General features: G+C 52.5%; 108 protein-coding genes. 68 read left to right on the forward strand and 40 right to left on the reverse strand.

Going from position 1 to position 115,343, the window contains the following annotated elements:
* Positions 1-788: 788 nt before the first annotated feature.
* The 5 genes from AC6RNO_RS18520 to AC6RNO_RS18540 all read right to left on the reverse strand — a co-directional run bounded on the left by AC6RNO_RS18520 (position 789) and on the right by AC6RNO_RS18540 (position 2,543).
* Positions 789-1,214: a spore germination protein GerPE gene (locus AC6RNO_RS18520; RefSeq protein WP_497106314.1), complete on the reverse strand. Its 426-nt coding sequence runs from the start codon at positions 1,212-1,214 to the stop codon at positions 789-791.
* Positions 1,215-1,222: 8 nt separating this feature from the next.
* Positions 1,223-1,402 carry a spore germination protein GerPD gene (locus AC6RNO_RS18525; RefSeq protein ID WP_474685433.1) on the reverse strand — a complete coding sequence of 60 codons (180 nt, stop codon included), beginning with the start codon at positions 1,400-1,402 and terminating at the stop codon, positions 1,223-1,225.
* Positions 1,403-1,405: 3 nt separating this feature from the next.
* Complete coding sequence (gerPC, locus tag AC6RNO_RS18530; RefSeq protein ID WP_474685432.1) at positions 1,406-2,044, reverse strand: spore germination protein GerPC; 639 nt, start codon at positions 2,042-2,044, stop codon at positions 1,406-1,408.
* A 63-nt stretch (positions 2,045-2,107) separates the two neighbouring features.
* Complete coding sequence (locus tag AC6RNO_RS18535) at positions 2,108-2,317, reverse strand: spore germination protein GerPB (protein WP_474685431.1); 210 nt, start codon at positions 2,315-2,317, stop codon at positions 2,108-2,110.
* Position 2,318: 1 nt separating this feature from the next.
* On the reverse strand, positions 2,319-2,543 hold the full coding sequence (locus tag AC6RNO_RS18540) for a spore germination protein (protein ID WP_474685430.1): 225 nt from the start codon (positions 2,541-2,543) through the stop codon (positions 2,319-2,321).
* Positions 2,544-2,673: 130 nt separating this feature from the next.
* Here AC6RNO_RS18540 and AC6RNO_RS18545 point away from each other — a divergent pair, with 130 nt between their 5' ends.
* On the forward strand, positions 2,674-3,135 hold the full coding sequence (locus AC6RNO_RS18545; protein ID WP_488436891.1) for an Hsp20/alpha crystallin family protein: 462 nt from the start codon (positions 2,674-2,676) through the stop codon (positions 3,133-3,135).
* A gap of 78 nt (positions 3,136-3,213) precedes the next feature.
* Here AC6RNO_RS18545 and AC6RNO_RS18550 read toward each other — a convergent pair whose 3' ends face one another.
* From AC6RNO_RS18550 to AC6RNO_RS18560, 3 genes are all read right to left on the reverse strand, one after another.
* Complete coding sequence (locus AC6RNO_RS18550) at positions 3,214-3,714, reverse strand: NlpC/P60 family protein (RefSeq protein ID WP_497106315.1); 501 nt, start codon at positions 3,712-3,714, stop codon at positions 3,214-3,216.
* A gap of 161 nt (positions 3,715-3,875) precedes the next feature.
* On the reverse strand, positions 3,876-5,237 hold the full coding sequence (locus tag AC6RNO_RS18555) for an ATP-binding protein (protein WP_497106316.1): 1,362 nt from the start codon (positions 5,235-5,237) through the stop codon (positions 3,876-3,878).
* Between the two features lie 2 nt (positions 5,238-5,239).
* The gene (locus AC6RNO_RS18560; RefSeq protein ID WP_497106317.1) at positions 5,240-5,986 is read right to left on the reverse strand and encodes a winged helix-turn-helix domain-containing protein; all 747 of its coding nucleotides are present in this window, start codon (positions 5,984-5,986) and stop codon (positions 5,240-5,242) included.
* Between the two features lie 162 nt (positions 5,987-6,148).
* Between AC6RNO_RS18560 and AC6RNO_RS18565 the strand changes: the two genes are divergently transcribed.
* The 7 genes from AC6RNO_RS18565 (at position 6,149) to AC6RNO_RS18595 (ending at position 14,919) form a co-directional block, all read left to right on the forward strand.
* A complete protein-coding gene (locus AC6RNO_RS18565) occupies positions 6,149-7,888 on the forward strand; it encodes a LuxR C-terminal-related transcriptional regulator (RefSeq protein WP_497106318.1) in 1,740 nt (579 codons plus the stop codon).
* Between the two features lie 105 nt (positions 7,889-7,993).
* Positions 7,994-9,565 carry a methyl-accepting chemotaxis protein gene (locus tag AC6RNO_RS18570; RefSeq protein WP_497106319.1) on the forward strand — a complete coding sequence of 524 codons (1,572 nt, stop codon included), beginning with the start codon at positions 7,994-7,996 and terminating at the stop codon, positions 9,563-9,565.
* A 51-nt stretch (positions 9,566-9,616) separates the two neighbouring features.
* Positions 9,617-12,211: a chemotaxis protein CheW gene (locus tag AC6RNO_RS18575; RefSeq protein WP_497106320.1), complete on the forward strand. Its 2,595-nt coding sequence runs from the start codon at positions 9,617-9,619 to the stop codon at positions 12,209-12,211.
* A 19-nt stretch (positions 12,212-12,230) separates the two neighbouring features.
* Positions 12,231-12,572 carry an STAS domain-containing protein gene (locus AC6RNO_RS18580; protein WP_497106321.1) on the forward strand — a complete coding sequence of 114 codons (342 nt, stop codon included), beginning with the start codon at positions 12,231-12,233 and terminating at the stop codon, positions 12,570-12,572.
* A gap of 8 nt (positions 12,573-12,580) precedes the next feature.
* Positions 12,581-13,006: an ATP-binding protein gene (locus AC6RNO_RS18585; protein WP_488436886.1), complete on the forward strand. Its 426-nt coding sequence runs from the start codon at positions 12,581-12,583 to the stop codon at positions 13,004-13,006.
* Complete coding sequence (locus AC6RNO_RS18590; protein ID WP_497106322.1) at positions 12,981-14,291, forward strand: SpoIIE family protein phosphatase; 1,311 nt, start codon at positions 12,981-12,983, stop codon at positions 14,289-14,291. The genes AC6RNO_RS18585 and AC6RNO_RS18590 overlap by 26 nt, the downstream gene beginning before the upstream one ends.
* Positions 14,292-14,373: 82 nt before the next feature.
* Complete coding sequence (locus AC6RNO_RS18595) at positions 14,374-14,919, forward strand: glutathione peroxidase (protein ID WP_474685420.1); 546 nt, start codon at positions 14,374-14,376, stop codon at positions 14,917-14,919.
* Positions 14,920-15,985: 1,066 nt separating this feature from the next.
* Here AC6RNO_RS18595 and AC6RNO_RS18600 read toward each other — a convergent pair.
* The 3 genes from AC6RNO_RS18600 to AC6RNO_RS18610 all read right to left on the reverse strand — a co-directional run bounded on the left by AC6RNO_RS18600 (position 15,986) and on the right by AC6RNO_RS18610 (position 17,491).
* Positions 15,986-16,402, reverse strand: a complete 417-nt coding sequence (locus AC6RNO_RS18600; RefSeq protein WP_497106323.1) for a hypothetical protein — start codon at positions 16,400-16,402, stop codon at positions 15,986-15,988.
* Positions 16,403-16,961: 559 nt separating this feature from the next.
* Positions 16,962-17,240, reverse strand: a complete 279-nt coding sequence (locus AC6RNO_RS18605; RefSeq protein ID WP_497106324.1) for a hypothetical protein — start codon at positions 17,238-17,240, stop codon at positions 16,962-16,964.
* Entirely contained in the window at positions 17,216-17,491 is a 276-nt protein-coding gene (locus AC6RNO_RS18610; protein ID WP_497106325.1) for a hypothetical protein, read from the reverse strand. The genes AC6RNO_RS18605 and AC6RNO_RS18610 overlap by 25 nt, the downstream gene beginning before the upstream one ends.
* Positions 17,492-17,736: 245 nt before the next feature.
* Between AC6RNO_RS18610 and AC6RNO_RS18615 the strand changes: the two genes are divergently transcribed.
* On the forward strand, positions 17,737-18,057 hold the full coding sequence (locus AC6RNO_RS18615; protein WP_488436883.1) for a hypothetical protein: 321 nt from the start codon (positions 17,737-17,739) through the stop codon (positions 18,055-18,057).
* 101 nt (positions 18,058-18,158) lie between these two features.
* On the opposite strand, the gene AC6RNO_RS18620 is transcribed toward AC6RNO_RS18615, so the two are convergent.
* On the reverse strand, positions 18,159-19,124 hold the full coding sequence (locus tag AC6RNO_RS18620) for an aldolase catalytic domain-containing protein (protein WP_474685416.1): 966 nt from the start codon (positions 19,122-19,124) through the stop codon (positions 18,159-18,161).
* Positions 19,125-19,294: 170 nt separating this feature from the next.
* Between AC6RNO_RS18620 and AC6RNO_RS18625 the strand changes: the two genes are divergently transcribed.
* Together AC6RNO_RS18625 and AC6RNO_RS18630 are read left to right on the forward strand one after the other, a co-directional pair.
* The gene (locus AC6RNO_RS18625) at positions 19,295-20,101 is read left to right on the forward strand and encodes an inositol monophosphatase family protein (protein WP_497106326.1); all 807 of its coding nucleotides are present in this window, start codon (positions 19,295-19,297) and stop codon (positions 20,099-20,101) included.
* Positions 20,102-20,161: 60 nt separating this feature from the next.
* Positions 20,162-20,581, forward strand: coding sequence for a hypothetical protein (locus AC6RNO_RS18630; RefSeq protein WP_474685414.1), 420 nt, complete (start codon positions 20,162-20,164; stop codon positions 20,579-20,581).
* 350 nt (positions 20,582-20,931) lie between these two features.
* Here AC6RNO_RS18630 and AC6RNO_RS18635 read toward each other — a convergent pair whose 3' ends face one another.
* Positions 20,932-21,174 carry a hypothetical protein gene (locus AC6RNO_RS18635; RefSeq protein WP_497106327.1) on the reverse strand — a complete coding sequence of 81 codons (243 nt, stop codon included), beginning with the start codon at positions 21,172-21,174 and terminating at the stop codon, positions 20,932-20,934.
* Positions 21,175-21,531: 357 nt separating this feature from the next.
* Between AC6RNO_RS18635 and AC6RNO_RS18640 the strand changes: the two genes are divergently transcribed.
* Positions 21,532-22,824 carry an arsenic transporter gene (locus tag AC6RNO_RS18640; protein ID WP_488436880.1) on the forward strand — a complete coding sequence of 431 codons (1,293 nt, stop codon included), beginning with the start codon at positions 21,532-21,534 and terminating at the stop codon, positions 22,822-22,824.
* A 164-nt stretch (positions 22,825-22,988) separates the two neighbouring features.
* Here the strand turns inward: AC6RNO_RS18640 and AC6RNO_RS18645 are convergent, their stop codons facing one another.
* A complete protein-coding gene (locus tag AC6RNO_RS18645; protein WP_474685410.1) occupies positions 22,989-24,251 on the reverse strand; it encodes a BaiN/RdsA family NAD(P)/FAD-dependent oxidoreductase in 1,263 nt (420 codons plus the stop codon).
* 210 nt (positions 24,252-24,461) lie between these two features.
* Here AC6RNO_RS18645 and AC6RNO_RS18650 point away from each other — a divergent pair, with 210 nt between their 5' ends.
* Together AC6RNO_RS18650 and AC6RNO_RS18655 are read left to right on the forward strand one after the other, a co-directional pair.
* Positions 24,462-25,034, forward strand: a complete 573-nt coding sequence (locus AC6RNO_RS18650) for a hypothetical protein (RefSeq protein ID WP_497106328.1) — start codon at positions 24,462-24,464, stop codon at positions 25,032-25,034.
* 116 nt (positions 25,035-25,150) lie between these two features.
* Complete coding sequence (locus tag AC6RNO_RS18655) at positions 25,151-25,483, forward strand: hypothetical protein (protein ID WP_497106329.1); 333 nt, start codon at positions 25,151-25,153, stop codon at positions 25,481-25,483.
* A 152-nt stretch (positions 25,484-25,635) separates the two neighbouring features.
* Here the strand turns inward: AC6RNO_RS18655 and AC6RNO_RS18660 are convergent, their stop codons facing one another.
* Positions 25,636-26,529: an FAD:protein FMN transferase gene (locus tag AC6RNO_RS18660; RefSeq protein ID WP_497106330.1), complete on the reverse strand. Its 894-nt coding sequence runs from the start codon at positions 26,527-26,529 to the stop codon at positions 25,636-25,638.
* A gap of 237 nt (positions 26,530-26,766) precedes the next feature.
* Here AC6RNO_RS18660 and AC6RNO_RS18665 point away from each other — a divergent pair, with 237 nt between their 5' ends.
* Genes AC6RNO_RS18665 through galU form a run of 4 tightly spaced genes read left to right on the forward strand, consistent with a single transcriptional unit; the run spans position 26,767 to position 31,189 of the window.
* Positions 26,767-28,878, forward strand: a complete 2,112-nt coding sequence (locus tag AC6RNO_RS18665; protein ID WP_497106331.1) for a glycosyltransferase family 39 protein — start codon at positions 26,767-26,769, stop codon at positions 28,876-28,878.
* A gap of 19 nt (positions 28,879-28,897) precedes the next feature.
* Positions 28,898-29,866, forward strand: coding sequence for a glycosyltransferase (locus AC6RNO_RS18670; protein WP_497106332.1), 969 nt, complete (start codon positions 28,898-28,900; stop codon positions 29,864-29,866).
* Between the two features lies 1 nt (position 29,867).
* Positions 29,868-30,284 carry a GtrA family protein gene (locus AC6RNO_RS18675; RefSeq protein WP_497106333.1) on the forward strand — a complete coding sequence of 139 codons (417 nt, stop codon included), beginning with the start codon at positions 29,868-29,870 and terminating at the stop codon, positions 30,282-30,284.
* A complete protein-coding gene (gene galU, locus AC6RNO_RS18680; RefSeq protein WP_474685404.1) occupies positions 30,281-31,189 on the forward strand; it encodes a UTP--glucose-1-phosphate uridylyltransferase GalU in 909 nt (302 codons plus the stop codon). The genes AC6RNO_RS18675 and galU overlap by 4 nt, the downstream gene beginning before the upstream one ends.
* Positions 31,190-31,517: 328 nt before the next feature.
* Here the strand turns inward: galU and AC6RNO_RS18685 are convergent, their stop codons facing one another.
* Together AC6RNO_RS18685 and AC6RNO_RS18690 are read right to left on the reverse strand one after the other, a co-directional pair.
* Positions 31,518-32,297, reverse strand: a complete 780-nt coding sequence (locus tag AC6RNO_RS18685; RefSeq protein WP_497106334.1) for an SDR family NAD(P)-dependent oxidoreductase — start codon at positions 32,295-32,297, stop codon at positions 31,518-31,520.
* A gap of 73 nt (positions 32,298-32,370) precedes the next feature.
* Positions 32,371-33,516: an iron-containing alcohol dehydrogenase gene (locus AC6RNO_RS18690; protein ID WP_497106335.1), complete on the reverse strand. Its 1,146-nt coding sequence runs from the start codon at positions 33,514-33,516 to the stop codon at positions 32,371-32,373.
* A gap of 266 nt (positions 33,517-33,782) precedes the next feature.
* Between AC6RNO_RS18690 and AC6RNO_RS18695 the strand changes: the two genes are divergently transcribed.
* On the forward strand, positions 33,783-34,688 hold the full coding sequence (locus tag AC6RNO_RS18695) for an AraC family transcriptional regulator (protein WP_474685401.1): 906 nt from the start codon (positions 33,783-33,785) through the stop codon (positions 34,686-34,688).
* A gap of 405 nt (positions 34,689-35,093) precedes the next feature.
* On the forward strand, positions 35,094-37,181 hold the full coding sequence (locus AC6RNO_RS18700; RefSeq protein ID WP_497106336.1) for a methyl-accepting chemotaxis protein: 2,088 nt from the start codon (positions 35,094-35,096) through the stop codon (positions 37,179-37,181).
* Between the two features lie 8 nt (positions 37,182-37,189).
* Here the strand turns inward: AC6RNO_RS18700 and AC6RNO_RS18705 are convergent, their stop codons facing one another.
* The 5 genes from AC6RNO_RS18705 to AC6RNO_RS18725 form a co-directional block, all read right to left on the reverse strand.
* Entirely contained in the window at positions 37,190-37,291 is a 102-nt protein-coding gene (locus tag AC6RNO_RS18705; protein WP_497106337.1) for an Rpn/YhgA-type helix-turn-helix domain-containing protein, read from the reverse strand.
* 295 nt (positions 37,292-37,586) lie between these two features.
* Entirely contained in the window at positions 37,587-40,553 is a 2,967-nt protein-coding gene (locus AC6RNO_RS18710; RefSeq protein ID WP_497106338.1) for an S-layer homology domain-containing protein, read from the reverse strand.
* A 5-nt stretch (positions 40,554-40,558) separates the two neighbouring features.
* Entirely contained in the window at positions 40,559-42,952 is a 2,394-nt protein-coding gene (locus AC6RNO_RS18715; RefSeq protein ID WP_497106339.1) for a cadherin-like beta sandwich domain-containing protein, read from the reverse strand.
* Positions 42,953-43,148: 196 nt separating this feature from the next.
* Complete coding sequence (locus AC6RNO_RS18720; RefSeq protein ID WP_497106340.1) at positions 43,149-44,249, reverse strand: response regulator; 1,101 nt, start codon at positions 44,247-44,249, stop codon at positions 43,149-43,151.
* The gene (locus tag AC6RNO_RS18725) at positions 44,224-47,367 is read right to left on the reverse strand and encodes an ATP-binding protein (RefSeq protein WP_474685396.1); all 3,144 of its coding nucleotides are present in this window, start codon (positions 47,365-47,367) and stop codon (positions 44,224-44,226) included. The genes AC6RNO_RS18720 and AC6RNO_RS18725 overlap by 26 nt, the downstream gene beginning before the upstream one ends.
* 337 nt (positions 47,368-47,704) lie before the next feature.
* Between AC6RNO_RS18725 and AC6RNO_RS18730 the strand changes: the two genes are divergently transcribed.
* Together AC6RNO_RS18730 and AC6RNO_RS18735 are read left to right on the forward strand one after the other, a co-directional pair.
* Positions 47,705-48,388, forward strand: coding sequence for a response regulator transcription factor (locus AC6RNO_RS18730; RefSeq protein WP_474685395.1), 684 nt, complete (start codon positions 47,705-47,707; stop codon positions 48,386-48,388).
* The gene (locus tag AC6RNO_RS18735) at positions 48,385-49,911 is read left to right on the forward strand and encodes a sensor histidine kinase (protein ID WP_488436865.1); all 1,527 of its coding nucleotides are present in this window, start codon (positions 48,385-48,387) and stop codon (positions 49,909-49,911) included. Before AC6RNO_RS18730 ends, AC6RNO_RS18735 begins: the two co-directional genes overlap by 4 nt.
* Positions 49,912-50,270: 359 nt before the next feature.
* Here the strand turns inward: AC6RNO_RS18735 and AC6RNO_RS18740 are convergent, their stop codons facing one another.
* A complete protein-coding gene (locus tag AC6RNO_RS18740) occupies positions 50,271-50,561 on the reverse strand; it encodes a hypothetical protein (protein WP_497106341.1) in 291 nt (96 codons plus the stop codon).
* 484 nt (positions 50,562-51,045) lie between these two features.
* On the opposite strand from AC6RNO_RS18740, the gene AC6RNO_RS18745 reads away from it, so the two are divergent.
* Positions 51,046-52,125 (forward strand): hypothetical protein, encoded by a 1,080-nt coding sequence (locus tag AC6RNO_RS18745; protein WP_497106342.1) that lies wholly within the window; start codon positions 51,046-51,048, stop codon positions 52,123-52,125.
* Positions 52,126-52,251: 126 nt separating this feature from the next.
* Here AC6RNO_RS18745 and AC6RNO_RS18750 read toward each other — a convergent pair whose 3' ends face one another.
* Positions 52,252-55,905 carry a family 14 glycosylhydrolase gene (locus AC6RNO_RS18750; RefSeq protein WP_497106343.1) on the reverse strand — a complete coding sequence of 1,218 codons (3,654 nt, stop codon included), beginning with the start codon at positions 55,903-55,905 and terminating at the stop codon, positions 52,252-52,254.
* A 294-nt stretch (positions 55,906-56,199) separates the two neighbouring features.
* On the opposite strand from AC6RNO_RS18750, the gene AC6RNO_RS18755 reads away from it, so the two are divergent.
* Positions 56,200-56,403 (forward strand): hypothetical protein, encoded by a 204-nt coding sequence (locus AC6RNO_RS18755; RefSeq protein ID WP_474685389.1) that lies wholly within the window; start codon positions 56,200-56,202, stop codon positions 56,401-56,403.
* Positions 56,404-57,019: 616 nt separating this feature from the next.
* Here the strand turns inward: AC6RNO_RS18755 and AC6RNO_RS18760 are convergent.
* Positions 57,020-57,142: a hypothetical protein gene (locus tag AC6RNO_RS18760; RefSeq protein WP_488436859.1), complete on the reverse strand. Its 123-nt coding sequence runs from the start codon at positions 57,140-57,142 to the stop codon at positions 57,020-57,022.
* Positions 57,143-57,145: 3 nt separating this feature from the next.
* Positions 57,146-57,583, reverse strand: coding sequence for a hypothetical protein (locus AC6RNO_RS18765; protein WP_497106344.1), 438 nt, complete (start codon positions 57,581-57,583; stop codon positions 57,146-57,148).
* A gap of 255 nt (positions 57,584-57,838) precedes the next feature.
* Between AC6RNO_RS18765 and AC6RNO_RS18770 the strand changes: the two genes are divergently transcribed.
* The 5 genes from AC6RNO_RS18770 (at position 57,839) to AC6RNO_RS18790 (ending at position 64,482) form a co-directional block, all read left to right on the forward strand.
* Positions 57,839-59,473 carry a permuted SH3 domain-containing protein gene (locus AC6RNO_RS18770; protein ID WP_497106345.1) on the forward strand — a complete coding sequence of 545 codons (1,635 nt, stop codon included), beginning with the start codon at positions 57,839-57,841 and terminating at the stop codon, positions 59,471-59,473.
* A gap of 36 nt (positions 59,474-59,509) precedes the next feature.
* Entirely contained in the window at positions 59,510-60,229 is a 720-nt protein-coding gene (locus AC6RNO_RS18775) for an ATP-binding cassette domain-containing protein (RefSeq protein ID WP_497106401.1), read from the forward strand.
* Positions 60,226-61,404, forward strand: a complete 1,179-nt coding sequence (locus AC6RNO_RS18780) for an ABC transporter permease (RefSeq protein WP_474685386.1) — start codon at positions 60,226-60,228, stop codon at positions 61,402-61,404. Before AC6RNO_RS18775 ends, AC6RNO_RS18780 begins: the two co-directional genes overlap by 4 nt.
* 42 nt (positions 61,405-61,446) lie before the next feature.
* Entirely contained in the window at positions 61,447-63,669 is a 2,223-nt protein-coding gene (locus AC6RNO_RS18785) for a DUF4352 domain-containing protein (protein WP_497106346.1), read from the forward strand.
* Between the two features lie 114 nt (positions 63,670-63,783).
* Positions 63,784-64,482 carry a response regulator transcription factor gene (locus AC6RNO_RS18790; protein WP_474685384.1) on the forward strand — a complete coding sequence of 233 codons (699 nt, stop codon included), beginning with the start codon at positions 63,784-63,786 and terminating at the stop codon, positions 64,480-64,482.
* Positions 64,483-64,538: 56 nt separating this feature from the next.
* Here AC6RNO_RS18790 and AC6RNO_RS18795 read toward each other — a convergent pair whose 3' ends face one another.
* Both AC6RNO_RS18795 and AC6RNO_RS18800 read right to left on the reverse strand, forming a co-directional pair.
* Positions 64,539-65,546, reverse strand: coding sequence for a metallophosphoesterase (locus AC6RNO_RS18795; RefSeq protein ID WP_497106347.1), 1,008 nt, complete (start codon positions 65,544-65,546; stop codon positions 64,539-64,541).
* A gap of 586 nt (positions 65,547-66,132) precedes the next feature.
* Entirely contained in the window at positions 66,133-67,569 is a 1,437-nt protein-coding gene (locus tag AC6RNO_RS18800) for an extracellular solute-binding protein (protein ID WP_497106348.1), read from the reverse strand.
* Positions 67,570-67,900: 331 nt separating this feature from the next.
* Between AC6RNO_RS18800 and AC6RNO_RS18805 the strand changes: the two genes are divergently transcribed.
* The 7 genes from AC6RNO_RS18805 to AC6RNO_RS18835 all read left to right on the forward strand — a co-directional run bounded on the left by AC6RNO_RS18805 (position 67,901) and on the right by AC6RNO_RS18835 (position 72,370).
* Positions 67,901-68,200: a LiaF transmembrane domain-containing protein gene (locus AC6RNO_RS18805; RefSeq protein WP_474685381.1), complete on the forward strand. Its 300-nt coding sequence runs from the start codon at positions 67,901-67,903 to the stop codon at positions 68,198-68,200.
* A gap of 43 nt (positions 68,201-68,243) precedes the next feature.
* Positions 68,244-68,903: a PspA/IM30 family protein gene (locus AC6RNO_RS18810; RefSeq protein WP_474685380.1), complete on the forward strand. Its 660-nt coding sequence runs from the start codon at positions 68,244-68,246 to the stop codon at positions 68,901-68,903.
* A gap of 7 nt (positions 68,904-68,910) precedes the next feature.
* Positions 68,911-69,372 carry a PspC domain-containing protein gene (locus AC6RNO_RS18815; RefSeq protein WP_474685379.1) on the forward strand — a complete coding sequence of 154 codons (462 nt, stop codon included), beginning with the start codon at positions 68,911-68,913 and terminating at the stop codon, positions 69,370-69,372.
* A gap of 3 nt (positions 69,373-69,375) precedes the next feature.
* Positions 69,376-70,062, forward strand: a complete 687-nt coding sequence (locus tag AC6RNO_RS18820) for a PspA/IM30 family protein (RefSeq protein ID WP_474685378.1) — start codon at positions 69,376-69,378, stop codon at positions 70,060-70,062.
* Between the two features lie 11 nt (positions 70,063-70,073).
* Positions 70,074-70,442, forward strand: coding sequence for a hypothetical protein (locus AC6RNO_RS18825; protein WP_497106349.1), 369 nt, complete (start codon positions 70,074-70,076; stop codon positions 70,440-70,442).
* 207 nt (positions 70,443-70,649) lie between these two features.
* A complete protein-coding gene (locus AC6RNO_RS18830) occupies positions 70,650-71,078 on the forward strand; it encodes a hypothetical protein (protein WP_497106350.1) in 429 nt (142 codons plus the stop codon).
* A gap of 377 nt (positions 71,079-71,455) precedes the next feature.
* Positions 71,456-72,370 (forward strand): polysaccharide deacetylase family protein, encoded by a 915-nt coding sequence (locus tag AC6RNO_RS18835; RefSeq protein WP_497106351.1) that lies wholly within the window; start codon positions 71,456-71,458, stop codon positions 72,368-72,370.
* A gap of 36 nt (positions 72,371-72,406) precedes the next feature.
* Here AC6RNO_RS18835 and AC6RNO_RS18840 read toward each other — a convergent pair whose 3' ends face one another.
* A complete protein-coding gene (locus tag AC6RNO_RS18840) occupies positions 72,407-72,931 on the reverse strand; it encodes a DoxX family membrane protein (protein ID WP_474685375.1) in 525 nt (174 codons plus the stop codon).
* Positions 72,932-73,363: 432 nt separating this feature from the next.
* Between AC6RNO_RS18840 and AC6RNO_RS18845 the strand changes: the two genes are divergently transcribed.
* The 9 genes from AC6RNO_RS18845 (at position 73,364) to nadE (ending at position 81,025) form a co-directional block, all read left to right on the forward strand.
* On the forward strand, positions 73,364-73,498 hold the full coding sequence (locus AC6RNO_RS18845; RefSeq protein WP_474685374.1) for a hypothetical protein: 135 nt from the start codon (positions 73,364-73,366) through the stop codon (positions 73,496-73,498).
* 9 nt (positions 73,499-73,507) lie between these two features.
* Positions 73,508-73,933, forward strand: a complete 426-nt coding sequence (locus AC6RNO_RS18850; RefSeq protein WP_497106352.1) for a DUF3905 domain-containing protein — start codon at positions 73,508-73,510, stop codon at positions 73,931-73,933.
* Positions 73,934-74,155: 222 nt separating this feature from the next.
* Positions 74,156-75,166: an alcohol dehydrogenase catalytic domain-containing protein gene (locus tag AC6RNO_RS18855; protein WP_497106353.1), complete on the forward strand. Its 1,011-nt coding sequence runs from the start codon at positions 74,156-74,158 to the stop codon at positions 75,164-75,166.
* A 20-nt stretch (positions 75,167-75,186) separates the two neighbouring features.
* Positions 75,187-75,939 carry an SDR family oxidoreductase gene (locus AC6RNO_RS18860; RefSeq protein WP_488436850.1) on the forward strand — a complete coding sequence of 251 codons (753 nt, stop codon included), beginning with the start codon at positions 75,187-75,189 and terminating at the stop codon, positions 75,937-75,939.
* Positions 75,940-76,044: 105 nt separating this feature from the next.
* Positions 76,045-76,749 (forward strand): FadR/GntR family transcriptional regulator, encoded by a 705-nt coding sequence (locus tag AC6RNO_RS18865; RefSeq protein WP_474685370.1) that lies wholly within the window; start codon positions 76,045-76,047, stop codon positions 76,747-76,749.
* Between the two features lie 86 nt (positions 76,750-76,835).
* Positions 76,836-78,089, forward strand: a complete 1,254-nt coding sequence (locus AC6RNO_RS18870) for an enolase C-terminal domain-like protein (RefSeq protein ID WP_474685369.1) — start codon at positions 76,836-76,838, stop codon at positions 78,087-78,089.
* Positions 78,090-78,132: 43 nt separating this feature from the next.
* On the forward strand, positions 78,133-79,500 hold the full coding sequence (locus AC6RNO_RS18875) for an MFS transporter (protein ID WP_497106354.1): 1,368 nt from the start codon (positions 78,133-78,135) through the stop codon (positions 79,498-79,500).
* A 176-nt stretch (positions 79,501-79,676) separates the two neighbouring features.
* Positions 79,677-80,114, forward strand: a complete 438-nt coding sequence (locus AC6RNO_RS18880; protein WP_474685367.1) for a BrxA/BrxB family bacilliredoxin — start codon at positions 79,677-79,679, stop codon at positions 80,112-80,114.
* Positions 80,115-80,215: 101 nt separating this feature from the next.
* Positions 80,216-81,025 (forward strand): NAD(+) synthase, encoded by an 810-nt coding sequence (gene nadE / locus AC6RNO_RS18885; protein WP_474685366.1) that lies wholly within the window; start codon positions 80,216-80,218, stop codon positions 81,023-81,025.
* A gap of 587 nt (positions 81,026-81,612) precedes the next feature.
* Here the strand turns inward: nadE and AC6RNO_RS18890 are convergent.
* Both AC6RNO_RS18890 and AC6RNO_RS18895 read right to left on the reverse strand, forming a co-directional pair.
* On the reverse strand, positions 81,613-82,824 hold the full coding sequence (locus AC6RNO_RS18890; RefSeq protein ID WP_497106355.1) for a cytochrome P450: 1,212 nt from the start codon (positions 82,822-82,824) through the stop codon (positions 81,613-81,615).
* Positions 82,825-83,171: 347 nt separating this feature from the next.
* Positions 83,172-84,149, reverse strand: a complete 978-nt coding sequence (locus tag AC6RNO_RS18895) for an aldo/keto reductase (RefSeq protein ID WP_497106402.1) — start codon at positions 84,147-84,149, stop codon at positions 83,172-83,174.
* A 414-nt stretch (positions 84,150-84,563) separates the two neighbouring features.
* Between AC6RNO_RS18895 and AC6RNO_RS18900 the strand changes: the two genes are divergently transcribed.
* Complete coding sequence (locus AC6RNO_RS18900) at positions 84,564-85,754, forward strand: macrolide family glycosyltransferase (RefSeq protein WP_497106356.1); 1,191 nt, start codon at positions 84,564-84,566, stop codon at positions 85,752-85,754.
* Between the two features lie 157 nt (positions 85,755-85,911).
* On the opposite strand, the gene AC6RNO_RS18905 is transcribed toward AC6RNO_RS18900, so the two are convergent.
* Positions 85,912-86,709 carry an AIM24 family protein gene (locus tag AC6RNO_RS18905; protein WP_497106357.1) on the reverse strand — a complete coding sequence of 266 codons (798 nt, stop codon included), beginning with the start codon at positions 86,707-86,709 and terminating at the stop codon, positions 85,912-85,914.
* 201 nt (positions 86,710-86,910) lie between these two features.
* Between AC6RNO_RS18905 and AC6RNO_RS18910 the strand changes: the two genes are divergently transcribed.
* Positions 86,911-87,912 (forward strand): GNAT family N-acetyltransferase, encoded by a 1,002-nt coding sequence (locus AC6RNO_RS18910; protein ID WP_497106358.1) that lies wholly within the window; start codon positions 86,911-86,913, stop codon positions 87,910-87,912.
* Between the two features lie 16 nt (positions 87,913-87,928).
* On the opposite strand, the gene AC6RNO_RS18915 is transcribed toward AC6RNO_RS18910, so the two are convergent.
* Both AC6RNO_RS18915 and AC6RNO_RS18920 read right to left on the reverse strand, forming a co-directional pair.
* Positions 87,929-88,825, reverse strand: coding sequence for an EamA family transporter (locus AC6RNO_RS18915; RefSeq protein ID WP_497106359.1), 897 nt, complete (start codon positions 88,823-88,825; stop codon positions 87,929-87,931).
* 426 nt (positions 88,826-89,251) lie between these two features.
* Positions 89,252-89,938 (reverse strand): methyltransferase domain-containing protein, encoded by a 687-nt coding sequence (locus tag AC6RNO_RS18920; RefSeq protein WP_497106360.1) that lies wholly within the window; start codon positions 89,936-89,938, stop codon positions 89,252-89,254.
* 346 nt (positions 89,939-90,284) lie between these two features.
* Between AC6RNO_RS18920 and AC6RNO_RS18925 the strand changes: the two genes are divergently transcribed.
* The gene (locus AC6RNO_RS18925; RefSeq protein WP_474685360.1) at positions 90,285-90,956 is read left to right on the forward strand and encodes a hypothetical protein; all 672 of its coding nucleotides are present in this window, start codon (positions 90,285-90,287) and stop codon (positions 90,954-90,956) included.
* Positions 90,957-91,091: 135 nt separating this feature from the next.
* Here AC6RNO_RS18925 and AC6RNO_RS18930 read toward each other — a convergent pair whose 3' ends face one another.
* A complete protein-coding gene (locus tag AC6RNO_RS18930; RefSeq protein WP_497106361.1) occupies positions 91,092-92,654 on the reverse strand; it encodes a stalk domain-containing protein in 1,563 nt (520 codons plus the stop codon).
* A 711-nt stretch (positions 92,655-93,365) separates the two neighbouring features.
* On the opposite strand from AC6RNO_RS18930, the gene AC6RNO_RS18935 reads away from it, so the two are divergent.
* From AC6RNO_RS18935 to acpS, 4 genes are all read left to right on the forward strand, one after another.
* A complete protein-coding gene (locus AC6RNO_RS18935; protein ID WP_474685352.1) occupies positions 93,366-94,067 on the forward strand; it encodes a GntR family transcriptional regulator in 702 nt (233 codons plus the stop codon).
* 22 nt (positions 94,068-94,089) lie between these two features.
* Complete coding sequence (gene uxuA / locus AC6RNO_RS18940; RefSeq protein ID WP_497106362.1) at positions 94,090-95,172, forward strand: mannonate dehydratase; 1,083 nt, start codon at positions 94,090-94,092, stop codon at positions 95,170-95,172.
* Entirely contained in the window at positions 95,169-96,017 is an 849-nt protein-coding gene (locus tag AC6RNO_RS18945) for an SDR family NAD(P)-dependent oxidoreductase (RefSeq protein ID WP_497106363.1), read from the forward strand. The genes uxuA and AC6RNO_RS18945 overlap by 4 nt, the downstream gene beginning before the upstream one ends.
* Before the next feature lie 88 nt (positions 96,018-96,105).
* Positions 96,106-96,516, forward strand: a complete 411-nt coding sequence (acpS, locus tag AC6RNO_RS18950) for a holo-ACP synthase (RefSeq protein ID WP_497106364.1) — start codon at positions 96,106-96,108, stop codon at positions 96,514-96,516.
* On the opposite strand, the gene AC6RNO_RS18955 is transcribed toward acpS, so the two are convergent.
* On the reverse strand, positions 96,500-96,880 hold the full coding sequence (locus AC6RNO_RS18955) for a c-type cytochrome (protein WP_497106403.1): 381 nt from the start codon (positions 96,878-96,880) through the stop codon (positions 96,500-96,502). The genes acpS and AC6RNO_RS18955 overlap by 17 nt on opposite strands.
* 31 nt (positions 96,881-96,911) lie before the next feature.
* On the reverse strand, positions 96,912-97,478 hold the full coding sequence (locus AC6RNO_RS18960; protein WP_474685348.1) for a hypothetical protein: 567 nt from the start codon (positions 97,476-97,478) through the stop codon (positions 96,912-96,914).
* Positions 97,479-97,586: 108 nt separating this feature from the next.
* On the opposite strand from AC6RNO_RS18960, the gene mutY reads away from it, so the two are divergent.
* A complete protein-coding gene (mutY, locus tag AC6RNO_RS18965) occupies positions 97,587-98,738 on the forward strand; it encodes an A/G-specific adenine glycosylase (protein ID WP_497106365.1) in 1,152 nt (383 codons plus the stop codon).
* Here the strand turns inward: mutY and AC6RNO_RS18970 are convergent.
* Together AC6RNO_RS18970 and AC6RNO_RS18975 are read right to left on the reverse strand one after the other, a co-directional pair.
* Positions 98,735-99,418, reverse strand: a complete 684-nt coding sequence (locus AC6RNO_RS18970; RefSeq protein WP_474685346.1) for a Crp/Fnr family transcriptional regulator — start codon at positions 99,416-99,418, stop codon at positions 98,735-98,737. The genes mutY and AC6RNO_RS18970 overlap by 4 nt on opposite strands.
* Positions 99,419-99,445: 27 nt before the next feature.
* Positions 99,446-99,814 carry a hypothetical protein gene (locus AC6RNO_RS18975; protein WP_497106366.1) on the reverse strand — a complete coding sequence of 123 codons (369 nt, stop codon included), beginning with the start codon at positions 99,812-99,814 and terminating at the stop codon, positions 99,446-99,448.
* Here AC6RNO_RS18975 and AC6RNO_RS18980 point away from each other — a divergent pair.
* Positions 99,749-100,147 (forward strand): CGNR zinc finger domain-containing protein, encoded by a 399-nt coding sequence (locus AC6RNO_RS18980; protein ID WP_497106367.1) that lies wholly within the window; start codon positions 99,749-99,751, stop codon positions 100,145-100,147. The two genes, AC6RNO_RS18975 and AC6RNO_RS18980, sit on opposite strands and share 66 nt — an antisense overlap.
* Positions 100,148-100,578: 431 nt before the next feature.
* Here AC6RNO_RS18980 and AC6RNO_RS18985 read toward each other — a convergent pair whose 3' ends face one another.
* Entirely contained in the window at positions 100,579-101,193 is a 615-nt protein-coding gene (locus AC6RNO_RS18985; RefSeq protein WP_497106368.1) for a Fe-Mn family superoxide dismutase, read from the reverse strand.
* 413 nt (positions 101,194-101,606) lie between these two features.
* On the opposite strand from AC6RNO_RS18985, the gene AC6RNO_RS18990 reads away from it, so the two are divergent.
* The 14 genes from AC6RNO_RS18990 to folE all read left to right on the forward strand — a co-directional run bounded on the left by AC6RNO_RS18990 (position 101,607) and on the right by folE (position 115,339).
* Positions 101,607-103,421 carry a histidine kinase gene (locus AC6RNO_RS18990; protein ID WP_497106369.1) on the forward strand — a complete coding sequence of 605 codons (1,815 nt, stop codon included), beginning with the start codon at positions 101,607-101,609 and terminating at the stop codon, positions 103,419-103,421.
* Complete coding sequence (locus AC6RNO_RS18995; RefSeq protein ID WP_497106370.1) at positions 103,415-104,512, forward strand: response regulator; 1,098 nt, start codon at positions 103,415-103,417, stop codon at positions 104,510-104,512. Before AC6RNO_RS18990 ends, AC6RNO_RS18995 begins: the two co-directional genes overlap by 7 nt.
* 171 nt (positions 104,513-104,683) lie before the next feature.
* Positions 104,684-105,619, forward strand: a complete 936-nt coding sequence (locus tag AC6RNO_RS19000) for an ABC transporter permease subunit (protein ID WP_497106404.1) — start codon at positions 104,684-104,686, stop codon at positions 105,617-105,619.
* A 64-nt stretch (positions 105,620-105,683) separates the two neighbouring features.
* On the forward strand, positions 105,684-105,944 hold the full coding sequence (locus tag AC6RNO_RS19005; protein WP_497106371.1) for a hypothetical protein: 261 nt from the start codon (positions 105,684-105,686) through the stop codon (positions 105,942-105,944).
* Between the two features lie 81 nt (positions 105,945-106,025).
* Entirely contained in the window at positions 106,026-107,690 is a 1,665-nt protein-coding gene (locus AC6RNO_RS19010) for an extracellular solute-binding protein (protein ID WP_497106372.1), read from the forward strand.
* A gap of 1,210 nt (positions 107,691-108,900) precedes the next feature.
* The gene (locus tag AC6RNO_RS19015; protein ID WP_474685338.1) at positions 108,901-109,332 is read left to right on the forward strand and encodes a GNAT family N-acetyltransferase; all 432 of its coding nucleotides are present in this window, start codon (positions 108,901-108,903) and stop codon (positions 109,330-109,332) included.
* 138 nt (positions 109,333-109,470) lie between these two features.
* Positions 109,471-110,022, forward strand: a complete 552-nt coding sequence (locus tag AC6RNO_RS19020; RefSeq protein WP_488436830.1) for a DUF402 domain-containing protein — start codon at positions 109,471-109,473, stop codon at positions 110,020-110,022.
* A gap of 1 nt (position 110,023) precedes the next feature.
* The gene (lepB, locus tag AC6RNO_RS19025; RefSeq protein WP_474685336.1) at positions 110,024-110,626 is read left to right on the forward strand and encodes a signal peptidase I; all 603 of its coding nucleotides are present in this window, start codon (positions 110,024-110,026) and stop codon (positions 110,624-110,626) included.
* 30 nt (positions 110,627-110,656) lie between these two features.
* A complete protein-coding gene (queG, locus tag AC6RNO_RS19030) occupies positions 110,657-111,838 on the forward strand; it encodes a tRNA epoxyqueuosine(34) reductase QueG (protein ID WP_497106373.1) in 1,182 nt (393 codons plus the stop codon).
* Between the two features lie 299 nt (positions 111,839-112,137).
* Entirely contained in the window at positions 112,138-112,659 is a 522-nt protein-coding gene (locus AC6RNO_RS19035) for a methylated-DNA--[protein]-cysteine S-methyltransferase (protein WP_497106374.1), read from the forward strand.
* A 38-nt stretch (positions 112,660-112,697) separates the two neighbouring features.
* Entirely contained in the window at positions 112,698-113,732 is a 1,035-nt protein-coding gene (locus AC6RNO_RS19040; RefSeq protein WP_497106375.1) for an HD domain-containing phosphohydrolase, read from the forward strand.
* Positions 113,733-113,823: 91 nt separating this feature from the next.
* Positions 113,824-114,033 (forward strand): YneF family protein, encoded by a 210-nt coding sequence (locus AC6RNO_RS19045; protein WP_474685332.1) that lies wholly within the window; start codon positions 113,824-113,826, stop codon positions 114,031-114,033.
* Positions 114,034-114,151: 118 nt separating this feature from the next.
* Positions 114,152-114,730 carry a TetR family transcriptional regulator C-terminal domain-containing protein gene (locus AC6RNO_RS19050; protein ID WP_497106376.1) on the forward strand — a complete coding sequence of 193 codons (579 nt, stop codon included), beginning with the start codon at positions 114,152-114,154 and terminating at the stop codon, positions 114,728-114,730.
* A 21-nt stretch (positions 114,731-114,751) separates the two neighbouring features.
* Positions 114,752-115,339, forward strand: a complete 588-nt coding sequence (gene folE / locus AC6RNO_RS19055; RefSeq protein ID WP_474685330.1) for a GTP cyclohydrolase I FolE — start codon at positions 114,752-114,754, stop codon at positions 115,337-115,339.
* Positions 115,340-115,343 lie beyond the last annotated feature (4 nt).

Genomic DNA, 115,343 nt, shown 5'->3' on the forward strand with positions numbered 1-115,343 from the left:
CCGGCCGCGCGGCCGGCCACGCAAAACCTGCGAAAGCGCAGGTTTTCGCGGTGCAAGCGGCCCGTCCCGTGGAAAAGCCCGCGAAAGTGCAGGCTTTTGCGGTATATACGGCCCGTCCCGAGGAAAAACCTGCGAGAGTGCAGGAATTTCCGGCGTAAGCGGCCCGTCCAGTGGAAAAGCCTGCGAGAGTGCAGGTTTTTGCGGTACAAACGACCCGTTCCGGGAAAAACCTGCAAAAGTGCAGGAATTTCCGGTGTAAACGGCCCGTTCCGGGGAAAAGCCTGCGAAAGTGCAGGAATTTCCGACCAGAACGGGGCCGAGCTGGCATTTCGGCTAAAATACCTGTAGATTTGCAGGAATTATTCGAGGAAAGCACATTAAGCAGCAAAAAGATGTACTTTTGCAGGCTTTTTGAGTTTTTCTGCACATTGCCTACGCTACTTAGCGAGCAAGCATTTCAGGAACGGGCGCCCGTCCGCGTACTCTGTCAGTACTAAGTCTTGCGCCGCTCAAAACGCAGCCCCCGTCCCGCCGCGCCGCCTCCCGCGCCGTCCGCGGTGCCCGCCCCTGGCCCGCCACGCCGCCGCCCGCGCCGCGCCCGGTCCGCGAAGCCTGCCCCCGGCCCGCCGCGCCGTATCCGGTGCCGCGCCCGTCCGCGAAGCCTGCCCCGTCCCGCCATGTCGCCTCCCGTGCCGCGCCCGTCCGCGAAGCCTGCCCCCGGCCCGCCGCGCCGCCTCGGCCTTCGCCTCCGCCCAGACGGCTCGCCTGAGCGATTCCCGCCCGGGCGGTCAGGTCGCGACCGGATCGTCGCCTATTTTGACGAACGTTGTTTTTCCCGGCGGGCCGGGCTTGTTTTGGACGAACTGGCGGATATTTTTGATTCTCGTTTCGGAGCGAATGTTGTGATTGCTCCCGATATGCAGCACTGCGGAAGAAGAGATAGCGAGGATGCGTACGCTGCGAACTTTGATGCAAGATCCGAGGTTATCCGTACATACGCTTGCCGGTCCGTCCGGCTCAGGCTGCGGAAACGGTCTTTCGAAAAGAGGATCGGCCGCGAAGCTGCCCTCATTCCCGTAAAAAATCGGCACTTCCCTTTGGACGGCAAAAACCCCGGTTTTCAAAATCATGTTCACGCTGTCACCCACCTGCATGACGCTTCCCGAACCGACTTCGTTATTGTAGACCCAATCTACGATCGATAGCCGCGCCATCCTTTCGCCTACCTTTCTCCGGCAAGCGGAACGAGGGGGCTGATAATGACCGATTCCGGCGGAGTGTCGAACATGGAGGATAAGGAGACGTTAACCGTGTCCCCGATCAAAAACACCGAGGAACTGGAAACGCCGATAATGCGCACATCGCCGACGCACAACTGTTTGTTTTCAACATGAAAATCCATCGGTCAATCACTATCCTTTCGCGGCAAGTTGGAAATATACGTTTCAATGGCGCTCAAAATATCCTGTTTGGTGCGTTCGAAAATGTTGGCCGTAACGGCTTCCAACGGCTGATCGAACCCGACGCTGCGGTATTGGCTGACGTAGTGCCGAATCCGGGTTTCAATCTGTTTGCGGATGTCATCCAAAATCATATCCCGGAAGCCGTCTTCCAGCGGATACTGGTATTTCTCCTCTATGCCGAGCATATCGGCCTGTACATCTTTCTTCAGATACTGTTCGATCCCGCTGGACACCTGCTGCTCAAGGCCGGAATCCGGAGGAACCTCCTCGGGAAACGAATCTTTGCCGCCGGCTCCGCCACCTGCCCCGAAGGACTTGCCGTTCACGCTGAAGTCGTCGATCGCATCCATGGATGCCGGACTGATCCCGATGGTCAGCGTTCCGTCCAGCTTTTCGACTTTGAGCTGGTCGAAGTGGTATTCGATCTTGTCAATGTGCACCCGTTTTTGATCTTTCAGCTCTTTCAGCTCCGTTTGCAGCTTCGCGACGCTTTGCTCCAGTTTGTCGATGCGCTGCTTTTGCGCCTCAATGTAATTGCACAACTGCTGTGTCCATTGCTGCCAGGTTATGGGCTTTTGCATCCGAGTAAGCACCTCTTTTTACCACATCGGTATGTAAGGCTTTTTGACAATTGCCGGTATCCGTCATGCCGGCGAGGGCAGAGGAACCAGGGACACCGGATTCGTAGCGGTCTGCCCAAGCTGCGGGGCAGGTTCGACAAACCCGCCGGTGTTATATAAATTGGAGAGGGATCGGATAGATCCGGCGCTGCCGATTTGTAGAACGGATGAGTTGGATACGGAATTGACTCGCAGATGCTGAATGAGTATGGTTTGGTGTATCGTCCAGTTCATGCTAAATGATCACCCCGTTTGCAGTAGTATCGATCAGATCGGGATCGTTGGTTACGGTATTGCTGAGCGCGTTGAAAACGCTAGGGAAATCCCCGGTGTTAAAGGAACCCGCACCGGCAAAAGTTTTGGATGAGCTGGTAGGAGATATAATCACGCAATCGCCGAAATGGATGACGGAGCTGGGACCTACGGACAGTATCTTTACGTTTCCTACGATAGACGGCATGTTCGCTCTCCCCCGATTCAGGCTCTATTGCTTTTAGTATATGTGGGTATCCGCCCAGAGGTACCTTTATAGATCGGTGTCACATGCGCATACCACGCACATATACTGTAGGGAAAATGAGGTGATGAGCTTGAACGGGTTTAATCGCCACCCTTGGTTGAAGTGGGAGCAGCTTGAAAAATTTTTAGGGCAAAAGCTGCCTTTTCGCGAAAATGGGCAGACCTTTCTAGATAATATGACGTGGGTTGAAGGATATGTACAGGACACGCTGAAAAAAGCGATGCACGGCTTGGACGCCACCGTTGCGTCCACTGCCCGAGCCGATGCTTCCGACATTTTTGAAACGCACGATCATGTTATCGTCAAGGTGAGGCTTCCTAAGGATGAGAATCCGAGAGCGCTGCAAGTGTTTGTCAAATCCGACCATATTAAGGTGACAGGTACTTTGGACGGTAAAGACCGTGTCATCAAGCTGCCTTCCATGGTGATACCGAAGACGGCGAGAGTGCGGTACAGGGAGAGGCTGATGCAGGTTCAGGTACGCAAGCGCGGTCTCAAGGAAGGCTACCATGAGGCGTTTATCCGCTTCTAGGAAATTGAGCCCCGGCGGCATATCCGCGAAACGCAAACACCCTTAGGGGCTAGCCCTAAGGGTGTACTGGTGAGGTGATTACAAAACGCGGCGCGCCGTCATGTAACGCGAGGACCACGTTCCGCTGCTCATCTTCGTGATGCGGACTCCGCCTGCTCCGTACGTATGCAGCAGGGTGCCGTTCCCCATGTAGATCGCGACATGGTGGATAACGCCCGGTTTGCCGGGATTGGAGAAGAAAACAAGATCGCCTGGCTGCAGATTGCTTCTTGAAACATACTTGCCTACGTGAGATTGCTGCTGAGAGGTCCGGGGCAGATTAACGCCGACCTTCTTAAATACGTACTGGGTAAAAGACGAACAGTCGAATGTTCTCGTCTGTCCCGATTTGGCCCCGAACTGATACGGAGTGCCTAAATAATGCTTGCCGATGGAGATGACCTGACTGGCTTTGGAAGATGAAGAGGTTACCGCCGCCTCGGCCGCATGAGGGGCGCCGACCATTCCCGCAGATATCCCTATTGAAACTGTCATTGCTGCAACGAGCAGTTTTTTGTATACTTTCTGTTGGTTTTTCATAACGTCCTCCTTGAGCTTTGTTGTGTGGTGATCGCTTCACCTAAGCCCAAGTATAGCAGATGAAAAACCGCCTATAATTTACCGGACAAGCCTGTACGGCCCGAGAGAGTAGGAGCCGGAAGCAATTCTGAGAGAATGATGAGAGTTGTCTGATAATATTTTTATTGACACGATCTTGGCAGCTTCACGGTGACGGTCGTCCCTTCGCCCGGCCGGCTGCTGAAGGCAATGGCGCCTTCGTGCGATTTGACGATGTTCGCCGCGATGGCCAGCCCCAGTCCCGCTCCTCCCAGCCTGCGGCTGCGGGCTTTGTCGGTGCGGTAAAAGCGGTCGAACAAGTGCGGCAAATCCTCTTCGGCGATGCCGATTCCCTGATCGATGACTTTGATCGCAAGAAGGTTAACCGTTTCTTCCTCAATGTTCACGATGACGGTTTTGGAGCTGTATTTCAAGGCATTGTCGAGCAAAATAACGAGCAGCTGCTTGATTCTGTAAGGGTCGCCCGTCATTTCGAGCCGCTCGGCCGCGCATTTGATTTCGATCTCCCGGCCGGAGGTGACGCGCAGCGAAGCGGCCGTTGACTGGACGAGCGGAACCAGGTCATAAGTTTCCCCGTCCTTGCAATGATCTTTCTCCGTCTCGATCAGGGAGAGAAGATGGCGGGTCAGCCGCTTGAGCTGGGCGCTTTCCGATAAGATGGCCTCGATGGCCTCGTCGCGCAGCTTGGCGTCGCTGAAAGCCCAGCGGCGCAGCAGGCTGGCGTAGCTCTCAATAATGGTAAGCGGCGTGCGAAGCTCATGGGAAGCATCGGCCAGAAACTGTTCCTGTTTCTGAAACGTCTCCTCCAGCCTGTCTATCATCCGGTTGAACGTGCCGCCCAGCAGCGCCAATTCGTCGGGATCTTTCTTCTCGCTCAGCTCGATGCGGCGGAACGTTCCGCTTTTCTCGATATTTTGCATAGTTGCGATCAATTGCTGCAAAGGACGGAAAATCGCATTCGTATAAAAATAGCCGCCGCAAATCGCCACGATCAAGGCGCCTATGGATGTCAGCAGCAAAATGGAAATCAGAGTGCTGGAATATTCCCCTAATTTATCGAGGCTGCGGCCGATTTCCAAAGTGGCGATCTGCTTTCCCTGATCGAATACCGGAGTTCGCACGAACACGAAAATGCCGTCGCTCGCCTGCTTGGTGGACACACTTTCCCGCGAGACATACACGGGCTTGTAGCTGAGCAGCCTTTGGTCGGAATAAATTTGATATTTGACCGTTCCGTCCTGTATCACATAGCGGATCATTTCCTGGGGGATCAACAGTTCGTCCAGATGATTCGTGCCGGTCCAATATTCCGGGTGATGCGGCAAATCCCGCTGCAGCAGCGTATGGGCTTTTTCTTTTAGCAGTTCAAGCTCGCCGCTCGTTGTAATGCGGATAAACATGAAGTAGACGAACGTAAAGCTCAGGAAAAGGATGACCGCCAGCCCCGCCGTTACCCAAGCGGTGATTTTTAATTTCAGGCTCATGGTCAGGAAGACTCTTCAGAGGGCGGCTCAGCGTCCTGATCCTCGGAATTTTTATCCCCCGGCTCCGCCTTAAGCATATATCCGACTCCCCGTATCGTATGAATCAGCTTGGACGCAAACGGTTTGTCCACCTTTTGGCGCAAGTAGCGGATGTACACATCCACAACGTTCGTATCCCCGATAAAATCGTATCCCCAAACCTCGGAAATGATTTGTTCCCTTGACATGACTTCATCCTGGTGGCGGATCAGGAAACGCAAAAGATCGAACTCCGTCGGCGTCAGCTCAATCGGGCTTCCCTCGCGCTGGACGGCTCTGCTCCGCAAATCCATCGTCAGGCTGTCCACTCTCAACAGATGGTCCTGCTCGGGCTGTTCCTGCAGAGTCTTCTGGCGCAGCAGGCTGCGGATTCGCGCAAGCAGCTCTTCGATGGCGAAAGGCTTGATGATATAGTCGTTCGCTCCCTGATCCAGCCCGCTAACCCGATCGGGAACGGCGTCCCTGGCGGTAAGCAGGATGATGGGAAGCGTGGCGTTCACCTGCCTGACCCGCCGCAGCACTTCCAGGCCGCTCATTCCCGGGAGCATGATATCCAGCAAAATCAGATCCCAACTACTGCCCGCGAACGCGGTCTGCAGCCCCAGCTTTCCGTCGTTTTCCACCTGCACCGAGTAGCCTTCATGTTCCAGTTCCAACTGAAGCACTCTTGCGATGCGCTGCTCGTCTTCGATAAGCAAAATTCGACTCATACGGACCGAATCACTCCCGGTATCTAGTAGCTTTATTATTTTCTACATTCCCGATTGCATACGCCGCTTTGGGCAATTGACAGGTATTGCCTTAAAAAGCAGGGATACCTTTTGGACGGACGGAATTTGTAGGGTAGAGAATATAAAAGAGAGGCGCTGACAGTGACGACGAATCAGGCATGCAAGCTGCAACATCTGCAGGATGCTTATGCATCTTTATGCGGATTGACGCTCATTTTGATTGATCCGGCCGGCCGCAATATGACGGAGCCTTCCGGACCGATTCAGCTTCCCAGAATGTTATGGGAGGCTCCTTTAATTATGAAAAACAAGGCTCTGGACGATACGATGGAACGTGTGCAAACCGTGCAAAGACCGATCGTGTATGAAAGCGAGGACGGCATCAAAATTATTGTGGCGCCTGTTCTCGTGCAGGAACGGGCGGTTTGTTTTTTGCTTGCCGGCGCCTGGCTGGATGCGCGGAACAAGGAGCTTGTCAAGCGCATAGTCACCGAATCCGCCGCTGCGGCCAACAAAGAGCTGTGGGAGCAAGCTGTGGAGGAGGCCCCGTCCTTGTCCGCTCCCGAAGTGGAAGGCGCGCTGGAGAAACTGGTCGTCATGACGGATATGATCAGCGACATGTTCGAGACGAGGGACAGGGTGAAAGCGCATGCCAACCGGCTTCAGCTGCTTCGCGTGCTGAGTCTTTTGAATGGCCGGGACGATGCCTGGCTGCGCAGTATACTGGATATTTTCGTGAAAATCACCGAGCTGCAGTTCGCCGGATTTGCGGTGAAATCCGGGGGCGAGCAGTACGTCGTTGCCGAGACGTCCGGCACCGGTACGGATCATAAGCGGCTGCAAGGGGCTCATTTTTATATGGGTGAGGGGCTGCTGGGGCAAGTGGCTTTGACGCAGATTATGGGATACTGGGAGGATATTGCGGAAGATCCCAGGGCTTCGATTTTCACGTGGCGGGGCTTGGTTCCGCGATTCATCATTTGCTATCCCGTCAAGTATAACGGGCGGCTGTACGGGCTGTTGTTTGGCGGCAGCGCCGCGGGCGGTTCCGGCATGTCGGAGGAATTGGCCGATATGGGCGGCATTTTGGCCGGGCAAATGGCCTCCGAAATCCACTACAGCCACATGCAGAAGGAAATGGACAAGAAGCGGTACCAGGAGCGAGCTCTGCTGGAGCTTTCTCAAGGATTGATTGACGTTCATGAGCATAAGACCGCATACAAATGGATCGTCGAGACGATTTTTCGTGACACGGATGCGAAATTTGTCGCTTTTCAGCAGCAAAATACAATCGTGTACGCGCTGGACGGCGATGAGGGGCAGCTGACAAAAGCATTTGCCGAAATGATCGCCGAACGCGGCACCATGTCCGCTTTCCGCAAAACGATGACGAGCCGCTGGCGGGGCACGGAGCTGCTTGAACTCCCCTTGGTCGTGCGGGGGGAACCGTTTGGCGCGCTTGCGGCTGCTTTTGAGCAAGGGCACGATGTCAAAGAAGTGCTCTACTTTTTCCATATGGCCGGCAGTCTGCTGGTTCATATGATGGGAAGCGGGCCCAAAGATGCCGGCGCCAAGGAGTGCATAGGAACAAATTCCTATGCGGAAAGCCCAGGTCTCGCCAATAAGCTGCCGGCAGACGGACTTCCGGCGCAGGCCGAGGCGGGCTCGTCCCGCCGTTTTTACGGCAAGCTGACCTCCCGGGAGGCGGAAGTGCTTGATTTGGCGGTGCAGGGCCTGAACAACACGGAGATAGCCAAAGTCCTTTTTATAAGCGCCCATACCGTCAAAAATCATATGACCAAAATATATGAAAAGCTCGAAGTCGCCGACAGGCCGCAGGCGCTGGCGAAATATTTTCAGGCGTTAGGAAATTATTCCTAGATCCGTTCATAGTACATAAGGCCCAAAACAGGAGCCGCAGGGGATGTTCCGAAGCATGGTTTTCACCTCAAAATAGAAGCTATAAAGATGAGGGAGGAAACCAGAATGAGATTCACGATTCGTTTCAAGCTGTTATCTAGCTTTTTAGCGGTTATTGTGCTTTTGATTGCAACGGGAATCACCTCTATTGTGGGGATGAACGCCATGGGCAACAAAGCCGGAGATGTGAAAGATTCATATATGCCGAGCATTGTGGCGCTTTCCAAAATGAAAGAGAACGTTCTGGACACCAGGGGATGGATGCTCCGGTATATTGTGGATAACGATGCCGCCGGCAGGGCCAAAGCGGAGAAGACGATAAGCGACAATCTGGAGCTGCAAAAGGCGATTCAACGCGAGTACGAGCCGACCATTACGTCGCCGGAAGAGCGGGGCTATTACAATGAATTTGCGAAAAGCTGGAATGCGTATACCGATCAAATACCCGGCATCATTCAGGCGAGCAAGGACAATAACGTCACGCGGGCTAACGAGCTGCTGCGGATTGCCATCGCGGATATAACGAAAGCTTCGGAGATGTTGAACAAAAACGTAGATCTGAACAATAACGGGGCTGTCGCTTCTATTGACGCTTCGGTAGACAGTTATCTTCAGGGACGAACCATCGTTATTATTCTCGTTGCGGCCGCAAGTATTATCGCCATCGTCTTGGCGCTGATGATTTCGCAATCGGTAGCGAGCGCGGTCCAAAAGCTTGTCGCCTCGCTGCGCAAAATCGCATCCGGCGACTTGCGGGAGCAGGTGGAGGTGCGCTCCAGAGACGAAATGGGTCAACTGGGAGCCTCGCTGAACGAAACGACGGAAAAGCTGCGCAGGCTGATCGGCGATATTATGACTTCGGCGCAAAGTCTGGCGGCGGCTTCCGAGCAAATTTCCGCCAGTTCGCAAGAAATTGCCGGCGGAACGACAACGCAGGCGTCTGCGGCACAGACGATCAACGAGCTGTTCAAGGATTTGTCCCGGGCGATCGAATCCGTAGCGCGAAGCGCGGAGACGGCTTCCGAGCTGTCCAATAATACGCGAGTGGGGGCGGAACAGGGCGGCAAAGTCGTCCAGGCTTCGATGGACGGGATACAGCAGTTGAACAGGCAGATGTCCCTGCTCAAGGAGGACTCGATCAAGATCGGGGACATTATCGAGGTGATCGATGAAATTGCCGAGCAGACGAATTTGCTGGCGTTGAATGCGGCCATCGAAGCGGCCAGGGCGGGCGAGCAGGGCCGCGGATTCGCCGTAGTGGCCGATGAAGTGCGCAAGCTGGCCGAGCGGAGCTCTTCGGCTACGAAGCAGATCGGCCAGATCATCAGCGGGATGCAGGATAATACGGAGAACAGCGTCAGAGCGCTGGCCGGCACGGTGGAGATGTCGCATCAGACCGGCGATGCGCTGAGCAGCATCATCGGCAAGGTGAACGAGACGGCGCATCAAGTGGCGGAAATCGCCGCCGCGAGCGAGGAGCAGGCGGCCCAGTCTTCCGAGGTGCTCGGCGCCATCGAAGCGATCGCGTCCGCAAGCGAAGAAGCTGCTGCGGCGGCGGAAGAGACAGCTTCCTCCGCGCAATCGCTGGCTTTGCTCGCCGAAGATCTCAACCGCTCCGTGGCGTTGTTTAAAATCTAGCATGCATTTTGAACATAGGGCAGATTTTGGAGACGGGGAGGGATCGGCAGGATGGATAATATGAATTCGGCATACCTCGGCGTTTATTTGGACGAACTGGAAGAGCAGCTTCAAGTGCTGGACGAAGAATGCCTGCGGCTGGAGCAGCACGGGGCGACGACCGATACGATACAGCGCATGTTCCGCGCCGCACACACGCTGAAGGGCTCTGCGGCGGCGATGGGCTTTCATGCGATTCAAGATGTTACCCACAATATTGAGAGCGTGTTTGACGGCATCCGCAGCGGCAAGCTGGCTGTCGGCGCGGAATTGATCAATACGGTATTTGCCGCTCTGGACGTGCTGAGATCGCTCAAAGGTTCCATAGCGTCAGGCAAGCTTGACTCCATCGAAGTCGGCCCCGTCCTGGAGCAATTGAAGCGCTATGGGGCGGGAGCGGAGTCCGCGGAGGCGCATCCGCCGGCGGCGGCGTTCCAAGGCGCTGGGGCAGAACGGAACAGCGACGATAATCCATTGGCTGAACTGGACGAGTACCAGCAGGAAGCGGCCAATCGAGCGCTTGAGGGCGGGTATAAAGTACAGGCGGTTTCCGCCCGGCTGCAGCCCGATGCGGAGATGAAGCATATTCGCGCACTGCTCATCCATAACCAATTGAAGGAATTGGGCGAGATTATCGCAGCCTTTCCCGACGCGGCGACGCTGGAGCAGGACGAGAACTTTCAAGGCAGCCTTGTGTTTGTTCTGGTCACGATGGAGGCCGAACCGGCGATTGCGCACAGCATGAACCAGATTGCGCAAATAGCGGAATTCCATATTCGGTCGATTGAGCCTTCTCGTGCCGAGACCTCTGTGCAGCAATCGCCGCCCGCTGCGGCCGCTCCTGCCGAACCGAAGGAAGAAACGGCCGGCGAGAGCGCCGAGAAGCAAGCAGGCGAACCGGAGGCCAAGGTGAAAGTCAACCAGACGGTCCGCGTCGATGTAGAGCGCCTGGAGCGTCTGCTGAATTACGTTGGAGAGCTGCTCATTGACAACACCCGGCTGCACGAGGTGAAAAACAGGCTGCACATGCAGTACCAGGAGGACGACGATGTCATGCTTCTGAACGATATCGCCGGCCGCTTCAGCCGTGTGATCAGCGAGCTGCAGGACGGCATGATGAAAACCCGGATGCTGCCCATCGAGCAGTTGTTCAACCGTTTTCCCAGAGTCGTCAGGGATATCGGCCAGAAGGCGGGCAAAGAGATCGAATTTCTGATCGAAGGCAAAGAAACGGAGCTTGACCGCACCTTGATCGAAGAACTGGGCGATCCGATTTTGCACATTTTGCGCAATGCGGCCGACCACGGGCTGGAAGGACCGGCGGAACGGCTTCAGCTCGGCAAGCCGGCCAAAGGGCGAATTACGCTCAAAGCCGCCCATCAGGAAAATCAGATCGTCATTACGATTGCCGACGACGGGCGCGGCATAGACCCGCAAAAAATTAAAAGCTCAGCCGTCAAAAAAGGCTTTATCACCGAAGAGGACGCAGCCCGGATGACGGACCGGGAGCTCGTATTTCTCATTTTTCATTCCGGCTTCTCGACGGCGGCTTCGGTCACGGACATATCCGGACGCGGCGTAGGCATGGACATCGTGCGCTCACAAATCGAAAAGCTGAACGGCGTCATCGGGATCGACACGACTCTCGGGGGCGGCACCGTATTCACGATCAAGCTGCCGCTGACGCTTGCCATTATCCGTTCTCTCCTGATTAAACTGCACAATCAGACTTTTGCCGTGCCGCTTGTCAACGTGATTGAAATTTTGCGGCTTTCGCCGGGCGATATCCGCCGTCTCCAGGGCCAGGAGGTGTGCCTAATCCGCGGGGCGGTATTCCCGCTCGTGCGGCTCCACCGGAAGCTCGGCATTCAGCATTCATCTTCGACAACCCCGAAGCGGTTGTTCGTCGTCATGCTTGGCGTTGCCGACAAGCGGGTATGCGTGGCGGTGGACGGTCTCGTGGGCAACCAGGAGATCGTAATCAAATCGCTCGGTGCTTACATAGGCAACGTTCCTTTCATTTCCGGCTCTACGATTCTCGGCAACGGGAATGTGGCGCTGATACTCGATGTAGGCTCGCTCGTCCGGGAAGAGGGCTCGATTCCGGTGTCAGGCCCATCCGAGCTTCTGCCTGGAGAAGACGGTCAACAGGAAGAACGGCAGCTGGTCACGTTCAAGGTGGAGGAAGGCCAGTATGCGCTGGATATTCAACAAGTCAAAGAAATTATTACCGTTCCTTATATAACACGGGTCGTTGCCTCGTCCGATCATATGCTCGGCATTATCAAGCTGCGCGGCCAGACTATGCCGGTATGGGATCTGCGGTCTTTTTTCCGGCTGCCGCCCCTTGCCCAAACGGATAAAACCCGCATCGTCGTGGTGGAGATGCACGGAACGGAATTTGGCATTCGCGTGGACGCGGTGACGGAGGTTATCAAAATCCGCCGGGAGGAGCTTGGCCCTATACCTAAGGAACTGACAGACCCGGAACGCGATATTATCGATCTTGTCTACGAGCGGGAAGGCCGCTTTGTCATGCTGTTGAAATTGGAACGAATCGTATCGCTGCAGCGGTTGGAGCGTCATGAGTCTCATGCTTTTGCATAAAGAAAGGACTGGCCTGCAGATGAGAATCGAAACGGTGGATGGAATTGAACTGCTCATTTGGCAGCAGGATATCACGCTTAAAAATGTCGATGACTTCCGCGCCGCCGTCAACAAGCTGGCCGAAGGAAGCGGCGACAAGCTCATCGTGGATTTATACGGCGCAGCCTACCTGAATAGCGCGGCGTTGGGCGTCATCGCCGATGCGGCGCTCTCGGCGGAAAGCCGGGGCAAGGAGCTCGTTATTTCCGGCGTGCGTGCGGCGGTCGCGGAAATTTTGGCGATCGTCCGTTTCGAGACGTTCATGAACATCTTTGCCAGCCTCGAGGAGGCGCGCGCCTATTACGGCAATGGGAAAGGATGATCGTATCCTTGGCGCAGGTCTGCAAGCGTTTGGCGATCGGCAGCAAAGAAGAGATTTTGACGGCTATGCAAATTTCCGCAGAAATGGCCGCTGCCGCCAATATAACGGGCACCAGGGCGGCCCTCCTGAAGCTGGCCACGGAAGAGGCGTGTATGAACGCTTGGGAGTATGGCGGTTTGGCGTCCGCGCGGTCTTTTGTCGTGCAGTGGCTGTTGGACCGGGAGCAGCTCGAAATCAGCGTCATTCAGCCCAAATACAGCGGCTTCGGGCTCCCTGCCGGATACGCGCCTAACCGGAGCGGCCGCGGCCGGGGGCTTGTTCTGATTCAAGGCATCATGGACGAGGTGGGGTTGTATCATCAGCGGGCTTATACCGCCCTATGGATGAGAATGAACAGAGGAGATTGCGATGTTGAAACAGACTCCGATTTTTAAACTGTCCGGCGATGGGGGGAAATACCGGCTGACGGCGAAGGTATCGCTCTTGCTTTTGGCATTGTGCTTCTTCATCCCGATGGAATCGTTATATCATGCGGTCATTCAAATTGTTCTGTTTGTTCTCATTCTCGCGTTCGTAAGATTCGAACCGGCGGCACAGCCGCTGGGCAGCCGCAAACGGGCGCATATGGAGATTCCGCTGGAAGAAATACTGGGAAATATCGATGCTCATCTTTATTCTTATGACATTTCCCGGCAAAAGATCGTGGCGGTATCTCCGTCGTCCGAAAGGCTGCACGGCTATCCGTTCGAAACTTTTGTGAAAAATCCCGATTTCTGGCTTGAGCTGATCTACCCCGATGACGTTCCCCTGCTCAGTCTGGAAGCTATCCGTTCGGCGGGCAAGGCCCCTTATGTGTGCAGCTTTCGCATTATACATGCCAGCGGCGCCATCAAATGGGTCGATTCCAGAATGTACTCGGAGTTCGACGACAGCGGCAGCCTGCTGATGATCAAAGGCATCCTTCTGGATATGACCGGGCAAAAAGCGGCGGAAGAAGTGCGCAAGAAAGATTTGGAGCTTGCCACACTCGTGCAGCAAAGCGTGCTCAGCCCGCCGCTTCGGAACGATGCCATATCGATTCTAGGCAAATACGCGCCTTCCCACTATCTCGGGGGAGATATGTATGCGTGGTATCAGCTCGACGACCATCGCTACGGCATTATTATTATCGATGTCATGGGCAGCGGGGTAGCATCGTCGCTGATCAGCATGTCGATCCGCTCGCTGCTGGAAGGAATTATCCGCAAATGCAAAGAGCCCGAGATCGTCATCAAAGAGCTGAACGTCCACATGTACAAGTTGTTCCGCGCCGCGAGCAGTCCCAAGCATTTCTTTTTTACAGCGCTTTACACAGTGATCGATACGGAACGCAAATGCTTGGAATACATTAATGCCGGCCACACCTCGGGGTTTGTGGTAGTTGCGGACAAGGAGGTCAAGGAGCTTGGATCAACCTGCGTACCTATCGGCCTGATACCGGAGCTTCAGCCGATGAAGCAGACGCTGCATTATGCCGGTCCGGCGCGCCTGGTGCTGTATACGGACGGCTTGATCGAATCCCCGGGCGTATCCATGAAGCTCAAGCAGGAGGAGCTGAAGGCGATGCTGAGAGCCGGTACAGAGGTTTCTTTGCCGTTATTTCTGGAGCAGATGCTGCAAATCAAAGGGAAAGATTGCCCGAATCCGGATGACGTGTGCATGGTGGGGGCCGATTTATAACAGGGAGTTTGACAATCTTATTTAGGTTTTGTAAAATTAAATTGCGTAAAATTTAAATGACGAACCGTGGGAGATGATGGGGATGAGCGTTCACGAATATGAAGCCAAAAGCATTCGCGGCACTGATGTCCGGTTGGAGCAGTATAAGGGGAAAGTTGTGCTGATCGTGAATACGGCGAGCAAATGCGGTTTTACCTCGCAATATTCCGATTTGCAAAAGCTGTATGAGAAGTACCGGGAACAAGACTTCGTCATTCTCGGTTTTCCTTGCAACCAGTTCGGGGGGCAGGAGCCGGCAGCGAACGAGGACGTACATGTATTTTGCCAACTGAATTATGGCGTAACGTTTCCGCTTTTTGAAAAGCTGGAAGTCCGCGGGGAAGGGAAGCATCCGCTGTTTGCTTACTTGACGGAACAGGCGCCGTTCAAAGGGTTCGATCAGAGCCAGCCGTCAGGCAAAATGCTGCATTCGATGTTCGCCGAGAAGATGCCCGAGCAGCTTCTCGATAACGAGATCAAGTGGAACTTTACGAAGTTTTTGGTGGACCGCGACGGGCGTGTCGTCGATCGCTTCGAACCGCCTGTCGATCCTAAGGACGTCGGGCCTGCTATCGAAGCGCTGCTGTAAATAGGTCAAACAAGAAAGCAGCTAATTTTATTAATTAACAGGGTATGTGCTTAGAACGTATACGAGTCACACTATTTTATATGATGTGACACAATAAAATAGCCCGCCTGAACTTGTATGTCGTTCAGGCGGGCTTTTATTTCGATAATCAGCCGCTCACCCATTAAGCTATTGGGCAGGATTCTTTGAAAAATTACATTAAGGAAATAGATAACCAACTTTGAACTTTAACACTTGTGGGTAATTATTACAATTTGGAGGGATTATTTATGCAAAGTAAAGAAGAGTTGATAAAGGAAATTTTCATCACTTATTCTGCTTGTTCAATCATTAAAGCAGTATAGCGGAATAAACAAGACTGGAATTCCGTAAAATGATGGAACTTTTGTGAGGTTGAATGTCTGATAATAGTAACATACAGCAGGTGGTTCAATGAAAATAATCACGAAACCTAGCCTGAAACTACATATTGATTTCAAGTTGAATCACGTTGGTGAGCCATATGCCTTAGTAGGGCACGTACGGTTCGATAAGGTGGAAGCCATGAGAGTGGTTTCCCTACTTTATATTTAAAAGATCTATGCTCGGTGCTAGAGACAGTTAATACGGCTGCACTCTAATTGTTTTTGACCAATACATCTTGTCAATTACCCTGGCTATTGTAAGCTGGAGGGTGACTTTCTTTTTGCCTATTTTATCTATTCCATGGTACGAGATAGACTGATCCCAAAATAAAACAGAGGCGAATTGGCTTAAAAGTCTTGATCCGCCTCGTTCGTTGTGTCACGCCACTGATAGCTAGCCCAACACCTGACAGGTATCGGGATTGAATAATTAAAAAAAGTGCTACTTATTCTTTCGATAATAAAAAAAATAAAAAGTTAGTTGTGAAAGTATAAAGATAGTTAAGAAAGTGGTTATATATTTTAAAAAGGTTGCTTCCGGGTTAGAACTATAGGTTGAGAAGATAACAACAGGCAGAATCACAAGAAAGTCGAAATAGTATCTCTTCTTTGTAATATATACCCGGAAGTATTTGCTCATTTTTTACATTTCACCTCAATTCCTAGGGTCTACCGAATGAATCGGGAATACCGATAGGATTGTCATAAAATAGTGCCCCTGTATCCTTATATGATTGATAGAATTGAGTAATTGCGTATGATATAAGTGCTCCAGCGAATATTGTAATTGAATTTTTTGCTGCACTCGATGGTTGAATACTACTTTTTTTACTGATCAAATCGAGAGAAGTTGATGTGGCAAGGCTTACTGAACCAGAAATATAGCCGTTATAATCTTGAAGGTCAGCAACAAAGCGAGGGCTAATCCATAAATGCACAGCGCCGTACCATTTAACATCGTAATCAAAATAGTTATCAGTGTCAATATCACCAATAATTATGTTTGTCGTAATATCAGGTCTTTTGGGCTTAAGCGATCCTTCAGGTGTTTCTTCTAGAATAGTACCTTCATTAAGCATAGACTCTACAGTAGCATTCGCCCCCTTGATGAGTTGTTGAGCCTGCTTAATTTCACTCTGTGTTAGACCATTTGTTCTAGCTTCTTTTACGTCTAGGCTAAATTGTTTATTATCAATTACTTTAACATACGGTGAAGCTTTCTCAATAATGTCTTGGGGGGTAAACTCTTTCTCAGCAAAGGCAATTGAAGCTGTTGATGAGACCTGTATTCCGTGACATAAAGAACAACCGCGGCTTCAAAAAATTCCTGCTTCGAGGCTTACCCAAAGTAAGTTTGGAGGTCGGGTGGCTTTCGCATGCCCATAATTTGCTGAAGAAAGCGGCAGTAGACGCAAAAAGCAAAGGAGTTAAGCACATGCAAGGCGCTTAACTCCTTTGTTTAGTAAAAATTTATTTTTCCTGATTATAGGTTATGTCCATAGCCTATTTAATTTTCACTTCTGGGACAGCCTCTCAATTAAGATATACAGTGACACTTCATATTTGAACTACTTGCTGTGTTGAGAATCAGCTTCAAACATGCCAGTTAAGTTTACATAATGAGGGCTTTTTGACGTCTTATACGATGTCGCGGACGATAATTTCGCCGAGATATCTTCCGAGATCGACCGGACCATACCCGGTTTGCGTCGGCGCTGTAATGCTCGCATCTACGACAATCTGCGCCGTATTGCCTACTAGCACGCCTGCAGCAAGCAGTGCATCTGCGGAAGCTGTCGCCACATTCTGCTCATTCCCGCCATTCGCTGCAGTAAATAAAGGAACGGTCAGTACGATGATGCCAAGAATATTTAAGATTTGCAGCGTTGCGCTTACGAATGCCGTTTCATTGGCCAAAACACGCTTACTGGCAAAGCTACGGCAAGAATAGGCAGTCCAGGGATGACGAAGGTGCTCCGCAAAGTAACGGTTTGTCCCGGAACATTATTGGGAGACCAAATATAAGCGGTGCTTCCGTTAACCGCCGGGGACAGAAGCGACGGGAGAGTCGCAACGGCCGCCGTAGGAAGAGTTCCCGGAGGAGCTGCGGTGTCGGCAATTACCTGCGTGTTGGTTGTCGTTGTAAAAGCTTGTAAAGCAAGAGCCATATAAATATCGCCTCCATAGTAGGTTATGCCTCTTTTGGCATGATTTATATTATGTTTGTCTATTACTCTACGATTGGACAGGTTGAGTGGTATAAAGACCAATTTTTTTTTTGAATGATTTTGTCGAAAGCGCCATCCCAATGATGTTGCCCTGCATCGGCCTAGTTCATATGCAGCATTTGCCACATAAAATAGCAGCAAGATCTGCAATGGCTGTTAAAGATGAACGTAAAGGAGCGCTGCGTATGAGCCTTTCTCCCAGAAGAAAAGCGTTTGCCGGACCGCTGCAAAAAGTTGTGATCATGCTCGAGGATCATGATGCCACAGGAAAAGTGTATGCGGAAATCAACGGGTTTCTTACATCGAAAGATACGTTGATCGAGGCGATTAGAAGAATAGAGGCCGGCAACATTTACGCCGATGAAGCATGCACAAAGTTGGTCGACGACGAATATATCGAAGCCTACAGAAAAATACCTTCCGGCCAAAAAGACGATGAGTTCGTGTTTTTAATCGACCGGCGGTTTGCGGAGAACCATATCGTAGGGGCGAGACTGGTAAAATAACGTTCGCACCGTTATCCGGCAAGCAAAAACACCCCTTGGCACGGCAGAGAGAACGGATCTCTTCGGCCGGGACCAAGGGGTGTTGGCGTCGTGCGCTTAAATTATTCTTTGTGAGCTACAGGCACAGTTTCCGGGGAAGTCAACTTATCGTAGAAATCTACGAACTTGTCTCTGTCCGGGCTGTTCAGGTGCGCCATCGCAGTGCGCGGATGCTCATCCAGCGCGCCGACGATCATGTATGGAATGAGGTAGCCCCAATCCCATTTTTGACGCATGGCGATCATGTGCTTCTCGATAATTTCCAGCACCGGACGCACGTCGTAGCGCGGGTTTTTCAAATGGCTGAGCAGCAGCTCGGTGGTGCAGTTGCCGGCGGCGCGGCCCATTCCGTACACGGAGGAATCCAGGAAGGCAACGCCTTTGTCCGCCCCCATGATCGTGTTGGAGAAAGCAAGCTGCAAATTGTTGTGCATGTGCAGGCCGAGCTCTTTTTCAGGCAGCAAGCGCTGGAATTTCGCCACGAGGTAGTCGATGTCCTTGTAATTCATGCTGCCGTAGGAGTCTACGATATAGACGACGTCAACCGGGCTTTTGTTGATTTCTTCGAAAGCTTCCACGAGTTCGTTTTCCATGACATGCGAAAGCGCCATGATGTTCAGCGACGTTTCGTATCCCATGTCGTGGAATTTTTGAACGAGCTCAAGACCTTTATCTACATCTTTGATGTAGCAAGCGACGCGGATCAAGTCCAGCAGACTGTCTTCGCGAGGCAAAATATCTTTCTCATCGACACGGCCGATATCCACAAGGGCGGAAAGCTTGGTGTCGGTTTTTTGCGTAATCACGTCTCTCAGAAACGATTCGTTCAAAAATCTCCAAGGACCGGAAGCCCCGCCTTTCAGCAGTTTTTCCGAGTTTTTGTAGCCGATTTCCATATATTCGACGCCGGCTGCGCTCAAACCGCGATACATGTCTTTGACAAACTCTACGCTAAAATCCCAATCGTTGACCAGACCGCCGTCGCGAATCGTGCAGTCCAAAATTTTGTGTTGATGATGCTTGACCATGCTCTGTATACCCCTTCCCGCTTGTCAAAATATCGGATCTGATTTTGCTATATTATGACTTATCTTCCGCATGCTTGTCAATGAACAGATGCCGCATGCCAAAGCAACTTTCCCGCCGCGCCTGCGTTTATAGGGTATAAAGTTTGTGTAAAAGAACAGGAGGTGCCCGGGTGAATCTCGAGATTCGGACATTGGCGCAAGAAGTTGCCGTAAAAGCCGCCCGGCAGGCAGGCGAGCTGGCGAGAGAACGATTTGGCGGCAAACTGGATATCCGGCATAAAGACAGCCGGGGAGATCTGGTCACGGAAGTCGATATTATGGCGGACAAGCTGATCGTGGAGGAGATCGGACGGCATTTTCCGGATCACCGTATTTTCAGCGAAGAAGCGGGGGCTGGCGGCGCCGACAGCGATTGGGTCTGGCATGTCGATCCGCTGGACGGCACGAACAATTTTGCGCTTGGCATTCCGCTCTACGGCGTTTCGATCTCGCTAAGCTTCCGGGGACAAATCACCGTCGGCGTCGTGCACGATTCTGCGCTCCGGCAGACGTATTCGGCGATCCGCGGCGGTGGAGCTTGGCTGAAGGATGCGAGGCTGGAGGCGAAGCCCCGGGGAGCTTTGGTCAAATCCACGATTTCGTGGATTCAGGGCCACATCGTCGGCAAGGACGACGTCCTGGCGCTGAAGCTCAGGCATACGCTGGAGCAGCGGCTCAAAAGAGTGCTGCGCGTATGGGCGCCGTCGCTGACCTGGGGCATGCTCGCCAGAGGCGACCTGCACGGGATCGTGCTGTACAACTCCGAAGGCGAGGATTTGTACGCGGGGCTGCTGCTTGCCCTGGAAGCAGGGGTCAAGGTTACGGATTTCGCCGGAAATCCGGTCACCGGCGGGGAGACGCCGACGCCTTATCTGGTCGCGGCAGCGCCCGAATACCACGATGAGCTGCTGCGTATCGTGCAGGAAGTTATAGAATAGGACGAGATTGCAGAAGCTAGTGGCAGACTTTACAATTTGGATGCAGAAAGGATGCCGGATATGAACAGTTCTACTCCGATTTTTTTCGAATTTGCGCAGGAACGCGATGCGCTTCTGGCGCTTGATACGCTGGAAGAGCTTGGCTACGAGCCCGAATTGCTTCCTGAGACCGAGCGGCCGACTTTGCACATTCATATCGACGACCAGGAGCTTACGTCAGCATTGGAAATTGCCCAAGCGCACGGGGGCAAACTGGTCGAGCGCCAGCAAAGCCGGTCCGAAGGGGACACTTATGCGATGGCCTACGATCTGGAGAATTCGATCCGCATTCCGGCGCATACGGTGAATGAAGATTGGCCCGAAGGCTATGCGGAGCAAAACGGCCCGGCAGCGGCGGACGCGGTGCCGACCGACGACGAGGCCGCCTTCGACCCGTCCGCGGACGACTACAACCGCTTCAGCGCGGGAATCCGCTTTTGAGGCAGGCGCCGCCGGGAGGGCGCCCCCACGATCGTTTCGTGGGGGCGTTTTTGTTGTGCGGGGCAAGCCTATTTTTGGAGCGGCGGTGATTGGGCCGGCGATGTTTGCCGATGGTTGCGCAGCTCCTAGCGCGCCCAGCCCCCAGCGTGCGCAGCACTACCCACCCGTGCGCAGCACTACCCAGCGTGCGCAGCACCACCCAGCGTGCGCAGCACTACCCAGCGTGCGCAGCACAACCCAGCGTGCGCAGCACCACCCACCCGTGCGCAGCACCACCCACCGTGCGGTGGTGGTGTGCTGCATGAGGGTGGTCGGTCGAGTCAGGCTTTTGGGAAAGCCGCACGCGCACGCTAGAGCCGGTATTGCACATTCTCATCTGGCTCTGGTTGCGCGAAGAAAACCTGCAAAAGTACAGTTTTTGCTCGGTTGAAACGCCGGTGACGAAAAATCCCTGCAATTGTGCAGGCTTTTCGCCGCGAACATGGGCTCAGATCCATTTTCATCGAAAATTCCTGCACTTTCGCAGGCTTTTCGCCAAAATGGACCACTTTCACGGGGAAAACCTGCACTTTTGCAGGTTTTCTTCCAGTCAAGCCGCCTTGTGTCCCCTATTTCAGCGCCGCAACCCGTGCAGGAGAGGTGCGGGTTAGAGAAGATCTGCTGCGGCCGTCGAGTTGTCCGGCTGCCGTCATGCAGCGCAACGCTGCATGCTGGAGCTGTGCGCAGTGCGCAGTGCGCAGTGCGAAAACTGCCGCGGCTGCACGTATCCCCCATGCGGAACGGTGAAAGCGAGCGGGAATTCCTTTGCAGAAGCGGTTCAACAAAGCGGGCCGGTACGCTTTTTTCGACATACGCTTTTTTCGAGTGTTTCGGTTTTATGCAGTTTGTTTTACAATGGATAGTATCGCTGTGCTGAAAGGCCGGCTATATTGTCGAATTTTGGGGGAAATATGATTGTTTTAGCTTGTTTGTTGTTTGCGGTAACCATTGCTTTGGTGATTTGGCAGCCCAGAGGGCTCGGAATCGGCTGGACGGCGTCGGGAGGGGCGCTGCTGGCGCTTTTGCTTGGTGTAGTGACCTGGCACAATGTAATCGAAGTTACCGGTATTGTGTGGAATGCCACGCTGGCGTTTGTCGCGATCATTTTGAACTCGCTGCTGCTCGATGAGATCGGCTTTTTCGAGTGGGCGGCGCTGCATATGGCGCGTCTGGCAAAGGGCAGCGGAAGACGCATGTTCGTATACGCGGTCCTGCTCGGCGCAGCCGTATCGGGGCTGTTCGCGAATGACGGGGCGGCGCTCATTTTGACGCCGATTGTTCTCGCGGTGGTGCGCGCGCTGAAGTTCGAGCAGGCGATGGTGCTGCCTTTTATTATGGCGGGCGGATTTATCGCCGATACGGCGTCGCTGCCGCTCACCGTCAGCAATTTGACGAATATCGTGTCTGCGGACTATTTCGGCATCGGTTTTGGAGAATACGCATCGCGCATGCTCGTGCCGAACCTGTTCTCGATTGGAGCCAGCCTGCTGATGCTGTACCTCGTCTACCGCAAGCGAATGCCGCGGCAAATCGATGTGTCCGCGCTCAAGCAGCCGCGCGAGGCGATCAAAGACATGCGCTTGTTCCGCTTGGCGTGGATCATTCTCGGCATTATGCTGGCGGGATTTTTTGCCAGCGAGTTTATCAAGATTCCCGTCAGCATGATCACCGGCCTGGCGACGCTGTTTTTCCTGATTGCCGCCGGACGGAGCAAGACCGTGAATGTCCGCAAAATCGTCAAGGAAGCGCCCTGGACGATCGTCGTTTTTTCTATCGGCATGTATGTGGTCGTATATGGGCTCAAAAACGCGGGACTAACGGACCTGCTTGGCAAGCTGATTCAGGCTTCGGCGGATTACGGCTTGTACGCGGGAACGCTGGGCATGGGTTTCCTTGCGGCGGTATTGTCCTCGATCATGAACAATCTGCCTACTCTTATGATCGACGCGCTCGCCATTCACGGCACGCAGACCGAAGGAATCATGCGCGAGGCGCTGATTTACGCCAACGTCATCGGCACCGACCTCGGGCCGAAAATCACCCCGATCGGCTCCCTGGCCACGCTGTTGTGGCTGCATATTTTGTCCCGCAAGGACGTGAAGATTACGTGGGGGTACTATTTCAAAATCGGCTTCGTACTGACTGTTCCAACCTTGTTTGTGACGCTTACAGGACTTTATTTATGGCTCAAATGGATTCATTGAGGTGGATGAGAAGCGGCACCGCCGCGGCGGCCAAGCTTTTCCGGCTGTATCCCGGCCGCTGCTGCTGCGGACAGCTGGCCGCGAACGAGCCGGCTATCCGTTTTTGGCGCAGTGTCTACGAAGCGCAGCAGTGCGAGTTTTACAAATTGGGGAGAGAAGAGGACCTACAGTTCCAGCGCAGCTGCGCTTAGGCCCGCCGTATAGCCCGTCGCAAAAGCAGCCGTGATGTTGTAGCCCCCGGTGTAGCCGTGAATATCGAGAATTTCCCCGCAGAAAAACAGCCCGTCCATGAGCTTGGACTGCATCGTCCGCGGGTCGATTTCTTTGAGATGGACGCCGCCGCCGGTGACGAAAGCTTCCTCCAGAGAAAGCGTGCCGTGAACGGAGACGGGAAAAGCTTTCAGCAGCTTGCTCAGTTCCAGCCAGTTCTGCTTCGGAATATGGTCGAAGGTCAACTGCCCGTCCAGGCCGGCTTTGTCCAGCAAAAGCGGAATCAGCCGCTCGGATACGAGGCTTTTCAGCACGTTCTTGATCGCTTTTTTGGCCTCCGCTTTGGCGAGATCCAGGCTTTCGCCGAACACTTCGTCCATGCTCCGATCCGGAAAAAGGTCGATCGTCAGCAGCACTTCTTTCCGTTCGGACTTGGGCAGCTCTTTGACGACGAACTGGCTGCAGCGCAGGGCAATCGGGCCGGATAAGCCGAAATGGGTAAACAAAAGATCGCCGCGATGGGTGATGACGGCTTTGTCCTTCGCGTTCCATACCGACAAAGCCGCGTCCCGCAGGGCAAGGCCCTGCAGCTCCCGGCTGCGGATGAAAGGCTCCTTCGAGGTCAAAGGGACCTCGGTTGGAAACAGCTCCGTAATGGTGTGCCCGGCATCCTTCGCCCATTCGTAGCCGTCGCCCGTCGAGCCGGTGTGCGGCACGGAGCAGCCGCCGGAAGCGACGATGACGGAGCGGCTGCGGAACGTTTCGCCACTGCGCGTACGGATGCCGCGGACATGTCCGTCTTCGTACAGCACCTTGGCGACCGGACTGTTCGTGCGGATGTCCACGCCTTGCTTGCGGACTTGATTCACGAGCGCGTCGACGACCGTTTTGGCTTTGTCCGTGACCGGAAACATGCGTCCGTTGTCTTCCTCTTTCAAGCGGATGCCCAAATTTTCAAAGAACGCGATAATATCGCGGTTGCCGAACCGGGAGAACGCGCTGTGCAAAAAGCGTCCGTTGCCCGGAATATGCCGGATCAGCTCATCCATATCCTTATTGTTCGTCACGTTGCATCTTCCGCCGCCGGAGATGCCGAGCTTGCGACCCAACTTGTCCCCTTTATCCACAAGCAATACTTTCGCGCCGCCGGCACTGGCGGCAATACCTGCCATCAATCCGGCTGATCCGCCGCCGATAACAATCACATCATAGTTCATTGCAAAAGCCCCTACACGATTATTTCTTCCATAATAGCACGGGAGCGCGGCAGTTCAAAACAAACGCCCGATGAAGGCCGGAAGTGTTTCAGGAAACTTTCATTTTACGTTCATGCGATGTTCATCTGGATTTGGTACGTTGATGCTGGAGCGATGGAGAATACATACGACATTCAGGCACGACCCAAATTCGATGAGGAGGACTCGCCAATGAACATTTCCAGTTCAACCGTCAGTTATTTGTACAGGCAATCTTTGCAAACTTCCGCCAGCTCGGAAAGCGGAGGTTCATGCAGCACGTCCGAAAGCAGCAGCAGTTCCAGCTCAAGCAATTCCGCCGACTCCGTGGAGTTGAGCTCCGCAGCTTTGCAGCTTTACGCGCAGTTACAAAATTCTTCTTCCGATTCTTCCGGGACCGGAGAAGGAGTTACTTCCATAGATACAGGGGATACGTCTTCTATTGCAGCATCGATATCCTCGGGCAAAAAGCCTATGGGACCTCCTCCTGGGGGCATGCCTCCGGGTGGGGGACCAGGCGGGCCAGGAGGACCCGGCGGCGCCGGCGGACCTCAAGGAGCCTCCTCCAAGGAGGATGACTCGCTCCAGTCGATTCTTCAGACGCTGAAAAGCGATGATGACGATGATGACGACAGCACCTCAAGCAGTACGAGCAGCAGCAGCAGCTCTACCAACAGTTTGCAGGAGCTTTTGAAAAAAGCTTACAGCTTAGGCAAAGCGGACGCTGCATCGGAGACAGCCTCCGTCCTGAACGTGCAGGCTTAATCAGCAAAAAAACGGCGGCCTTTGGAGCGTAAAACTCCAGGGCCGCTTTTGTTTTGGCTCCGCGCGGAATCGTGGCATGCCTCTGCATCGGTCCCCCGCCAAGGGGCGGGGTTCGCATGCAGCAGCCGGCAATTGCCGGCAATCGCGCAGAAATCTGCCTGGCTGCACGAAGAAAACCTGCAAAAATACATGAATTTGCGTCCTTGATCGCTGGTCGCGAACAATTCCTGCAAAAGTGCAGGCTTTTCATCCGAACTTATGGACGCAGACTCACTTCCAGCGAAAATTCCTGCACTTTTGCAGGTATTTCGCCAAAATTAGCCGATTTCGCAGAAAAAACCTGCACTTTCGCAGGTTTTCTCCTTACCAAGCTGCCTCCTGCCCAGTTGTGCGGTTCCACGACCCACACCGGAGAGGTGCCGCTGGGGAAAAGCAGGCTCTCCCGCTAAGCGGAGCCCCTCTGGTTCCCCTATCCCTAACAAAGTGCCGCGACTTTCTCGGGCGATCTGACAATCGCGGGCTTCTCAGGCTCGCCAAAGCCCCGGGCCCCGCTCGCCAGAGCCTGGACCCCGCGCGCCAAAGCCACCGGGCCCCTGCTCGCTCAGGAAGCCTCCTGTCTGAAATGATAATGATCGATGCTCATATCCAGCCAGGTTTTGCCGAGCGATTCCTTTTTGCCGAAGTAGTGGATTTGCCTGTTGGTCGAAATCAGGATGGCCTCGCACATCGTTGTGCGCTCCGATAGCAGCGCAAGACCTGCCTCGATGCCCAGTGTGCAGATCGCTTTGGCCCATACATGGCATTCGATGACATCCTGGCCGATGACCGTGCATTGCTCCACGTCGCTGTCGCCGGGCACGGGGTTTTCATATTTGCTGTACGTGGACAAAGCTCCTTGGGGCAGAGCGACGCCGCCCACCTTCATATTGCCGTTCCACGGGTTCTGAATGCCGATGATCCAGGGGTCAAGCTGGCGCAGGGCTCTTCCCCATGCGGTCAGACTGCCTCCGGCGAGAATGAGGCCTTGTTTCAGTTCCATGCCGGTCTGCATGTACTCGGCCATTTTTTTCACGGACCAGCTCGTTTCGATGCCCCCCAGATCGATGATGGAATGCTCGGGAAGCGTAATGGACTTCTGAACGGGATCCATTTTCCAGAGCAGTGCCGGCTTTTTGGAGTTGGCCGTTTGCGCCTCGCCGCTGTTAAGCAGGGGGAAAAACCCGCCCTCGGTCGCCGTTTGATAAGCCTCTGCCAAAAAAAGTACTTCCAACATCGTGTTCGAAACCATACAGCTTTCGCCGGCCAACGTATTTAACAAGCTGATTTCGCTATCGGCCAAATTGCGGCTGAAGCGTTTTTCTGCGCTTCGGAACCAATCCACGGCAAGCTTCTCGACGACGAGAGCATCCTTGTCTTCGCACCTGAGCAGCAGCTCTACGTCCACTTGCATGGCCTGAAAGCGAAACGGATGGAAGGACTCTGTGATAAGTTCCATAATGCTTCCCCTCTTTTCATGTACTGCCTCTTGAATGATGTATTTAGTATAAAATCGACAGCTGAGATGAACTTGATTGTTTGCTGAAAAATCACTGAATGTTTCCTGTTCCAACCATTTCAGCATAGGCTCAGAAAGCTTTCACTAAAAACTCAGGGGGCTTTCAGCTAGGATTCAGCAACGGTGATTAAAGTGTTAGGTGTAAAGGGAAATCAATCAAGGGGTGAACGACCGAATATGAAAACAAAACGATATCAACAAGTGGATATCAGCCTTATTTTGATCGCGTTGCTGGCTGCTTTCCTTAACATGTATAACATTTGGACGGATAAAACGGTGAATGCCTACTACACTTCGGCTGTCACCAGCATGCTGCAAAGCTTTCATAATTTTTTCTTTGCTTCCTTCGATCCGGGCGGTTATGTAACGGTGGATAAGCCGCCGGTGACGTTCTGGGTGCAGACGCTCAGCGCCTACATCTTCGGGCTGCACGGCTGGAGCGTGATTTTGCCGCAAGCTCTGGCGGGCGTCGGGTCGGTGCTGCTCATCTACGTGATCGTGAAGCCGAGTTTCGGCCGTACGGCGGCGCGGCTGGCGAGTCTGGTCTTTGCTTGTACGCCGATCGCGGCGGCGGTCAGCAGAACGAACAATGTGGACAGCTTACTTGTATTCACATTGGTATCGGCAACCTGGATGCTGTTCCGGGGCATTCGCAGACAGCAGTGGGGCTGGGTGATCGCAGCGTTCGCTGCCGTCGGTGTCGGGTTTAATATCAAAATGCTGCAAGCTTACATGGTAGTGCCCGCTTTTTATTTCTTTTATCTGATCGCGGCCAAGGTGAACTGGAAGAAAAAACTGAGCGTACTGGCCGCGTCATCCATAGTTTTGGCGGCTGTATCTTTATCCTGGGCGGTAGTCGTGGACTCGATCCCGCAAGACAAGCGCCCGTATATGGGCAGCAGCCAAACGAACTCGGTGCTGGAGCTTGCTTTTGGCTATAACGGCGTGTCGCGTTTGACGGGCATGAAGGGAGGGCCTGGCGGCGGAGGCGGCGGCCAGATGCAAATGCCGAACGGCGAGGGCCGTTCGCAGGACGGCGGCCGCATGAACCGCGAGGACGGCGGCACGCCGAACAGCGAAGCGGCCGCAGACCGCAACGGCGGCATGGCTAGCGGCGGCCAGAACGGCGGCGTGCCGGACGGCGGTGCGTCGAACGGGCAGATGCCGAACTTCGGCGGCCAAGGCTTCTCCGGAGGCGGAGGCGGCCCGGGAGGCCCCGGCGGTCCGGGCGGCGGAGGCGCGTTCAACACCGGCCAAGCCGGGCCGCTGCGCCTGTTCCAATCGGCGCTGTCCGGTCAAATCAGCTGGCTGATTCCTTTTGCAGCCATTGGCGCACTCGCGCTGCTGGCAGGCATCCGAAGAAGAACGCCGCTTACTCACAAGCAGCAAGAAACGTTGTTCTGGCTGGCCTGGCTGCTGCCGGCTATGGGATTTTTCAGTATCGCCGGCTTCTTCCATCAATATTATTTGATCATGCTGGCTGCGCCGATCGCGGCGCTTGCCGGAGCCGGTTGGGTGGAGCTGTGGCACCGCTACCGCGACAGAGCGGGCTGGCAAACATGGCTGCTGCCGGCGGCGATTTTGGGAACGACAGCTTTTGAAGTGTACATTATTTACCCTTACAATGCGCAAATCGGTTACAGTTGGGCGGCTGGAGTCGGCGCCGCGGGTGTCATCATGACCCTGCTGCTGCTCATCGCCGCCAAAAAAGAACAGCTGGCGCACACCGCAGCCATGCTCGGATTGCTGTCGCTGCTCGCGGCGCCTCTGTTCTGGGCGGCAACGCCGCTTCTGTACGGCGGCAACAGCATGCTGCCCGAGGCGGGGCCCAGCTTGATGAGAAGCGGCGGCATGGGCCGGATGGGCGGCGGTATGAACGAGCAGGTCAACACCAAGCTGCTGGACTACGTGACCAAAAACAATACCGGCGAGAAGTACCTGTTCGCGGTATCCAGCGCCACTTCGGCGTCGCCGTATATTATTCAGACCGGCAAGCCGGTCATGGCTATGGGGGGCTTTTCGGGTTCCGACCCGATTTTGACGGTAGATAAATTAAAGCAAATGATTGCCAATAAAGAGATCAAATACTTCCTGTTATCGTCCGGTGGATTCGGCGGCGAGAGAGGAAACTCGGAAGTCATTACCTGGATCAAAGAACACAGCAAGGAAATTCCATCGTCGGAGTGGCAATCGGCAACGTCGTCGCAAAACCAGGATGGCGGGCGCGGCGGTCCGATGGGAATGGGCGGAAGAGACGGCAACTCGACACTGTATGAAATTACTCAATAAACCGAAGGAGGAAACCGATATGACGGCATATGTACGCTATTCGATTGTAATTCCCGTATTCAACGAGGAGGCTGTCATTCATGAGACGTACCGGCGCTTGAGGGAAGTGATGGATATGACCGGCGATTCGTACGAGCTGCTGTTCGTCAACGACGGAAGCCGCGACGAGACGGCGGCGATTATCAAAGGCTTCAGCGACCTGGATGAGCGGGTCAAGCTGATCAATTTTTCCCGTAACTTCGGTCACCAGATCGCGATTACGGCGGGCGTGGATTACGCCGGCGGAGATGCCGTCGTCGTGATCGACGCCGATCTCCAGGACCCTCCGGAGCTGATCCTGGAGATGATTGCCAAATGGAAGCAAGGCTACGACGTCGTCTACGCCAAGCGGACGAAACGGAAGGGCGAAACCTTTTTCAAAAAGCAGACGGCTCATATGTTTTATCGGATTCTGCGGGCGTCCACGGACATCGCGATCCCGGTCGATACCGGCGACTTCCGCCTGATGGACCGCAAAGTATGCGAGGAAATGCGCCGCCTGACGGAGAAAAACCGTTTTGTCCGCGGGCTCGTTAGCTGGGTCGGTTTCAAACAAACGGCCGTCGAATACGTGCGCGACGAACGCCTGGCGGGAGAAACGAAATACCCGCTGAAGAAAATGCTCAAGCTGTGCCTGGACGGAATCACTTCCTTTTCCTATAAACCTTTGAAATTAGCGAGTTATTTGGGAGGCTTGCTCTCGGTTTCGGGTCTGATCTACATGCTCGTCGTCTTCTATCTCAAACTGTTCACCAGCGCGGCCGTACCCGGATGGAACGCCATCGCGATCATTCAACTGATTTTCAGCGGCTTTATTTTGATCATGCTGGGCGTTCTGGGCGAATATACCGGCCGTATTTACGACGAGGCTAAAGGCCGGCCTTTATACATTGTGCGCGATTGCTACGGAATGAAAAAAAAAGAACGCCGCATCAAGAGCGTCATCTGATATGAGCAAAAATGTGGCGCAATTCGTGAAGTTCGCTATGACGGGAGGCGTAAATACGGCGATTGATTTTGGAGTGTTTACTCTCCTTACTTTGTGGGGATGGCCGTATTTGGCGGCTCAGGCCGTATCGTATTCCAGCGGTGTGATCAACAGTTATTTGATGAATCGGGCATGGACGTTTGCAAAAGGCAGGGAGCCTTCGCGGAGCCGCAGCGAATTTCTCAAATTCGTCGGCGTGAACGGCGTAGTCCTGTTAATGACTTCGGCATTGATGGCCTGGCTTGGACAGCATGCGGGATGGCCGGTGTGGAGCAGTAAATTGTGCGTAAGCGTTTTGGGAATGATAGTCAACTATACGGGGAGCCGCTTCTGGGTATTCAGCCAGCAGCCCCCTGCGACGAAAAGGAGTGGTATATGATGAAGAAAATTAAAAAAGCCGTAATTCCGGCAGCCGGATTAGGAACAAGAATTTTGCCGGCCACGAAGGCGCAGCCCAAAGAAATGCTGCCGATCGTCGATAAGCCGGCCATTCAATACATTGTTGAAGAAGCGGTGCGCGCCGGTATCGAGAACATTCTCATCGTGACCGGGCGCAACAAGAAGTCGATCGAAGACCATTTCGACAAAACGGTTGAGCTGGAGCAGGCGCTGTTCGAGAAAGGAAAGCTGGAGACGCTCCGCGAAATCCAGAACATCTCGGGCATGGCGAACATCCATTATATCCGGCAAAAGGAGCCGCTTGGATTGGGGCATGCGATTTTGTGCGCGGAGTCTTTTATCGGCAATGAGCCGTTTGCGGTGCTGCTGGGAGACGACATTCTCTCGAAAGATTCCTGCGCGCTTACGGAAATGATCGATCTGTACGAATCCACATACAAGCAAATTGTCGGCGTGCAGCCGGTGCCGCAGTCGGAAGTGAGCAAATATGGCGTGATCGCGACATCAAGGCAGCAAAACCGGACCTTCCAGGTGACGGACCTGATCGAAAAGCCTGCGCCTAACAAAGCTCCCTCCAATATGGCGATCATGGGACGGTACATTTTGAAACCGAGCATCTTCCAGGCGCTGAAGCGGATCGAAAGAGGAGCGGGCAACGAGTACCAACTGACCGACGCTTTGCGCGAGATTTGCCGGCTGGAAGGGCTTCTGGCGCTGGAGATGAAGGGCGACCGCTACGATATCGGCGACAAGTTCGGGTATTTGAAAGCGACGATGGAGCTCGGATTGCAGCGGGAGGAGCTTCGCGCGCAAATGTTGGCCTACATGGATCTCCTGTTAAAAAGGGAGCTGGGCAATGAGCCGCCTTCCATACGGGCCGTTTAACAGGTGTCAGGTGACAAGAACATAATCTTATTCCCGATGAACGTTAAGGTTGAGGCTTCGATGCTAAATCTGCAGATTGGAGCTTAAGTACACACTCGATGCATGTGGAGTGCGTAATAGGAATGCAACGAATAGATACGTAGAAATCCTTTGTTTTCACGACGCTCACGATGGACGGCGCTGATTTCAAAAATAAGGTACTGAAGAACAAAATCGAAGTTTCAGTCGTGCTTGATTGTTTTATACAGATATGCTTAAGAGCCGGATGTTTTGCACTTCAGAGCATTCCGCTCTGTGCATGAAATGGGAGATTAACGCATGCCACGTGTCAATCGAAGTTAAAGATAACTCCGGTTAATTTCTCTGAGACATCCCAGAGGCTTTCAGCTACCAAAGGGGTATACAGTTTCTCGATGATAGGATCGCTTTTGGGATAGCCTTTCCTGCCTCCTTTTCCGTCAGGGCCAATATACTCCCCTCCGTTTAGGTAGGGGGATGTGGAGCTGTATAACGAGGGCAACGCGCCCATGTTCGCCGGCTGTGTCATGAAAAAGGACATTAGACGCATCACAGCATTGGGACGCTTTCCCGAACCAAAAGAAGTAAGATTCGTATTCGAGAATCCTGGATGGCAAGCGATACTCTTTGTCTTCGTCCCGTTCCTGCTGAGCTTGCTATGCAAGGCTCTGGCAAAGAGCAGATTGGCCAGCTTGCTCTGACCGTAAAATTTCCAGCTGCTATATCCCTTGGAACCGTCGAGATTATCGAAATCGATTTTGGCATTGTGAGCGGCTAAACAGCTTAAAGTGACCACTCTTGAGGATGGAGCGGCAACCAACCGGGGCAGCAATAATCCGGTTAATGCAAAATGACCCAGATGGTTGCTTCCAAACTGGGATTCAAAACCATCCTTGGTTAGCCGATAAGGAGTATTCATTATACCTGCAGCTTGGCCCTTATCCGTATTGCGGACAGCCAGAATAACCGTGGCATTTTTTTCTGCCAACACGGATGCCGTTTCGAATCCGATTCCGCTATTTGCACCCGTAATCACGGCAACTTTGCCCGACAAATCGGGAATATCGTCCTTTGACCAGCCTTTGTTCATTTCGCTAGCGACCTCCCTCGTTTGCTAAAGCATGAAAACCCCTTGGAAGGGGCTTCATGCTTCGAGAAACTGATTACATTCGATTCAGCAGTTCGACAATCGTTTCTTTCGGATAAAGGGATTGCATCCGGGCCATTTCAATGGTTCGATAAATATGGGAGGCAATCTCTTCGATCTTGTCCTTTGTGATATGAACTTGCTCTAGCTTGACCGGAGCGCCAATGCTGACAAACCAGTTCATTAACGCCCCGATGCCTTCTTCGGCTGTTTGCAGGCCGAAGATATGGCGTGCGAATCGTTCATATCTTGTCGGGTTCATGGCAAGATGCCAATTCATCCATGCCGGGTAAACGACGGCGAGACCGGCGCCATGAGGCACATCGTACAGGGCCGATAGGGAATGCTCGATCAAGTGGGTGTCGTAGCGATTCCCCTCCACCCCGGCGAAGGTGGTTCTATTCAAGGCTTGCGCCGCAGCCCAAGCAAATTCGCTTCTGGCTTCATAGTCCCTCGGATTCTTCAACAAGGCGTCCGTGGTTCGAATGACCGTTCTGATGATGTTCTCGATATGATTCGCCGTCATTTCTGGAATGTAGGCGGCGGTAAAATATAAATCCATGCAGTGGGACAAAATATCAACGCCGGAGTAAGCCAAATATTCCGGGGTGACCGTTTCCTGAAGCACCGGATTGATGACCGACACAGTCGGGAAAGCGGCCGGGCTGGAGAAGCCGAACTTTTCCGTCGTTTCCTCGTTGGTAATGACCGCGGAAGCGTTCATTTCGCTGCCGGTTGCCGACAAGGTCAAAATATCGAAAATTTTCAGCGCGGCATCCGGATATTTCTTGTAGCTGCACAAGTCCCAAACGTCGCCCTCGTATACGGCTCCTGCGGCAATGACCTTGGCTGTATCGAGCACGGAGCCGCCGCCCACGGCGAGCACGGCGTCGACGCCGTTCTCCTTGGCGATGCGTACGCCTTCCCTCGCTTTGCTGATGACCGGATTGCTTTTGATCCCGCCCAGGGTGACAAAGCTGATTCCGTGATCGGCGAGCGATTTCGCAACCCTGTCGAACAGGCCAGACGTTTTGATTCGCTCCGAGCCGTAAACCAGTAGCACTTTCTTTATGCCGTAGGGCACCATGTAGCTGCCGATTAGGTTTTCTTTATCTTTTCCGAACTCCACTCTCGTCGGGTTGTAGAATGTAAAATCTTTCATCTTGCATCCTTCTCCTCTTTCGACCAAGGGGCGGTCTTATTTTTTGTGTTTCTATCCTGTACAATAAATGAAAAGCCTATGCGGTTACATATCCAGATTACTGAACATGTTGTCTGAATCACTGATCGGCTTGAATCCGTAATCGGCACAAGTTCATCGTGGATTTGACTATGTATGGGACGCCGATTCGGATGTATAATGACATTTACTTAAACAAGACGATCGGCAAAGCCCGCACCGGCTTTGCTTGCAGGGAGGCTGGGCGCATGATCAATATCGAATCGATCTCTGTGCTGCACGACATACTGGGCTGCCCCAAGCCCAGGCATCCATTGATCACGCTGATCGACTACAATTCGATCAATCCTCGCGATTCCGAATACAAGGTGTTGTACAAGCTGAACTTCTATATGATTTCCTTGAAAAACAATGCCGAGTGCGAACTGATTTACGGACGCAAATATTACGACTTCCTTGAAGGAAGCCTGATGTTTGCGGCACCGGGACAAATTCTCGCTAAGGGGAACCGGAACAGCGACGAAAAGACGGACGGTTGGATGCTTTGCTTCCATCCGGATCTGATCAGAGGCAGCGCATTGTGGCACAAAATGCCGGAATACAGCTTTTTTGAATACGAGGCGAATGAAGCCTTGCATCTCTCGGATCAGGAAAAGGAAATTATCGATCGCATCGTCAGCCATATTCAGGTTGAATACGGCGGAAATTTGGACACCTACAGCAACGACCTGCTCCTGTCGCATCTAGAAGTGCTTCTGAACTATGCCAAACGCTTTTACGGGAGACAATTTATTACGAGAAAGGCAGTCGTCAAAGATTCGGTTGCCAAATTTGAGCGGCTGCTGCAGGAGCAGTGCACGACGGAAACGATTGAAAAAGTGGGGATGCCCAGCGTAAAGGGACTTGCGCAGGCGATGGGGTATTCCCCTAACTATCTTTCGGATATGCTGAAGAAAGAAACGGGGAAAACGGCACAGGAATTTATTAAATTGCACATGCTGGAGATCGCTAAGCGATTGCTCGTGACGACGAAGGACCCCATTTATCTGATTGCGGGGAGACTCGGATTTGAACAACCGTCAAGCTTTACGAAGTTTATAAAAATGCAATTAGGCGTTAGCCCCGCTGAGTATAGAAGGATGAAAGCTGAGTGATTTGGCAAATATGCGATTAGAGAGCCAAGACTTTTTAAGTAACATGTTCAACCGCTTAAATTTAGAATATTCAAGGGGACGCGCTTAATTGCGTCCCCTTTTTGTGCGCCATGCATGGCGATTAACTAGGTGGTGAAAGTCCACTGTGGGGGTTTGTCAATTAACCAAGCACATTCCTATGGATCAGGGCACCCTCTATTGAGGGTGCCCTAAATTTCGCCTTAGAGATGATATGCTGAACCGTATCACAAATAGTGGTAAAGCAGAAATTAGAATTGAATGTTGAAGCAGCAATGTTAAATCATTTCCGCTCATATCGCAAATAGGAGGAACATGTTGTAAAATATCGAATGTTATTTTAAGTATATTCAACCGAAAACAACCAAAAACAGGGGGATTCACACGATGAATATTAATCTTGCTGGAAAGAAAACTAGAGTACCTATTATGGCGAAGTTTATTTCTATTCTGGGAGTCATGATGGTAATCACATTGCTTTTGTCCAATGTATTAACATATATACAAGTGAAGTCCTCCTATACCGCAGACGCTATCAAGTTGGACGAGATCAACTCAACGAATGCAGTTACGCAACTGGACCTCATTCTAAAGGAAGCGAAGTCGACTGCTAACAATTTAGCAAATCAAGTTTCGATAATGATAGAGACCAATACATTCAATGCTTCTGTTTTGACCGAGAACTTCAAACGGATTAAAGAGTCTGACCCCGTTAGAAGTAATGTCTTGTTCTTGGACGCTGTGAATAACAAAATATTGGACTTAAATAACGATAAATCTGATGTTCCGGTAACGGAAAGACTGGCTTATTCAGCAGCCAAACAAGCCATGAAGCCAGCTTTTACCTATGCTGTACCAAACCGTGCGGGGAAGATGATCATCACTGTTGCAACCCCCGTAATGGTTAAGGATAAGATGGTTGGCGCTGTCGGGATACAGATGGGCTTGGATAATTTTTACATCATTCGCGAGCAGTTAGAGAAATCTACGGGAGATAAGTTTATCATTCTGGACAACAGGGGAGTGGTGATCACCTCATCTTTACAAGAGTTGACTTCAAAAAACATCAACCCGGAGCAAGCCGGTAAACTTAAGTCCGTTGAAGATGTGACGAAGGATGCCAACGAATTTGAATCGAATTACGGTTGGGTCAAGAAGCTTTATCAGTCTGAACCAAGCATCCCCCAGCAGTTGACATTGAGCGGTGAATCCTATACGCCTCATTTCACGCAATTGCCTGAACTGAACTGGAAAATTGTTTCACTTGTCCCTTCAGACCGTCTTGCGAATAAACTTAAACTGATCCAAAAAGATGCGCTAGTCGCAGCGATTATTGGATTGCTTTTGGCCCTAATTTCCAGTTATTTTATTTCCCGATATGTTGTTAAAATTTTGAAGGACCTTAGTTCAGTCATTCGGAAGACCGCCAAGGGAGATTTATCTGCCAAAGTTCGTTACGCTTCCAACGATGAAATCGGCGATTTGGCTGTGGATTATAATACGATGGTATCCAATATAAACAGCTTGGTTTGGCAAGTCCAAACTAGCGCAGTTTCGGTGAAAACGGCCGCGGAAGGCGTACAAATGATTTCCGACAAAAACGCCGCAGCCGCTAACGATGTCGTCCAGACTACGGAGGAGATTGCCCATGGCGCATCCAATACTGCTACGGATATCGAAAGCGCGTCGGATGCAGTGCATCAGCTTAGCAGCGAAATCGAAGTATTGATTACCCAATCTTTGGATATCAGCAAAACTGCCGAGGATTCAAGCACCCAAATTGAAACGGCAAACCAGCAGGTGCAGTATCTGGAAGATTCGTACGGCAAGCTGGAACAGTCGTTTCAGCACGTTACCTCGCTGGTAAATAACTTAAATGAGAAATCGAAATCGATCTCTTCTGTTTCACAAGCTATTTTTGAAATCGCCGGTCAGACGAATCTCTTATCGTTGAATGCTTCGATTGAAGCGGCCCGGGCAGGCGAACACGGCAAAGGCTTTGCAGTTGTTGCCCACGAGGTTAGAAAACTAGCCGAGCTATCTCAAACATCAGCCAATGAAATTAACACTACCATTGGTCAGATATTGACTGAAACGAACCGCTTGGTTGAAGTTGTACATGATACGGATCAAATCAACAAGGTTCAAAAGGAAGCCGTTGCCCATGTAAGTGTTACCATGAAACAAATGATCACTTCATTTGATAAAATTACGGCAGAAATCCAAGCGGAGCTTCAATCGATTGAGAACATCCAGTCAAAGAAGGCGGTGGTCATCGGGGCTGTCGAAAATATTGCGGCATTGTCGGAGGAGACGGCAGCTTCCGCGGAGGAAATATCTTCTTCTATGGCCGAGCAGGCTGAATCTCTCCAACAAGTGGCGCAATATACTAGCAATTTATCTAATTTAGTGGAAGAATTACAGCAAGCGATTCAGAAATTTCAAGTTGAAAGAGACGCAAATTTATTCGAATGAGTGCGTTTTTAGCCCTGTTTTCTTAGAGCGATGATTTCAGCCTCAGACAGCCCGGAGGCTTTGGCTATAAAAGATGTATCCACTCCAAGCTTGAGGAGCTCCAGAGCCATCTGGACGTGCACTAAGCAGGCACGCAAAAGTGAATTTCGCGTGGGAAGGGCGTAGAGGCGTTAAAAGAAGCTGGAGCGGATAGGGTGGGGGATGGAAGAAATGGGCCCGATTAGCTTGGTTTAAGAGCTAATCGGGCCCATTAATAAGCGAGCAGGGGTTCGAAATGACGAACCGTGGCTTGGCAAAACCACAATCCGCCGTCGCGATGATTCGGATGTTTACCTTCTGCACCTAAAGCAAGGGCCGTCCCTCAGCTTCATATCTGCTTTCGGACGGCCCCGCTCGGACTGCGCATTATTTGGAATTTCTGTTGTCGATCAGCTTAGCCTTTTCCAGCATCCGCTGCGCGATGGCCGCCGTCTCCGCCCGAGTGATTTCGCTCGTCGGCTTCAGCCCTGCTTCCCGGCCTTGGACCAATCCGCTCTTCACCGTGGCCGCGACTGCTTGCTTCGCCCACACGTCTACCGCTGCGCCGTCCGCAAACGGGGCGAGTACGGTTGCCGCGTCTGTGCTGCTGACGTTCGTGTCGAGTCCCGTCCACTTCATCGCCCGTGCCATCATCGCCATCGCTTCTTCGCGCGTGATTGTTTTGCCTGGGCGGAACGTGCCGTCTTCGTACCCGTTGATGATACCGTACTCCTGCGCTTTCGCTACCGCACCGACGTACCAGTCGCCGGACTTCACATCCGCGAACGCGGCGGTTTTGCCGTTGTCGGCAAGGCCGAGCGCCCGTACCATGATCGCTGCGAACTCGGCGCGGGTGATCGAAGCATCCGGATTGTAATGTGTGGCATCGACTCCGTTCACGACCAGACGCGACGCCATGTCGTTAACAGCATCCTTGGACCAATGCCCCTCCACATCCGCAAACGTCATCGGGTGCCAAATGAGCGAGTACGCGCTGTTCGTCAAGCTGTTCACGACCGCGTAATTTTTTCCGTCGCGTGCTGTCACGTAAGTCGGCACGTGGCGGGTTGTTCCGTCCGCATCGAGCACGACGGCGGTCGTGATTTTGCCGGGGGCGATACCGTCCGGCAGCGGAATTTCCCGCTCCACATACGAACTGAACTTGTCCACGGTCACCGTTTGGCCGTTATACGAAGCAGTTATCGTAAAATCGACCGGCGAAACGACAACGGTAAACTTGCTGTTGTCCGCCGCATTTTGCATCAGGGTAGCCGTGGCCGCGCCGCTCTTGGCAATCTCCACATGGAGGACGATATCTGCCAAGTTCACTTGCCCGCCAAGCTGCTTCGATATTTGATCGATGAATACTTCCGCCGCCGGAAGTGTATAGTTCCCGTTCGGCGTTTGAATTTCCAGCACGGCCTGCTTGTTTTCCAACGCTTTCACCGCCGCCCCGGTCAGCACCGCCGTCACTTTGCCCGCGCCCGACGTCGTTACCGGGATGACGATGACCGGTTTGTCTCCTTCTTTCGCGAGCTGCGCCGCCAATTGGGCCGTATCCACCGTTACCGTCAGCACCGTTTTCCCGTCTTCTTTCGTTGTTGCGCCAGTGGCGATTTGTTCCTGCTCTCTGCCGTTCACAATGACGCGGAAGCCTGAGCTGTCGGAGGGCTTGCTATCGCTGCCGCCGGACGAGCTCCCGGATGAACTGCCGCCGGATGAATTGTTGCCAGACGCTTCCTCACGCGTCACCGTCACCATATACGTCTTCACCGCGCCGTCCTGTGCTGTCACGACTAACTTGATCGTGTTGCTGCCTACGTCCAGCGAAAGCGGTGCATCCGACGCCACGCCGTTCGTCAGGCTTAGAGTACTACCCGCCTGCGTCCCTGCGCTGTTGTACACGCTCGCCGTCACTGTGCCATAGACGCTGTCATACACCGTCGCCGTCACCGTCACCGACGAGACGCTGTTAGCCACGTTCGCCGTATATGCGGTCGTCGCCGCAGCAAACGCCGGGCTCAGCGATATCGCTACTCCCGACGCTGCGTCTTTCAAGCTCAATGCGCTCAAATCCGCGTTGCTGCTCGGCACGTAAGGCGTTACAGTCACTTTTCCCGCGTTCAACGTTTTGCCCATCTCAATGGCCGCTGTATCCGTGAACGAAAAATTCGCTACTTCTCCGGTCGCCACTGCTAAAGCTTTATCTCCTAACGTTGCCGCGTCTTTAATTTTAAACGTTACCGTAAACAGCTTCTGCCCTGCGGCAATCGGGCGATCGCCGCCTGTTGCGTCAGCCCAACCGGCTTTCAACCACCCGTCTGTGTTGTTGAAGTTGGATCCGAAAAGCTCCCCGCCTGACTCTTCCCGAATGCTCACCACTTCGAGCGCGTTCTTGTCAAAATCGATTTGCATGCCGTATGAACCGATGCCTGCTGATGCGGCGGTTACGGAAACCGGCACATCGACCGTTTGCCCCACAGCCCCGCTCGCGCTGCCGATGGCCACCGTTACGGTATTCATCGTCACCGGTCCTAACGCCGCGCTGGAAACTGCGATTCCCGGCATTTGGCCTGTCAAAGCTGCCGGCGTCACTTCAAACGTGATGTACTTGCCCTCCTGCGCGGACGTAGGCACGAACGCCCGGTTTGTCGCTCCCGCGATCGCCGTTTTGTTCGTTCCGCTCGCGTCATCCGCCGCGTACCACTGGAACGTACTCGCTCCTTCCGCATCATGGTCCGCGTCGGCGTACGTATAGTTCCCTGTCAGCGTGTAGCCCGCTTTTGCCGTTCCTGTAATGCTTACAGCGCTTGCCTTCGGCGCGGTGTTGTTGACGGTTACTTTACCCGCTGTCGTTTGCGCCGTTAGCGATTGGGCATTATTATCACTCATCGTGTTGGAGTGGATAGTCACATTCGAATCGCCGAATGCGGCGCCGGATTTAATTTTAAACTGAATCGTAAATACCTTCTGTTTCTGCGTGATGGTAGTCGCAATACCTGTAAAGTTAACATTGACGATACCGCTCTGGCTTGTGGTGTTGTACTCAAAAGTATCGAACTCTGTATCCGTCGAGGTTTGATTCGTAACCGCGTCGCTCGACGGAAGCTCAAGTACGTTGGGATCGTATGCTACATTAATGCCGTAGGAAACGATTGTATAACTGCTGGGATCCAAATACACGGCTACGCCGACGGTATCCCCTTGATTTCCCGACACGCTGCCCACCTCAATCGCAGGATCGGCACGGGCACTGGTTAACGCACTGAAGGAAACCATCATGCAAAACACCAGGATACTCGAAATTACCCGTTTAAAATGAAAAGCTTGTCCAAACCATGTCCGATGTTTCAAGCGTCTCAGACTCCTTTACCCAAGTAAATGTTCATGATGATTTTCGCATCGTTGGCATCGACTACACCATCGCCGTTCATGTCCAGCGATTGCAGTTGTTCGTTCGTTAACGTAATCTGCCCCTTCACATATTGGTAGACGATCTGCGCATCCGCGGAAGTGACCGCGCCGTCCCCGTTCGCGTCGCCCTTCGGTGCGCGCCTCACCGACACCGTATATGTCTTCGTCGTCCCATCCTGTGCCGTTACGACGATCGGTATCGGGTTGTCGCCCGCGTTTAGGCTAAGTGCGCCCGACGCTGTACCGCTCGTCACTGCTGTGCCGTTCACCGTCACCGTCGCATGGCTGTCGCTCACCGCCGGCGTCACCGTGATGCTGCTGACGCTATACAGCACGGTTGCCGTATAGCTTGTCGTACCCGCCGCAAACGCCGGACTCAGCGTGCCGCTCGACAGCGCCAGGCCACTTAAATTCGCATCGTTGCTCCCTGCTCGCGTCACCGTCACCGTATACGTTTTTGTTGTCCCATCCTGTGCCGTTACGACGATCGGTATCGGGTTGTCGCCCGCGTGCAGGCTAACTGCGCCCGACGCTGTACCGCTCGTCACTGCCGTGCCGTTCACCGTCACCGTCGCATGGCTGTCGCTCACCGCCGGCGTCACCGTGATGCTGCTGATGTTATACAGCACGGTTGCCGTATAGCTTGTCGTACCCGCCGCAAACGCCGGGCTCAGCGTGCCGCTCGACAGCGTCAGGCCACTCAAATTCGCATCGTTGCTCCCTGCTCGTCTCACCGTCACCGTATACGTCTTCGTCGTCCCATCCTGTGCCGTTACGACGATCGGTATCGGGTTTTTGCCCACGTTCAGGCTAAGTGCGCCCGACGCTGTACCGCTCGTCACTGCCGTGCCGTTCACCGTCACCGTCGCATGGCTGTCGCTCACCGCCGGCGTCACCGTGATGCTGCTCACGCTGTTGGCCACGCTCGCCGTGTAGCTGGTCGTGCCCAACGCAAACGTTGGACTTAGCGTGCCGCTCGACAGCACCAAGCCGCTCAAATTCGCATTGCTGCTGGATGGAAACGTTACTTTTCGGATACGAATGTTACCATAATCCGCTATATACAAATTCCCGCTGCTGTCCACAGCTACTCCAGTCGGGTAGTACAATTTGGCCGATGTCGCCGCTCCTCCGTCTTCGCTTGCGCTATAGCCCGGTGTTCCTGTGCCCGCCACCGTGCTGATGTACCCTGACGTATCCACTTTACGAATTCGATGGTTAATCTCATCCGCTATATACAGCTTACCGCTGCTGTCCACAGCTACTCCATATGGGCCGTTCAATTTCGCCGACGTCGCCGCTCCTCCGTCTTCGCTTGCGCTATAGCCAGATGTGCCCGTTCCAGCCACCGTGCTGATGTTCCCCGACGTGTCTACCTTCCGAATCCGGTGGTTAGACATATCCGCTATATACAGATTGCCGCTGCTGTCCACAGCTACTCCAGTCGGGCTGTTCAATTTCGCCGACGTCGCCGCTCCTCCGTCTTCGCTTGCGTTATAGCCCGGTGTTCCTGTGCCCGCCACCGTGCTGATGTTCCCTGACGTGTCTACCTTCCGAATCCGGTGGTTAGACATATCCGCTATATACAGATTGCCGCTGCTGTCCACAGCTACTCTAAGCGGGCCGTTCAATTTCGCCGACGTCGCCGCTCCTCCGTCTTCGCTTGCGCTATAGCCAGATGTGCCCGTTCCAGCCACCGTGCTGATGTTCCCCGACGTGTCTACCTTCCGAATCCGGTTGTTAGACGTATCCGCTATATACAGATTGCCGCTGCTGTCCACAGCTACTCTAGGCGGGCCGTTCAATTTCGCCGACGTCGCCGCTCCTCCGTCTTCGCTTGCGCTATAGCCAGATGTGCCCGTTCCAGCCACCGTGCTGATGTTCCCCGACGTGTCTACCTTCCGAATCCGGTTGTTAGACGTATCCGCTATATACAGATTGCCGCTGCTGTCCACAGCTACTCCATATGGGTTGTTCAATTTCGCCGACGTTGCCGCTCCTCCGTCTTCGCTTGCGCTATAGCCCGGTGTTCCTGTGCCCGCCACCGTGCTGATGTTCCCTGACGTGTCTATCTTCCGAATCCGATCGTTATGCGTATCCGCTATATACAGATTGCCGCTGCTGTCCACAACTGCTCCAGTCGGGTTGTTCAATTTCGCCGACGTCGCCGCTCCTCCGTCTTCGCTTGCGCTATAGCCCGGTGTACCCGTGCCCGCCATCGTGCTGATGATGCCGTTGCCCGCAGCATAGGCTTTTCCTCCGGACAGTTCAGGCAGCAGTGCCGCCGTCAACAGAATGGCCAGTACACAGGCCATAAGCTGTGTTACCTTTTTATGCATTCTTTTTCCTCCCTCGTATTGTTCTTCTCCGATAAAAATCCAGCCTTGCTTCAAATCTTTGCTGATTTACAAATCTCGTCCCCTCTTTCGACAGAAGTCGGGTTCATTATACAAAAACACAATAAACAGCGAATAAACAAGAAAGAGCCCTGGAATCCCGATCGATTCCGAAGGCTCTTCATTCAGCTTGTTTCTATTACGTCAAATTCATGACAAAATCACGGATTCGGGGATCGGGTTTCGTTCCAAGCTCCTGCTGCAGCATATCCTCCAGCATGCGATATTGCCGAAACGCCTCATTCTTCCTCCCCAGCGCTGCGTACAGACGGATGACCTCATGATGGATATCCTCTCTAATGGCATCCAATTTCAAAATTTCGCAATAGTGATGCAACGATTTTTGCGGCTCGTTCATCTTCATATGGAATCTTCCGGCGGCTTCCAGCAACGTGATGTAATCCTGCTCCAGTCGACGCTCCTTTTCGATTGCCCATTCGTAGGCCTTTCCTTTCAACAACGACCCTGTATACAGCGCTTCCGCTCGCTCGAACAAATCCGCGTTTATTTCAGGGATCGATCGGATTCGCTTCAGCAATTGTTCAAATTCATACAAATCGCAATAAACGCCGCTTCCTTCAATCCGGATTTCATTTTTTTCCGCAATAATCCAATGATCTGTTTTGCCCGCATTGATCGCTTTTCGAATATAGTACAGAGTCGAGTTCAAATTTTTCCATGCTTTGTCAGGTTCCAGGTCGCTCCACAATGTATCGATGATTTCCTCCCGGCTGACGGTTCCTTTGCAAACAAGAAAGGCAAACAGCTCCTCGGTTTTAGGGCTCCTCAGCTTTAATGGCACTTTATCCTGATCCCGCAGATAAATTTTAAATCCATTAAACAGGAGAATCTCTACGGAGGGTTCGACAGCTGCGATCCGATGTCTTTTTCTGATCTTGTCCAACGTTTTGGACATTCGCTCTACGGTTACAGGCTTCAAAAGATAATCCAGTGCGTTCGTCTCAAACGCCTGCACCGCATAATTGTCATAACCGGTTACAAAAACCACATCTATGGATTCATCAAGTTCCATCAACAGGCTGGAAAGCTTCATGCCGTTAATTTCCGGCATAGAAATATCCAGAAACGCGATATGTATCGGGTTCGCTTTCGCAAATTCATATGCCTCTAACGGGCTCAGAAACGTATGGCAAACTTCGATCTCGCCGCTCTCGGATAGTATCTTTTTCAACCGTTTCACCGATAATTCTTCATCATCTACGATCATGGCCCGCAGCATGCCTCAACCTCCGATCCGCTTGATTCGGCTGTGCAGGGATATCGAAAGAAACCTTCGTACCTTTTCCTTCTGCGCTTTCAATACGAATACTTTTTCCGTAAAGAAGCTTGATCCGCTGACTGATGTTCCACAACCCTACGCCTTTCTTATCCACACCCGCTCTTAACGTTTCTTCCAGCTTTTGTTCGCTCATCCCGCATCCGTTGTCCTCTACGACAAAGCAGACCACGGCGTCTGCTTCCTTTTTTACGATTATTTTTACAGTTCCCCCTCGTAAATTGGACATTAGTCCATGTCTGATTGCATTTTCCACCAAAGGCTGCAGAATCAGCGGGGGAATTCGTATTTCAAGATCGGCGTTTACATCGTATTCCACTTGCAATCTGGCGCCGAAACGCGCCTTTTCGATGTTGATATACGCTCGTACAAGCTCCATTTCATTGTCTAAGGTCGTTAGCGAATCCAGCTGCTTGAAATCGAAGCTGCTTCTCAAATATTGCGAAAGCTGCAGCGTCAATTGCTCTGCCTTTTGGGGTTCGTCGATGCATAGCGCGGCAATGGAATTCAGAGCATTGTACAGAAAATGAGGTTTGATCTGCGAACGCAAAAAGGCGATTTCCGCATCCTTGGCATTTTTCACGGAAGCTTTCAGTCGGGTCAGGCTTCGGACACGCGCTGTCAATTCCTCCGCTTCAAACGGTTTCCCGACAAAATCGTTGGCCCCGTTTTCCATCGACAAGATGATATCGGCAACCCTGTTTCTGGCCGTCAGCATCAGCACCGGCAGTTCAAAGGGAGAGAACCTTTCCCGAATGGCTTTCAGTACCTCGTACCCGGACATGTCCGGCATCATGATGTCCAGTACAACCAGATAGAAATCCGGTCTTTTGGCCAGTTCATCCAACGCCATTTGCCCGCGATTGACAACCACAATGGAGTACCCCTCCAGCTTGAGCAGGTTAATCATGGATTGAAGGTTGGCGAAATCATCATCCACCACCAGAATATGTTCTTTCTTTTCCCCTTCGACATGGATAGGATACTCCGAATAAGAGAGGGGGGGTACATCATTTTTCAGCCGTTCCTTCTCATCCGTCTGTCTTGTGATTTTGTCCGCACGCTTGCCCGCTAACGGAAGGGTGAACATAAAAACCGATCCTTGCCCTGGACTGGATTCCACATGAATTTCTCCGCCGTGAAGCTCCACCAGCTTCTTGCTTATACTTAATCCGAGACCCGTTCCGTCATATTTCTTGGTTTCGGAAGTATCCGCCTGTTCGAAAGCGTTAAAAATGCGTTCCTGCATATGCGCCGCGATCCCGATGCCCGTATCTCTTACGCGAACCTCAATCATTTCGCGAATAACCTCTGCGCTTATGTTTACCACCCCCCGGTCGGTGAATTTGATCGCATTGCCGATCAGATTGTGCAAAATTTGAATCAACCGGTTGATGTCCGCATACACCGCGGGAAGCTCCGCAGAGACCCCGTTAACAAGCGTAATTTGTTTGCCTCCGAGCAGAAATGAATGAATCCCGATGACCGAATCGACAATAGCTTTCAAATCGAGGCTGCTTTTATACAGCGCGATATCTCCATGTTTCATTTTTGAATAATCGAGCAGTTCGTTGACGAGATGGGTTAATCTTCTTCCGCTCCCCAATACAATGGCCAGATTCTGCGCTTGTTTTTCGCTAACCGGCCCCTCTACCCCCTTGAGAAGCGTATCGGTAATGCTCACTATGGCATTCAAAGGCGTTTTCAGCTCATGGGACGTGTTGGACAGAAAGTCGTCTTTGATCTTGTCTAATTGGAGAAGCTGATTTTTCATTTCGTCTATCGTATGATAGGCCTCGAAGAAACGGAGGACAATCAGAAAGATCATGATGAGGTTAAACAAAACGATATAAAATTGCCCTAGCCATAGAGTGTCTTTATATGATAAGGCAAACAGGATAAGGTCTATGGAGTAAAGGTTAATTGAGAGAATCGCCATGAACAGAAGGAAAGACTTAAAGCGATCGCTTTCGACGCTCCTGATATGATGTGCGGCAATTCTCAGAAGCAGCCCAATCATCATCGACTGATATAAAACAATGATATAAGGATGGATGGACATGTAAGCGTGAATGGGAAGCATTGCTATCAGAACCAAATAGCTGCCCAGCACAATGGTTACGGCTTGAGTCGCCCTTAATGAAATCATGTTTTTATGCAATTGATAAAAGAGGATGACCAGACCAATAAATCCGGCAGTTGAACAAATATCCTTCACTTTATATACCACGTCGAATGAAATTCCGGGTACATGCAATAAGAGGGGCCGCTCTCCGATCAATCCGTTATAGACCGCATAGATTGAACAAAAAATTGCGAAAACCAACAAAGTGAAGTCTTTTTTACGGTATATTGCTGCCGTTACAAAGCAGATGAAATATATAAGCGCAAGGGTCCCGAGAATGGCAAAGGTTCCGAATTCATGCGCCATGCTCTTCTGCTGAAACGCAATCATCGCAGCCTGCTCGCCAAAATAGATGGATGCCGGAATACCTGCGTTGACATAATCATAATTGGCAACCTGAACGATAATTTCGACGTCTCCCTTTTCAGACGAAAAAAAGCCGATTTGCGGAACATTCCCTGATCGGTAACCCGCTGCTTGCTCTGAGGGTTTGCCATCCTCAAAGAGCTTTTGACCGTTTACATAAATCGCGCTTGAAAAACGTATATTCGTCTTTTTCAAAGCAAAAACCCCGCTGAAAGGCACGTTTTTCAGTACCATGCGGTAAGTGGCAAAACCATAAGCGGGCAAGGGGTGGCCGTTGACTATTTTTCCATTCCACTGGGAGGGCACTTTTATAAAATTGTTGGAAGAGGGCTTGTCCGGGCCTGCTTGCTTGAAATCCTCGGGAACTAGCAATCGGTTCCAATAAAATTCCCATTCGCCATCCAATTTGATTCTTTTATTCTGTTCGTAATTCCACGCAGAGAGATCCATGACTCCATCACGAACCTGCAGATCGTTCATTTGTTTACCCTTATCCAAGATAATGGACAGCGGAATTAACGAAAAAGAAATCAAGCCAATAAGACAGATGACCAAAGTCCGTTTGAGCATAGTTTCCGCTCCTTAACAAATGATGTATTAATTGGATATACGTGGAAACTATGGTCAACAAAATTAGCGCACATTCACAATATTCGACAATTTTTTCAAATCCCCTCCTGAATCTGATGCAACGCCTATTGCTTCCGGCAAATTCATGCTGCAAGTCATGGGTGCTGTGGCGGAGCTGGAAAGGAACATCGTCGACGTACAAGATGCCGGAAGGGCCCGGTTTTCGAGTGCCGAACATTCAGCAACTTTTCAGGTTTCTCTCAGAGCCTATTCAGCTAGGGAATGGATAATGGATATAGATTAGGTGTACAATGATGGCTGGGGGGATAATGATAATATGCGCCAATTAAAAGGGATAAAAATATTGCTTGTGGACGATGAACCGCACATTCTCGAGTTTCTGGAGCTGGGGCTGCAAAACGAAGGGTTCGAGGTGATGACGGCGCAAGACGGACTGTCCGCCATAACGCTTTGCAACAAGTTCCAGCCGCACATTGCCGTTCTGGACGTGATGATGCCGGGAATGGACGGTTTTGAAGTTTGCCGTATGATCAAAAAGACAGATAACATAGCGGTCATCATGCTGACAGCCAAGGATGAAGTGGACGACCGGGTCAAAGGGCTTACGCTCGGCGCCGACGATTACATGATCAAGCCGTTCAGCTTTGAGGAGCTGCTGGCGAGAATTTATGCGAGAATCCGCAACCATTTTCCGAACTTGTTCGGCGAGGTTGTGATCGGTCCGCTGCGCATGGATGACCGCCGCAAGGAGATCAGCTTGCACGACAAGGTGCTGGAGCTTTCGCCGACCGAATATGAGCTGCTTAAATTTATGGCGATCAATCACGGGCTGGTGCTCAGCAAAACGATGATTTTGGATAAGGTATGGGGCTATGACTTCGGCGGGGAAGAAAATATTGTAGAGGTCTACATACGGTCTCTGCGGGATAAATTGAACGATCGGGAGCATAAATTGATCCGCACGATTCGCGGCGCGGGCTATCGGATGGACCTGGCATGAAAACCAGGGGCAGGTTCGCCGATATTTTTGTCCCGCATTCTTTAAGATTTCAGCTCTTGTCCCGTTCTTTATTCATTCTTTCCATTTTGCTGCTGCTTATCGGTGTGTTTCAATACATCTTTATGCAGCAATTTTTATATAACAACAAGGTCGACAGCATTACTACCCAGCTTAAGTCGCTTCCGCCGAACATTTGGATGAGGGGCAAGGAAGGCCTGGGCAGGGGGAATAATTCGAGAAACGACAACAATGCGGAGCGGGACGGCGCTACGATTCCTCCCAGACGGGACCTGACCGGCGGCGACGGCAGCGGCAACGACGGAGGGCCGCGGTTCATCGATTTGTCGCTCGCGTGGATCGACGAGAACGGGAACTTTACGCTGGTATCGACGCCCGACGGGATGGTAACCCCGCAATTGTCGAACGCGGAATACCAGGATTTGCTGAAGTCCGGGGACAAGAGGAATTTCAGCCGCATCACCGACAGCAACGGCAACGAACAGTTGGTTGTTTTTCACGTCTTCGGGTTCCCGGATCGTTCGCAGGGGATCCTTCAAGGCAGCGTCAGCACGAAGCAAATTAAAGATGTGCTGATTCGTCAGCTGATCACTTTTCTTTCGCTGTCCATGCTTGCGCTGGTGGCAGGACTGCTTGCATTTTTGCCTGTGCTGAGACGGACGCTGATCCCGCTGTCCAATATGATAGAGACGGTGAAGCGCATCGATGCCGGCAATCTGGAAGAGCGCCTGCCCGCCCATCAGGGACAGATGGAGATCGACCGGCTCTCCGCTTCGTTCAACGGCATGCTGGAGCGGCTGGAAATTTCCTTCGAAGCGGAAAAAGAAGCCAAAGAGCAGATGCGCCGATTTTTGGCGGACGCGTCCCATGAGCTGCGCACGCCGCTTACCTCGATCCACGGCTTTCTCGAGGTGCTGCTGCGCGGCGCGTACAACCAGCCCGAGCAGCTGCTGAAAGCGCTGAAAAGCATGCACGGAGAGTCCGAGCGGATCAACAAGCTGGTCAACGACCTGTTCCTGCTCGTCCGGCTCGACCGCACGCCGACATCGCAGTTGGCCGACGGCCAGCTCGACGAAGTGATCCGCGACATGGAGCCGCAGCTGCGGCTGTTGGCGGGAGACCGGGCCGTGACGCTCGACGTGGCGCCGGGAACCCGGTACAAATTCGATTCCGACAAGATCAAGCAGGTCGTGCTTAATTTGTTCCACAATGCGGTCCAGCATACGAATGCCGCAACCGGACAAATCAAGATTAAGCTGAGCCAGACAGCCGATGCCGTTGAGCTTGCCGTGCAGGATAACGGCCCGGGCATCCCGGCGGACCATCTCCCGCACGTGTTTGACCGGTTTTACCGCATCGATTCCTCCCGCGCCAGAAAAAATGGCGGAGCCGGACTCGGCCTGTCCATCACGAAGTCCATCGTGGATTTGCACGGCGGCACGATTCATGTGGAGAGCAAAGAAGGAGAAGGCTGCACGTTCCGCATCCGGCTGCCTTTGCATTGAACCGAACCTTAACCCGATTGGTTGTTAATGGGGTTAAGGTTCTTTTTGCCGTTGCGCGGCTAAAAGACGGCGCAGCCGATAGGCGGGCCGGTGGCGGGGAGGAGTGCCGGTGACTGAGCTGGTAGCCCCTAGCTGGCTGACCCTAGCCGGTTATGAAGACCCGCACCCCCCGCAAGCCCCGCAAGCCCCGCAAACCTGGAAAACCCCCCACGTCGTCGTGGACCTCGCCCCACGGAATGAAAATAATCAGATCTACTGCGATCTATTTTAGTATAAAGTGTAGGCTGTCCGGAAACCCACACGCCAGTACCCGGTCGCGCCTTCTGTCTGGTTGCTCTATGGTCGGGCCATCTGTCTGGTTACGCGCCACCGATCGCACGATCTGCTGTTTGCGCGCTGGTCGCGCTATATGCCTGGCTGCGCGAAAAAACCTGCAAAAATACAGTTTTTGCACGATGGATACGCTGGCTACGGAAAATTCCTGCAAATGTGCAGGCTTTTCGCCGCGAATCCGTGCTTAGGTTCATTTTCATCGAAAATTCCTGCACAATCGCAGGCTTTTCGCGAAAATGAACCTTTTTTGCGAAAAAAACCTGCACTTTTGCAGGTTTTGCTGGCCGGGAAGCTGCTCCGCATCCCCACCAACCCATCTTGTCCCACCACTTTAGCGCTGCAACCCGCACAGGAGGAGGCATGGGCGGGAAAGAGACGGCCTGCGCCCCTCCGGTTCCACTAACCCACCATTTTAGCGCCGCAATCCGTACAAGAGAGGCATGGGGCGGGGAAGAGGCGGCCTGTGCCCCCGCAGGTTTTTCTACTTAGAGATGCGCCTCGCCTCTCAGTGTGTGTGGCCGCCTAGCACCATGGCGGACTTTTGCAGGGCGATGCGACCGCGCGCTGGGAGTCTGTCCGACGGAGTTGCTTTTGTGCATACGTGGTTCATCGGACAGACTCCTGGGAGCTGCAAGCGGTGCGCCCGACGATGCGGCTGGGGCGTTTTTTCGTATGAACCGCTTTCAGCCAATTCTCAGGAAACGCTCATCGTTTCTTAAGTTTTCATTCAGGGTGGTTTCAGAAAAGGGGGCTATACTTCAACATGTAAGTAAAAATTATAAGAAAAAGGTGGAAACATTGATGAAAGCAATTAACAAAAAAATTCTTGCAGGTACGATTGCAGCAACTTTTGTTCTTGGAGCAGGTTTTGTTGGCACCTTACATAATCAAGCATTTGCAGATACAGTCAGCGGATCGTCCGTTCAAAAATCCGACACTACGGCAAAAGAGCGCGGCGCTCGGCACGACTTCGGCTTCCGTGGCGGCAATATCGTGAAAGAGGCGGCGACGGTGCTGGGCGTGGAGGAAAGCACGGTTCAGGCATCGCTGAAAGAAGGCAAAACGCTGCTGGCAATCGCACAAGCGGCCGGATTGACCGAGGACGATTTCCTGGCTAAGCTGGTAGCTGCCGAGAGCGCGGCGATCGATGAGCAGGTTACAGCCGGCAAGCTGACGCAAGAGCAGGCCGACAAGCTGAAAACGGATCTTTCGACCCGCCTGAAGCAGCAAATCGAGAATAAAGGCTTTGGCGGCAAAGGCGGAGACCGTGGAGCGTTCCAAGGCGGACGCGGATTTCACGGCGGCGGCAGCATCGTGAAGGAAGCGGCAACCGTGCTGGGCGTAGATGAAAGTACGATCCAGGCCTCGCTGAAAGAGGGCAAGACGCTGCTGGCAATCGCACAAGCGGCCGGATTGACTGAGGACGACTTCTTGGCTAAGCTGACCGAAGCCGAGAAAACGGCTATCGCCGCTCAAGTTACGGCGGGAACCCTCACTCAGGAGCAGGCCGACAAACTCATCTCCGGGCTGTCCGACCGCCTGAAACAGCAAATTGAGAATACGAAAACACAAGGCGATGGCGAAGGCCGTCCGGGTCCCGGACGCGGCCCTGGCTTTGGCGGCGGCTTCTTCGGAAATTCCGAAGCGCTGACAACTATTTTGGGAATTACGCAGGATGAGTTGAGAACTGAGCTGGATTCCGGCAAATCCATCGCCGAGGTTGCTGCGGCCAAAGGCATCAGCGAAGACGATTTGATCAGCAAGCTGAAAGATAGCCTGACCGACACTTTGAAAAAATTCGTGGAAGATAAGCACCAAAAACCTGCCGACGCTCCCGCTGCACCGACAGCAGATGCATCCGGCAGCACATCCGCAAATTAAATAACGTCTAAATTAGCACCGCACGCAGCTCCCAGCTTGCGGTGCTGCGCTGCATGACGGCACTCGGCCGACAAAAAAGCACTGCACCCGGATTGCCGCCGGGGCAATGCTTTTTGTTTAATGGCGTTAAATAGTCTTTGTAAATATTTTCACTTCCTTGGGAGCCAGGGTGACCGTTATCGAACCGTTGTTAATTTGAACGGTATCCGTGCCTAGTTGATTCGTAAGCGTAACGCCGTTCGAGAGATTTTCGAAATTGCCGATGGTCCGGGTTTCCGGGTTCCAGGAATTGTTGATCAGGACGATCGCTTCATCGCCGTCTTTGGAACGCTGGAAGCTGTAGAACGTATTGTCCGCCCATTTTTCCTTTTGGGTGCCGTTCTGCAGGGCGGGGTGGCTGTTGCGGACGGCGTTGATTTTGGCGATATACTTGTACAGCTCGTGATTCGGGTTAGGGTTCACATCCTCGCGATTTTGCGGGTCGGCGCCGCCGCTGTAGCCCAGCTCCGTACCTTGATAAAGAATCGGAATGCCGCGCGATGTCAGCAAAAATCCTAATGCGGCTTTGAGCTGCGGCCACTTGTCCGAACTGTTTCCCGGCTTGCCGGAGGCGTCGTTCAGGAACCGTTTGACATCGTGGTTATCCATGAACACGCCGTTCAACTTGGCGTCGCGGTAATTCGAATCCTGCGCGTAACGGTTTTTGATGTTAGTCATCGACGCGTCATGGCCGAAAACATCTTTAATCGTGTAATACATCGGAAAATCGAGAACGGCGTCCAAATAGTTGGAATAATCGCCGATTGCAGCCGGGTCGCCACTGTACACTTCCCCGATCGTAAACGTATTGGCGGCCGTGTCAAAATCTTTGAGGAACCATTTTGGAACATGCTTGGCCGTATCGACGCGCAAGCCGTCGACTTGCGTCTCGCCGACGAGCCACTTGATCCAGTTTTTCAGCTCGCTTGCCGCAGCCGGATTTTCCTGATTCAGGTCGTCCAGGCCGGCAACATCGCCGTTTTCGATTTTCCACTGGTTATTCGAGCTGTAGTCGCTGTCTGTGATGGTGCCGTTGTGATGATACCAATCGTATTGGTCAAATGGGGCTTTGGCGAAGCCGTTATTGGGCTGGAAGTCCCCAGTGTGATTGGGGACGACATCCAGCATAACCGAGATTTTTTTGCTGTGGGCTGTTGAAACGAGCTCTTTCAGCTTATCCATGCTGCCGAGATGCCCGTCTATCGAGTAGAAGTCGTAGGTACTGTAGCCGTGGTATGCGTTTACGCTCTTTTGGGCGGTAACGGGTGTAATCCAGATGGCGGTAAAACCGAGATTTTTAATGTAATCGAGGTTGTTGATAATTCCTTGAAAATCGCCGCCGTGCCATTGGGACGGGTTGCTCTTGTCGGAGTTGAAGCCGTCGTAATTGTCGTTGGAAGTGTCTCCGTTGCTGAAACGGTCGGTCATGATGAAGTAGATGCTTTGTTTGCTCCAATCCGTACCCAGGGGGTTGTTGCCCCCTGGATTTCCTCCGCTCGGCGCTCCGGCCGCAACTGTACCCGCTGCGCCGTTCGTGCCCGGCGTGTAGGTGGATGTGCCGATACCGAAGAAATAGTTCTTGGTATTGTTGCTGTCCCAAGTGCCGCTGCCATTGTTGAAGCAGGCTTCCAATTGGGTGGCGGAGCCGATGTCGATGGTCATTTTGGCATAGCCGCTTACTTCCGAATCCGGCATGGGCTTGCCGGGTACGGTGGTCCAGGTGCCGCCTGCGGGCCGGTAATGGATGTACGGCGCAGCGAATCCTTTTTTGTAATAGACGGTGACGCTGTTGCCGCCGGAAACCGGGTCTGTGGTGACGCTGACGGCTGCGCTCGGACCGGAAATGTTGCCTGCCGCATCAAAAGCTTTTACCGAATAGCTGTAGGCCGTTGCGGCTGTCAAGCCTGTATCGGTGTAGGTTGTCACAGAAGTGGTGCCTGCTTTGGCGCCATTGCGCCAGATTTCGTAGCTGGTCACCCCGACGGCATCGGTGGATGCGGTCCAGCTTAGCGCAGCGGAAGTGCTTGTTTTGCCGGTCACGGCCAAGTTTGTCGGCACGGTTGGCGGAGTCGTGTCGCCGCCTTGAGGCGCTCCGGCCGTGACTGTACCGGCTGCGCCGTTCGTGCCCGGCGTGTAGGTGGATGTGCCGACACCGAAGAAATAGTTCTGGGTGTTGTTGCTGTCCCAAGTGCCGCTGCCATTATTGAAGCAGGCTTCCAATTGGGTGGCGGAGCCGATGTCGATGGTCATTTTGGCATAGCCGCTTATTTCCGAATCCGGCATGGGCTTGCCGGGTGCGGTGGTCCAGGTGCCCCCTGCGGGCCGGTAATGAACATACGGCGTAGCGAATCCTTTTTTGTAATAAACGGTAACTTGATTGTGCTCCGTTTCACTTGGTTTCGCGTGGCTGATCACGTACTGTTTGAAATTCGCCATGTCGCCGGTAGGCGAGCCATCGCTGTTGACAATATTGGCGAGGCGCAGCAGTGTAAAGCCGTTATAGCTCCATTTTGTAATTTTCTCTTCGATCTTCTGGAAGTTGCCGGTGGGCAGCGCGTTCTCGCCGTTCAAACGGACGCCCTTCGAACCCGCGATCGAGGAGATCGTATCGACAAGGGTAGAGGGCTGCGAATAAGCCGGAGCGGTGCCGCTGTCGTACATTTCCAAAGCGGTAAATGTCAGATCCAGATTGCTGTCCTTAAATTTCTGAATAAGCCTGCTGTAATCGTAGTAGCCTGCGGCATGTTCTGCGCTGTGAGGGGCCGCGGGGTTGTTCATCTGCCAGTGGATGCCGGAAATTTTGGCGCCGATCCGAACGCCGAATACGGAATCGAAGTTATTGTGGGCTGCCGCCGCAATTACGCCGAGATGATTTTCGAGTACGCTCTGATTCCATGAAAGGAAGTCCTTTCCATAAGCCGTGTTGTGACCGCCTCCCGAATAAAACACGTCGCCGTCGCTTGGGGGATTAATCTGGCTCGTGTTCGTCAGCTGCAAGCCCCATGCCTGATTCACGCCGCTTAAAGAGCCGTATTTGCCGATCATTGCGGTTCTGAACGCATTTTTCGCCGTGTCCGTGTACACCTGGAATTTTCCCCGGGAAGGATAGCTCCAGCCGGCCGCATTATAGTAGGAAGGATAGCGCAGCTCGCCGGACGGCCCGGCACTAAGGTAGATTTTGGGGATGATAGCTTTATATCCGGCAAAATTTTGCGCAAAAGAGGCATATAGCTCATTGTACTGCTGCGAGATACCGCTCCAAAACGGAGAGATCGCTTCATTGTTTACATAACCGGTTTCGCTCTTGTACTTCATTTCATCCGCGGTTCCTTTGCTCCACAGCCAGGAAGGGAGCGGGATATTGCAATCGTCCCCCGGATTTCCGCCGCATGTGTGGGTGGAAAGAATAGGAACCCATTTCAAGCCGGATTCGCTTACAGCGTTGGCATACGTTTTGTAGTAGCTCCAGTCGAATTGATTGTCGCCCGCCGCCTCTACATCGCCCCACCACACATCGGTCGTAAGCGCGTAGACGCCGTTGTTTTTCAATGTTTTCAGCTGGTTTTTAAAAGCGTTCCAATCGGTTATTTTCGTCAAAGGCGCCATGACCGAAACCTGAAAATCGCTCGCTACATCCGCGCTGGCCGTCCCCGCAAAAGAGCCGAAAAAAGCCGAAACAAACACGAAAACACTTAAGAGTAACTGATAACATTTCCTCCAGACTTTTTTGCTTGAATTCAAAATACACATCCTCCTCGGCGATTTTTCGAAACCGGTTTCCTCTAAAAGCAGCAATAAAGTAAACGTTTACAAGATTTACTTTAAATATTTTGCATATAGTTGGAAACCAAAAATATTGCACAAAGAGGTGGAAACTTTTGACATGGGGTGGAGGGGTGGAAGGTGCAGGTGAAAAAGGGGAGGAGTATTTGCTGGGTGTGCGCAGCCCCACGTTTATAGAGGTTCCGGCATCCGTATGCTCAAAACAAAGGTTCACGGTCCGCTGCAAAGATGACGCCGGCGGGGATGGTAACGATGAGCACCACCGCCGGAAAACTCACCCGCCAACGCTACCCCATCTGGCTAGCGACGCAAAGAAAACCTGCAAAAGTGCAGTTTTTGCTCGATGGATACGCCGGCCACGACAAATTCCTGCAAATGTGCAGGCTTTTCGCCGCGAACCTGGGCTCAGAGTCATTTTCGCAGAAAATTCCTGCACTTTCGCAGGCTTTTCGCTAAAATGGGCTATTTCTACGGGGAAAACCTGCACTTTTGCAGGTTTTCCCCTACCAGGCCGCCTTGTGCCCCGCACCCCAACCCTCGCAGGAGAAGTGGGGGCTTACTTCAGCACTCCAACCCCCACAGGAGAAGTGGGGGCTTACTTCAGCACTCCAAAACCCCCACAGGAGAAGCGGGGCTTACTTCAGCGACCAGCCCTCGCAGGAGAAGCAAGGCTTACTTCAGCTACAACAACCCATACAGGAGAGGCATGGGTTGGGAAGAGCAGCTGCCTTCTCTGTTTCCTCTAACCCGTCATTTTGTCAACAATCTGATTTTCGCAGGTTTTCTACGCGTTTATAGAGATTCGTCTTTCTGATGTGTCTCTCCAATGTATGTTTTCTCAACTGCCTGACAATCGCAGGTTGATGGGGATGCCAAGCCTTGCCGTTTTATAAACGGTCGCGCTCCTTAGGCCGATTCTAACCGAAAATTCCCGCACAACTCGACTTTCCCCAAAACAAACCGCTTCCCTCACAAAACCTGCACAATCGCAGGCTTTACAAGGCCGCAAAGCCGACTCACATACGGAAGCGCCATCTTCGCCGAAGCCCCCTCCTACCGGGCAGCGCCTTTTTCACGGAGTCATCCCTCCATCCGGCACCGTCTTCGCCGGAGTACCCTGCGGGTGGGGAACCGAGCAGGCGCCCATTCCGAACGCGGCTAAAAATCGCGCAGCCCCCACGGCTTGGTTTTTCATTACTCACACCCCAACCGTAATGTCCAGCGTTGAAATCTCAAATATGTCTTTGTAAATCCGGTAAACGATTAACAAATCGGCCGCAGCAAAGAGCACGTTGAGCAGCATGCCTTTCAAAAATCGGCTGTTCATAACTTTCAACTCGCGTTCGGAAACAGGAGTTTCTTCCTCCAGCAATCTTTTCAGCTTAAGATCGTGCGCAATCAACGCCAATCCGAAAATGGCGAAAATCCCCCAAAAGACGGTCGCACAAACTGCGATGAACATCAGTATCAAAAGATTCCAAGCATCAATCGATCGAACAAATCGCGTCTCCATGTACAACAGCAGATCGAGAAGCAGCAAAGCCCAGCCAATATAGCCAATAAGTATAGCTTTTCTAAAAAGACCATCGTAGCTTGCTCCCATATGAAGTCCGAACGCCCCTTTCTTACCCTGCAACCCATTATACACCATAGGGTCAACCGACCGTCGTTATGCAGCGCAACACCGCGCGCTGGGAGCTCCGCGCGATTCTGTAAGCACGGGACCCCTGTCCCGACCTTCCAATTTCTTTCAGCAAATTTTCAGCTTCCGTTCAACTTATTTTAAGCCTATGCTCAGACGCGTTTCAGTTACAAGCTTTACACTTGGATTTATCAAGCGACAATGACTGAGACATTCAAAAGTTCGAGGACATGGAGAGGGGATTTACGGATGAAAGTTCGCAACAAAAAAAAGTGGATCATCGTGGTTTTGGCTGCGTTGTTATGCGGGGCGGGCACTTATTACTATTTACATAAGAAATCGCAGCCGACCACCACGACGTCTCAGCAGACGACGATGAAAGTGACGAAAGGTTCGATCACTTCCACGATTTCCGGCACTTCGCAGCTTCAGGCGCAAAATATGCAAAATATTATCGTGCCTGTCGACGGCATCATTAAAACGATGAATCTGACGAAGAATCAGGCTGTGAAAAAAGGCGATGTTCTGGTCGAACTGTCCGTTCCTTCGACGGAAACGAATTTGAAGGAGGCGCAGGTGAGTCTCGATCAGATGCAAAAAGAGTTGGTCGAGCTGCAGGGCGAGCAGAGCCACATGAGCATCGCAGCGCCCATTAGCGGGAAGCTGACGCTGGTCTCCAATCTCGATGTAGGCAGCACGGTCAATAAAAACGCGAAAGTCGGCACCGTATCCGACACATCCGAGTTCAAGGTGAAGCTGCCGTTTGCTTTGCAAGAGGCCGTTCAACTGAAACAGGGAGATCCGGTCGAGCTGACCGTCGACGGTTTCCTGCTTTCCAAAGTCGGCACCGTGCAATCGATCGACCGGGACATCCAGGCGGATGCCAACGGCAACAAGCTGGTCAATATCGAAGTTTACGTCAAGAACGACGGAACGCTGTCGGCTGGAACCAAAGTGAAAGGAACTATCACCAACGGCAGCAGCAAAACGGATTCGACCTCACAGGCTGCGCTGGATTATGTCCGAACTTCCGCCATTTTCGCTGAAGCGAGCGGCACGATCAAGAATCTGAAATTCAAAGACGGCGATTCGGTGAATCAAGGCGATATGATAGCGACGTTGTTCAACGATGACCTGCAAAACAATATCATCAGCAAAGAAGCTTCGATCGACAGCCAAAAGATCAAAGTGGACGACGCCCAGCAAAAGGTGAACCAACTGACGATCACAGCTCCGTTTGACGGCATTTTCTCCGCCGATTTTGCCAACAGCAAAAGCAACGTGCTGAACAGCTATCCGGTCGGCGCGTCGGTTGAAGCAAACACTACGCTCGGCGCTGTCGCAAGTTTGAGTACGATGCAGTTGGCCATCGCGGTCGACGAGCTTGATTTGACCAGCGTCAAGGTCGGCCAGAAGGCTGCGGTCAAGGTTGACGCCATATCGGGCAAATCTTTTGAGGGAGAAGTGACATCGGTTTCCAACGTGGGTACGACTTCCAATGGAGTAACGACATATGATGCGGTGATCTCGATTAAAAATACCGAAGCGACGGATTTGAAATACGCCATGACGGCAACTGCGGAAATTTATATCCAGGACAAAAAGGACATTTTGGTGCTTCCTATCCAGGCGGTCAAAACGACCAAAGGGAAAAGTACGGTATCGCTGAAAAAGGCGGACGGTACGACAGAAGAGAATCATGAAATCACCATCGGCATTAAAAGCAAAACCCAGGTCGAGGTCGCAAGCGGTCTCAGCGAAGGCGACGAAGTGGTCAATTCGACGAAAAAAACAACGACGACCACCCAGCAGAACCAGTTCGGCCCTCCGGATGGATTCCCCGGCGGCGGAGGCGGCGGTGGAACGGGAGGCGGCGGACGCTAACAGCCGGCTGCAGGAAGGGAGCGAAGACGTATGAATATGATCGAACTGAAACAGATCGTTAAAAGTTACACTCGCGGCGAAGACACGCTTCAAATTTTGAAGGGAATTTCGCTTGAGATTCAGGAAGGCGACTTTGTAGCCATTATCGGTCCCAGCGGCTCCGGCAAATCGACGCTGATGAATACGATCGGACTGCTGGACACTCCCACATCGGGCAGCTACACGCTGGACGGCGTGTCGACTGAGAACATGTCTGACAACGGGCTGGCGGAGCTTAGAAACAAGAAGATCGGCTTCATTTTCCAGCAATTTAACTTACTGCCTCGGCTTTCGGCTATTGAAAATGTGGAGCTTCCGATGATTTATGCAGGCATACCTGCGAAAGCCCGCAGGGAACGGGCGCAAATCATGCTGGAAAAGCTGGGCATGGGAACGCGCGGGCACCACAAGCCCAGCGAGCTTTCCGGCGGACAGCAGCAGCGGGTGGCGATTGCCCGTGCGCTCGCCATTTCGCCTTCGCTCATCTTGGCGGATGAGCCGACGGGAGCGCTCGATTCGAAGACGGGCATCGAAGTGCTGGAACTGATCAAGCAGTTGAACGAACAGGGCAATACGATCGTACTGATTACCCACGATAATCATATTGCCGATAATGCGAGCCGTGTTGTAACTTTGCGCGATGGAGAAATTGTTCGGGATGTAAGGAATACGCCTCTGGCCCTGCACGGCAACAAGCTGGAGGAGGTTTATACATGAGGCCATGGGAACTTTTTCAAATGGCGTTCGCAACGATCCGGGCGAATCCGCTGCGCACGATTCTGACGATGCTCGGGGTGATTATCGGAGTAAGCTCGGTGATTACGCTCGTTGCGATCGGACAAGGAACGTCCAAGTCGATCGAAAAGCAGTACGAGGGTCTCGGAACGAACCTGCTCACCATCAACCTGATGGGAAGCGGGAGGGCGACCAAGCTGGAGTACGATGAAATTATGCAGCTGGAAGGCACGGCAGGCATCAGCGCCATCGCGCCTACGATGACCAAAAACAGCGCGAATATTAAATACGACCGCGATCAGGAAACTTACAACGTCATCGGCACCAATGACCGTTACCTGACCTTGCAGAAAGGCGAAATGGCGAGCGGACGCTTTTTTGCCCAAGCGGACCTGGATTTCCGCAATCACGTAGCCGTGATCGGCAGCGATGTCGCCAAGGAGTTTTTCGGCACGAACGACCCGCTCAATGAGGAGCTTAATGTCAGCGGCTATATGTATACGATCATCGGGGTGCTCCAAAGCAAAGGCTCCAACACCAGCGGCACATCGCTGGACAGCGCGGTGCTGGTGCCGCTGCCGACGATGAGCAGGGACTTCAAGCTGGGCTCCATCCGTTCCGCTTCTGTGGAAGCTACGTCGGGAGACACCGTCAGCAGAGTCCAGACCTATCTCGAGATGTACCTGACCAACAAGTTCAAAAGCACCTCGGGCTGGAACATTTTCAACTCTTCCGAGTTGATCAGCGCCCGGCAATCGGCTTCCAGCACGCTGACGAATCAGCTGGTCGCGGTTGCGGCGATCTCGCTTCTCGTCGGCGGCATCGGAATTATGAACATTATGCTCGTTACGGTAAGCGAGCGAACGAGGGAAATCGGTATCCGCAAGTCGATCGGCGCCAAGCGGCGCAACATTTTGCTCCAATTCCTCGTTGAAGCGACGTTGATCAGCGGAATGGGCGGTTTGATCGGGCTCATTGTCGGTGTAGGACTCGCCCTGGCATGGCCGTATATCAACCCGAGCCAGGAAACCAGCTTATCGATAAGCGTCGGATTGTACGCGTTCTTGTTCTCCGCTTTGGTAGGCGTCATATTCGGCCTCTATCCGGCCAACAAAGCTTCGAAACTGAAACCGATCGATGCGCTGCGTTTTGATTGATGACATCACGACTATCCACACACTACAAGGAGGGTATTCATTTTGAAACGTAAACTTACGTCCATTTCACTCAAGCGTACCAGTTTGGCACTTTTATTATCCGGCGGCATTATGGCGATGTCCTGGGCCGTTCCGGCTCCTTCCGCAACAGCGGCGGCCGAGGGTGTGTTTATTTCCGACAGCTCCTACTTCAGCCTGGAACAGGTATCGCTGTCGTCCTCGTCATTGCAATTCGGGGTCAAACTCCATAACGGAGACAATCAGGCTATCGATTTCAACAATTACGGCGTTCGCGTTACGGATTCCTCCGGCCACAACTATACGGCGCGTCTCAGCGAGAAAAAGAGCGCGAGCGTGCAGCCCGGGCAGGATCAAACGTTCCGCTTCTATTCCAGCATAGCTTCGGGTGAAACCGCGGACCAGCTTCAAGTGGAAGTGTTCCGCTGGGACAACAGCCAGTCGGATTTCATGGACCATTTGGGCAAGCTGTCCGTCGCTAATGTAGTTCAGGAAGGTCAATCAAGCGCGCCTGAGGAAGTCCTGAACCTACATACCCTGGACAGCACGCTTGCGGACGACGCCTCCGTCGCGTTCCAGCTCGGTCAAAGCGTCAAAGCTTCCAAAGACGGCAAATGGTACACGTACACGCAATTGTCCGTCACCAATTTGGGCACGGACAGCCTGAAGCTTCCTTCCGGGCTTCTGGTGCGCCTTGTGGACGCCAACGGCTTGAAATATACGGCTTCCGTCGCGGACGGCGGGGACCAGACATTTATTCCCAAGCAAACGGGCTATATAACGCTGCAATCGGCGGTATCCAAACAGCTGCCGGAAAGCGGGCTTTACCTGGAATTTTATTACATGAACTCCAGCGAGGAAGTGTCTTTGGGCACGATGAACATGGGAGCTTCCTTCAAAACTGCCGCGCTAGGGGAAAAGCAGGACTACCTCGGCCAGCTCGAGGGCGAGCATTTGACGGTCAAAGCGGATAAAGCGACCTATACAACGCAAGCGGACGGCGTTCATATCCAAACGGTGGTGACGCTCAGCAATGAAGGAGACTCCGTTGCGGCGGTTCCAACGTTCCTGGCTTCTTATCAGTTTGGAGATGCCGGAGCTTCGGTCTCGTCAACCGATAACTCGGCCCGCGACACGTATCTGGACCCGCAGAAGTCCGTTTCCTACTACTTCAATGCCATTCTGCCAAGCGGAGTCGATCCGCAGACAGCCCAGCTCGTGCTTTGGAAGCAGACCTCAAGCTCCGGTACGACCAGCAAATCGACTTCGGGGTCTACGACTTCCGGCAGTACGTCCAGCAGCACAAGCAGCGGCACGTCAACGACCAGTACGACTTCTACGGCTTCGACCACGACTGCGACGTCGACAACTTCATCCAGCACGGCTTCGTCCGGCAGTTCCGACAATCAGATGCCGGTTACGATATTCCTGTTAAAAGGCGCGGCTGCGGCGAACAACGGTTACACAGCGGCAACTTCGTATACATTAGGCGACAAATTTACATTCAACAGCAACAACATTATTAACAAAAATCTGGATGTCTCTCTCGTGGAATTCCACGTTCACGATAACGTGGATCTGGGGTATAAGACGGCAATCGGCAAATACAAAATTACGAACAACGGCTCCAGCCCGATCGCAATGCCGGATTTGGAGAATGAGCTGGTGGACAGCAAAGGCAACACGTTTACTGGTACGAGACAAAGCTCGGTTGCCACGCAAATCACGCCAGGCACTTCCTATGTGGTCAGCTACTCCTACCTGCTCCCGCAATCGAAGAAAGACGATTCCTTCGCGCTCCGCGTGTTTGACGACAAGTCGGTTTCGCAGGGCAGCGTAACGCTCGGCAATTATCAGGTCAGCATTCAACCGGATACGGACGGCGACACCATCTCCTTCTATCCGTTCGAGATCAAGCTGAACTACTACAATCTCAGCTGGACATACAACAGCGGCTCGTACACGTACCAGTTGAATCTGGACTTGGATCTGCAGCATCCTGATCCGGTGATCGTGGATTCGAACTTCTCGAACATGGAATTCGATCTGGTCGATTCGTTTGACCGGGTGGTCGGCACGACGACAATGATGTTTACCGGAACAGACAAACTGATCAGCGGCAAGCAAAAAATTACGTTTTCCTCGCTGAAAGAAGAACAGGATTCCAGCACGTACCATGTCAATGTGTACGAAACGATCAATACGCCGAACGGAACGGCAAAACGTCTGGTCAAACAGCTGAAGTAACGGTTTATCGATTTCTATTCCACACCCGCGTACCGATGGGGCGTTGTATGCGCAGTATGTACATACGCCCCTTTGGCGTTGGCAAAATGAAACATAAAAAAGGTGGGCTGAGTGATGGCGCAAATACTCATCGTTGACGATGATGAATCCGTTCGGCAGCGGCTCAAAAGCACGCTTATTGAAGAAGGTTTCGAGGTGGCTTGCGTATCCGGCGGCAAGCAGGCGTTGGAGTATTTGGAACAAATCCAGATGGACTTGATTATTCTCGATGTCATGCTGCCGAACGGGGACGGTTGGCAGCTGGTTCGCGAGCTGAGAAAAAATGCCAACATCCCTTTGCTGATCGTAACGGCCAAAGGCGAGCATGAGGATATTATGAAAGGTTTTCAACTGGGCACGGACGATTATTTGACGAAGCCGTATCATTCCGGAGAACTCGTTATGAGGGTGAGGGCTTTGCTCAAACGGTACCGGATCATCGCTTCCACAAGAATCGAGATCGGCGATTTGATGATCGACCGGGCCAGACATGAAGTGAGGATCGGCCAGGAGAGCATTTGCCTGCCGCTCAAGGAGTTCCAGCTTCTCTTCACGCTGGCCAGCCACCCCAACCAGATTTTGACGAGAAGCCAATTGATCGAACAGGTGTGGGGGGTGAATTATGCCGGTGACGAGCGTACGGTTGATGTACATATCAAGAGACTGCGCAGCAAGTTGGGGGCGATGTCGGATCAGATTGTGTTCACAACCATTCGAGGGCTCGGCTACCGTTTTGAGATGATCGGCGAGCACGATCAGGGTTTTATCAGTTAGGAGTCTACTCCGTCGAACAGGCTCCTGGGAGTTTGGCTGGGCGGAGCTGCGGACTCCTAAGAGGGGGCGGCATCGTAAGTCTTTTCGAAAGCGGGCTCGATCCAGCGCTTCCGGGAGTGCTCCCGGCCGCGAATGGCGACGCGGTCCCGGTACACATCCACGATCAGGCTTTGGCTGACGGGGCGGGTCTCGGGTTCGCCGCGGGCGTTCCACACCTGACGGATGGACGCGCTGGAGACGGCAAGAAAGCGCAGCTGTTTCACTTGCCGCGTCGTTTCCAGGTTCCAGTGCGTGTGCCCGCTGAACAGGATTGCATTCGGATGCGCGTCAAGCAGCGCACGCAGCGCTTCGTGCTGCACCACGCCACGCTCCAGGCCGCTCCCGTCGAGCGTCCGCGGCAGCGGCTGGTGCAGGAACACGAACACGGGCCTGTGCCTGCCGGCCCCGGCAGCCGCGTCGAGCCGGGCCTGCAGCCAGCTCAGCTGCGCCCGGGACAGCCAGGCGTCCTCGCCTGCCGCCGGATCGACATCGCGGTAGGCTTCGCCGCTCAGGAACAAAAAGCGGTATCCCTCGAGGAGCAGCTCGTGATACGGCTTGTCATAGTGGAACATTCGGGTGAATTGTTCCACGGCCCGCATGCTCGACCAGTCCGGGTTGAGCCTGGTCGTATCCATGCCGCCGCCGGGCTTTCGCCACATGCGGTAGTATTCGTGATTGCCCATCGTCGCGTGAACCGGGGGATGAGGCAGCTTGCCCAAAATCCCCAGCAGGCAGCGGTAATCGGCTTCATCTCCGTTCGTGAGATCGCCGTTCAGCACGAACAGCCTGCTGTCGGGGCGGACGGCCGCGTGATCGCTGAGCGCCGCGCGCAGCCTTTTGTGGGATTCGGCATCCGCCGGCGTAATGTGGATGTCGCTGAGCACGGAGAAGGAGAAGAGCGGCGCGGCGGGAAGCTCCGCCGCTGCGTATGCCGGCCTGGCTCCCGGAGAATGCGCGAGCGAGGCTCCCGCAAGCAGCAGCCCTATGACGGCGGCGGCCGCGGCGGGCCGAAGCGATCTTTTCATCAATGCGTATACCTGCTTTCCTGAATAATGAACTAGGAGTCTGTCCGACGGAGATACTTTTGTGCATACCCTCAACGTGGTGCATCGGACAGACTCCTAGTGTGCGCTTACGCCGCATCATTTTATACAAGTCATAACCACCGGTTTAGCCGGTGGCTTCCATCAGCCCTAGCCTCTTTCCCGCCCTTTTTCACCGGCTCACCTGCAAACAGGTTGGCCCATCATTTGGGTTCGTCCGCCTGGCGACAGACAGGAATGGGATGTTCGGCGCATGCACGCTGGCGTGTTCGATCTCAAAATCGGGCTGCGTCGGGCGGATGCTGTAACGGGTTGCCATGAGACGGCCTTTTGCAGTTGTGGTCGACCGACAGCCGTCATGCAGCGCAACACCGCGCGCTGGGAGCTGCGCGCGGTGCGATTCCTCTTGCGCTTTTCTATATGATTTTTAATTTCGAACAGATTTCCACGATTCGCAAGTGGTAGCGGTTGGCAGACCGGCTCCCATCCCCCCAGTCGAACTGGGGGGCGTATACAAATAAAACAGGCCCGCCCGTTATCGGGCGAAGCCTGCCTGCTTCTGTCACTGCTATTTTTGCGGTTCGGCCGCTTTTTTGGCGTCTTCTTCCTGTTTCGCTTTAATCAGAGCTTCCTGCCCAGTCTGCTGAATCGTTTGCAGCGCTTCGCCAGCGGTCTTTTTGCCCTCCGTCACAGCCTTGATCTCTTGATTGGCCACCATGGAGAAAGGCTGGTAGAAGCCGTTCGGTATTTTTTCGTAGTTTTTAAATGGAGAATCGGGATTCGGCTTCAGGAGATAGAAAGCCTCCATATTATGCCCGTCTTTCTCCTTGATGTATTTGGTGCGGGTGAGCATGCTTTGCGAAGATTTGGAAACTACCCGGGCGTAGTCTTCGCTGTTGACGTATTTCACGAATTCCCATGCGGCGCGGGTGTTGGCCGACTGTGCGTTGATTCCGAACAGCTGCGAAACGCTCACGCTGTTCGAATACTCGCGGTTTTGCGGATCCACGGGCACGGTGACGACTTCCCAGTTGAAAGGCTTGAATTTATCTTTGAGCCGTTCTTTTGCTTGCTGCATATTGTCAATCAAATAATTGCCTTCGATGGTCATCGCCGCTTTGCCGGCAACGAACGGATTTTGCAGGAGATAATCTTCATACATGCGGGCAGCGCCATTGTTGTTTTCTTCTTTGCGCGTATAGATAGCGCCGGATTTTATCGCATCGACCGCAATCTCGAGCGCTTTTTTCCAGGCATCGGATTGAAGAGTGACTTTCATATTCTCGGCGTCTATGTAGGAGAGGCCCTGCGTCATGCCGATGCCGCTCATCAACTGGAAGCCCATGTCTTCGGTCGACATGTATGAATATGGGGCTATTCCGTAGATGCGTTGGTCGCCTTGTCCATCGGTAGGAAAGCGCTTGGCAAGCTCGAACACTTCCTCCCAGCTCATTTGATTTTTGGGCAGCGGCACGCCGTTTTGCTCGAACAGGTCTTTATTGTAGAAGAGCGCCTGGCCGTAAAAATCGGGGGACAAGCCATAAAGTTTGCCCTGGCCCTTGGATTTGATCGTTTCAATCGTCGCCGGCAGCAAGTTCTCAATGTCGAACTTATCCTGCTTGATCACATCGTCAAGCGCGTAGAGCTGTCCTTTTTCCACGTATTTTTCCAGCGTTTCGAGATTCTGTATGAACAGAACGTCCGGTTTTTCCTCTTCGATCAGCTTCTCCATCTCTTTTTCCGGATCTTTGCCTTCGCCGTAGATGACCTGATTGGACACAACTTCGATATCAATATTCGGAAACTTCGAAATAAAGAGATTTCCGTACTGCTGAAAAAAGGAATTCTTATCGTAGTACATCACCTTAATCGTGGCCTTCTCGTCTTTGCCAAGCTGCTTAAGTGCTCCTGCTCCCGTATTGCCGCCGGCAGGCTGCGCCCAGCTGCATCCGGCCAACGCAACTGTCAGCGCAGCAGCGGCAGCCGTTCCAATCCATCGTTTCATGTTCATTAACCTCCATAACCGATTATTCATTTATAAATGCTGTCGATTCTATCATACACGAGAAAATGGTAGAGTTACAAATTTTGCCTAATTCCGTAAAAATAATGAGCGTGCAAAGCCCTTTAGGGGAGGGCGGCGGCCACGCCATAAGCCTGGGAAATCCCGGAGTGGACGGGCTGGGCGGCGGTTTTGTCCTTAGGTCTGACCGGCGCCCCGACTTAGGTCTAGGTTCAAAAACCGTCGCGGGTCCGTTTTGCCCGGACCCCGTTTTGCCTAAAATAAAGACATGAACGAGAGAAACCATACACAAGAAGAAAGGCGGTGACAAGCAATGAACAGAAACACAGGTTTCGCGGCTCTGCTGATCGCTTTCGGAGCGCTGATTTTGCTGAATAAGCTCGGCGTTCACCTGGGACCGGTCATAGGTTCGGTAATGGGCTATGTCGTTCCGATTATTATGATCGGACTCGGCTATGTCGGCATCAAAAACGGAAGCAAACTAGGTTGGATCATTGCAGCGCTGGGCATTGTCATCCTGCTGGGAAAACTGGCCGGATGGGTGATCATCCTGCTGGCGATCGGATTGATCGCTTACGGAGTGTCGATGTTGTCGGGAAGAGCGAGAATATAATCGGCTTTACGAAATACAGTGATGGAAAAAGGTGGTATGCGAGATGAGCCTGATCAGGCGAATGAGAGACATAACCGTGGCAACGCTGAATGAGCATCTGGAGCGGTCGGAGGACCCGGTTCGATTAATTGACCAATACTTGGCCGCGCAGCGCGAGCAGCTGCATCAATCCGAGAAGCTGTACCAGCAATGCGTAAGTCACGCAGCCGCGCTGCGGCAGCAATACTTAACGGCGTTGGAAACGAAGGAAAAGCGCGAGCATCAAGCGATGCTGGCTTTGAAAGCCGGGGAAGAACATATGGCCCGGATCGTGCTTCAAGAGAAGCTGCAAGCCGAGGAGAAAAGCGAGCAGTATCGCGAGCTTTACGATCAGGCCAAGCAATCCATCCTCGAGCTGGATGAAGAACTGCAGCAGCTGAAAGCCGATTACAAGGAAGTGGCAGACAAACGCAGCTACTATTTGGCGAGAATGGAATCCGCCCGCCTGCAGCAAAGGCTGAACGCCCGGATGGGCAGCATGACGCAGGATGCGACACCGCGGATGTTCGGACGCCTGGAAGAGCGTGTATCCGATATGGAGCTTCATGCCAGAACGCTCCGCGACGTAAGACGAATGAGCCGCGAAAGCTATTACTCTGTCGGCAATCCGGCGGTTGACGCCGAGATGGAAGCTTTGCGCAATAAACTGAAGCAGGAGGGATAAAAACAACATGGGCAAATTGTATCGCTCAAGGAGAGACAAGAAAGTGACCGGCCTTTGCGGCGGACTCGCCGAGGCGATGAATGTGGATGCGACGCTGCTGCGTCTGCTGGTGATTATTACGGCATTTTTCACCGGAGGCACCGTTATCTTCATCTACTTTATTGCTGCGATCGTGATCCCCAAAGAGCCGGGATATGACCACCCGCCTTACGATCCTTATGCCGGATCTTACGGCAGACATGCTTACAACGGAGGCTACACGCCCCATAAGCCTCATGCGGAGCCGGGACCCGGACCAGCAGGAGCAGGAGCTTATAACCCCGCTTACGGTGCCCCCGACAAATCGAGCAGCATCGATGAAATGATGAAAGATATCGAGAAAAAAGCTTTGCAAAAAGAAATCGAAGAATTAAGAGCGAAAGTCGCTCGTTACGAAAATAAAAATGATCCAAACAAAGGAGACGTGTAAACCATGGGAGTATTTACAAGAATGAAAGATATGACAAAAGCATCGATTCACGAGGTACTGGACAAAATCGAAGATCCGATCGTTATGCTGAACCAGTACCTTCGCGATATGGAGCAGGAAATCGCTCAAGCCGAAGTTACAGTTGCCCGTCAAATCGCCAATGAGCGCAAGCTGAAGCAGCGTCTGGAAGAGTCCGTCCGCCTGGCGGCCGACCGCGAAGCGAAAGCGGCGGTGGCTTTGAAAAACGGCCAGGAAGCGCTCGCCCGTCAAAACCTTGAAGAAAAGCTGTACCACGAAGAGAAAATCGTCGAGTACACTGAAATGCACGCCGGCTCCAAAGCCCAAGCGGATGAGCTGACACAGCAGTTGCACGAAATGAAGGATGAGTTCTACAAAATGCGCAACAAGCGCAACGAGCTCGTATCCCGCGCCCAATTGGCGAAAGCGAAAAAACAAATGGCCCAAGTATCTTACAACGGTGTGATCGAAAGCGGCAACGCATCCCGCGGCTTCCAACGCATGGAAGAAAAAATTATGCAGATGGAAGTGGAAGCGGAAATCGCCCGCAAACCGTACGTCCCAGCCGGAACTGTCAGCAGCTACACGCCGGTCGACACGGCTAAGCAAGCGAAAGTCGACGAGCAGCTCAGCCTGTTGAAAGAAAAGCTGAACGGCGGCGCCGGGGAGTAACCGGCCCGGCTATGAGACCATGGATCGTGTGCCTGATCCTATTCGGTATAATAGGCCTGGTAGGCTGCTCCAATTCCAAGCCGGCAAATTTTAGCGGCAAGAGCGCATCCTGGAGCGTCGATTGTTCCGTTCGTCCATCCTCAAATGAACAATCATATGTCATCAAATATACCGGCAAAGATACTCAGCCTGTAAATGTTCGTTACTCCTTCGAAGACAGCAAAAATTTCAAGCAGCACGGCGAAAGCGACACTCGCTTGAAAAACTTGAAAATTAGCGGATCATCTACGCTGGATACGCCTTATGCGGATGAGGACGGTTTTAACCTCCGGATCCATTGGGATGACAGCGAGGAGACGATACATTTAGCGAAAAAGTAGCTTGAAAGCGGCACTGTACGGGTGCTCGCTCGAATATGGAAGACCGTTAGAAGCCGGTAACACTTGGCCGATAACGGTCTTTTTGCTTTGCAGCCGCGGCGTTGTAAAATGTGCAACGATAAAGCCGCGTTCAGACACGTAGCGCTCGCATCGTGCACAGCTCCCAGCGCGTGGTGTTGCACAGCATGATGGCGGTCGGTCGACCACATGGCTTTCGTTGTTAAGGCATCGACTGCACCGCGCTCGTGCGCAGAAAGCCTGCCTGCAAAAATCAGATTGCTTGAAAAACTCGCAGGCGAGGAGAGGGTGCATCTGGTTGGCAATGCATCTGGTTGGCAATGCATCAGATTGCCGAAAAACTCGCAGGCTAGGTTGGAGTCTGTCCGTTTGGTAGCGTTACGTGCAGAAAGCCTGCAAAAGTGCAGGTTTTTGCTCGTTGAGGTGCTTGTAACGAGATATTCCTGCAAAAATGCAGGCTTTTCAGCGAAAAGATACGCTCAGGCCCATTTGGATCAGGAATTCCTGCACAATTGCAGGCTTTTCCCAAAAATGAGCCGCTTTCCCGGTAAAAGCCTGCACTTTCGCAGGTTTTTCGGCTTGGCAAGCCGCTTCACGTTTGGAAGCGCCTCCAATTGAGGCCCCCCTTAGCTGTAGGTGCCACTTATCGAATGGCTTTGCCATCTTCGGCGTCAAGCTATTGAGCCAATGCGGCCTCGGATGCCAAACAAATTAAATCTTTTAGCTCGATGGCGATCTTGCCCTTCGCTTGCTATGCAACGAGCGGCGCCGAAAGCGCCTAAGAGGCTGCCTGCCATTGCACAATTTGCAATGGGGCCTCGTCGAATTCGGCGATTTGCGGCATTTCGGCGCATTTCCTGGGAAATAATGAACGGAATTGTCGAAACGTTAGGGTAGGGAGCGCCTTTCAAAAAATTACCAGAGCCCGGAAGGCACAGTATAGCCATAATAAGGACGTTGAATGGTTGTATTTCCATCGGGGGAGGGAAGTGGTTATGGGTGAAGCTCCTGCATTAAGGGCTTTAATGATTCGATCCGCTTTTGCCGCTGTGCTTGTGTTAGCAGGTGCGGGCTTCGCCGGGTGCAGCACAGGACCGCATCGGCCGGAGGCGTCAGGCACCCCTGCAATCAAGGCCTCTCCCCAGACTCAGGCAAAAGCCCTGACTACTCCCGGCGCCGCAGCTTTTGAGGATGACTCTATCGTGGAGAGGCAGCATTTTTATTCGGGCGTCCGCCGGAACAAACCTCCGATAGCCTCGCCGACACCCCATGCCCGGCAAAAAACGGCCTTTATAACGTTTGACGACGGCCCTTCTCAAAGCACGGACAAAATTTTGCGCATTTTGAAAAGCAACGGCGTGCAGGCGACCTTTTTCGTCGTCGGTTCGGACAGCGGCGAGGGGAGGGCGCTTTACAAAAGAATTGCGGCAGACGGGCACGCACTGGGCAATCACACGTTTTCCCATAACTACAGGTCGATTTATAGATCCGTGGAGGCATTTAAAAATGACGCCCGCCGATTGGACCGGCTGCTGGAGGAGACTGTCGGCTACCGGCCGGACATTATCCGGTTTCCGGGGGGCTCGAACAATCATTTGAGCCGGAAGGCGGGCGGAAGGGGCATCATGAGCCAAATCGTCAAAGCGATGCAGGAAGACGGCTACCAGTACTTCGACTGGAATGTCAGCTCGACGGACGCGGCGGCTCCCGTGCAGGATAAAGACATGATTATCGCATCGGTGCTGGGCGCAAGCCGGGGCAAGCAAAACATCATCGTCCTGATGCATGACAGTTCCTTCAAAACGACGACCGTCGAAGCGCTTCCCGTGATCATCCGCCGGTTGAAAGAGGACGGCTTTCGATTTGAAAAACTGACCAAGTCTTCGTTCACGTTTCACTTCCTGGAGTGACAGCTAACAAAAAAAGAAGGGGCAACAGCCCCTCTTTTATCTCAATTTAGGTTTTAGATGCAGCGCCACGAACAACTTGTCGATCCATTTGTGAATGTAAGGGAGGATCAAGTGGTCCACGCCGAATTTGCCTGCGTTCGCGCCTGCCGCAATAATGAAGAATCCGAGAAGCATCAGCCAAGGGTTCGTGCTAACGGTGCCTGCAAACATGTACATGCAGTTCATAATCAGCCCGAAGAATACCGCTGCGGTCGTCAATGCGCCAAGTATAAGGCCCAGACCGACCAACAGTTCGCCCCAAGGCACGAGGAAGTTGAAAATGCCTACGTTCGGCAGAGCGAAACCTTTGACGAAAGCCACGAAGTTCGGGTATACAAGATCCGTTGTCCCCGCAGCCAGCACCGGCTTCGTAACTGCGCCTTGCAGATAACCGGCTGCGTCGAACGCTTTTTCCCCTGTAATTTTGTGCCAGCCTGCAGTGACCCATTCCCAACCTACATACAATCGAACGAGAGTCAGCAGCATCGCCGCGTACTTATTTTCTCTTAGCCATTTCATCATTTGAACCAGCTCCTCTCTTCTATGGTTTTAGTATAAACCCGTTTTTCCCGTACGTATGTGAAAAAAATCACAATATAATGCCTATTTTAAGTTACCACTCCAAAACCGTCGTCGGGTACTTTAGATGCCTCGCAAGTGGTCGACCGCCTGTCGTGATTCGGCGCAACATTGGGCGCAAGTGGTCGACCGCCTGTCGTGATTCGGCGCAACATTGGGCGCAAGTGGTCGACCGCCTGTCGTGATTCGGCGCAACATTGGGCGCATGTGATAGACCGCCCGCCGTCATGCAGCGGAACATCGGGCACTGGGAGCTGAACGCGGTACGATCCGTTTGTTAGGGCCAGCGGCAGCCGGTTTTTGCCCGGATTCTTGCAGCCCGAATGCTTCTTCCAACAATGACACATAATACAAGCAGAAAGGAGCTGACCGAGCATGAATCGCAATGATTCCAAAGAACAAGTTCAGCACGAGCAGCAAAACAAGGAGCTGCAAAAGCAATCCGCTGAATTCGGCAAAGAAGGCTTTGTCGATAAAAAGCTGGATGGCCCGAACCAACCCGCAGATTAGGAGGACACTATGAGCGACCAGGAGCAACGGAAGCCGAAGGCGGCCGGGCGGGAGCATGAAGAGCCGGGCGGCGGGCTCGATCCGTTCGAGATCGACTTCCTGCCGCAATTCGAGCACGGCCGCGGTCCGCGCGAAGCTTTTGTCAACGAGCAGGGGGTCGTCATCGGCGACCATAACTACGAATCTCCGAATTCTCCTCTGGAGAATTGGAGCAAGGATACCGACCCGTTCGTCATGGCGGGCGACGGTTGGGTGCATCCTTACAAGGATATCGGCTTTCAGACAGCCGAGAACCGGGACTATTTCGAAAAGGGCATCTCCCCGCAAAGCGGCATTTTCATGCATCCGGATAAAGATGTGGCATACGAATATAAGCTGGGGCAGGCCGAACCGGGCGATGATTCCGGCAAAAAGGATGACGAGGCGGAAGCGTAGCTTTCGCTTTTTTTGCATGGTGTACAGGCTGGCTGAGCTGGTTCTTGCACGGTGTGCAGCCAGTGATGGGCTAATGCGGGCGGAGCGTTTTTTTCGGCCATCTATTCGGGAAAACGGCATTAAAATAAATAAAGCGTTTACAGGTGAGGGGAAATGAAGTAGAATAGTTGTATGACAAGTTAAAATAAATTTGTATGACAAGTTTGGAGTGGAGGAATAGACATGAAAGCAGGTATGTATGTCGCCGAGAAACAGGTGCAGCCGGCATCCGTCGAGATTCCGGTTGTGCAGGAGGGCGAAGCGCTAATCAAGGTAGCTTATGCGGGAATTTGCGGTACGGATATGATGATCTATGCCGGCAAGCATCCCCGGGCCAAGGCGCCTTTGGTAATGGGGCACGAATTCAGCGGAACGGTTGAAAAGGTCGTCGGCAGCGATGATTTTCAGCCGGGGGACCGGGTTACCGTCGAGCCTTATTTGACTTGCGGGACATGTGCGGCTTGCCGGGCCGGCCAATATCATGTGTGCGCCGTTTTGAGATGTATCGGCATAGACAGGGACGGAGGGTTCGCCGAATACGTGGCGGTTCCCGTTAACCGGCTTCACCGTCTGCCGGACAATGTGTCCGACGCCGAGGCGGCGCTGACCGAACCGCTAGCTGTGGCCGTTCATACGGTGCGGCGCTCGGATTTAAAAATCGGAGACAGCGTAGCTATTTTGGGAGCAGGGCCAATCGGCTTGCTGATCGGTTTGGTAGCCAGACAGGCCGGCGCCGGTGAAATTTTCATCTCGGATATTAGCCCCTATCGTCTGGAAATCGCCAGGCAAATGGGTTTTACGGCAATTGACGCCAAACAGACCGATATCAAAGAAGTCGTCCTTGCCCATACGAAGGGCGTCGGGGCCGATGTCGTATTTGAAGTCGCAGGCACGCAAATCACAGCGAAACAAATGATTGAATGTATTAAGTTTCAAGGCAAAGCGGTTGTTGTCAGCGTGTACAAACAGGCGCCTGTCGTTGATTTGGCTGCGATGCATTTCCGGGAAATAGGTTTAACGACAACAAGATGCGCCAATTCGAGCGATTTTGCCGCAGCGATCCGGCTGATGGAGCGGAAAATCATTGACGTAGCCCCTTTAATTTCCCACAAGCTTCCGCTAGAGCAGATCCAACAAGGATTTGAATACATGGAGAATACCGAGATTTCGTTGAAAGTATTGTTTCATCCGTAAACAACAGGAGGGGATTCAACATGTTATTGAGCCTAAAAGGCAAAACGGCCGCCATCACCGGAGGCACCCGCGGCATCGGCAGATCCATAGCCCTCGGCATGGCGGAGGCGGGGGCGGATATCGCATTGCTCCAACGTTCTCCCGAGCAGGACGAGGTCAAACGGGAAATCGAGCGGTTGGGCGTCAAATGCGAGATTATTCCTTGCGACATGAGCAACCCGCAGCAGGTGAAAGAAGCCGTGCCGACGGTTCTGGATAAATTTGGCAGCATCGATATTCTTGTTAATAACGCGGGCATACAGCGCCGTTCGCCTGCTGTCACTTTTTCCGAGGAAGACTGGGACGCCGTGCTGCAAGTCAATTTGAAAGCGGTTTGGGTGCTGTGCCAGCAAGCGGGCCGGCATATGGTCGCTCAAAAAAGCGGAAAAATTATTAACATCGCCTCGCTTGCCTCTTTTCAAGGGGGGATTACGGTTCCAGCCTACGCCTCGGCCAAAGGAGCTGTAGCGCAATTGACCAAAGCGCTGGCCAACGAATGGTCTTCGCAGGGGGTAAATGTGAACGCAATCGTACCGGGGTACATTGCTACGGACATGAATGAGGCTCTGATCAACGATCCCGTCCGGAGCCGGCAAATTTTGGAGCGGATTCCTGCGGGGCGATGGGGCGATCCTGACGATTTCAAAGGTCCGGCGGTTTTTCTCGCTTCCGACGCTGCCGCTTATATTCACGGGCATTTGCTTGCCGTCGACGGAGGCTGGCTCGGCCGGTAGCGCAAAGCCATTTGCATACCGGGCTGCGTGAAACCGTTTACGGATTCCAAAACGTGTTATATAATTGAAGTTACCTGTATGACATGTTTGGAAGAGGGTTCGCGCATGAGCATAAAGTCCATTCAAAAAAATAATATTGTAAACAGCGTATTCGAGCAAATGAATGAGCATATCCGCAGCGGACAATGGAAAGTGGGCAGCAAAATTCCGTCCGAAAGCAAGCTTTGCGACATGTTCGAGGTGAGCAGAGTCAGCGTCAGGAGCGCCATTCAAAAGCTGCGGGATATGGGCATTGTAGCGACTTATCAGGGCAAAGGAACGTTTGTCTCCGAAGTGCCCAGCGAGTATACGCTTATCGATTCGGCGCCGATTATGCGCCTGAGCGAGAAGGAATTTTTGGATATGATGGAGTTTCGCCAAACTGTGGAATTCAAAAGCGTAGAGCTCGCCGCGCTGCACGGGACGGAGGAAGACTTTCAGGAAATCGAGCGTACGTTAAACGAAATGATTAACAACAGGAACAATTACAAGAAGTATACGGAAGCCGATTTCGATTTTCATCTCTCTATCGCTAAAGCCTCGAAGAACGACGTTTTTTATAAAGTGACCCAGGGAATCCGAAATATTTATTATTTTTATTTGGAAGAGCTGAACAGGGTTTTTGGCGTTACGATCGAAAGCATCGAGACGCATATCAACATTTTGCGAGCGATTCAAAAAAGGGACAGCGCCACCGCCCAGCGTATACTCAAGGAAGCGATGGAAGGCAATGTCACCAAGATGAAGCAAATCATTAAAACAAATAAATAAAAGCCGCAGGCAGGCTTCGTTTATTTGTCCGGTTACATGTAGGACAACTGACAAGTTGAGTGTGCGGTTAAAAGGATGGTACCGGGATGAGGAACTTGATTATACAAGATGTAAAAGTGATTTTAACCGCTCCGGGCGGCATCGATCTGGTCGTCGTAAAAATCGAGACGAACGAGAAAGGATTGTACGGACTGGGGTGCGCCACTTTTACCCAACGGATATATGCGGTGAAATCGGCGATTGAAGATTACTTGAGGCCGTTTTTGATCGGCAAGGATCCGGCAAGAATAGAGGATATATGGCAGAGCGCGAGCGTTAGCGGGTATTGGAGGAACGGGCCGATTATGAACAACGCGCTGTCCGGCGTCGATATGGCCCTCTGGGATCTTAAAGGCAAAGTGGCGGGCCTGCCGGTGTATGAGCTACTGGGCGGCAAATGCCGCGACGGGATTGCGTTGTACCGCCATGTTGACGGAAGCAATGAAGTCGAAGTGGAGCAGAACGCCAGAAAGTTAATGGACGAGGGGTACCAGCACCTCCGCGTGCAGATGGGCATGTACGGCGGGAGCGGCACCGAGGATACGCGGCTGATCGCCAGCGTCATTTCGCGGGCCGATAACTTGAAGCCGAAGCATTCGCCGGACAATTTGCAAAAAGGGGTCTATTTCGATCCGGAAGCGTATGCGAAGAGCATCGAAAGCTTGTTTAAGCACCTTCGCGCCAAGCTCGGTTACAACATTGAACTGATTCATGACATCCATGAAAGAATCGCTCCTATTGAAGCCGTCAGATTGGCCAAGAAGCTGGAACCGTACCATCTTTTTTACCTGGAAGATCCGACTTCGCCCGAAAATCTGGACTGGATCGGCATGATCCGGCAGCAGACGAGTACGCCGATCGCTATGGGGGAACTGTTTACGAATGTGAACGAGTGGAAGCCGCTTATCGCGAGCCGTCAGATTGATTTTATACGCGCACACGTCAGCGCGATCGGCGGAATTACGCCGGCGAAAAAACTGGCCGTGTTCGGAGAGTTCTACGGCGTGCGGACGGCGTGGCACGGTCCCGGGGACATTTCGCCTGTCGGCGTGGCGGCGAACCTGCATTTGTCCGTAAGCTCGCCGAACTTCGGCATCCAGGAGTGGACGCCGCTTAACGAGCAGCTGCAGACCGTATTCCCGGGCTGTCCGACTGTCAAGAACGGATATGCTTATGTCAATGATCTGCCGGGGCTCGGCATCGATCTCGATGAAGAAGAGGCGGCGAAATACCCGTGCCAAGGCACGATACCGGAGTGGACGCTGGCGCGTATGCCGGACGGAACGGCGGCAAAGCCGTAATTTTAACGTCATTAATTAACCGTACAGAAAGAAGGGGTTATGTATGATTTCGCAAAACAAGCCTACGAGAGTCCGATTTTTTATATTAGTTCTTCTATTTATTGCCGTAGCCATTAACTATATGGATCGGGCCAACTTGTCCGTGGCAGGCTCCACGATTCAAAAAGAGCTTGGCTTAAGTGCTACCGAGCTCGGCTTCCTGTTCTCCGCTTTCACCTGGGCGTACGCTGCCGCCCAGGTTCCCGTGGGCTGGCTGCTGGATCGGATCGGTCCCCGAATGCTCTATGGGTGGGCGATTATTTTGTGGAGCGTGTTCACTTTTGTTATGGCTTTCAGCTCGCACAATATTTTTGCCAGCACCGGCGCGTCATTTGCGATGCTGTTCATTTGCCGCATGCTGATCGGGCTTACGGAAGCGCCGGCCTATCCGAGCAACACCAAAATCGTTACGTCGTGGTTTCCGAATCGTGAACGCGCCAGAGCCGTAAGCATTTATTCCTCAGCGCAATATATCGGGCTGGCGATGTTTACCCCCGCGCTCGCTTTGATCATTGCCAAATTCAACTGGGAATCGGTATTTTACGCGACCGGGGCGGCAGGCATCATCTTCGGTGTTTTCTGGATCATTTTGTACAGAGATCCGCAGGAGAGCAAGCGCGCTAACGAGCAGGAGCTGGAGTATATCCGAAACAACGGCGGCTTCGATTCCAAAGTTTCCAGCCGTGGGCAGAAGTCTTCATGGAGCGAAGTGATGTATGTCATTAAACAGCGCAGGGTTTGGGGAATTTTCATCGCGCAATTTGCCGCTTCTTCCACGTTATATTTCTTTTTGACATGGTTTATGGTCTATTTGGAAAAAGGGCTGCATCTGCCGATCAACAAAGCCGGGTTCGCGGCCGTGCTGCCTTATTTAATGGCGATGGCCGGAGTGTTGTTCGGCGGTTTTTCCAGCGATTATTTATTGAAAAAAGGGAAAACGACCACATTTGCGCGCAAAGTGTTGATGGTTTCGGGAATGATTTTAACGGGGCTTTTAGCCTTCGCCAACTTTTTTGAAAATCAGCCGGCAGCTGCTGTCGTTATTCTCTCGCTTGCTTTTTTCGCCAATGCTTACTCCAATATGGGCTGGGTAGCGCTGGGGGATGTGCTGCCGAAAAAGATGGTGGGTACGGTTGGCGGCGTATTGAATTTGTGCGGTAATTTGTCGGGGATTATCAGCCCGATTGTTATCGGCGCATTGATCCAGCGAACAGGCAATTTTCACGGGGCCATGTATTATACAGCGGCGGTCGCTGTTGTTGGCGGCATTGCATTCCTGCTCATCGTTGACAAGCTGGAACCGATCGATTTGAAAAAAATGAACAAACATGCAGACAGTACGGCTGAACAAAATAATTTGCATCTTTCGTGATAGCGGTTACAATTAAGTTTTTGGCCCGACTGCAGGCAGCGCCTTCCGGAATTTATGATTCCGGGAGGCTTTTAGCTCGTTATGGGGCGTTTTCGCGCTTTGCTTTCCATGCGTACGGATGTATAATATGACTTAATAAGCATGTTTACTACATCAAAATCCAAGGGGTGGAACATATGGCAATGTCTTTTGATTCTTACATGAAAGATATGGTTAAACCGATGAGAGAAGATTTGACTCGTCTGGGCATTACGGAACTGCTGACTCCCGAACAGGTCGATCAGGCAATTGAAAGCTCCAAAGACGGCACGATGCTGCTCGTCATCAACTCCGTGTGCGGCTGTGCCGCCGGACAATGCCGCCCTGGCGTAGCCAAGGCGCTGCAAAACGATGCGCTGCCGACTTATACGTACACCGTGTTCGCAGGCCAGGAGAAAGACGCAACGGCCAAAGCGCGCGAATATTTGGCGCCGTATCCGCCGTCTTCGCCATCCATCGCTCTGTTCAAAAACGGCGAGCTGGTGCATTTTATCCAACGCCACCAAATCGAAGACCGTTCCGCGGAGATGATCGCCGGCGACTTGAGCGGGGCTTTCAACGAATACTGCAAATAAATGAAATAATCTCATATCAACATGAGGCAGAAAGCCCGCATTGCAGGTACTTGCAAGTGTGGGCTCTTTGTTCAAATACCAAAGACAAGGTGGAGAGAGTCATGAGCTTGCAGCAGGAAATCATTGCGAAACTGGGCGTTAAGCCGGAGATCGATATCGATGCGGAAATCCGCAAACGGGTCGATTTTCTGAAGGAATATGTAAAAGGCGCGAACGCGCGCGGCCTTCTGATCGCGATCAGCGGCGGCATTGACAGCGCCGTAGCCACAGGTCTTTGCAAGAAGGCGACGGACGAACTGACCGAGGAGAGCGGCACCGAGTACAAAACCGTCGGCGTGTTCCAGCCTTACGGCGAGCAGGTCGATATCGAGGACAGCTACGCGGTGGCCAAGGCGTTCGACCTGAAATATCAGATCGAAAACAACATCCAGGAAGCTGTCGATGAAATTGCCATCGAAGTCGAATACGGGCTGAAGCATATCGGCGTTCACCAGCACATCAGCCGCGGCGGCAAAGGCAATGTGAAAGCGAGAACGCGCATGGTGATGCAGTATGCGCTCGCTTTTGAACTGGGGCTTATCGTTGTCGGCACCGATCACGCTTCCGAGGCGATCACCGGCTTTTTCACCAAATACGGCGACGGTGCGGTAGATATTACTCCGCTCAGCACGCTGAACAAGCGGCAGGTTCGCTCCTTGGCAGCCAAGCTGGGCGTCCCGCAAAGCGTGCTCGACAAAGCGCCGACCGCCGGGCTGTGGGAAGGGCAGACCGACGAGAACGAGCTGGGCATTACATACGGCGACAACAGCGACTACTTGGAGGGCAAGCAAATCGATCCGGCCGTTCAAGAGAAGCTGGAGAAGCAGTATTTGAAAACGGAGCACAAGCGCGCGCCGATTCCCGGCATTTAGCTTGTAGGGGGGCTCTCCCGGCGTACGGAGTGGCGGCGCTGCACGGCGGCGAGCGGCCATCAGGCGGCTCGACAGGCCAGGTCGAAGGAAAAACCTGCAAAAGTCAGGCTGTTGAGAAACCCCCTTTTTTCCCGGCTGCTCAAAAAAAGCACCAAAAGCATGAGCCAAATACCCCTCTCAGATCGTTTTATATCAATTTTTTCTCTTCGAGATGAGTGCCCCCACATAAAAATTGATCTGAGAGGAAACCCGTTAGACTTTCTCAACAGCCTGATTTGTGCAGGCTTTTTGCCANATCAATTTTTTCTCTTCGAGATGAGTGCCCCCACATAAAAATTGATCTGAGAGGAAACCCGTTAGACTTTCTCAACAGCCTGAAAAGTGCAGGTTTTTTCTGTGTATGAGGTTCATTTTGAGGAAAAACCTGCAAAAGTGCAGGAATTTTCGATAAAAATGGGCCCGAGCTCGCGCAGCAGCTAAAAAGCCTGCACATTTGCAGGAATATTGCGTGCCCGGCCCACGGACGAGCAAAAAGCCTGCACATTTGCAGGCTTTCTTTCATCCGCAGAGTGATTTCGTTCTTGCTGTTACTTTTGGAAAGTAATAGGTATGCTTTTGTAGCCGTAAATGAGCGGGTCTTTGGCAGGGGTGAACGACACTCCTTCTTTTGCGGTGAAGGCCGAAAATCTCGTGAAAACCTGCGTCAAAGCAATCCGGGCTTCCAAGCGGGACAACGGAGCTCCGAGACAGAAGTGGATGCCGTTTCCAAAAGCGATGTGAGGATTCGGCGAACGGAAGATGTTGAATTGATTCGCCTGCTCGAATTGACGGTCGTCGTGGTTGGCCGATCCGGACCACAAGACAACGGTATCCTCTGCGCGGATCGTTTGTCCCGCTATTTTAGTATTTTTGCTGCATCGGCGTGTTATCGATTGTATCGGCGAACGATATCGGAGGACTTCTTCAATGGCATTAGGCAATAGAGACAAATCTTCGCGTATTTGCTTTTGACTGTCCGGATGCTCCGCAAAGCAAACTATTGCGTTACCGATTAGGTTTGTCGTTGTTTCGTTTCCGGCTATGAGGAGAAGACGGCAAAATTCCATCAGCTCCGGCAAGTTTAAGGATTGTTCTTCCACTTTGGCCGCAAGCAAGGCAGAAACCAGGTCATTGCCGGGATTTTTCCGTTTTTCTTCAATAATTTCTTTGAAATACTCACTCAGTGCCAACCGGTTTTTGATCTTATTTTCCGCATACTGTTCCCGTGTCTCCCCATGTTCAACGTCGATTCCTCTTATAGCCTCGTCAGACCAGAGCTTGAACTGGTCCCGGCCGCTTCGAGGCACCCCGAGCAGCTCGGCAATGATAATGACAGGCAGCGGAAAAGACAGGCTCGCGATAGCGTCCATTTCTCCCTGTGCTTCAATTTCATCAAGCAACTCGTCAGTAAGCTCCTGAATGCGCGGCGCTAAATCTTCAACGGCTTTGGGAGTAAAAGCTTTGCTGACGATAGCCCGGTACAGCTTGTGCTTTGGAGGATCCATGGAAAGGATGGAGGATCCGGACAGTCCGGGAATGTTGGTGGAACTGAAAGCTTCGTGGTTCGCAAGAATCGCTTTCACATCGTCGTAAAGAAAAACGTCCCAACAATTCCGCTCGGGATCAAAACGGACTGGGCCATTCTCTCTCATTTCCTTGTACCAATGAAAGGGGGTTTCCGCTTCAAACAAACCTTTAGGGGGAATGTTAAGCGCGGCGACCTGTACGTTTGCTTCTGAATGTCCATTCATATTCATCATAATACCTCCTATTGTTCATGTAGGATTTTTGTCAATCGCGGCTTGCCAGTGCAGAACTCAAGCGGGCGGGCTGGCACAACGGTTGTTTGGCTTGTAGAGCTAATCCTCCTTTCTGAATAATATTCAATGTAATAATGTTACATGCAGCTTATTTGTCTTATTTGAAACATTTTACAATGTTATTATAATTATGGTAAAAGCGGCGGTCAATTGAACTTAATGTGTCAACCGCAGAAATGAACATTTGAGGCGGAAGTGCTGCAGGCCGGCCATCTGCACGCAATTAAACCCGCCGTGCATGTGCAGGCGGGTTAAGAGGGCATCGTTATGCGGCTTGGCTTTCCGGGTTATGGCACTTTGCGGCCTCTTGAGCTCGTATACAGTTCGTACCATTCTTCGCGGGTCATGAGCTCCGATTGGCGGACAGCGTCCCGGCAGGCGAGCACTCGCTCCGCCGAAGATGTCCCGATCACCGGCTGGATTTTGGCCGGATGCTTCATCAGCCAGCCGAGCAGAATCGCTTCCGGCGTCGTCTCTTTTTCCTGCGCCAGCTTGGAGATAAGCGCGGCGGTCTGTTTCACTTCTTCGGAAGCGCCTTCGAGGCTTTTGCCGGTGAAGCGGCCTTGCGAGAGCGGCCCCCAGGCCTGAAGCTGGATATCCTCCATCTGGCAGTGCTGGATGATGCCGTCATCGAAGTTCAAGCCGGACCCTTCGGCGCGGTTGACGAGAATGCCTTGGTCGAGCCAGTCCAGCCTCGCCAGATGCAGCTCCAACTGGTTGACGACGAGCGGCTGCTCGATCGACTTTTGCAGGAAGCGGATTTGCGCGGCAGTCATATTGGAAATGCCGAAGTGCCGCACTTTGCCGGACGTTTTCAGCTGTGTGAACGCTTCCGCCACTTCGTCAGGCTCCATCAGCGGATCGGGGCGGTGCAGCAAAAGCACGTCGAGATATTCGATGCCGAGCCGCTCCAGAATGCCGTCCACCGAGCTCAAAATATGGCTCTTCGAAAAATCGTAGCGCTGAGGCAGCACGCCGTCCGTAAAGCGAATCCCGCATTTGGACTGCAAGACGATCCGTTCCCGGAGCTCCGGCCTGCTTTTCAAAATTTGCCCGAACACAGCCTCGGCTTTGCCCATCTTATAAATATCGGCATGATCGAACATCGTGATTCCCGAGGATAGCGCCGCTTCTACGGCCTGCTCGGCGACTTTGACGTCTTCCTGCGTATAAGGTTCATAATTCCAATCTCCGCCTAGCCCCATACATCCGAAGACGATCCGGCTGTCCGATATTCCTCGTTTCTCAAGCGGCATTACTTTCATCATTTGGCCTCCCAACCTTGGATTAGCTTCATTATAACCTCTGCCGGGACCGAGCATAAGAGCTGAAATTTCTTTCAGTTACTTACCTGGGCGTAACGGATCGGCAGCGAAGCGCGGGTTTCAGGGTTTTGGGTTCGGCTGCACTTTTGCAGGCTTTCTCCGCGCTGCCAAGCAGATGTGTTTTTTCCGAATGTTGGAGCATTGGACAGTAGAATGGCGGTTTTGCCGATTCTCCGCGTATGATGTTGATTTTTATCAGTCGGCACGGATATCGTATGATCGCGCAGGCGGAGGGGAGGCCATAAGGATTTGTTACGCTAAAGGGCCTAAAGTTTTGAAATTTTCAAATATTGTACTATGATAAACTTGATTCCATTATTTGATTCGAGCGATGGTACCTAAGGAGTGGTAGAAATGGCGCGTGTTTTATTTATTAATGGCGGATCAGAGGGACATATCAATCCAACTATTGCAGTTGTGCAAGAGCTTATTTCGCGTGGGGAAGAGGTAGTGTACTTTTCTATAGAAGCTTTTCGGGAGCGTATTGAGAAGACGGGAGCTTCTGTACGAACATTTGACGATCAAAAATTTATAAAAGCCTTTATCTCAGGCGGAAGAGATTATTTACTCGAAAGAGTCAACGGTCTGTTACTTACAGCGGATATAGTCATACCAAGCGTTCTTGAACAGATCAAAGGAGAGCATTTTGATTACATCATCCATGATTCCATGTTTGGTTGCGGACGTTTGCTTGCTCAAATTCTTAAGCTTCCTGCTATCAACTCCTGTACTTCTTTTGCGCAGACAAAAGAATCATTCGATAAGATTTTGGAGCAATTTTCCATAAAGGTCCCTGCGGACATCATTAAACCTATAACCGATAGATTTCAAAGCCTGACGGAAATGCTGAAGGAAAAATACGATGTGGAGATCCATTCTCCTTACGAAGTGTTTTGTAATCCTGCACCGCTTACAATCGTTTATACAACAAGGGAGTTTCAGCCTTATGGAGAAACATTCGACCAGACTTATAAATTTGTAGGTCCATCCATCTCTTCACGTTTAACTCAAGAAAACTTCGACTTTACTGCAATCAAGGAGAAAAACCCAATTTACATTTCACTGGGCACAGTTTTTAACCAAGCAATTGATTTCTATAAGCTTTGTTTTGAGGCATTGGGGAACACTGATCATACGATTGTCATGTCTATTGGGAATAGAACCCAAATTTCTGATTTAGGGGAAATTCCTGAAAACTTCATCGTAAAAAATTATGTTCCACAAACTGATATCCTGCAATACACTAAATTATTTATTACACATGGCGGAATGAACAGCACCAGCGAAGGTCTCTATTACGGGGTTCCGCTCATTGTAATCCCGCAAAGCGCGGATCAGCCGATAATTGCGGGACAAGTCGCCAATCTCGGAGCAGGCATTCAATTACAAATGCAAAGCTTGACTGCAAATGGGCTGCATGAAGCCGTAGAACATGTGTTAAGCCACCCATCCTTCAAGAAAACTGCTGCAAATATGAAGGAATCTTTTCAAAAATCAGGCGGGTATCATCAAGCTGCTGATGAGATTTTCGAATTTAAGGACTAACCGGGAACGATAGCGGCGCGCAGCTCCCGGCGCGTGGTGTGGCGCCGCATGACGGTCGTCAACCACATGAATAATTAAGGCAGTTAAACTGGTCCGCCAGTTCTTAACTGCCTTTTTCAATGCTTCGCCGATGTCCGGCCGACCTGCTGCCAACACGCTATTGCCTGGAGGCGGCTGGGGAGGGAGCGGCTTTGTAATCCATTAGCGGCGCCAGCCAGACCATGCCGGTTCCTCTGTACACATTGACCAGCCCCTCGCCCGAAACAGCCGATCCCAGCATGCTTTTGCCGGATTTTTCGACGGTAAATTCCAACGAATCGGACCACATTAGCGCGAAGTTGCCGTCCACCTTCAGCACATCGTTGTGCAATTCCACGACGACTGCTTCTTCGGACGGGATCGGCGCCTCCAGCGCCAGTATCCCTTTGCCTTTGGCGCTCAAATTGAACAAGCCTTCTTTGCCGAGAGCGGCGGAGGAAAGGGTTTTGCGGGCGCTTACCGATACGTTCAGCGACGTTTCGCAAGCTAAAAACATGCCGTCCTCTACAACAATGTGATCATTGTCGACATCAATTAACCACAAATATTTATAGGTGGTCTCCAGCATAATGGTACCTGTGCCTTTGTAGACAGGCTTGACGGCGCTAGTTCCGGTCACCGCACTGGCTACCAAATTTCGCATTAACCCGCCCACGCCTTTTATGCCTGAAGTCATCTCAATGTTACCGACCATATACTGCATCGCTCCCGCGCTCATCATGATCTCGTTGTTGTTGAGCTCGATCATAAGCTGCTTTTTGCGCATGTTGCTTCTGCTCATAAAATAGTTGGCCTCTGCGTCTGCAAGGGACGTACAACTCAAATCCCCGATATACTCCAGTACCGTAAACCCGCCCAACTGCTCTTTGATGACGATGTTGCCGTTATTTTTCAGATTATTTATTGTAAAAGCCATACGCTTATATGCCTCCTATTGTATTCGTTTCATAAGGACTGGGAAAATTCTTCAACCATTAAAGCTTTCGACAAGAAAAGCCAATTTCCTTGCCGTGCAGCCTAACGTAATCATTGTTTTACTTAAACTCTACATACTAAGTGAATGGTATTTTTTGGTATGATTATCACGATAAAATTTGTTGTAGGGAGAGGTCGCGGAATGTCTATTGTACTAAGGGTTTTACGGTTGCCGGACGATTATGCCGATTTGGCCAAACTGTTGAATACTCACTGGTCAGAGCCGACGACGGCGGAGAGGCTTGAGGAAGATGATGCAAAGCTTTTTGAAGTAGGCCATACCTATATGGATCAAAATGGGCTGCTCGCAGGATATGACCGTACCCGGCAAGTGGCGGTTACCGATCAAGGCGCTATCGTAGGTTACGTGTGGTCTTGGCGGGCGCCCTGGACGGAACCGGGGTATCTCAATAACACGCTTGTCGTGGATGAACGATACCGCAAGCAGGGCGTTGGGCGGCTTCTCTTTCGGCATGCTGCAGATTGGGGTAGCCGGCTTGGGGCGACAACACTCGTTACGGAGGTTTGGGATGACAGCCCGGAGTCGCTTCAATTTGCTGAACATAGAGGGTTTCAAGTTGAACGGCATTATTTTCAATCGATGCTTAACTTGGAGAAGGCCGACCTGGTGGGCGTCTGCGATGATGGTGTTATTCGAGCGCTGGAGAGCGAAGGTTTGCGATTCACGACGTTAGCGGATGAGGCGGGTGAGAAGAGCGAGCAGAAGCTTTATGAGCTGTACAAAGAGACCCTGGTGGATATACCCGGGTTTACCGGAGAGGTTCCCGCCATCGACGAATGGCGAAAATGGTACCTGATGGTTGACGGCTATGCCCCGGATCAAGTCATCATTGCAGCAGATCGCGACAAATTTGTAGGTGTATCCAATGTTCTGCACAATAAGTTGACAAACGGCATGTATCACGAATATACCGGTGTCGGCAGAGACTACCGCGGCCGTAAAATTGCTTTGGCTCTGAAAATGAAAGCCATACTTCTTGCCAAGCAGCGCAGAGCCGCCTACATCCGCACAGACAATGAATCCACGAACGAGCCCATTCTGCGGATCAATCGCCGCCTAGGCTATGAGCCCATGCGTGGGACGTATCGGTTGGTTGCCAAACTGAAGGATATATGCCAATGAGATAAACCTCTATGCACTATACATGTCCTGTCCTGCGCAACGATTTCGGCTTAGTGTTAACGAGGACTATGCTGGACACAATCAGAACGAGCCCCGCCACCAGTTTAAACGTAATCGTTTCATCGAAAAAGAGGACGCTGATCATAATCGCAATGAGCGGGATCAGAAAAGTAAATGAGCCCACCTTGCTTGCTTCGCCCGAATTGACAAGTCTGAAGTAAACAAGCCAGCCTAAGGCTATGACGAAAATCGAAATAAACAGCAGCGTCGATATGAACGGCGTTGTCCAAACGATAGCGGACCAGCTTTCAGTGAAAGATCCGGTAATTATTAAGACGATGCCCCCAACGGTAATCTGCACGGCAACCATCCAGATGGCGTCTACCCGGGCTGCCGTTTTCTTCGTATATACGGTGCCGAGAGCCCAACTAATCGCGCTGCCGATGGCAAGCAAAATCCCGGCAGCCGAAATATGGCCGGAACCCCCGCTTACGCTGATGGCGGCGACTCCGATAAAGCCGACAATCAAGCCGATGATTTTCAAACCGTACATTTCTTCCCCCAGCCACAACCAAGAACAGAGGCCCAGGAGCACGGGTTGAAGGAAAACGATCGCTGCAAAAAGCCCTGCGGGCAGAAATTTCAGCCCTACGGTTTGAAAGCCGTAATATAAAATAATGTTCAGCACGGAGGAGATGAGATAGATGTGCCAAGTATTTTTCAGAGCAAGCCTTTTGTAACGGGGCAGAGCGAAGAAAACTAAAATAAGCCCGCCTATCAACGTCCGCAAACCTGCAAAAAGCAACGGAGGCGTGAATTCGAGCGCATATTTGGAAAGCGGCCAGTTGACTCCCCACATAATAACAAGAAACAATAAATAAACAGTTGTACGTGTTCGCGAAAGTTGCGGCATGTTCTTCAACTCCTGTTATCGTTTTATTTCTTAAAACATGATACAACGACTTTTAAAATAAATAAAATGAATGTTTATTATAGAGGAGATAACAAATTTGTTATGACCCATTCACAATTGAAATTGTTTGTGAAAATAGTCGAGACCGGAAGCTTCACAAAAGCAGGTCGAGAACGGGGAGAAAACCTGCGAAAGTACAGGAATTTCTGTGAAAATGGTTCATTTTGGTGAAAAACCTGCGATTGTGCAGGAATTTTAGAAAGAAATGAACCCGAGCCCATGGGATCGGTGAAAAGCCTGCACAATTGCAGGAATTGTTTCGTGGTCGGTGTATCAACGGGCAAAAAGATGCACTTTTGCAGGTTTTCTTCGCGAAACGGCGCAGTGTACTATCGGCCGGAAGCCTCATTCCATCATAGCGTGGAACTACAGCTGAAGCCACCAGATGCCCGCACATTCCGGCAAACATACAAGACTTTCTTCAACAACTCTGGCAGCCAGTTCTTTTCCAAAGAAAAATCCGGTTAGTTCTTCGGCTTCATGAATACTTTCAAAATGATAATCAATTCTTATCCATTTGTGCTGGAACCCATACTCTTCAACTAATGCTTTATAGTATTGTTCCAGAAATTGGGGCGGGTTTGGCGTCTCCGTTCCTGTACCCATAGTCTCCAAAATAACGACCGTGCCATTGGGGCGAAGGACCCGCATGATTTCTGCCATAATCTCGCGGATGTTTTGTTTCCAGTTCGGAACGTCTGTATTCGTTAAATATGATATAGTCCAGCCAGCTACTATCAAATCTGCGCTTGCGCTTTTTAGAGGGAGCCTTCTATGGTCGGCTATTTGAGTGGACCAGTTCGTGCATCCGGCTTTTTCCAAGCGCTCTGCAGTGATACGAAGCATGGCTTCTGAAGCATCTAAAGCGATGATTGATTTTGCATGTGGGGCTAGTAGAGTTGTCACTCTCCCCGAACCTGCTCCCAGATCGATAATATCGAGTCCCTTAAATCCCCTAATATCTTCAAAGTATCCGGTTAAGTCAGGCTGCCTGGAAATTAATCGGTGATACGTTTCAGCTTCATTTTTATAGATCTCATCATGGTTCGGCATCGTTGTTCCTCCTTTGTTTTCCTAAACAATAAAGGTTGACGCTGCGATAAGGTCAAGCTTGTTTATAAAAAAGACCGTTCTGCCAAGAAGCGGTGGAAGCGGTCTTTTTTGAATTTCAAGAAATGGTGCGCAGGAATCCGTGCTATTGCTTTTTTCCGTAAACATTAATTTTTCGCAGGTTTTTTGACAGGTTGTCATAATTTTCCCGAAGGAATTTGGTTTCGTCAGTTGTTTGCAATGTTCGACAATTTACTTGTTTATCATACAAAATTTTACATGACTTTATTGGAAAATGATGCTAGTATATTATTTGTTTGCATATATATTACAGAGGGAGTGGTTTGTTATGAAGAAATTGCTTATTGGTTCGATTGTACTGCTATTCATTTTATCCGGGTGTACATCAGCAAAGTTTAAAGAAAGTATGGACACCGGCAATAAGGCTTTGACTGATAAAAAATATAGCGATGCCGTTACGGCTTTCTCCGCTGCTGTAGCTGAAGAACCTAAAAATGCGGAGGCGAAGCAAAAGCTGGACGAGGCTAACAAACAAGTAGAAGAAGAAAAGAAAGCAAAAGAAGAGGCAGAGAAGAAAGAAAAAGAAGCTGTCAGCAAATATATTGATGATATTAAATCGCTAACCGCGGAAGTTTTAAAAGTCAATACTGCCTGGGAGCAACTTCGCCAGTCTTCTGCGAGCGGAGCGGTAGACAACGATACTTTCGGCCAACTGGTTGAGGAAAAGTTTTTACCGGCTACTACGGAACTAGCGGGAAAAGTGAAAAAAGTCGCTACGCCTACAGAAGAGGTTCGTCAAGCACATGAGCTTTATATTGCATCTTTGGAGAAGAATCAACAAGCTTTTTCTGAAATATTCGCTGCAATTGCGGCAGACGATATGTCAAAAATTACACATGCCAACCAATTGTTGTCCGATGCACAAAAGTCCGAAAGAGATTTCGTGGCGAAATTGAAGCCTATTACCGAAAAATATAACATCAAGATGGATTCGAAATAGAGCGGCTTGGTACTAGGTGGGCTGCCCCTTGACGCTGAGATAAGGTCAAGCTTGTTTATAAAAAAAGACCGTTCTGCCAAGAAGTGGCGGAAGCGGTCTTTTTGGAATTTCATGAAATGTGCGTATGAAGCTGTGCTATTGCTTTTTCCCGTAAACATTAATTTTTCGCAGGTTCTTTGACAGGCTGTCATAAATGATGATGTTTCCATCTGCATCGACCGTAAACTGTTCGCTGGTTCCGAGAATCAGCTTGCCGGGTTCTCTCGGATTGTCCGGGGTAGCCTCTCCCGATGTCGGAACGCTTTGTCTAAAAAATGGTACCGGATCGTAAGAGTTAGTCTCGGGATTGTAGATTCCTTTGTTATAAGTCAATTGATCGAGTTTGACGTAATTTTCAACGGTACCGTTCAAATCGATCCGGTAAAAACCTTTGCTGTCGTAAGCGTAAAAATACCCGTTTTTTGCGATTGCGCCGGAGATGGTATCCATGTTTAAGGTGGTTTTAACGCGGGTCGAACCGGGCTCTACGACATGAATCGTTTTGCTGTCGGTATTCAAATAGTACAGCTTTCCGTCCTTGACCATCGACGAAAGGCGGCCTTGCGTTTCCCGCGGCAGAGACGCCAACGAGTGAACGGTCCCATCCGTTCCAACCTCCATAATTTGTTTCTGGAGCTTGTCGCTAAAGTAATAGCGATTCTCGTCGATCTTGGAAAAGAAGTTGCTTGCAGGGTCCAGGGCATGATCCAGACTGTAGCCGATTAATTTCACTGACGGTAGTACTTGGTAGAAAATAGATATTTTTGCAGAAGGACCGCCCGCCTCCGCCATAATGAACAATTCGCCGCTGGCTTCATCGTAGAACAGGGCAGTGGGCTGTACTTCCCAATGCATCAAATGGTTCGTGAACCCATTCGAATCCTTGTAGGTAAAATTAAAACGCTCATCGATGCTTACCGCGGGCTGCAAAGGTCCTCCCGCATCGGTGCGGGGGTTAAATTTTTTAATGGAGAAAGTAGGGGAATTGCCCCTCGTCAAAAAATACAAGTTTCCTGAATTATCCGATGACATGACGGTTCCATAAACGGAGGCGCTCCAATAGCTACTGCTTATGTAATATCCTGGAATATCGGTCTTTTCGGCAATGCTCAGATTATCGACCGTGGGCTTTTCCAGCTTGATGAGGCTAGGAACGGCGGGTGAGGGCTGCGGCGGCTTCGTTTCCGTTTGCTTGCTTGTCATAGAAATCGCCTGGGTGTTCGCGTCATACGTTACGTTCATATCCATGTTCTCTGCAATGAAGCGAAGGGGGACTATAGTCGTATTGTTCACGATCAAAGCGGGCTGGTCGAGGCCCATCTCTTTTCCATTGACCGCGGCTGTCGGCTTATCTATGGTCAGCGAGATCGTTTTCTTTTCGGCTGTCAAGGTAACAGTCCTTGTAAGGTCATCCCAAGTGACACTGCTGCCAAATGCTTCGCCTACAAAACGCAGAGGAACCATCGTGGTGCTGTTGATAAGAACAGGCGCTGTCTGCAGTTCCACGGTTTGGCTGTTCATGACCGCATGGGGGTCGTTCAGTTTGAGCGTAATCACGTGCCGGCTCGCATGCGAAGGTTCCGCAGCCTGGGCATTCGCCACTGAGAGTGAAAGCAGTGCTGAGCATGTAAGCAGCAAAAAGCAAGATTTTTGTCGCATCGTCAAAATAACTCCTTTTTTTGTTAGAGGCGGCCGAGGGGACCTGAATTTTGGGTGCCAGCATTCGTGAAAGGCCCCGGCAGCCCGCAAAAACCTGCGAAAACTCCCATGACGTCGTGAACCTCACCCACAGAATGAAAATATAGTCAGGCCTACTGTGTTCTATTTTCGTATAAAGTGCAGGCAGCCCAAAAATCCCCGCGTCAGGGGCTATAACCACAATCTGCCTGGCTGCTCGAAGAAAACCTGCAAAAATACATGAATTTGTGGCATTGAACGCTTGTCACGAACAATTCCTGCAAAAGTGCAGGTTTTTTAGCGGGGACATGGGCTCAGGCTCACTTTCAGCGAAAATTCCTGCACTTTTGCAGGTTTTTCGCCAAAATAAGCCAATTACGGAGAGAAAACCTGCACTTTCGCAGGTTTTTCCTGCGTTTCAAGCACATGTGCTGGCTCCTGACGTGCGATTTTCCAACAGCCTGACTTTTAGGAGTGTCTGCTCGTTACAAATGACTTGCCAGTGCCGGCAGGCGAGAGTTTCTCGACAGTCTCTTTTTTTGCAGTTGATGCGGGCAATAGAAGCAGCATGTAATTTTCGACAAAATCGTAGTGTTTTCCTGCATTCTCCAGCTTAGGGGTGATTAAAAAAAGTAAATATTGATTTGTATACAAGAACACAAGTATACTTAAATAAAACAGTGAGGTGGTCATATGACATTTTTGTCGCCGTTGCCGCCGCAGCAGCGCAAATCGCTCGGGGACCAGGTTTACGAGTCCATCCGGGAAAGCATCGTTTCCCTGCGGCTGGAGCCGGGGAGCATGATTTACGAGAATGAGCTTTCGGAGACGCTGCATGTAAGCCGCACGCCGATCAGAGAGGCCATTCGGCTGCTCGTGAGCGAGCAACTGCTGGAGGTGCTTCCGCAGAGGGGGACGCGCATTGCCCACATCTCCAAGCGCAAAGTGGGCGAGGCCCGTTTTATCCGCGAGCATCTGGAGCTCGGGGCTTTTCGTCTTGCTGCTACAATGTGGGACCCGCAGGAGCACCAACGTACGAAGAATACACTGCTGGACCTGATCGGGAGGCAGCAAGCTGCGGGGAAAGAAGGCAGCATCGAGCTGTTTCTTCAGCTGGACGAAGAGTTCCACCGCGTAATTCTGGAAGTGACGGGCAATGCCACGCTGCTTCAGGTGATCAATCATATGCGCGGGCATCTGAACAGGCTGAGGTTTTTGGCGCTCAAGCAGTTCCATTACCTGGATAAGGTGATTGAGGAGCACAAAGGGCTGCTTGCGGCGATTGAGCAGGGGGATGAGGCGCTGACGGCCGCCAGGCTGGAGGCTCATATCAGCAAACTGGATGTGGAGCTTCCGGAGCTTCATGCGATCTATCCGCAATATTTTACCGATTAAAGAGAGATGGAGGGACCAGAGGATGAGGATGGTATTCAGATGGTACGGGGAAGGCAATGACACGGTATCGCTGAAGCAGATCAAGCAAATTCCGGGCGTTGAGGGCATAGTTTGGGCGCTGCATGACGTGCCGGCGGGCGAAGAGTGGCCGATGGACAAAATTCTCGCCTATAAGCAGCTGGCGGATCCTTACGGCCTGCACCTGGAGGTGGTCGAGAGCGTCAACGTGCATGAAGACATCAAGCTGGGGCTGCCGACCAGAGACCGGTACATCGAGAATTACAAAAAAACGATCGGAAAGCTGGCGAAAGTTGGCGTGAAAACGATTTGCTACAATTTCATGCCTGTCTTCGATTGGCTGCGCACCGATTTGTTCAAGGAGATGGAGGACGGCTCCACGGCGCTTTTTTATGAAAAAGCCAAAGTCGAACGGATGGACGACCCGAGCGAGTTGGTCCGGATCATCGCCGACAATCCCGATTTCACGATGCCGGGCTGGGAGCCGGAAAGGCTCAGCAAGCTTGCTCCGCTTTTGGAAGCATATAAAGATGTGACGGAAGAGGATCTGTGGAGCAACCTGCAATATTTCTTGGAGCAGATTATCCCTTGCGCGGAGCAGCATGATATTCGCATGGCGATTCATCCGGACGATCCGCCGTGGTCGATTTTCGGGTTGCCGAGAATTATGACGAGCCAGACGAACATCAGGCGCCTGCTCAAGCTCGTAGACAGCCCGTACAACGGCGTTACATTGTGCAGCGGTTCGCTCGGGGCCAATCCCGATAACGATATTGAGGCGATGGTGCGGGAGTTCGCCGATCGTATCCCGTTTGCGCATATCCGCAATGTAAGGGTGTACGAGAACGGCGATTTTATCGAAACTTCCCATCGGACGAGCGACGGTACCGTAGATATTGCGGGTATTGTCAAAGCGTATCATGACAACAACTTTACCGGGTACGCAAGACCGGATCACGGAAGGCATATTTGGGACGAGGAATGCCGGCCGGGGTACGGGCTTTACGATCGGGCTCTGGGCATTATGTATTTGTGGGGCGTGTGGGATTCGCTGGAACGCATGAAAAAGCGGGAGGTCGTCAAATGATACCCATTCATGAAAATCTAAAAGGTAAAGTCGCTGTCGTAACCGGGGGCAGCGGGGTGCTGTGCGCGGCTATGGCCAAAGAGCTTGGACGGCAGGGCGTCAAAGTCGCGATTCTCAACCGCACAGCCGAAAAAGGCGAAGCCGTCGCCGAAGCGATCCGGCAGGCGGGGGGCGAAGCGATCGCGGTCGCTTGCAATGTGCTGGATGCCGAAAGCGTGAAGCAGGCGGCAGCCGAAATTGCGGGCAAGCTCGGCGACTGCGACATTCTCATTAACGGAGCGGGCGGGAACCACCCGAAGGGGAGCACGACGAACGAAACGTTTAAGCCGGAGGATTTGCTGAATAAGGAGATCACGACTTTTTTCGACTTGAGCGAAGAAGGGTTCGGATTTGTGTTCAACCTGAATTTTCTAGGAACGCTTATACCTACGCAAGTTTTCGCCAAACAAATGATCAACAAACCCGGAGCCGTCGTGATCAACATGTCGTCCATGAGCGCTCCGAGCCCGATGACCAAAGTGCCCGCCTACAGCGCGGCCAAAGCGGCCATCGACAACTTTACGCAGTGGATGGCCGTGCATATGGCCGATGTCGGCATCCGGGTCAACGCGCTTGCGCCGGGATTTTTCCTGACGGAGCAGAACCGGAAGCTGCTGACGAACGAGGACGGCTCCTTGACGGAAAGATCGCACAAAATCATTACGCACACGCCGATGCGAAGGTTCGGCAAGCCGGAAGATCTGCTGGGCACTTTGCTGTGGCTGGTCGATGACAGCACGGCGGGCTTCGTTACCGGCATCACGGTTCCGGTAGACGGCGGGTTCATGGCCTACTCGGGCGTTTAAAATGCCGGGACAACCTTGACCTGCACCATGGAATCATGTACGCTGAACAGCAAAGCGATATCGGAATCGATACGGAGGGCTGCAGTCCATGATTATTGGGGTCGGAATGGATATGGTGGAAATTTCCAGGCTGCGTAAAATTCTCGAAAGCTCAGTGGGGGACCGCTTCCTGGAGCGGATTTTGACGCCGCGGGAGAGAGAGCTTGCCCAGCAGCGGCGCGGGCGTCTCGCGGAATTTGCGGCAGGGCGGTTCGCCGCGAAGGAAGCGGTCGTGAAAGCGGTCGGCTGCGGCATCGGCAAGCAGATCGGCTTTCAGGATGTGGAGGTGCTGCCGGATGCGCTCGGCAAGCCGGAATGCGCCGTCGCGGCGGCCGCGCTGGAGCGGGCATGCATAAGCGGCAGCCCCCGCATCCATATCAGCATTACGCATACGGAGACGATGGCTGCCGCTTATGTCATCGTGGAACAATTGCAAGCAGGCGTTACTTCTTCGAGCTGAGCCAATCCGCAAGCTGTCCGATTTCGTCATCGGACAGCTTTTCTTTGTAGGCCGGCATGCCGCCGCCGCCGTTTTTGATCTTGTTGGCGATCTGCTCTTTGCTCATCGAGCCGCCGACCTTTTGCAGGTTCGTTCTGGGTCCGACCTTGCCTGCGAGATCGACGCCGTGGCAGCTGATGCACTTGTTCGTTGTAAACATCTCCTGCGCCTTGACGAACGTCTCATTGCTTTCCGTGCCTGCGGTAGGAGCGGGTGCGGCCGATCCGGCCGGGGAGCCGGACTTGCCGCCGCCGCAGGCGGCAAGACTAATGACCAGCAGCCCCATCAGCAGGGCGCCGCCGCTTTTTAACCACTTTTGCTTCATCACTTCACTCGAACCTCCATCCCTCAAAATACTATTTGGCCCACACGCGCAGCATGTAACCGCCGGCCAGCAGACTGATGCCGCCCATCCCTTCGAGGATGATACCGGAATAGCCCAAATACCATACGCCCATAATGGCGGATAAGGCGAACAGCCACAGCCCCAGGTAGACCAGCGGTCTGCCCAGCACCAGCCCGAATTGCACGAAGCCGACGGCCAGCAGGAACGAGCGCAGCACGGGCGCGAATAACGGCCCTACGGCGCCGATCGCTTCCAGCAGTGCGACCGCCGCGATCAGCAGCGCTCCAGGCAGCAGCAGAAGCAGCGGATTGCCTATGCGATCCGCGTCCTGCGATGCGGGATCCGCGGCGCCTTTTTCCCTGCGCATCCCTCCGATCTGAATCAAACTTGCGACAACCGCCGTAATCAAACCGGCCAGCTTGAGCCAGTCAAAATCCCGCCAAATGATCATAAAATCGACTGTGGCGCTGAAAATCCATTCGGCTCCCCAAATAAAGAGCAGCGGAATAAGCGGCTTTGCTCCGGCCAGCCAAGCTTTCCTTTTATTTGCCAAATCCGATTGCTTTGCGTTCTGCATACTTTCACCTCTGGTTTTCTCTTGCACACTTCTCTTATAATGAAGTCATGTCCATTGTTCCATTATAACTTGATCCGGTCCGATAGAGAAGGAGAGCAAGAAGAGCTTATGTACAGTGAAGAGCAAAAGCATTATTTTTCAACCGGTCTGCTTGACTGGTACCGTGCGAACAAACGGGATTTGCCGTGGAGAAGAAGCAAAAATCCTTACCATATATGGATTTCGGAAGTGATGCTGCAGCAGACGAGAGTGGATACGGTAATCCCGTACTTTCACCGTTTTACCGAGCAATTTCCGACTGTGGAGGCGCTGGCGAACGCTCCCGAAGAGGACGTGCTGAAAGCGTGGGAAGGCCTCGGGTACTATTCCCGCGCACGCAATTTGCAGAGCGCCGTCAGGGAAGTCCACGAAAGATACGGGGGAATCGTGCCCCAGGAAAAGGAAGAAATTTCCTCGTTAAAAGGGGTCGGTCCCTACACCTCCGGGGCGATCCTGAGCATCGCTTATAACAAGCCCGAGCCCGCTGTGGACGGCAATGTGATGCGGGTGCTGTCGCGCTATTTTCTCATCGAAGAAGATATTATGAAGCCTGCGACTCGCGTAAAAATGGAGCATTTGGCGCGGGAGCTCATTTTGGAAGGAACGGCTAGCGATTTCAATCAGGCACTGATGGAGCTCGGTGCGATGGTGTGTATGCCGCGTTCGCCGCACTGCCTGACGTGTCCGGTAATGGCGCACTGCCGCGCGCGCGAAGAAGGCATGGAAGAATCGCTGCCCATTAAAAAGAAAGCGAAACCGCCCCGTCCCGAGCTGCGGGCCGTAGCTTTGGTTGAAGGCACCGGCGAGAACGAGGGCAAATGGCTGATCAGGCAGCGCCCGCAGGAAGGCTTGCTGGCCCGCATGTGGGAGCTGCCGCATATCGAGCTGAAAGCGGCCTCGTGGAGTTCGGATGCCGAGACGATGAACGAGCTTCGGGAGACGCTTGCGGAGCAAGAGCAGATCGTAATAAGTCCTTTGGAATGGTTGGCGGATACGAATCACACATTCAGCCACATTTTTTGGGACATGAAGGTGTATCGGGCCAAATTGGGCGAGATGGGCCGCCAGAGGGATGGGGGAGAATGGATTCCGTTCCATTATCGCTGGGTAGGTGCGGATGAGCTGCAGCAGTATGCGTTTCCTAATGTTTTTCTGCGGATTATGAAAGATTGGCAGAAGCGGTCACGACAAACGAATCGCAGCGTTCCCGAAATCCGTTAACGGATTTCCCGCCGGATTGCTTCCACATTTTTGAGCGTGATCTTTTTCTTATCGATTTCGATCGACCCTTCGTCCAGAAGCTCCTGCAAAACCTTTGTGACCGATTCCCTAACGGTGCCGACCATGTTGGCCAATTGTTGATGGGTGAGCTTCACGTCGATCAGAAGCCCGTCTTTCGTCGGAGTTCCGTGTTCTTCGGACAGGCGGACGATCGTTTTCATAATGCGCGAGCGGACGCCGAGAAAAGTAAGATCGTAAATTTGCTCGTTCGCTTTGCGCAGCCGTTCCATCGTCGTCTCCAAGAGCTTCAAGCACAGCTTGGGGCTCTTTTCCAAGTATTGCGCAAATACCGAGCGTTTGAGGGTGTACATGACGCAGGCATCCAAAGTTTCGGCGGTAGCTGAACGGGTGAGACCTTCTTGAATCAATGCCATTTCTCCAAAGAAGTCGCCTTCGCGGAACAGGGCAAGAATGATCTCCTTGGCATCGTCCAACCGGTAAATTTTGACGACACCCGTCTTGATTAAATACATTTCCTCCCCGATTTCGCCTTCCAGGAAAAGGATTCTGCCTTTCTTCACTTTCTTTTCTGTAAAAAGAGGGGCGAGACCAAAGAGCTCTTCTTCCGACAGCTCTTGAAAGAGGGGGACATTTTGAAGAAGCTGAACAATCGTTTTCAACAGGCGCTCATCTCATTTCGGTCATAATCAAACGACCAGCTGTTCCCCGATTTCTTCAATCATTATGTTCAGCGTACGCGACAAATCGACTTCGTAAGGGTCTCTCAGTTCTTGTCCGGATGCGCTTCTTAGTATACGTACGACAGGCCGCTGCATACTGTGGGTGTTCAACCGGGAGACGCTCAGACCCAAGGGGTAGATCGCGACGTTGCTGCGGAACAGCTTGACCATATCTATATCGTACAGCTTTCCGGCGTTCGCGTAAAGCACTTCGAGAGGCAAGTGCAACGGTATTTCTTTCTCAATGACAACGAGCCGGAACTCGTCCGAATGTTTCTCCAAAATGTGATCCGTCTCCGGGGTACGGTTTACAACATTTTTTGGGCGTTGACTCAAGGTAAGTCTCCTGGGCAAGAAGATTTAGGGGTTTTAAACGAATATGTCAAAGATTGTTATGGTCATCTAACGATCGCTGATTCGACAAAAGGATTTGTGTGGCAGTGGGTGAAGGAGCGAACGGTTGACGATTGCCTGTGGCCTATCGTACGTTCCGCAGCGGAATTGCTTACTTCCGAGCTATTGTCTCGTGTCCGCTTATGCCCCGGGGAGCATTGTGGCTGGTTGTTTTTGGATACGACCAAAAATCGGAGCAGGAAATGGTGCGATATGAAGGATTGCGGTAATGTGGTAAAAGCGCGAAATTATCGAAAACGGCAAAACTCCGAATAAAGCGGCTAGATGAGCTTGCAAGGGAGAATTCCTGCAAAAATGCAGGTTTTCCGGCGTCTGCACGGGTGCTGGCTCATTTTGAAGGGAAATTCCTGCACAATTGCAGGCTTTTCCCCGAACCGGGCTGCTTCCGCGGAAAAAACCTGCACAATTGCAGGCTTTTCCCCAACCCGAGCCGCTTTCGCCGTAAAAGCCTGCACAAACGCAGGCTTTTCGGCTTGCCAAGACGCTCCACAGCCAACCGCACCACCGTGGAGCGACTTTTATCACGCAAAAGGAGGCGCGGAAATTGTACGTGCCGCCTCGGATTTTCCTAACGGTTCGCTCGCGCAGCGAAGCCCCAAAATAAAGAACCTTCAACCCCACTGCGACAGTGGTGTTGAAGGTTTTTTCATAGCCGTTGCCCCGAAGGGGGAAGCGGCTGACGTTCATTACTTCGCTGCTGCTTCGTAACGTTTGCCAACTTCAGCCCAGTTCACAACGTTCCAGAACGCTGCGATGTAGTCAGGGCGTTTGTTTTGGTATTTCAGGTAGTAAGCATGTTCCCATACGTCCAGGCCGAGGATCGGAGTTTCGCCTTCGAAGATCGGGCTGTCTTGGTTAGGCAAGCTGTACACTTTCAGTTTGCCGTCTTTGCCTACTACGAGGAAAGCCCAGCCGGAACCGAAACGAGTTGTAGCCGCTGCCGCGAAAGTTTCTTTGAACTTGTCGAAACCGCCAAGCTCGCTCTCGATAGCTGCTGCCAGTGCGCCTGTTGGAGCTCCGCCGGCGTTAGGGCCGATCGTTTCCCAGAACAGGGAGTGGTTGGCATGGCCGCCACCGTTGTTGCGAACGGCAGTGCGGATATCTTCCGGTACGCTGTTCAGGTCGGCGATCAGGTCGTTCAGGGATTTGTCATGAAGCGCAGGGTGTTTGTCCAAAGCTGCGTTCAGGTTCGTTACATATGCATTATGGTGACGTCCGTGGTGGATTTCCATAGTCGTCGCATCGATGTGAGGCTCCAGTGCGTTGGTTGCGTATGGTAATGCTGGTAATTGATGTGCCATTTTCAAAATACCTCCTAAATAATATGTAATTTCAACACTTTCATTATGACCCATTTTGTATAATAAATCAACATTTATGTTTACTAAGTCAGCCCGCCGAGGCGTTCGATTTTGCTCAGTGGCGAAACTGCACCATTCACCTCCTGATTGTCCGGATATCCCCGGGAGACTGCGGCCTGAATTGACGCCGACGCCGCATCATTCCGTCATTCTTCTGAGTTTTACCGCCGGACTCCTAGATTAAATTCCGAAACTTTCCGCTTTTTTATGCGTCTGTCCGGCCAAAATTTCCATCATGCAGCCCGGCGCGTTCAAATAATCTTAAAATTAACTTCATATTAGCTTCATATTCTCATAATAAATCGTGCCAATAATGAATGGCGATGCAGTTTCAAGCATGGAGGCGAAAAAGCGTGCGATTGTGGCTTCGATTAATTACAGGAATCAACAGCAGCTTCCAGGTCAAGCTGATCGTGAATCTTGCCTGTATTATTTTGCTCGCTTTCGGCATTACCGGATACCTCACATACCGGAACAATCTCGATTTGTTCGAACAAGAAATCAGCAAGCAATTCTCCAAGACGAATGAAGAGGCGCTCGCCAAGCTGGAGCTCAAGGTGCAGGAAATCAACCGCATTTCGCAAACGATCGTCTTCAACCCCCAGATTGAAAAAATGATCGGCCGCATTAACGAAAGCAACAATTCGGACACGCCCTCCGACCCTTTTCACATTTATTTCGATAAAAAACAGATCGAAGAGCAGATGCTGCAAATCAAGCTCGACGTTCCGAATATGACCGGGCTTTACTTGTACGACCTGAACGGAAATCCGTCGTATTTCAGCTACACGACTTCGTCGATCAATCATTTGGACGAGAGCCTGTTCCGGACGATCCGTTCCAAAATCAACAACAGCTCCGGCGACATGGTGTGGATGAACATGGCTGTGCCCAGCTCGATCGAGCCGAGCGGCTACCGCAATACGATCATTGTGGCGCGATTTATGAAAAATAATATGCTGGCGACGTACGGCATGCTGGTCATGGCGATCGACGAAACGTTTTTTTCCAGCTCGCTCAAGGAAATTACGAAAGACGGCCTGGGGCAAGTATATTTGTTCAATCAGATGCAGGAACTGCTTTACACGAATACGACGCCGGATACGCGCAAAGATTTGCGGGTGATGAACGGCCTTGAGGAGACCAAGGTGCTCGACAATCATCTGTACGTCCAGAACGCTTCCAAAACGATCTCCTTCAAGCTGGTCAGCGGCACTTCTCTGACCGAGATACGCGCCAAGAACCGCGAGCAGTTGGAGCGGATTCTGGTGTCCGGGCTGATCATCGCGCTGGTAACGAGCGTGCTCATTATGCTGTCGACCGGCAAGCTGCTGCGGCCGCTCACGGATTTGCTGCAAGGGCTGCGCAAAGTGCGCTCGGGGGATTTTGATACGCGGATCGAGGTTCGGACGAAGGACGAGCTTGCTTTTATCGGCGACAGCTTCAACGCGATGACCGAGCAGGTGGGACGGCTGATCAAAGAGGTGTACCTGACGCAGCTTAGCGAGAGGGAGGCGGAGCTTAAAGCGCTGCAGGCGCAGCTGAATCCCCATTTTTTGCACAATATGTTCAACGAAATTTACTGGAAGCTGTACCTTCGCAACGAGGAGGAGACCGCCGGATTAATTGCCGCGATTTCGGATATGCTCAAATATTCGCTGATGCCCGTGCAGACGTTGACGACGGTTGGCGAAGAACTGCAGCAAATCCGGAATTATGTGAAAATCCAGCAGGAGCTGTTCGAGACCGATCTGGAAACGAGGATCGAGGCGGACGACGACGTGTTGGGTTGTGAAATGATGCGCTCTATTTTGCAGCCGTTAGTAGAGAATGTGTTCATACACGCTTTCCGTAACAAAGTGTCCGATAAAAAGCTGACGATCCGGGCCAGGCGCAAACAAGAAACGCTGGAAATTGTCGTGGAGGACAACGGCTGCGGGATGGAAGCCGAGGCGGTTGCCAGGCTGCTGGATTTTGACGGCTCTGCGCTGCCCCAACGCAAAGACGGCCGGGAAAGCCTCGGGGTGCGCAGCGTGATGCGAAGAATTGCGCTATTGCATGGTGCTCCGTATCGGCTCGAAATTCAAAGCACGGCAGGCGAGGGGACCGGGATGCGCCTGATTTTGCCGTATAACTCCGTTGGAAAGGATGAGCCCAGAGCATGCTGACGAGCGGGAATGTAATTATTGTGGAAGACCAGCCTAATTTTCGCAAAGGATTGGTCAAAATGCTGGAAAGCCAGGAGCTCGGCTGGAAAGTGGTCGGCGAGGCGGGCAACGGGCAGGACGCGCTGGCATTGGTTCATCGGGTCAAGCCGGATCTCGTGCTGACGGATATCCGCATGCCGGTTATGGACGGGATGGAATTTACGGGACATCTTCGGGAGAGCTATCCGGATATGATGGTGATCGTCATTACCGCGTACAGGCATTTTGAGTATGCGCAGGCGGCCGTGCGGCACGGGGCGCTTGACCTGCTGGTCAAGCCGTGCACGGAGGAGGATATCCGCAGCGTGCTGGGCAAGGCGTCGAGGCATATTCAGGCGCGGGAGAGCCAGAGGCTGACCAGGTTGTCCGGCTCCAATCAGCCTGTGGCGGAAGGGCAGCTGGCGCTGAATCAGGCGGGGATCAAGGAGCTGGAATTGCAGCTGATGTCCGGCATTTTGCAAGGACAAGCGGGGTATGTGCAGCAGCAGCTGCGCAAAATGGTCGGCGAGCTGCGGCAGCTGTCGCCGGACGAGGCGGCGCTCCGGGCGTTGACGCTGTCGGCGGCGCTGCACGGCACGGTCCGCAAGCAGTTCCCCGACCTGGACGACGGTTCGCTGGCGGCCGCGGCGCGGAACATGCCGGCTGCGAACGGAACGGTAGGGGACATCGTCGGTTGGGCCGGCGAGCAAGCCGAGAGCTTTATCCGGTTGTTGGAACAGTGGCAGGCGTCCAAAAGCGATACGGCCATCGAGAAGGCGCTCAAGTACATTGAGGAGCACTATGACAAGGCATGCCGCTTGACCGATGTGGCGGACCGCGTAAACCTGAATCCGAGCTATTTTAGCGTCATGTTCAAAAAGGCCGTCGGCGACAGCTTCACCAATTATGTGAATCGCGTGCGGATGGACAAAGCCGCTGTGCTGCTGCGGAGCACGGATTTGAAAATTTTCGAGATCGCCTGCGCGGTCGGCTTCGACGAGCCGAATTATTTTACGAATGTGTTCAAGCAGCAGTACCGCATGTCGCCCAAAGAATACCGGAGGATGCCGTAGCGGGTACCGGAAGGCTTGTCGTAGGGTGCCGGACGCATGGCTTGGGGTCCCTGGGCGGTGTCGTAGGGGCTCCGTCCGGCGTGCCGGCCGTGTGTGTCGACATGCCGGACGGCGCGATCCGGAACCGTCTGTCCGGTTCAGAAAAGGAGTGAGCTTGCCGTGAACAGCGCTATGAAGAAAAGTTCGGCTCCGGCTGCCGGGCGGGGAATGCGGCGGAAAAGGAAACTGAGGCAAAACATCCCCTTGTACACGATGCTCCTTCCCGTGTTCGCCTTTTACATCATTTTCAAATACGTCCCGATGGGCGGGTTATTGATAGCCTTCAAAAACTACAACTTCGCAGACGGCATTTTGCATAGTCCGTGGGCAGGCTTCAAGCATTTCCAACTGCTGTTTTCTTCGGCGGGCACGGTGCGAATTTTGTGGAACACGTTCTGGCTCAGCTTTCTCGGCATCGTGTTCGGCTTTCCGATTCCGATCCTGTTGGCCGTCATGCTGAATGAAGTGCGGACCCGGTGGCTGAAAAGCTGGGTACAGACGATCGTCTATTTGCCCCATTTCTTTTCATGGGTCATCGTGGCCGGTATTGTGCTGACGCTGTTTGCCGCCGACTACGGCTCCGTGAATAAGGCGCTGAAGCTGCTGGCGATCGAGCCGAAAACGTTTTTGTACGATTCTGCGTCATGGATCGCCATTTTTCTCGGATCGGGGATATGGAAAGAAATGGGCTTCAGCGCAATCGTTTATTTGGCCGCGCTCACGGCCATCGATCCTTCCCTGTACGAATCGGCGTGCATGGACGGCGCCTCCAAATGGCGGCAAATCTGGCACGTCACGCTGCCGGGAATCCGCAGTACCATCGTGCTGCTGCTTATTCTGGCCGTCGGCCGGGTCATGGAGGTCGGCTTCGATCAAGTGTACAACCTGCAAAATCCGGCCGTTGCCGACGTGTCCGAAGTAATCAGCACCTATATGTACAAAATGGGGCTCCAGCAAGCGCAGTTCAGTCTGTCCGCAGCGATGGGCTTGTTCGAATCGGCCGTCAGCTTCGGCCTCGTGCTGCTGGCTAACGGGATCGCCCGCAAGTTTGACCAGGCTTTATTTTGACGAGGAGGGGAAGCGTGAACGTGAAGCCGACTAGAGGAGAACGAAGTTTAGCGCCGTCAACGGCGTGCTGCTGATCGTGCTCGGTTTAACCTGTCTGCTCCCGTTCGTACATACGGTTGCGGTGTCTTTCAGCGACAGGGCCGCCGTCGAAGCGGGGCACGTTTCGTTGTGGCCGGTAGGCTTCCGGACGACGGCTTATGAATTTTTTTTCATCGCAACGCCCGCTTTGAAAGCCTTGAAAAACAGCGCGCTGATTACGTGCGGAGGCGTCCTGTTCAGCATGCTCGCAACGATTCTTGCGGCCTATCCGCTCTCGCGGTCTTAGCTGGGTTCCGTAAAAGGGTAACGACGACCGATCGAGATGCCGGGCATCTCCTAATCCACCAAAAAAGGACGGGATTTTGGAATGAGACAACGGATGAAGCAGGCAAGTTTTGCCATCGCTGCGGCTGCGGCTGTCGGGGCGCTGCTCGCGGGCTGCTCGGGCGGCATGGCGGACAGCGGCAAGCCGGATACCGCCCAGACGCCCGCCAAGCGCGGAGATATTACCGTATCGATGTACGACCGCGGAGCGGTTCCTGCTTCCGAAGGCTCATACGAGGAGAACCGCTGGACCGCGTGGATCAATCGGAACGGTCCCGTCAACGTCAAGTTCGTGCCTATTCTGCGCAGCGAATCGACGAAAAAATTGAACGTGCTGTTCGCTTCCGGCTCGGCCCCCGATGTCGTCAACGAATACAATACGCTGCTCCGCAACGGCATTTATGAGCAGAAGCAGCTGCTGCCTCTGGACGATCTTTTACAATTTATGCCGACCTACGAAAAGCTGCTCGCGCAGTACCCGCAGCTGCGGAAAGCGGGCACGAAGCCGGACGGCAAGCTGTATGAAATCGGCAAGCTGAAAGAAGCGGTGCCGCTGCATGCGATGTTCATCCGCACCGACTGGCTGAAAAAGCTGAACCTGCAAGCCCCGGCGACGACCGAGGAGCTTTTGCAGGTTGCAAAGGCGTTCACCGAGCGGGACCCTGACGGCAACGGCAAAAAGGATACGTACGGCATGAACATCAGCACGTATTCGGAGACGGCCGTGAACGAAATGTTCGGCGGCTCGATGTCCAAAAGCATGCTTTCCTGGGGCGTCAAAGACGGCAAAGCGGCGATGCTGTGGGACAACGACCTTGCTGCGCTGGCCTTCAAAAAGCAGCTTTACGACGGCGGCATCGTCGATAAGGATTACATCAACGACAAAGACGGGATGAAAGCGAAGCAGGATTTCCTTAACGGCAAAATCGGCATCTATGTGAATTCCAGCGTAAGCTGGTTCGAATTTACGACGGCGGATCTCGCGACGCTGAAGAAAAATGTGCCGGGCGCCGAGATCGCTCCGCTTGCTTTTCCGAAATCGCCGTTCGGCCTGTTCACGGGCGCCATCGACAATCCGGTGCAAATGAGCACCGTGATCAACGCGAAGGCGAAGGACCCGGAGGCGGCGGCCCGTTATATCGAGTTCATGATGCAGCCCGAGGCGGCCGGCAAAATCATCTACGGTGACGAAGGCGTCCACTGGAAAAAAGGCGCAAACGGCTGTCCGCAAATTATCAATCCGACAAAATCGAAAAATGAGGTCAACTATGCGGGGGACTACGAAATGTTCCTGACCCGCGCGGCCGACAAATGCAGTTACGTCGTCAACCAGTTCAATCCGGACGTTCCCGAGCAAAAGGCCGGCCTGGAGATGTACAAAGAAGCGCAAAAAACGTACCTGGACCCGAGCCGCCAATATCCGGGCATTACGATCGGCGAACATATGCCTTCTTTCCCGGGCGATCTGAACGTCATTCACACGAGCGTGCTGAAGGAAATTACCGACATTTATGTCAAAGCGATCATCAGCGGCAGCAAATACAGCCCCGAGCAAGCGATCAAGGATGCGCAGGCGGCATGGGACAAAGCCGGCGGCAAGAAGCTGGAGGAGTACATGGACGATTGGTACCGGCAAAATAAAGACAAGGCGTTTCTCGCCAAAGATGTCTGGGACATCGTGAAGGAGCAAAAAGAACAAATGAAATAATCCGGTGCGAGGGGGATTCGAGAGTGATTCGAGGGAGAATTCGACATTGAAGCATGAATAACTTGCATGCCAGAGGCGGGCTTATCGACCTGGCAACGGGGAGAAAGCCTGTACTTTCTTTCCGGGTTGTCGAAAAAACACGCAACACCAAAAGGCGCCCATCTGCTTGGCAACGCGGGGATAGTGAGGATAGCGAAGATAGCGGGATAGCGTGGGAAAACGGGGAGAACGGGGGAAACCTGCAAACGTGGGGGGGCCTGCAAAATGAAGGGGATCTGCGAAATGCGGAGAAAACCTGCAAAAACCCCCATGATGCCGAGGACGTCACCCCACAGAATGAAAATAATACAGGTCTACTGAGTCTATTTTCGTAAAAAGTGCAGTTTTTTCCTGGCTGATACGACGAAAACGAAACATTCTTGCATCAGGCTGCCCAAAAACCTCTCCGCATCAGAGGAGATAACCGCAATCTGCCTGACTGCAGGAAGAAAACCTGCAAAAATACATGAATTTGCGTCCTTGATCGCTGTCCACGAACAATTCCTGCAAAAGTGCAGGCTTTTCAGCGGGGACACGGGCTCAGGGTCACTTTCAGCGAAAATTCCTGTACAATTGCAGGCTTTTTGCCAAAACGAGCCGCTTTGACGGAAAAAACCTGCACTTTCGCAGGTTTTGCCGGGCGCAGGGTGTAGGTTTGTCTGTTATACGACCCCAGTAGCGAGTCGGGACTTTTTCAGCATTCCAACTTTCGCAGGTTTTGGCGAGTGTCGGGAGTCTGTCCGATGGAGTTACTTTTGTGCATACCGGGTGAATCATGACTGCAAATATTGCCGCTCACGCTGCATAATGACTGTCATTTTGCTTATATATACCTTCTACGTGGTTCATCGGACAGACTCCTAGGTACTGGTTTGTCTATAATCGGTCCTGCGGCGGTAACGGTGCCCCTGATCTGCGGTATTCGCAGCTGAAATTTGCGCTGGATTTCCGGCAGGACTATTCTCATTTTTGGGCGATAGCAGTAAAAAAGTCCTGCAATTTCCTTGAAAGCGCTTAAAATAAAGCGATTTCAGCAAAAAAGCACAAAAAACTTTAAGTTTTTGTGAGTTTTTTCACCGTTTCAGCAGGATTTCGCATTTTTTTGTCGTATTATTGACGTTACCAAAAAAATTTTCGGTACAAAAAAATTTTGGAATTGGGAGAGAACCGTATGCACGTTCGTTCATTTCAGCTTGCAGATTCTTCATCGGTCACTGAACTCTTGGAAGATGTTTTGTCGGAAATCTGTTACGAGGAAACGATGGAAGCATTTGCACGCCAGCTATCTTGGGATACTGAACTTGTCTTGATCGCTGAAGAGGAAGGGCAGATTTTAGGCGTAATTATCGGCACCATTGATAACAACAACGGCTACTACTATAGAATCGCGGTTGCTAGTGAATATCAACGTAAAGGCATCGGCAAAGCTTTGATCGAAGCGATGAAGCAGCGGTTCCTCCAACGGAAAGTTAATAAAATTATGGTAACTGTCGATGCGCACAATGAAATGGTGCTGCCTGTGTACGAATCGGCGGGCTACAGCACGTCGGATTTTTCCCGGGCGGTTCATCGCCTGAGCATTTTGAAGAAGGTCAGTTGTTGACCGTAGTGCAGAAATATACAGATCAATAAGTTCGAACTTTGGAGCATATCTTGTCCGCCGTTGCAATTGGGGGTAAGATATGCTTTTCTATATAATATCGGAATCATTTTGGCTGGATGAGCAGAGGGGCATTGTGACATGGAATTTACGCCATATGTAATTAAAAGCTTCAAACACGATGGGCACCTTCACCGAATGTGGCTCACGAATTGGCTCGTGCCTGATGGCGTGCTCCACCCGGATCATCGCAAGGAGGCCATGATGGTTTTTATCAACAGCCAGACCAAGATTCAAGAGGCGGACGGTAAGGAATGGGTCAGCCGGGTTCCGGGGGTATCTTTTTTTATCCCGAAGCGGTGGTTCAATGTCGTGGCGCTGCTTGAAGACAGCGGTATCCGATATTATTGCAATATTGCATCTCCTCCTTACGTGTCGGGGAATATTATAACTTATATCGATTACGATCTGGATGTCATCCGCATGCCGGGGGGAGCGGTTCATGTCGTGGATCAGGAAGAATACGAGCTTCACAAAACGAATTACCATTACTCCCCGTTGGTTCAGGAGAAGGTACAGGCCGGGCTTGCCTCATTATTGGAAATAGCCCGCGGCGGGAAGCCGCCTTTTCAGGACGACGTAGTCATGCGCTATTTTGAAACTTGGGAAAAGCGGAAGAACGGAGGGGCGTAGTTTGAGTTTCTTTCTGCAAAGAAATGAAAGGAACAAGATCGTATCCGGCACGGCTGGGCAAACGGAAAGCAAAAGCTTGAGCCACGAGCTGTGGGATTGGACCAAATCGATGCTCGTCGCGCTGCTTGTCGTTATTTTGGTTCACAAGTTCGGGTTTAATCTTTCGACGGTCAAAGGAAGCTCTATGGAGCCGACGCTGCAGGAGGGGGAATGGCTTTTTGTAAATAAGGCGATTGCTTATATCCGGGCGCCTCATCGGGGCGAGATCGTCATTTTGCACGAGCCCGGAGCAGGTCATGGGCAGCAAAAGCATCCGCTGCTTGTGAAAAGAGTCGTCGCCGTGGCCGGGGACCGAATTGAAGGCCGAGATGGTTATTTGTATGTTAATGGCGGCATGGTTGCGGAGCCGTATACCGATACGATGCTGGATGACGGCGATTTTGGCCTCACGGAGGTGCCGGAAGGTAGCGTGTTCGTCATGGGCGACAACCGCCACAGGCAGGCCAGCTCGGACAGCCGCAGATTCGGCACGGTCCCGGTCAGCCTGATCGAAGGGCGCGCGGAATGGGTGCTGTGGCCTTTTGACGAAATGTCCGGACTGTAGGGGAGCTTGCGTCAGCGGGAGGTGAGCAGGATGAGCGTTTCCATACATGCGGGCACACGGGAGGATTGGCTTAGGCTAAAACAGGAGATCGTCGCGGCGGGGCCGTCGCTGGGCATTGATAAAATCGGTTTCACGACCGCGGCGCCGTTCGACGAGTTGAAAGAAATTTTGCTCCGGCACAGGGAGCAGGGGTTTGAGTCCGGTTTCGAGGAGCCGGATATCGAGAAGCGGGTGCGGCCCGAGCTGAGTCTGGAGGAGCCGCAGTCGATGATCTCGATTGCAATGGCTTACCCGTCCAAGCTGCCCGATCCTCCGCGTTCGGAGCCCGGCGCTTACCGGGGAATCATCTCGCGCTCCTCATGGGGCGTCGACTATCATCATGTGCTGCGCGACCGTCTTGGGAAGCTTGAGGCGTTCATCGCCGAGCGTGTCGACGAGGCCAGAATGCAAAGCATGGTCGATACGGGGGCTCTGTCCGACAGGGCTGTCGCCGAGCGGGCGGGCATAGGCTGGAGCGGCAAAAACTGCGCCGTCATTACTCCCGAATGGGGATCGTGGGTATATTTGGGGGAAATGATCACCAATATCCCTTTTCCGCCGGATACGTCTATCATGGACCAATGCGGAGACTGCACGATCTGCATCGACGCTTGTCCGACCGGTGCGCTGGTCGGGCCGGGGCAGCTGAATTCCAGCCGCTGCATTTCGTTCGTCACGCAGACCAAAGGGTACGTGGAGGACGAATTCAAGCTGAAAATCGGCAACCGCTTGTACGGCTGCGATACGTGCCAGGTCGTGTGCCCGAAAAACAAGGGCAAGAACTGGATGCACCAGCCCGAGCTGCAGCCCGATCCGGAAAAGGTCAAGCCGCTGCTTATTCCTCTATTGACGATGGGCAATAAGGAGTTCAAAGAAAAGTACGGGCAGAGCGCCTCGTCCTGGCGGGGGAAAAAGCCGATCCAGCGCAATGCGATTATCGCGCTCGGCAATTTTAAGGACAAGACGGCGGTGCCGGTTTTGTCCGAGCTGCTGCGCGCCGATCCGCGCCCGGAGATTCGCGCGACCGCCGCATGGGCGCTTGGGCGGATCGGCGGGGAAGAAGCGGGCGCCGCGCTCGGCCGGGCGCTGGACGAAGAGCGGGAGCCCGCGGTCATCCGCGAGCTCGAAAAAGCGCAGGCCGCGCCGGCGCGGCCCGGCGGCAGCGGGCCGTGACGCCCGGCTCGGCCATGCCACGGCCAGGCCGTAGGCCGTGCCCGCCGCGGTCCAGCCGGTCCGCGTCGCCGGGCTCGCGTCCGCCGCGGCCACGCCTATCGGGCTTGCGGCCACCGCGGCCCGCACATCGACAAAACAAGCCTCGGCGATCCCTGGCTTGTTTTTATTTTCCGCCCCGGGGGCTTGGTAAGAGCCAATGCTACAATATGTCACTGCACGTTCTCGCGATTTCGGATATGATAGGCTTAGAGAATTAAAGCAGCAAGACAGATGGATATACATGGGAAGGAGACAGCTTCATGCAAACGGCAGCCGTTTTGACGTACTTTGAAATAACGGCCCCAATCGGGCCTTTGGTGCTTGTTTCCGGCGAGCAGGGGCTGTGTTTGATCGAATTCGGCACGTTCGGAGACAACCGGATGAGGATCATGGATTGGGCGAACCGCTGGTTCGGCTCCTTTGAGCTGGTTGAGGATGAAGAGGCTTTGAAGCCGGTGTCGGAGCAGCTTGAAGAGTATTTTCGCAAAGAACGGACGTCGTTCGATTACAAGCTGGATCTGCGCGGGACAGAGTTTCAAAAACGGGTGTGGAACGCACTGCTCGCCGTCTCGTACGGCCGGACAGCTTCCTATAAAGATATAGCCGAAGCGATCGGCTCTCCCAAAGCGGTCAGAGCGGTGGGCGGAGCCAACAACCGCAATCCGGTGCCTGTCATCGTTCCCTGCCACCGCATTATCGGGGCGGACGGCCAGCTTGTCGGATACGGCGGAGGGCTGGATATCAAAGTAAGCCTGCTCGAACTGGAAGGGATTCGGAAGTAGCGACTGAACCACAATACGACTATCATGGAGTGAACGATATGAAGTACGTGCAATTGGATTCCGTAGAGCCAGGGCAATATTTGGGACGGACGATTTTTTCCAGCAACGGGGCTATTCTGCTTTCGGAAGGCGTGCAGTTGACCGTATTCATGATCAATACGCTGAACCGGATCGGAGTTTCCATGATCTATATCAAAGATCCGCTGATGGAAGATGTGGAAATTCCCGAGATCATTTCGGATGAGACGAAGCGGGCCGTCATGAAACAGATGGGAGAGACGTTCAACGCCATTCGTTCGGGTAAAGAGTTCAGCACCCGTTCTATGAGCATCAGCATCGATACGCTGCTGGAAGAAGTGATGAAGAACAAGGATGTGCTCGTTCAGTTATCCGATATTCGCACCGAAGATAACACGATGTACGTACATGCGAGTAACGTCTGCATGATGTCCGTACTGATCGGCATCAACATGGGATTGAACGCGATGCAGCTGAAAGAGCTGGCGATCGGAGCGCTGCTGCACGATGTCGGAAAAATCGAGGCGATTTGCGACGACGATTCGGCAGATTTGAAAAAGCATCATACCTGGCGCGGCTTCGAGCTGCTCAAAAACAAGCGTGAGTTCAGCCTGCTGATTGCGCACGTCGCTTTCCAGCATCATGAAGATCTGCTCGGTACAGGTCTCCCGAGAGGGCTTGAAGCCGACCATATTCACCTGTATGCGAAAATTACCGCTGTGGCCAACATGTACGATAATTTGCTCTTCGATACGTTCACAGGGCGCAAAATGCAGCCTCACGAAGCATGCGAACATATGATGGCGCTTGCCGGAACGAAGCTGGACCGCGATGTGCTGATCCACTTTTTGAGGATCGTCTCCGTGTATCCGACCGGCACGTCGGTGCGGCTGTCTACGCGGGAATCCGGCGTTGTCGTCGGCCAGCACAGGGGCCTGCCGAGCCGCCCGGTTATCAGAATCATCAAGCAGGAAGCGGGCGAGAAAGAATTCGAGGTCAAGGAAATGGATCTGGCGAAGCATACCACCGTATTTATCGAGCAGGTGCTCTCGTAAAATCGCGCCGTCCATTTGTAAACGAATGAGCAGAAATGCTATGATGAGCAAATAAGGGAATCCTATTTTTGTACAAGCAGGGGGCACATGTATGTGGAATATCATCATCCCGATTCTGACGCTGATTGCCGGATTGGCAGGGGGCTTTTTCATCGGCGTGTTTTACTTGAGAAAGCAGATCGAATCGATGCAGAGCAATCCGGAAATGCTGCAAAAGATGGCCAAACAAATGGGCTACAACATGAATAAGCAGCAAATGACGAAAGTTCAGAACATGATGAAGAACCAAAAGTGGAAATAATCTCATGGAATGCCGGGAGGGCTTCCGATGACCGTATGAACGGATTTCAAGGCGGCCCTTCCGTTTGCCGTCCGGTGTGACTAGGACGTACCAGTACTATCAAAAGGTGGCATATTTCATGGCGAACAATAAAGACAGAATTTTGGAAGCGGCCATGGACCTGTTTCATGACAACGGTTTTCGGGCTACCGGTTTGGAAGAGATTCTGTCCAGCAGCGGGGTATGCAAGAGCAATTTTTATTACCATTTCAAAAGCAAGGAAGAGCTTGGCGTTAGAGTGATCGAGCGCAAGGTGCAGCACATGCGGGAATCGGTGATGGAGCCGAGCCTCGGCAACCCGGAGCTGTCGCCCAAGCAGCGCGTCATGGCGTTGTTCGAGCGGATGCTGGCCTTCTGTGAGGAGCATGAGTGCCGCAGAGGCTGCTTTTTCGGCAATTTGTCCCTGGAGTTGAGCGACCGCTCGGAAGAGCTGCGAAAACCGCTCAGCCGTTTTTTTAACGAGCTGGAAGAGATGGTGGAAGCATGCTTGCAGGAAAGCTGCCGGCGGGGAGAGCTGAAGCTGCAGGGCATGCAGCCGTCCGAGCTTGTGCTGCCGATCGTATCGCTGCTGCAGGGCGGACTGCTGCTGACCAAAGCGCATAAAGACGGCGCCGCGATGCGGGACAGCATCAAGCTGATTCAGGCTTTTATGAAGTAGAGAAAAAGGAGCGAACGAATCGTGGCATCCATCGAATACAGAAATACAAGAGTCGCCGAAAACCGCGAGCTCATCGAGCATCATGTCAGAGAAATTTTGCGCCTGATCGGCGAAGACGTCGACCGGGAGGGGCTGCTGGACACGCCGGCAAGGGTAACCCGCATGTATGAAGAAATATTCGCGGGCTACGACGCCAATCCAAGCGATGTGCTGGGCGTAACGTTTGACGAGCAGCACGAAGAGCTGGTGATCATCAAGGACATCATCTACTACAGCCAATGTGAGCACCATATGGCGCCGTTTTTCGGCAAGGTGCATGTCGGCTATTTGCCGAGCGGCAAAGTGGCGGGACTGAGCAAGTTCGCCCGTCTGGTCGATGTCGTCACCCGCAAGCTGCAGGTGCAGGAGCGGATTACTTCCGAAATCGCCGACATTTTGGACGATGTGCTGAAGCCCCACGGCGTTATGGTCGTCGTTGAAGGCGAGCATATGTGCATGTGCTCCAGAGGCGTGAAAAAATACGGCAGCCAGACCGTGACTTCCGCGGTGCGCGGTTCATTCCGCACGGATGCGACGCTGCGCTCCGAATTTCTCTCATTGTTGAAATAATCGG

The organism is Paenibacillus sp. sgz302190 (genome assembly GCF_059820445.1).

Coding starts and splice junctions, on each gene's coding strand:
- AC6RNO_RS18810 (WP_474685380.1), top strand. CDS start 68,244: ATGAGCCTGATCAGGCGAATGAGAGACATAACCGTGGCAACGCTGAAT.
- AC6RNO_RS18520 (WP_497106314.1), bottom strand. CDS start 1,214: ATGGCGCGGCTATCGATCGTAGATTGGGTCTACAATAACGAAGTCGGT.
- AC6RNO_RS18890 (WP_497106355.1), bottom strand. CDS start 82,824: ATGATGAATATGAATGGACATTCAGAAGCAAACGTACAGGTCGCCGCG.
- AC6RNO_RS18850 (WP_497106352.1), top strand. CDS start 73,508: ATGAGCGACCAGGAGCAACGGAAGCCGAAGGCGGCCGGGCGGGAGCAT.
- AC6RNO_RS18695 (WP_474685401.1), top strand. CDS start 33,783: ATGATCAATATCGAATCGATCTCTGTGCTGCACGACATACTGGGCTGC.
- AC6RNO_RS18675 (WP_497106333.1), top strand. CDS start 29,868: ATGAGCAAAAATGTGGCGCAATTCGTGAAGTTCGCTATGACGGGAGGC.
- AC6RNO_RS18600 (WP_497106323.1), bottom strand. CDS start 16,402: ATGCTTAATGAAGGTACTATTCTAGAAGAAACACCTGAAGGATCGCTT.
- AC6RNO_RS18905 (WP_497106357.1), bottom strand. CDS start 86,709: ATGGCTTTTACAATAAATAATCTGAAAAATAACGGCAACATCGTCATC.
- AC6RNO_RS18835 (WP_497106351.1), top strand. CDS start 71,456: ATGGGTGAAGCTCCTGCATTAAGGGCTTTAATGATTCGATCCGCTTTT.
- gerPC (WP_474685432.1), bottom strand. CDS start 2,044: ATGCAAAAGCCCATAACCTGGCAGCAATGGACACAGCAGTTGTGCAAT.
- AC6RNO_RS18735 (WP_488436865.1), top strand. CDS start 48,385: ATGAAAACCAGGGGCAGGTTCGCCGATATTTTTGTCCCGCATTCTTTA.
- AC6RNO_RS18770 (WP_497106345.1), top strand. CDS start 57,839: ATGAAAGTTCGCAACAAAAAAAAGTGGATCATCGTGGTTTTGGCTGCG.
- AC6RNO_RS18910 (WP_497106358.1), top strand. CDS start 86,911: ATGTCTATTGTACTAAGGGTTTTACGGTTGCCGGACGATTATGCCGAT.
- AC6RNO_RS18775 (WP_497106401.1), top strand. CDS start 59,510: ATGATCGAACTGAAACAGATCGTTAAAAGTTACACTCGCGGCGAAGAC.
- AC6RNO_RS18925 (WP_474685360.1), top strand. CDS start 90,285: ATGAAGAAATTGCTTATTGGTTCGATTGTACTGCTATTCATTTTATCC.
- AC6RNO_RS19035 (WP_497106374.1), top strand. CDS start 112,138: ATGCAAACGGCAGCCGTTTTGACGTACTTTGAAATAACGGCCCCAATC.
- AC6RNO_RS18795 (WP_497106347.1), bottom strand. CDS start 65,546: ATGAAAAGATCGCTTCGGCCCGCCGCGGCCGCCGCCGTCATAGGGCTG.
- AC6RNO_RS18780 (WP_474685386.1), top strand. CDS start 60,226: ATGAGGCCATGGGAACTTTTTCAAATGGCGTTCGCAACGATCCGGGCG.
- AC6RNO_RS18720 (WP_497106340.1), bottom strand. CDS start 44,249: ATGCTGCGGGCCATGATCGTAGATGATGAAGAATTATCGGTGAAACGG.
- AC6RNO_RS18805 (WP_474685381.1), top strand. CDS start 67,901: ATGAACAGAAACACAGGTTTCGCGGCTCTGCTGATCGCTTTCGGAGCG.
- queG (WP_497106373.1), top strand. CDS start 110,657: ATGAGCGTTTCCATACATGCGGGCACACGGGAGGATTGGCTTAGGCTA.
- AC6RNO_RS18620 (WP_474685416.1), bottom strand. CDS start 19,124: ATGGTCAAGCATCATCAACACAAAATTTTGGACTGCACGATTCGCGAC.
- AC6RNO_RS18655 (WP_497106329.1), top strand. CDS start 25,151: ATGCAGCAGCCGGCAATTGCCGGCAATCGCGCAGAAATCTGCCTGGCT.
- AC6RNO_RS18860 (WP_488436850.1), top strand. CDS start 75,187: ATGTTATTGAGCCTAAAAGGCAAAACGGCCGCCATCACCGGAGGCACC.
- AC6RNO_RS18945 (WP_497106363.1), top strand. CDS start 95,169: ATGATACCCATTCATGAAAATCTAAAAGGTAAAGTCGCTGTCGTAACC.
- AC6RNO_RS18760 (WP_488436859.1), bottom strand. CDS start 57,142: ATGAAAAACCAAGCCGTGGGGGCTGCGCGATTTTTAGCCGCGTTCGGA.
- AC6RNO_RS18820 (WP_474685378.1), top strand. CDS start 69,376: ATGGGAGTATTTACAAGAATGAAAGATATGACAAAAGCATCGATTCAC.
- AC6RNO_RS18640 (WP_488436880.1), top strand. CDS start 21,532: ATGATTGTTTTAGCTTGTTTGTTGTTTGCGGTAACCATTGCTTTGGTG.
- nadE (WP_474685366.1), top strand. CDS start 80,216: ATGAGCTTGCAGCAGGAAATCATTGCGAAACTGGGCGTTAAGCCGGAG.
- AC6RNO_RS18840 (WP_474685375.1), bottom strand. CDS start 72,931: ATGATGAAATGGCTAAGAGAAAATAAGTACGCGGCGATGCTGCTGACT.
- AC6RNO_RS18870 (WP_474685369.1), top strand. CDS start 76,836: ATGAGGAACTTGATTATACAAGATGTAAAAGTGATTTTAACCGCTCCG.
- AC6RNO_RS18700 (WP_497106336.1), top strand. CDS start 35,094: ATGAATATTAATCTTGCTGGAAAGAAAACTAGAGTACCTATTATGGCG.
- AC6RNO_RS18930 (WP_497106361.1), bottom strand. CDS start 92,654: ATGCGACAAAAATCTTGCTTTTTGCTGCTTACATGCTCAGCACTGCTT.
- AC6RNO_RS18550 (WP_497106315.1), bottom strand. CDS start 3,714: ATGAAAAACCAACAGAAAGTATACAAAAAACTGCTCGTTGCAGCAATG.
- AC6RNO_RS19020 (WP_488436830.1), top strand. CDS start 109,471: ATGGAATTTACGCCATATGTAATTAAAAGCTTCAAACACGATGGGCAC.
- AC6RNO_RS18800 (WP_497106348.1), bottom strand. CDS start 67,569: ATGAAACGATGGATTGGAACGGCTGCCGCTGCTGCGCTGACAGTTGCG.
- AC6RNO_RS18865 (WP_474685370.1), top strand. CDS start 76,045: ATGAGCATAAAGTCCATTCAAAAAAATAATATTGTAAACAGCGTATTC.
- AC6RNO_RS18980 (WP_497106367.1), top strand. CDS start 99,749: ATGTTTCTCCAAAATGTGATCCGTCTCCGGGGTACGGTTTACAACATT.
- AC6RNO_RS18855 (WP_497106353.1), top strand. CDS start 74,156: ATGAAAGCAGGTATGTATGTCGCCGAGAAACAGGTGCAGCCGGCATCC.
- AC6RNO_RS18900 (WP_497106356.1), top strand. CDS start 84,564: ATGGCGCGTGTTTTATTTATTAATGGCGGATCAGAGGGACATATCAAT.
- AC6RNO_RS18575 (WP_497106320.1), top strand. CDS start 9,617: ATGGATAATATGAATTCGGCATACCTCGGCGTTTATTTGGACGAACTG.
- AC6RNO_RS18665 (WP_497106331.1), top strand. CDS start 26,767: ATGAAAACAAAACGATATCAACAAGTGGATATCAGCCTTATTTTGATC.
- AC6RNO_RS18915 (WP_497106359.1), bottom strand. CDS start 88,825: ATGCCGCAACTTTCGCGAACACGTACAACTGTTTATTTATTGTTTCTT.
- AC6RNO_RS19045 (WP_474685332.1), top strand. CDS start 113,824: ATGTGGAATATCATCATCCCGATTCTGACGCTGATTGCCGGATTGGCA.
- AC6RNO_RS18790 (WP_474685384.1), top strand. CDS start 63,784: ATGGCGCAAATACTCATCGTTGACGATGATGAATCCGTTCGGCAGCGG.
- AC6RNO_RS18715 (WP_497106339.1), bottom strand. CDS start 42,952: ATGCATAAAAAGGTAACACAGCTTATGGCCTGTGTACTGGCCATTCTG.
- AC6RNO_RS19010 (WP_497106372.1), top strand. CDS start 106,026: ATGAGACAACGGATGAAGCAGGCAAGTTTTGCCATCGCTGCGGCTGCG.
- AC6RNO_RS18615 (WP_488436883.1), top strand. CDS start 17,737: ATGAGCCTTTCTCCCAGAAGAAAAGCGTTTGCCGGACCGCTGCAAAAA.
- AC6RNO_RS18725 (WP_474685396.1), bottom strand. CDS start 47,367: ATGCTCAAACGGACTTTGGTCATCTGTCTTATTGGCTTGATTTCTTTT.
- AC6RNO_RS18830 (WP_497106350.1), top strand. CDS start 70,650: ATGGCTTTCGTTGTTAAGGCATCGACTGCACCGCGCTCGTGCGCAGAA.
- AC6RNO_RS18555 (WP_497106316.1), bottom strand. CDS start 5,237: ATGAGCCTGAAATTAAAAATCACCGCTTGGGTAACGGCGGGGCTGGCG.
- AC6RNO_RS18535 (WP_474685431.1), bottom strand. CDS start 2,317: ATGAACTGGACGATACACCAAACCATACTCATTCAGCATCTGCGAGTC.
- AC6RNO_RS18995 (WP_497106370.1), top strand. CDS start 103,415: ATGCTGACGAGCGGGAATGTAATTATTGTGGAAGACCAGCCTAATTTT.
- AC6RNO_RS18880 (WP_474685367.1), top strand. CDS start 79,677: ATGGCAATGTCTTTTGATTCTTACATGAAAGATATGGTTAAACCGATG.
- AC6RNO_RS19000 (WP_497106404.1), top strand. CDS start 104,684: ATGAAGAAAAGTTCGGCTCCGGCTGCCGGGCGGGGAATGCGGCGGAAA.
- AC6RNO_RS18670 (WP_497106332.1), top strand. CDS start 28,898: ATGACGGCATATGTACGCTATTCGATTGTAATTCCCGTATTCAACGAG.
- AC6RNO_RS18985 (WP_497106368.1), bottom strand. CDS start 101,193: ATGGCACATCAATTACCAGCATTACCATACGCAACCAACGCACTGGAG.
- AC6RNO_RS18540 (WP_474685430.1), bottom strand. CDS start 2,543: ATGCCGTCTATCGTAGGAAACGTAAAGATACTGTCCGTAGGTCCCAGC.
- AC6RNO_RS18955 (WP_497106403.1), bottom strand. CDS start 96,880: ATGAAGCAAAAGTGGTTAAAAAGCGGCGGCGCCCTGCTGATGGGGCTG.
- galU (WP_474685404.1), top strand. CDS start 30,281: ATGATGAAGAAAATTAAAAAAGCCGTAATTCCGGCAGCCGGATTAGGA.
- AC6RNO_RS18875 (WP_497106354.1), top strand. CDS start 78,133: ATGATTTCGCAAAACAAGCCTACGAGAGTCCGATTTTTTATATTAGTT.
- AC6RNO_RS18645 (WP_474685410.1), bottom strand. CDS start 24,251: ATGAACTATGATGTGATTGTTATCGGCGGCGGATCAGCCGGATTGATG.
- AC6RNO_RS18595 (WP_474685420.1), top strand. CDS start 14,374: ATGAGCGTTCACGAATATGAAGCCAAAAGCATTCGCGGCACTGATGTC.
- AC6RNO_RS18730 (WP_474685395.1), top strand. CDS start 47,705: ATGCGCCAATTAAAAGGGATAAAAATATTGCTTGTGGACGATGAACCG.
- AC6RNO_RS18755 (WP_474685389.1), top strand. CDS start 56,200: ATGAGCACCACCGCCGGAAAACTCACCCGCCAACGCTACCCCATCTGG.
- AC6RNO_RS18935 (WP_474685352.1), top strand. CDS start 93,366: ATGACATTTTTGTCGCCGTTGCCGCCGCAGCAGCGCAAATCGCTCGGG.
- AC6RNO_RS18560 (WP_497106317.1), bottom strand. CDS start 5,986: ATGAGTCGAATTTTGCTTATCGAAGACGAGCAGCGCATCGCAAGAGTG.
- AC6RNO_RS18660 (WP_497106330.1), bottom strand. CDS start 26,529: ATGGAACTTATCACAGAGTCCTTCCATCCGTTTCGCTTTCAGGCCATG.
- AC6RNO_RS18685 (WP_497106334.1), bottom strand. CDS start 32,297: ATGAACAAAGGCTGGTCAAAGGACGATATTCCCGATTTGTCGGGCAAA.
- AC6RNO_RS19015 (WP_474685338.1), top strand. CDS start 108,901: ATGCACGTTCGTTCATTTCAGCTTGCAGATTCTTCATCGGTCACTGAA.
- AC6RNO_RS18690 (WP_497106335.1), bottom strand. CDS start 33,516: ATGAAAGATTTTACATTCTACAACCCGACGAGAGTGGAGTTCGGAAAA.
- AC6RNO_RS18570 (WP_497106319.1), top strand. CDS start 7,994: ATGAGATTCACGATTCGTTTCAAGCTGTTATCTAGCTTTTTAGCGGTT.
- uxuA (WP_497106362.1), top strand. CDS start 94,090: ATGAGGATGGTATTCAGATGGTACGGGGAAGGCAATGACACGGTATCG.
- AC6RNO_RS18705 (WP_497106337.1), bottom strand. CDS start 37,291: ATGGCTCTGGAGCTCCTCAAGCTTGGAGTGGATACATCTTTTATAGCC.
- AC6RNO_RS18960 (WP_474685348.1), bottom strand. CDS start 97,478: ATGCAGAACGCAAAGCAATCGGATTTGGCAAATAAAAGGAAAGCTTGG.
- AC6RNO_RS18815 (WP_474685379.1), top strand. CDS start 68,911: ATGGGCAAATTGTATCGCTCAAGGAGAGACAAGAAAGTGACCGGCCTT.
- AC6RNO_RS18895 (WP_497106402.1), bottom strand. CDS start 84,149: ATGAAAGTAATGCCGCTTGAGAAACGAGGAATATCGGACAGCCGGATC.
- AC6RNO_RS18920 (WP_497106360.1), bottom strand. CDS start 89,938: ATGCCGAACCATGATGAGATCTATAAAAATGAAGCTGAAACGTATCAC.
- AC6RNO_RS18825 (WP_497106349.1), top strand. CDS start 70,074: ATGAGACCATGGATCGTGTGCCTGATCCTATTCGGTATAATAGGCCTG.
- AC6RNO_RS18845 (WP_474685374.1), top strand. CDS start 73,364: ATGAATCGCAATGATTCCAAAGAACAAGTTCAGCACGAGCAGCAAAAC.
- AC6RNO_RS18610 (WP_497106325.1), bottom strand. CDS start 17,491: ATGGCTCTTGCTTTACAAGCTTTTACAACGACAACCAACACGCAGGTA.
- mutY (WP_497106365.1), top strand. CDS start 97,587: ATGTACAGTGAAGAGCAAAAGCATTATTTTTCAACCGGTCTGCTTGAC.
- AC6RNO_RS18525 (WP_474685433.1), bottom strand. CDS start 1,402: ATGGATTTTCATGTTGAAAACAAACAGTTGTGCGTCGGCGATGTGCGC.
- AC6RNO_RS18590 (WP_497106322.1), top strand. CDS start 12,981: ATGTTGAAACAGACTCCGATTTTTAAACTGTCCGGCGATGGGGGGAAA.
- AC6RNO_RS18630 (WP_474685414.1), top strand. CDS start 20,162: ATGAACAGTTCTACTCCGATTTTTTTCGAATTTGCGCAGGAACGCGAT.
- AC6RNO_RS19050 (WP_497106376.1), top strand. CDS start 114,152: ATGGCGAACAATAAAGACAGAATTTTGGAAGCGGCCATGGACCTGTTT.
- AC6RNO_RS18740 (WP_497106341.1), bottom strand. CDS start 50,561: ATGGGTTGGTGGGGATGCGGAGCAGCTTCCCGGCCAGCAAAACCTGCA.
- AC6RNO_RS18650 (WP_497106328.1), top strand. CDS start 24,462: ATGAACATTTCCAGTTCAACCGTCAGTTATTTGTACAGGCAATCTTTG.
- AC6RNO_RS18580 (WP_497106321.1), top strand. CDS start 12,231: ATGAGAATCGAAACGGTGGATGGAATTGAACTGCTCATTTGGCAGCAG.
- acpS (WP_497106364.1), top strand. CDS start 96,106: ATGATTATTGGGGTCGGAATGGATATGGTGGAAATTTCCAGGCTGCGT.
- AC6RNO_RS19040 (WP_497106375.1), top strand. CDS start 112,698: ATGAAGTACGTGCAATTGGATTCCGTAGAGCCAGGGCAATATTTGGGA.
- AC6RNO_RS18745 (WP_497106342.1), top strand. CDS start 51,046: ATGAAAGCAATTAACAAAAAAATTCTTGCAGGTACGATTGCAGCAACT.